This is a genomic window from Allorhizobium sp. DMC15, assembly GCF_056314065.1.
In genome coordinates this window covers 112,964-222,870 of record NZ_JBQUZB010000002.1, presented here as the reverse complement: position 1 = coordinate 222,870, position 109,907 = coordinate 112,964, and the positions used below count along the sequence as shown (strand labels likewise).

Annotated in this window: 109 protein-coding genes and 1 tRNA gene (2 of these 110 running past the window's edge); 53 read left to right on the top strand and 57 right to left on the bottom strand. The window is 61.6% G+C overall.

The genetic code is table 11. The annotated features are described in order from the left end of the window. From ACT53S_RS09625 to lgt, 7 genes are all read right to left on the bottom strand, one after another. Window positions 1–336, bottom strand: the 5' portion of a protein-coding gene (locus tag ACT53S_RS09625; RefSeq protein WP_476066806.1) for a hypothetical protein. The gene continues 519 nt to the left of window position 1, outside the view; 336 of the gene's 855 nt are visible here — the first part of the coding sequence; the start codon lies at window positions 334–336; the stop codon falls past the left edge of the window. Window positions 337–480: 144 nt separating this feature from the next. Beyond that, a complete protein-coding gene (locus tag ACT53S_RS09620; protein ID WP_113375368.1) occupies window positions 481–1,413 on the bottom strand; it encodes a ribose-phosphate pyrophosphokinase in 933 nt (310 codons plus the stop codon). Window positions 1,414–1,550: 137 nt separating this feature from the next. Further along, window positions 1,551–2,312 (bottom strand): hypothetical protein, encoded by a 762-nt coding sequence (locus ACT53S_RS09615; RefSeq protein ID WP_476067461.1) that lies wholly within the window; start codon window positions 2,310–2,312, stop codon window positions 1,551–1,553. 130 nt (window positions 2,313–2,442) lie between these two features. Beyond that, window positions 2,443–3,594: a M24 family metallopeptidase gene (locus ACT53S_RS09610; RefSeq protein ID WP_476066805.1), complete on the bottom strand. Its 1,152-nt coding sequence runs from the start codon at window positions 3,592–3,594 to the stop codon at window positions 2,443–2,445. A 1-nt stretch (window position 3,595) separates the two neighbouring features. Then, a complete protein-coding gene (gene pgeF, locus ACT53S_RS09605) occupies window positions 3,596–4,390 on the bottom strand; it encodes a peptidoglycan editing factor PgeF (RefSeq protein ID WP_476066804.1) in 795 nt (264 codons plus the stop codon). A gap of 128 nt (window positions 4,391–4,518) precedes the next feature. Then, complete coding sequence (locus tag ACT53S_RS09600) at window positions 4,519–5,619, bottom strand: class I SAM-dependent methyltransferase (protein WP_476066803.1); 1,101 nt, start codon at window positions 5,617–5,619, stop codon at window positions 4,519–4,521. A gap of 16 nt (window positions 5,620–5,635) precedes the next feature. Then, complete coding sequence (gene lgt / locus ACT53S_RS09595) at window positions 5,636–6,481, bottom strand: prolipoprotein diacylglyceryl transferase (protein WP_476066802.1); 846 nt, start codon at window positions 6,479–6,481, stop codon at window positions 5,636–5,638. Window positions 6,482–6,672: 191 nt separating this feature from the next. Between lgt and ACT53S_RS09590 the strand changes: the two genes are divergently transcribed. The 4 genes from ACT53S_RS09590 to ACT53S_RS09575 all read left to right on the top strand — a co-directional run bounded on the left by ACT53S_RS09590 (window position 6,673) and on the right by ACT53S_RS09575 (window position 9,056). Further along, complete coding sequence (locus tag ACT53S_RS09590; protein WP_113375374.1) at window positions 6,673–6,933, top strand: accessory factor UbiK family protein; 261 nt, start codon at window positions 6,673–6,675, stop codon at window positions 6,931–6,933. A gap of 448 nt (window positions 6,934–7,381) precedes the next feature. After that, complete coding sequence (locus ACT53S_RS09585) at window positions 7,382–7,882, top strand: type III secretion system chaperone family protein (RefSeq protein ID WP_113375375.1); 501 nt, start codon at window positions 7,382–7,384, stop codon at window positions 7,880–7,882. A gap of 2 nt (window positions 7,883–7,884) precedes the next feature. After that, complete coding sequence (gene proC / locus ACT53S_RS09580; protein ID WP_476066801.1) at window positions 7,885–8,703, top strand: pyrroline-5-carboxylate reductase; 819 nt, start codon at window positions 7,885–7,887, stop codon at window positions 8,701–8,703. Next, window positions 8,700–9,056 carry a tRNA-binding protein gene (locus tag ACT53S_RS09575; RefSeq protein ID WP_476066800.1) on the top strand — a complete coding sequence of 119 codons (357 nt, stop codon included), beginning with the start codon at window positions 8,700–8,702 and terminating at the stop codon, window positions 9,054–9,056. The genes proC and ACT53S_RS09575 overlap by 4 nt, the downstream gene beginning before the upstream one ends. Before the next feature lie 42 nt (window positions 9,057–9,098). Here the strand turns inward: ACT53S_RS09575 and ACT53S_RS09570 are convergent, their stop codons facing one another. From ACT53S_RS09570 to ACT53S_RS09560, 3 genes are read right to left on the bottom strand one after another with little or no spacing between them, the layout of a single operon-like run. Continuing rightward, on the bottom strand, window positions 9,099–10,481 hold the full coding sequence (locus ACT53S_RS09570; RefSeq protein ID WP_113375378.1) for an ATP-binding protein: 1,383 nt from the start codon (window positions 10,479–10,481) through the stop codon (window positions 9,099–9,101). A 37-nt stretch (window positions 10,482–10,518) separates the two neighbouring features. After that, window positions 10,519–11,241: a response regulator gene (locus ACT53S_RS09565; protein WP_113375379.1), complete on the bottom strand. Its 723-nt coding sequence runs from the start codon at window positions 11,239–11,241 to the stop codon at window positions 10,519–10,521. After that, entirely contained in the window at window positions 11,222–11,737 is a 516-nt protein-coding gene (locus tag ACT53S_RS09560; RefSeq protein WP_476066799.1) for a MarR family winged helix-turn-helix transcriptional regulator, read from the bottom strand. The genes ACT53S_RS09565 and ACT53S_RS09560 overlap by 20 nt, the downstream gene beginning before the upstream one ends. Window positions 11,738–12,050: 313 nt before the next feature. Between ACT53S_RS09560 and ACT53S_RS09555 the strand changes: the two genes are divergently transcribed. Both ACT53S_RS09555 and ACT53S_RS09550 read left to right on the top strand, forming a co-directional pair. Further along, the gene (locus ACT53S_RS09555; RefSeq protein WP_160143149.1) at window positions 12,051–12,215 is read left to right on the top strand and encodes a hypothetical protein; all 165 of its coding nucleotides are present in this window, start codon (window positions 12,051–12,053) and stop codon (window positions 12,213–12,215) included. A gap of 74 nt (window positions 12,216–12,289) precedes the next feature. Further along, complete coding sequence (locus ACT53S_RS09550; protein ID WP_142067915.1) at window positions 12,290–12,934, top strand: MBL fold metallo-hydrolase; 645 nt, start codon at window positions 12,290–12,292, stop codon at window positions 12,932–12,934. A gap of 59 nt (window positions 12,935–12,993) precedes the next feature. Here ACT53S_RS09550 and ACT53S_RS09545 read toward each other — a convergent pair whose 3' ends face one another. From ACT53S_RS09545 to ACT53S_RS09535, 3 genes are all read right to left on the bottom strand, one after another. Next, window positions 12,994–13,449, bottom strand: coding sequence for a BA14K family protein (locus tag ACT53S_RS09545; protein ID WP_113375382.1), 456 nt, complete (start codon window positions 13,447–13,449; stop codon window positions 12,994–12,996). A gap of 145 nt (window positions 13,450–13,594) precedes the next feature. Beyond that, window positions 13,595–13,810, bottom strand: a complete 216-nt coding sequence (locus tag ACT53S_RS09540) for a cold-shock protein (RefSeq protein ID WP_006725577.1) — start codon at window positions 13,808–13,810, stop codon at window positions 13,595–13,597. A 723-nt stretch (window positions 13,811–14,533) separates the two neighbouring features. Then, window positions 14,534–14,908: a hypothetical protein gene (locus ACT53S_RS09535; RefSeq protein WP_113375384.1), complete on the bottom strand. Its 375-nt coding sequence runs from the start codon at window positions 14,906–14,908 to the stop codon at window positions 14,534–14,536. A 242-nt stretch (window positions 14,909–15,150) separates the two neighbouring features. On the opposite strand from ACT53S_RS09535, the gene ACT53S_RS09530 reads away from it, so the two are divergent. The 3 genes from ACT53S_RS09530 to ACT53S_RS09520 all read left to right on the top strand — a co-directional run bounded on the left by ACT53S_RS09530 (window position 15,151) and on the right by ACT53S_RS09520 (window position 17,134). Next, window positions 15,151–16,353 (top strand): pyridoxal phosphate-dependent aminotransferase, encoded by a 1,203-nt coding sequence (locus ACT53S_RS09530; protein ID WP_476066798.1) that lies wholly within the window; start codon window positions 15,151–15,153, stop codon window positions 16,351–16,353. 104 nt (window positions 16,354–16,457) lie between these two features. Then, window positions 16,458–16,745, top strand: coding sequence for a type II toxin-antitoxin system Phd/YefM family antitoxin (locus ACT53S_RS09525; RefSeq protein WP_476066797.1), 288 nt, complete (start codon window positions 16,458–16,460; stop codon window positions 16,743–16,745). Further along, complete coding sequence (locus ACT53S_RS09520; RefSeq protein WP_476066796.1) at window positions 16,745–17,134, top strand: type II toxin-antitoxin system VapC family toxin; 390 nt, start codon at window positions 16,745–16,747, stop codon at window positions 17,132–17,134. The genes ACT53S_RS09525 and ACT53S_RS09520 overlap by 1 nt, the downstream gene beginning before the upstream one ends. Before the next feature lie 29 nt (window positions 17,135–17,163). Here the strand turns inward: ACT53S_RS09520 and ACT53S_RS09515 are convergent, their stop codons facing one another. From ACT53S_RS09515 to ACT53S_RS09505, 3 genes are all read right to left on the bottom strand, one after another. Beyond that, on the bottom strand, window positions 17,164–18,390 hold the full coding sequence (locus ACT53S_RS09515; RefSeq protein WP_476066795.1) for a PQQ-dependent sugar dehydrogenase: 1,227 nt from the start codon (window positions 18,388–18,390) through the stop codon (window positions 17,164–17,166). 171 nt (window positions 18,391–18,561) lie between these two features. Beyond that, window positions 18,562–19,767, bottom strand: a complete 1,206-nt coding sequence (locus tag ACT53S_RS09510; RefSeq protein ID WP_476066794.1) for an OpgC family protein — start codon at window positions 19,765–19,767, stop codon at window positions 18,562–18,564. A 181-nt stretch (window positions 19,768–19,948) separates the two neighbouring features. Continuing rightward, window positions 19,949–21,109: a calcium:cation antiporter gene (locus tag ACT53S_RS09505; protein WP_476067460.1), complete on the bottom strand. Its 1,161-nt coding sequence runs from the start codon at window positions 21,107–21,109 to the stop codon at window positions 19,949–19,951. A 138-nt stretch (window positions 21,110–21,247) separates the two neighbouring features. Between ACT53S_RS09505 and ACT53S_RS09500 the strand changes: the two genes are divergently transcribed. Then, complete coding sequence (locus ACT53S_RS09500) at window positions 21,248–21,517, top strand: DUF2188 domain-containing protein (protein ID WP_476066793.1); 270 nt, start codon at window positions 21,248–21,250, stop codon at window positions 21,515–21,517. A gap of 48 nt (window positions 21,518–21,565) precedes the next feature. Here ACT53S_RS09500 and ACT53S_RS09495 read toward each other — a convergent pair whose 3' ends face one another. Then, a complete protein-coding gene (locus tag ACT53S_RS09495) occupies window positions 21,566–22,489 on the bottom strand; it encodes a LysR family transcriptional regulator (protein WP_476066792.1) in 924 nt (307 codons plus the stop codon). Between the two features lie 93 nt (window positions 22,490–22,582). On the opposite strand from ACT53S_RS09495, the gene ACT53S_RS09490 reads away from it, so the two are divergent. After that, entirely contained in the window at window positions 22,583–23,617 is a 1,035-nt protein-coding gene (locus ACT53S_RS09490) for an NAD(P)H-binding protein (protein ID WP_476066791.1), read from the top strand. Beyond that, window positions 23,614–24,021, top strand: a complete 408-nt coding sequence (locus tag ACT53S_RS09485; protein WP_476066790.1) for a DUF6220 domain-containing protein — start codon at window positions 23,614–23,616, stop codon at window positions 24,019–24,021. The genes ACT53S_RS09490 and ACT53S_RS09485 overlap by 4 nt, the downstream gene beginning before the upstream one ends. Before the next feature lie 62 nt (window positions 24,022–24,083). Here the strand turns inward: ACT53S_RS09485 and ACT53S_RS09480 are convergent, their stop codons facing one another. From ACT53S_RS09480 to trxB, 4 genes are all read right to left on the bottom strand, one after another. Next, the gene (locus tag ACT53S_RS09480) at window positions 24,084–25,184 is read right to left on the bottom strand and encodes an alkene reductase (protein ID WP_476066789.1); all 1,101 of its coding nucleotides are present in this window, start codon (window positions 25,182–25,184) and stop codon (window positions 24,084–24,086) included. Window positions 25,185–25,247: 63 nt separating this feature from the next. Continuing rightward, window positions 25,248–25,541, bottom strand: coding sequence for an ArsR family transcriptional regulator (locus tag ACT53S_RS09475; protein WP_113375394.1), 294 nt, complete (start codon window positions 25,539–25,541; stop codon window positions 25,248–25,250). Window positions 25,542–25,899: 358 nt separating this feature from the next. Then, window positions 25,900–26,796, bottom strand: a complete 897-nt coding sequence (locus tag ACT53S_RS09470; protein ID WP_113375396.1) for a LysR family transcriptional regulator VtlR — start codon at window positions 26,794–26,796, stop codon at window positions 25,900–25,902. Window positions 26,797–26,816: 20 nt separating this feature from the next. Next, complete coding sequence (gene trxB, locus ACT53S_RS09465) at window positions 26,817–27,794, bottom strand: thioredoxin-disulfide reductase (RefSeq protein ID WP_476066788.1); 978 nt, start codon at window positions 27,792–27,794, stop codon at window positions 26,817–26,819. Between the two features lie 234 nt (window positions 27,795–28,028). On the opposite strand from trxB, the gene ACT53S_RS09460 reads away from it, so the two are divergent. Beyond that, a complete protein-coding gene (locus ACT53S_RS09460; RefSeq protein ID WP_476066787.1) occupies window positions 28,029–28,496 on the top strand; it encodes an Lrp/AsnC family transcriptional regulator in 468 nt (155 codons plus the stop codon). Window positions 28,497–28,498: 2 nt separating this feature from the next. Further along, a complete protein-coding gene (locus tag ACT53S_RS09455) occupies window positions 28,499–29,413 on the top strand; it encodes a hypothetical protein (RefSeq protein WP_476066786.1) in 915 nt (304 codons plus the stop codon). A gap of 8 nt (window positions 29,414–29,421) precedes the next feature. Here ACT53S_RS09455 and ACT53S_RS09450 read toward each other — a convergent pair whose 3' ends face one another. After that, window positions 29,422–30,192, bottom strand: coding sequence for a class I SAM-dependent methyltransferase (locus ACT53S_RS09450; protein WP_476066785.1), 771 nt, complete (start codon window positions 30,190–30,192; stop codon window positions 29,422–29,424). 342 nt (window positions 30,193–30,534) lie between these two features. Here ACT53S_RS09450 and ACT53S_RS09445 point away from each other — a divergent pair, with 342 nt between their 5' ends. Beyond that, window positions 30,535–31,266, top strand: coding sequence for a hypothetical protein (locus ACT53S_RS09445; protein WP_476066784.1), 732 nt, complete (start codon window positions 30,535–30,537; stop codon window positions 31,264–31,266). Between the two features lie 6 nt (window positions 31,267–31,272). Here the strand turns inward: ACT53S_RS09445 and ACT53S_RS09440 are convergent, their stop codons facing one another. From ACT53S_RS09440 to greA, 3 genes are read right to left on the bottom strand one after another with little or no spacing between them, the layout of a single operon-like run. Next, complete coding sequence (locus ACT53S_RS09440; protein WP_476066783.1) at window positions 31,273–32,082, bottom strand: glycosyltransferase family 25 protein; 810 nt, start codon at window positions 32,080–32,082, stop codon at window positions 31,273–31,275. Window positions 32,083–32,090: 8 nt separating this feature from the next. Further along, window positions 32,091–33,176 (bottom strand): glycosyltransferase family 4 protein, encoded by a 1,086-nt coding sequence (locus ACT53S_RS09435; protein ID WP_476066782.1) that lies wholly within the window; start codon window positions 33,174–33,176, stop codon window positions 32,091–32,093. Between the two features lie 16 nt (window positions 33,177–33,192). Further along, window positions 33,193–33,669 (bottom strand): transcription elongation factor GreA, encoded by a 477-nt coding sequence (gene greA, locus ACT53S_RS09430; RefSeq protein WP_113375404.1) that lies wholly within the window; start codon window positions 33,667–33,669, stop codon window positions 33,193–33,195. A gap of 269 nt (window positions 33,670–33,938) precedes the next feature. Here greA and ACT53S_RS09425 point away from each other — a divergent pair, with 269 nt between their 5' ends. Beyond that, the gene (locus tag ACT53S_RS09425) at window positions 33,939–35,168 is read left to right on the top strand and encodes a putative DNA modification/repair radical SAM protein (RefSeq protein ID WP_476066781.1); all 1,230 of its coding nucleotides are present in this window, start codon (window positions 33,939–33,941) and stop codon (window positions 35,166–35,168) included. Beyond that, complete coding sequence (locus ACT53S_RS09420; RefSeq protein WP_476066780.1) at window positions 35,168–36,664, top strand: UdgX family uracil-DNA binding protein; 1,497 nt, start codon at window positions 35,168–35,170, stop codon at window positions 36,662–36,664. The genes ACT53S_RS09425 and ACT53S_RS09420 overlap by 1 nt, the downstream gene beginning before the upstream one ends. On the opposite strand, the gene ACT53S_RS09415 is transcribed toward ACT53S_RS09420, so the two are convergent. The 5 genes from ACT53S_RS09415 to ACT53S_RS09395 form a co-directional block, all read right to left on the bottom strand. Next, complete coding sequence (locus ACT53S_RS09415) at window positions 36,621–37,601, bottom strand: alpha/beta fold hydrolase (RefSeq protein ID WP_476066779.1); 981 nt, start codon at window positions 37,599–37,601, stop codon at window positions 36,621–36,623. The genes ACT53S_RS09420 and ACT53S_RS09415 overlap by 44 nt on opposite strands. A 58-nt stretch (window positions 37,602–37,659) precedes the next feature. Further along, window positions 37,660–39,213, bottom strand: a complete 1,554-nt coding sequence (locus tag ACT53S_RS09410; RefSeq protein WP_476066778.1) for an MFS transporter — start codon at window positions 39,211–39,213, stop codon at window positions 37,660–37,662. Window positions 39,214–39,341: 128 nt separating this feature from the next. After that, complete coding sequence (locus tag ACT53S_RS09405; RefSeq protein ID WP_142067940.1) at window positions 39,342–39,806, bottom strand: SRPBCC family protein; 465 nt, start codon at window positions 39,804–39,806, stop codon at window positions 39,342–39,344. A gap of 1 nt (window position 39,807) precedes the next feature. Beyond that, a complete protein-coding gene (locus tag ACT53S_RS09400) occupies window positions 39,808–40,248 on the bottom strand; it encodes an SRPBCC domain-containing protein (protein ID WP_476066777.1) in 441 nt (146 codons plus the stop codon). Continuing rightward, on the bottom strand, window positions 40,245–40,595 hold the full coding sequence (locus ACT53S_RS09395; protein WP_476066776.1) for an ArsR/SmtB family transcription factor: 351 nt from the start codon (window positions 40,593–40,595) through the stop codon (window positions 40,245–40,247). The genes ACT53S_RS09400 and ACT53S_RS09395 overlap by 4 nt, the downstream gene beginning before the upstream one ends. Before the next feature lie 177 nt (window positions 40,596–40,772). On the opposite strand from ACT53S_RS09395, the gene ACT53S_RS09390 reads away from it, so the two are divergent. Continuing rightward, window positions 40,773–41,807 carry an alpha/beta hydrolase gene (locus tag ACT53S_RS09390; RefSeq protein ID WP_476066775.1) on the top strand — a complete coding sequence of 345 codons (1,035 nt, stop codon included), beginning with the start codon at window positions 40,773–40,775 and terminating at the stop codon, window positions 41,805–41,807. A gap of 47 nt (window positions 41,808–41,854) precedes the next feature. On the opposite strand, the gene carB is transcribed toward ACT53S_RS09390, so the two are convergent. Continuing rightward, a complete protein-coding gene (gene carB / locus ACT53S_RS09385; RefSeq protein ID WP_476066774.1) occupies window positions 41,855–45,337 on the bottom strand; it encodes a carbamoyl-phosphate synthase large subunit in 3,483 nt (1,160 codons plus the stop codon). Window positions 45,338–45,599: 262 nt separating this feature from the next. Here carB and ACT53S_RS09380 point away from each other — a divergent pair, with 262 nt between their 5' ends. Next, on the top strand, window positions 45,600–46,322 hold the full coding sequence (locus ACT53S_RS09380; RefSeq protein WP_476066773.1) for a DUF1868 domain-containing protein: 723 nt from the start codon (window positions 45,600–45,602) through the stop codon (window positions 46,320–46,322). A 92-nt stretch (window positions 46,323–46,414) separates the two neighbouring features. On the opposite strand, the gene ACT53S_RS09375 is transcribed toward ACT53S_RS09380, so the two are convergent. Beyond that, window positions 46,415–48,793 (bottom strand): methyl-accepting chemotaxis protein, encoded by a 2,379-nt coding sequence (locus ACT53S_RS09375; protein ID WP_476066772.1) that lies wholly within the window; start codon window positions 48,791–48,793, stop codon window positions 46,415–46,417. A gap of 198 nt (window positions 48,794–48,991) precedes the next feature. Here ACT53S_RS09375 and ACT53S_RS09370 point away from each other — a divergent pair, with 198 nt between their 5' ends. Beyond that, window positions 48,992–50,479, top strand: a complete 1,488-nt coding sequence (locus tag ACT53S_RS09370) for an amidase (RefSeq protein WP_476066771.1) — start codon at window positions 48,992–48,994, stop codon at window positions 50,477–50,479. A gap of 24 nt (window positions 50,480–50,503) precedes the next feature. Here the strand turns inward: ACT53S_RS09370 and ACT53S_RS09365 are convergent, their stop codons facing one another. Then, complete coding sequence (locus tag ACT53S_RS09365) at window positions 50,504–51,529, bottom strand: zinc-dependent alcohol dehydrogenase family protein (RefSeq protein ID WP_476066770.1); 1,026 nt, start codon at window positions 51,527–51,529, stop codon at window positions 50,504–50,506. Between the two features lie 168 nt (window positions 51,530–51,697). Here ACT53S_RS09365 and ACT53S_RS09360 point away from each other — a divergent pair, with 168 nt between their 5' ends. Then, entirely contained in the window at window positions 51,698–52,366 is a 669-nt protein-coding gene (locus ACT53S_RS09360) for a glutathione S-transferase family protein (RefSeq protein WP_476066769.1), read from the top strand. A gap of 6 nt (window positions 52,367–52,372) precedes the next feature. Here ACT53S_RS09360 and ACT53S_RS09355 read toward each other — a convergent pair whose 3' ends face one another. Together ACT53S_RS09355 and ACT53S_RS09350 are read right to left on the bottom strand one after the other, a co-directional pair. Beyond that, window positions 52,373–52,711, bottom strand: a complete 339-nt coding sequence (locus ACT53S_RS09355; RefSeq protein ID WP_476066768.1) for a LytTR family DNA-binding domain-containing protein — start codon at window positions 52,709–52,711, stop codon at window positions 52,373–52,375. Beyond that, window positions 52,712–53,176 (bottom strand): hypothetical protein, encoded by a 465-nt coding sequence (locus ACT53S_RS09350; RefSeq protein WP_476066767.1) that lies wholly within the window; start codon window positions 53,174–53,176, stop codon window positions 52,712–52,714. It abuts the gene before it with no gap. 105 nt (window positions 53,177–53,281) lie between these two features. Between ACT53S_RS09350 and ACT53S_RS09345 the strand changes: the two genes are divergently transcribed. Continuing rightward, window positions 53,282–53,779, top strand: coding sequence for a DUF2306 domain-containing protein (locus ACT53S_RS09345; protein WP_476066766.1), 498 nt, complete (start codon window positions 53,282–53,284; stop codon window positions 53,777–53,779). 88 nt (window positions 53,780–53,867) lie between these two features. Then, window positions 53,868–54,791 carry a KPN_02809 family neutral zinc metallopeptidase gene (ypfJ, locus tag ACT53S_RS09340; RefSeq protein ID WP_476066765.1) on the top strand — a complete coding sequence of 308 codons (924 nt, stop codon included), beginning with the start codon at window positions 53,868–53,870 and terminating at the stop codon, window positions 54,789–54,791. A 54-nt stretch (window positions 54,792–54,845) separates the two neighbouring features. Here the strand turns inward: ypfJ and ACT53S_RS09335 are convergent, their stop codons facing one another. Continuing rightward, a complete protein-coding gene (locus ACT53S_RS09335) occupies window positions 54,846–55,325 on the bottom strand; it encodes a DUF2938 domain-containing protein (RefSeq protein ID WP_476066764.1) in 480 nt (159 codons plus the stop codon). A 244-nt stretch (window positions 55,326–55,569) separates the two neighbouring features. On the opposite strand from ACT53S_RS09335, the gene ACT53S_RS09330 reads away from it, so the two are divergent. Then, the gene (locus ACT53S_RS09330) at window positions 55,570–56,973 is read left to right on the top strand and encodes an MATE family efflux transporter (protein ID WP_476066763.1); all 1,404 of its coding nucleotides are present in this window, start codon (window positions 55,570–55,572) and stop codon (window positions 56,971–56,973) included. A gap of 269 nt (window positions 56,974–57,242) precedes the next feature. Further along, the gene (locus ACT53S_RS09325; protein ID WP_476066762.1) at window positions 57,243–58,544 is read left to right on the top strand and encodes a methyl-accepting chemotaxis protein; all 1,302 of its coding nucleotides are present in this window, start codon (window positions 57,243–57,245) and stop codon (window positions 58,542–58,544) included. 160 nt (window positions 58,545–58,704) lie between these two features. On the opposite strand, the gene carA is transcribed toward ACT53S_RS09325, so the two are convergent. Next, entirely contained in the window at window positions 58,705–59,910 is a 1,206-nt protein-coding gene (gene carA / locus ACT53S_RS09320) for a glutamine-hydrolyzing carbamoyl-phosphate synthase small subunit (protein ID WP_113375422.1), read from the bottom strand. 318 nt (window positions 59,911–60,228) lie between these two features. Between carA and ACT53S_RS09315 the strand changes: the two genes are divergently transcribed. Beyond that, complete coding sequence (locus ACT53S_RS09315; RefSeq protein ID WP_142070803.1) at window positions 60,229–60,681, top strand: GatB/YqeY domain-containing protein; 453 nt, start codon at window positions 60,229–60,231, stop codon at window positions 60,679–60,681. Between the two features lie 57 nt (window positions 60,682–60,738). Here ACT53S_RS09315 and ACT53S_RS09310 read toward each other — a convergent pair whose 3' ends face one another. After that, a complete protein-coding gene (locus tag ACT53S_RS09310; RefSeq protein ID WP_142067965.1) occupies window positions 60,739–61,068 on the bottom strand; it encodes a BrnA antitoxin family protein in 330 nt (109 codons plus the stop codon). After that, the gene (locus ACT53S_RS09305) at window positions 61,034–61,324 is read right to left on the bottom strand and encodes a BrnT family toxin (protein ID WP_476066761.1); all 291 of its coding nucleotides are present in this window, start codon (window positions 61,322–61,324) and stop codon (window positions 61,034–61,036) included. The genes ACT53S_RS09310 and ACT53S_RS09305 overlap by 35 nt, the downstream gene beginning before the upstream one ends. Before the next feature lie 219 nt (window positions 61,325–61,543). On the opposite strand from ACT53S_RS09305, the gene dnaG reads away from it, so the two are divergent. The 3 genes from dnaG to rpoD all read left to right on the top strand — a co-directional run bounded on the left by dnaG (window position 61,544) and on the right by rpoD (window position 67,372). Beyond that, on the top strand, window positions 61,544–63,535 hold the full coding sequence (gene dnaG, locus ACT53S_RS09300) for a DNA primase (protein WP_113375425.1): 1,992 nt from the start codon (window positions 61,544–61,546) through the stop codon (window positions 63,533–63,535). 65 nt (window positions 63,536–63,600) lie between these two features. Further along, window positions 63,601–64,905, top strand: a complete 1,305-nt coding sequence (locus tag ACT53S_RS09295; protein ID WP_476066760.1) for an adenylate/guanylate cyclase domain-containing protein — start codon at window positions 63,601–63,603, stop codon at window positions 64,903–64,905. Between the two features lie 403 nt (window positions 64,906–65,308). Beyond that, window positions 65,309–67,372, top strand: a complete 2,064-nt coding sequence (rpoD, locus tag ACT53S_RS09290; protein ID WP_113375427.1) for an RNA polymerase sigma factor RpoD — start codon at window positions 65,309–65,311, stop codon at window positions 67,370–67,372. 59 nt (window positions 67,373–67,431) lie between these two features. On the opposite strand, the gene ACT53S_RS09285 is transcribed toward rpoD, so the two are convergent. Then, window positions 67,432–67,671 carry a DUF2798 domain-containing protein gene (locus ACT53S_RS09285; RefSeq protein WP_113375428.1) on the bottom strand — a complete coding sequence of 80 codons (240 nt, stop codon included), beginning with the start codon at window positions 67,669–67,671 and terminating at the stop codon, window positions 67,432–67,434. Window positions 67,672–68,090: 419 nt separating this feature from the next. Here ACT53S_RS09285 and ACT53S_RS09280 point away from each other — a divergent pair, with 419 nt between their 5' ends. Beyond that, window positions 68,091–69,149, top strand: a complete 1,059-nt coding sequence (locus ACT53S_RS09280) for a DUF930 domain-containing protein (protein ID WP_476066759.1) — start codon at window positions 68,091–68,093, stop codon at window positions 69,147–69,149. A gap of 19 nt (window positions 69,150–69,168) precedes the next feature. On the opposite strand, the gene ACT53S_RS09275 is transcribed toward ACT53S_RS09280, so the two are convergent. Continuing rightward, entirely contained in the window at window positions 69,169–69,768 is a 600-nt protein-coding gene (locus tag ACT53S_RS09275; protein WP_113375430.1) for a LysE/ArgO family amino acid transporter, read from the bottom strand. Window positions 69,769–69,858: 90 nt separating this feature from the next. On the opposite strand from ACT53S_RS09275, the gene ACT53S_RS09270 reads away from it, so the two are divergent. Continuing rightward, a complete protein-coding gene (locus tag ACT53S_RS09270; RefSeq protein ID WP_142067975.1) occupies window positions 69,859–70,785 on the top strand; it encodes a LysR family transcriptional regulator ArgP in 927 nt (308 codons plus the stop codon). A 62-nt stretch (window positions 70,786–70,847) separates the two neighbouring features. Further along, window positions 70,848–71,228 (top strand): nuclear transport factor 2 family protein, encoded by a 381-nt coding sequence (locus ACT53S_RS09265; protein WP_142067977.1) that lies wholly within the window; start codon window positions 70,848–70,850, stop codon window positions 71,226–71,228. Between the two features lie 18 nt (window positions 71,229–71,246). Here ACT53S_RS09265 and ACT53S_RS09260 read toward each other — a convergent pair whose 3' ends face one another. Beyond that, entirely contained in the window at window positions 71,247–71,708 is a 462-nt protein-coding gene (locus ACT53S_RS09260; RefSeq protein WP_142067979.1) for a heme-degrading domain-containing protein, read from the bottom strand. 141 nt (window positions 71,709–71,849) lie between these two features. Here ACT53S_RS09260 and ACT53S_RS09255 point away from each other — a divergent pair, with 141 nt between their 5' ends. From ACT53S_RS09255 to ACT53S_RS09240, 4 genes are all read left to right on the top strand, one after another. Continuing rightward, the gene (locus ACT53S_RS09255; RefSeq protein ID WP_142067980.1) at window positions 71,850–72,266 is read left to right on the top strand and encodes a secondary thiamine-phosphate synthase enzyme YjbQ; all 417 of its coding nucleotides are present in this window, start codon (window positions 71,850–71,852) and stop codon (window positions 72,264–72,266) included. Between the two features lie 172 nt (window positions 72,267–72,438). Next, complete coding sequence (locus ACT53S_RS09250) at window positions 72,439–72,801, top strand: hypothetical protein (protein WP_174238510.1); 363 nt, start codon at window positions 72,439–72,441, stop codon at window positions 72,799–72,801. Between the two features lie 405 nt (window positions 72,802–73,206). Beyond that, the gene (locus ACT53S_RS09245) at window positions 73,207–73,506 is read left to right on the top strand and encodes a hypothetical protein (RefSeq protein WP_142067984.1); all 300 of its coding nucleotides are present in this window, start codon (window positions 73,207–73,209) and stop codon (window positions 73,504–73,506) included. A gap of 24 nt (window positions 73,507–73,530) precedes the next feature. Further along, window positions 73,531–73,854, top strand: a complete 324-nt coding sequence (locus ACT53S_RS09240) for an ATPase inhibitor subunit zeta (protein WP_142067986.1) — start codon at window positions 73,531–73,533, stop codon at window positions 73,852–73,854. A gap of 25 nt (window positions 73,855–73,879) precedes the next feature. Here ACT53S_RS09240 and ACT53S_RS09235 read toward each other — a convergent pair whose 3' ends face one another. Next, entirely contained in the window at window positions 73,880–74,104 is a 225-nt protein-coding gene (locus ACT53S_RS09235) for a hypothetical protein (RefSeq protein ID WP_113375439.1), read from the bottom strand. Between the two features lie 224 nt (window positions 74,105–74,328). Between ACT53S_RS09235 and ACT53S_RS09230 the strand changes: the two genes are divergently transcribed. Further along, on the top strand, window positions 74,329–74,691 hold the full coding sequence (locus ACT53S_RS09230; protein WP_174238511.1) for a hypothetical protein: 363 nt from the start codon (window positions 74,329–74,331) through the stop codon (window positions 74,689–74,691). A gap of 5 nt (window positions 74,692–74,696) precedes the next feature. On the opposite strand, the gene ACT53S_RS09225 is transcribed toward ACT53S_RS09230, so the two are convergent. After that, window positions 74,697–74,772: transfer RNA gene (locus tag ACT53S_RS09225), tRNA-Ile, on the bottom strand. 189 nt (window positions 74,773–74,961) lie between these two features. Here ACT53S_RS09225 and ACT53S_RS09220 point away from each other — a divergent pair. Next, entirely contained in the window at window positions 74,962–75,705 is a 744-nt protein-coding gene (locus ACT53S_RS09220; RefSeq protein WP_142068125.1) for an SIMPL domain-containing protein, read from the top strand. A 74-nt stretch (window positions 75,706–75,779) separates the two neighbouring features. On the opposite strand, the gene ACT53S_RS09215 is transcribed toward ACT53S_RS09220, so the two are convergent. Then, window positions 75,780–77,036: an AGE family epimerase/isomerase gene (locus ACT53S_RS09215; protein ID WP_142068127.1), complete on the bottom strand. Its 1,257-nt coding sequence runs from the start codon at window positions 77,034–77,036 to the stop codon at window positions 75,780–75,782. 158 nt (window positions 77,037–77,194) lie between these two features. On the opposite strand from ACT53S_RS09215, the gene metH reads away from it, so the two are divergent. After that, window positions 77,195–80,950, top strand: a complete 3,756-nt coding sequence (gene metH, locus ACT53S_RS09210; protein ID WP_476066758.1) for a methionine synthase — start codon at window positions 77,195–77,197, stop codon at window positions 80,948–80,950. A 249-nt stretch (window positions 80,951–81,199) separates the two neighbouring features. Here metH and ACT53S_RS09205 read toward each other — a convergent pair whose 3' ends face one another. From ACT53S_RS09205 to ACT53S_RS09170, 8 genes are all read right to left on the bottom strand, one after another. Beyond that, the gene (locus tag ACT53S_RS09205) at window positions 81,200–82,069 is read right to left on the bottom strand and encodes a hypothetical protein (protein ID WP_476066757.1); all 870 of its coding nucleotides are present in this window, start codon (window positions 82,067–82,069) and stop codon (window positions 81,200–81,202) included. A gap of 76 nt (window positions 82,070–82,145) precedes the next feature. Next, window positions 82,146–83,300 carry an ABC transporter substrate-binding protein gene (locus ACT53S_RS09200; protein WP_476066756.1) on the bottom strand — a complete coding sequence of 385 codons (1,155 nt, stop codon included), beginning with the start codon at window positions 83,298–83,300 and terminating at the stop codon, window positions 82,146–82,148. 95 nt (window positions 83,301–83,395) lie between these two features. After that, window positions 83,396–84,439, bottom strand: coding sequence for a zinc-dependent alcohol dehydrogenase family protein (locus ACT53S_RS09195; protein WP_476066755.1), 1,044 nt, complete (start codon window positions 84,437–84,439; stop codon window positions 83,396–83,398). Between the two features lie 78 nt (window positions 84,440–84,517). Then, complete coding sequence (locus ACT53S_RS09190) at window positions 84,518–85,570, bottom strand: ABC transporter ATP-binding protein (RefSeq protein ID WP_142068139.1); 1,053 nt, start codon at window positions 85,568–85,570, stop codon at window positions 84,518–84,520. A 12-nt stretch (window positions 85,571–85,582) separates the two neighbouring features. After that, window positions 85,583–86,365, bottom strand: a complete 783-nt coding sequence (locus ACT53S_RS09185) for an ABC transporter permease (protein ID WP_113375448.1) — start codon at window positions 86,363–86,365, stop codon at window positions 85,583–85,585. Continuing rightward, window positions 86,362–87,252 carry an ABC transporter permease gene (locus ACT53S_RS09180; RefSeq protein ID WP_476066754.1) on the bottom strand — a complete coding sequence of 297 codons (891 nt, stop codon included), beginning with the start codon at window positions 87,250–87,252 and terminating at the stop codon, window positions 86,362–86,364. Before ACT53S_RS09180 ends, ACT53S_RS09185 begins: the two co-directional genes overlap by 4 nt. Window positions 87,253–87,343: 91 nt before the next feature. Further along, on the bottom strand, window positions 87,344–88,402 hold the full coding sequence (locus ACT53S_RS09175) for an ABC transporter substrate-binding protein (protein WP_476067459.1): 1,059 nt from the start codon (window positions 88,400–88,402) through the stop codon (window positions 87,344–87,346). 189 nt (window positions 88,403–88,591) lie between these two features. Further along, window positions 88,592–89,464, bottom strand: coding sequence for a MurR/RpiR family transcriptional regulator (locus ACT53S_RS09170; protein ID WP_113375451.1), 873 nt, complete (start codon window positions 89,462–89,464; stop codon window positions 88,592–88,594). 177 nt (window positions 89,465–89,641) lie between these two features. On the opposite strand from ACT53S_RS09170, the gene ACT53S_RS09165 reads away from it, so the two are divergent. From ACT53S_RS09165 to ACT53S_RS09135, 7 genes are all read left to right on the top strand, one after another. After that, window positions 89,642–90,421 (top strand): N-formylglutamate amidohydrolase, encoded by a 780-nt coding sequence (locus ACT53S_RS09165; protein WP_476066753.1) that lies wholly within the window; start codon window positions 89,642–89,644, stop codon window positions 90,419–90,421. 110 nt (window positions 90,422–90,531) lie between these two features. Next, window positions 90,532–92,082: an amino acid permease gene (locus tag ACT53S_RS09160; RefSeq protein ID WP_113375453.1), complete on the top strand. Its 1,551-nt coding sequence runs from the start codon at window positions 90,532–90,534 to the stop codon at window positions 92,080–92,082. Window positions 92,083–92,181: 99 nt separating this feature from the next. Further along, window positions 92,182–93,552 (top strand): glutamine synthetase family protein, encoded by a 1,371-nt coding sequence (locus ACT53S_RS09155; protein WP_476066752.1) that lies wholly within the window; start codon window positions 92,182–92,184, stop codon window positions 93,550–93,552. Between the two features lie 104 nt (window positions 93,553–93,656). After that, window positions 93,657–95,042, top strand: coding sequence for an aldehyde dehydrogenase family protein (locus ACT53S_RS09150; protein WP_476066751.1), 1,386 nt, complete (start codon window positions 93,657–93,659; stop codon window positions 95,040–95,042). Continuing rightward, on the top strand, window positions 95,039–96,184 hold the full coding sequence (locus tag ACT53S_RS09145; RefSeq protein WP_476066750.1) for an iron-containing alcohol dehydrogenase: 1,146 nt from the start codon (window positions 95,039–95,041) through the stop codon (window positions 96,182–96,184). The genes ACT53S_RS09150 and ACT53S_RS09145 overlap by 4 nt, the downstream gene beginning before the upstream one ends. Before the next feature lie 110 nt (window positions 96,185–96,294). Continuing rightward, complete coding sequence (locus ACT53S_RS09140) at window positions 96,295–96,693, top strand: hypothetical protein (protein ID WP_476066749.1); 399 nt, start codon at window positions 96,295–96,297, stop codon at window positions 96,691–96,693. A 197-nt stretch (window positions 96,694–96,890) separates the two neighbouring features. Next, window positions 96,891–97,610, top strand: coding sequence for an AAA family ATPase (locus tag ACT53S_RS09135; RefSeq protein WP_476066748.1), 720 nt, complete (start codon window positions 96,891–96,893; stop codon window positions 97,608–97,610). A 130-nt stretch (window positions 97,611–97,740) separates the two neighbouring features. Here the strand turns inward: ACT53S_RS09135 and ACT53S_RS09130 are convergent, their stop codons facing one another. Next, on the bottom strand, window positions 97,741–99,069 hold the full coding sequence (locus ACT53S_RS09130) for a L,D-transpeptidase (RefSeq protein ID WP_142070809.1): 1,329 nt from the start codon (window positions 99,067–99,069) through the stop codon (window positions 97,741–97,743). 195 nt (window positions 99,070–99,264) lie between these two features. Between ACT53S_RS09130 and ACT53S_RS09125 the strand changes: the two genes are divergently transcribed. The 4 genes from ACT53S_RS09125 to ACT53S_RS09110 all read left to right on the top strand — a co-directional run bounded on the left by ACT53S_RS09125 (window position 99,265) and on the right by ACT53S_RS09110 (window position 101,438). Next, a complete protein-coding gene (locus tag ACT53S_RS09125) occupies window positions 99,265–99,747 on the top strand; it encodes a MarR family transcriptional regulator (RefSeq protein ID WP_113375458.1) in 483 nt (160 codons plus the stop codon). Beyond that, window positions 99,744–100,571 (top strand): DUF4432 family protein, encoded by an 828-nt coding sequence (locus ACT53S_RS09120; RefSeq protein ID WP_476066747.1) that lies wholly within the window; start codon window positions 99,744–99,746, stop codon window positions 100,569–100,571. The genes ACT53S_RS09125 and ACT53S_RS09120 overlap by 4 nt, the downstream gene beginning before the upstream one ends. Before the next feature lie 104 nt (window positions 100,572–100,675). Continuing rightward, window positions 100,676–101,014, top strand: coding sequence for a protein tyrosine phosphatase family protein (locus ACT53S_RS09115; protein ID WP_476066746.1), 339 nt, complete (start codon window positions 100,676–100,678; stop codon window positions 101,012–101,014). A gap of 82 nt (window positions 101,015–101,096) precedes the next feature. Then, window positions 101,097–101,438 (top strand): RidA family protein, encoded by a 342-nt coding sequence (locus ACT53S_RS09110; protein ID WP_113375461.1) that lies wholly within the window; start codon window positions 101,097–101,099, stop codon window positions 101,436–101,438. A 75-nt stretch (window positions 101,439–101,513) separates the two neighbouring features. Here the strand turns inward: ACT53S_RS09110 and ACT53S_RS09105 are convergent, their stop codons facing one another. From ACT53S_RS09105 to ACT53S_RS09095, 3 genes are all read right to left on the bottom strand, one after another. Continuing rightward, entirely contained in the window at window positions 101,514–103,166 is a 1,653-nt protein-coding gene (locus tag ACT53S_RS09105) for a thiamine pyrophosphate-binding protein (RefSeq protein WP_476066745.1), read from the bottom strand. Beyond that, window positions 103,163–104,362: a succinate--glutarate CoA-transferase gene (gene caiB / locus ACT53S_RS09100; RefSeq protein WP_476066744.1), complete on the bottom strand. Its 1,200-nt coding sequence runs from the start codon at window positions 104,360–104,362 to the stop codon at window positions 103,163–103,165. The genes ACT53S_RS09105 and caiB overlap by 4 nt, the downstream gene beginning before the upstream one ends. Before the next feature lie 153 nt (window positions 104,363–104,515). Continuing rightward, the gene (locus ACT53S_RS09095) at window positions 104,516–105,442 is read right to left on the bottom strand and encodes an alpha/beta fold hydrolase (RefSeq protein ID WP_476066743.1); all 927 of its coding nucleotides are present in this window, start codon (window positions 105,440–105,442) and stop codon (window positions 104,516–104,518) included. A 220-nt stretch (window positions 105,443–105,662) separates the two neighbouring features. Between ACT53S_RS09095 and ACT53S_RS09090 the strand changes: the two genes are divergently transcribed. The 3 genes from ACT53S_RS09090 to ACT53S_RS09080 form a co-directional block, all read left to right on the top strand. Beyond that, a complete protein-coding gene (locus ACT53S_RS09090; RefSeq protein ID WP_476066742.1) occupies window positions 105,663–107,405 on the top strand; it encodes a hypothetical protein in 1,743 nt (580 codons plus the stop codon). A gap of 113 nt (window positions 107,406–107,518) precedes the next feature. Next, window positions 107,519–109,168 carry an energy-dependent translational throttle protein EttA gene (ettA, locus tag ACT53S_RS09085; RefSeq protein ID WP_476066741.1) on the top strand — a complete coding sequence of 550 codons (1,650 nt, stop codon included), beginning with the start codon at window positions 107,519–107,521 and terminating at the stop codon, window positions 109,166–109,168. Window positions 109,169–109,337: 169 nt separating this feature from the next. After that, window positions 109,338–109,907, top strand: partial view of an ArsR/SmtB family transcription factor gene (locus tag ACT53S_RS09080; protein ID WP_476066740.1) — the 5' portion only. Its footprint extends 438 nt past the window's final position; 570 of the gene's 1,008 nt are visible here — the first part of the coding sequence; the start codon lies at window positions 109,338–109,340; the stop codon falls past the right edge of the window.

The following is a 109,907-nucleotide window of genomic DNA, read 5'->3' as shown; positions in this document are numbered from 1 at the left end:
ACGGTTGCGCCGATCACCGGCATTGACCTGCACGGCGATGCCGTAGACCAGCATTTCCTTGATGAAGGCGTCTGCGGTGTTGACGCTCGATATCTCGAACTGGCGAACCTGCTCGAAATAACGGGCGAGGAAGATGGCCGGCTCACGCGATCCGGACGTAACTTCGGTGAAGTACTGGGCCATGGCCAGGTGCCCAAGCAGCCAGCGTTGCTGGGTTCCAAAGACGGCCGCAAGCCTCGGGCTTTCGTCATGAACCGCAAGCAGGCCTGCGGACTGGTCCCGGATCGCCTCGTGGAGTTTCGGGCTTTCCAGCAAGGTTTCGACTGTCAGGGACATGTATGGTGCTGCGTCTTCCTGGAGAATTTCAGGGGAGGCACGTCCCCCTGGCGGCGGACCATATAAGAACTCGCAGCCGACAGCAAACGACATCGTTTCCGATGCTTAACGGGCGGCGGCGGCTCTTGCAGCGTGCGGGTTTAATCAGTCGAACAGGCTGGAAACCGATTCTTCCTGGCTCGTGCGGTTGATCGCTTCGCCGAGAAGGGTGGAGGTCGAAAGCACGCGGATATTGTGGGCCGAAAGCACCGCCGTGGTCGGCTGGATGGAGTCCGTGATCACCAGTTCGCGCAACTTGGAGGAGGCGACACGGGTGACGGCACCGCCCGAAAGCACGCCATGGGTGATGTAGGCGGTGACACTCGTGGCACCGTTCTTCAGCAGCGCTTCGGCTGCATTGCAGAGCGTGCCGCCGGAATCGACGATGTCGTCGATCAGGATGCAGTCCTTGCCGGTCACGTCACCGATGACGTTCATAACTTCGGACTCGCCCGGGCGATCGCGGCGCTTGTCGACGATCGCGAGCAGACAGTCGAGACGCTTGGCGAGCGAGCGGGCGCGGACAACGCCGCCGACATCCGGCGAGACGACCATGACATTGTTGGTGTCATACTTGTCCTTGATGTCGCGCGCGAGAAGCGGCACGGCATAGAGGTTGTCGGTCGGAATGTCGAAGAAGCCCTGGATCTGGCCGGCATGCAGGTCGAGCGTCAGAACACGGTCGGCGCCTGCCTCGGTGATCAGGTTGGCTACCAGCTTGGCCGAGATCGGCGTGCGCGGACCGGGTTTTCGGTCCTGGCGGGCATAGCCGAAATAGGGAAGGACGGCCGTGATGCGGCGGGCAGAGGATCGACGGAAGGCGTCGATCATGATCAGCAGTTCCATCAGGTGATCATTCGTCGGGAAGGACGTCGACTGAACGACGAAAACGTCTTCACCACGCACATTTTCCTGGATCTCTACGAAGATTTCCTGGTCTGCGAAACGGCGGACGCTGGCCTTGCCGAGTGGTACATTGAGATAGGAGCAGATCGCTTCGGCCAGTTGCCGGTTCGAATTACCTGCGAAAACCTTCATCTTGGCCCGCCTGTTACCATGCTGAGATGGGCGCTTTTTAGCGTCCTTACCCTTGAATGCAAGAGGCTTGGACGGGAAGACACCTATTTTCGGTTAATCATCGGAATTGAATCGTTTCGCAAGACGATGGGCAGCGCTCAACCGGACCGTCCATTTCTCCACCCGACATATTCCGCCATGCTCTTGGTGGCGATCTGCTGCATGACGGAGGCCGGTACCGCCGCCCAGGGATCCTTGGCGGCAGAGGGGACAACTTCCTGGCCCTGAATGCGATGGAGCCGCCCGCCGTTTCCATCGAGCACGTCCCAGACATAGGTGACCGTCACATTGCCGCCGTCGGTGAAAGCGGAGAAGTAGCCCTTGAGGATATGTTCGCTGGTCGCGTCGCTGGCGCTCTTGATGGTGAGCCCACGCGCGCGGGCTTCCGCGCCCAGTTGCCGCGATAAAGGCGTCACCGCCTGTACCGGGGCGCCGATGATCGGGAGGAAGCGAACGGTGCCGATGCTCGGCTGGCCGGCCGGGGCCGGCTGTGCCGCTGCGGTCCGGGTCGGTTGAGCGGCGGTTCCCTGACCCGCGGGGGCGCTTGCTGCGGCCTGGGGCGCTGCCGGGAATTGCTGCGAAGGCGCATCGTCTAGCGGTGGCGAGGCGACGGGGTTCACGCCGCCCTGCGCAAGCGCCTGGGCCTGCGCTTCCAACGTATTCTGCGGGCCGCGCGGCGGTGCGGCCTGATAGCTGCCGGGCTGGTCGAGGGGCGCGCTCTGGACGGATTGGACGCCGGCTGCCGCCACGGGTGGCGCCTCGCCGTAACCGGCAGGCTGCGCGCCGTTGCCGACATCGGCCCGCGGTGTGAGGACTTCCGTGCTGTTGCAGGCGGCGAGCAGCAACAGGAGAGGGAGCATGGCGGCACCGCGCTTGGTCAATGTCGCTGAACGTCTCAAGGGCAGATCCTTCCCCTTCGGCTCCTGTCACAATTTATGTGTCTAGCAGGTTTCGTCTGTCAATTCCCTGAACAGATTGGAAAACCGGGTTTCAGACCGCGATCAGGTCCAGCGGATGGCGGGAGAGGGCACGCGGTGCCGTTTGGGTGGTCAGGTAGGTCTGGCCCAAGGTCATGGCTGCTTCCCGCTCACTGTCCATGATGATCATGTGCACGAAGAGCGTCATGTCCGGCTCGATCTCCTGGGCGTTGCCGGCGTGAAACATCTGGTGCTCCATCCACGAGGGAGAGAAGCGGGCGCCGACGGAATAACCGCAGGTATTGAAGCGATGCCGGGTCAGGCCACGCTCGTCCATGGTGCGGGCATGGGCGTCGAACAGATCGCCGAAGGCGTGGCCGGGCCGCAGCACCTGTTCGATGGCTTTCATGCCCTCGACCGCTGCCGTATAGAGTTCGCGATGGCGAGGGGAGGCCTCACCGATCAGGATCGTTCTGAGCATCGGGGCGTGGTAGTGCGCGGATACGCCCGCCCATTCCAGCGTCAGTTGATCGTTGGCCGACAGCTTGCGCCGGCCGGACTTGTAGCGGCACAGCAATGCGTCGGGTCCGGAGCCGATGACGAATTCGTTCGCCGAATAATCCCCTCCGCCGGCGAGAATGGTCGACTGCAGCTCGGCCAGTATGGCGGATTCGTCGGCGTCGGGCCCAATCAGCGGCAGCGCTGCGTCGAAGGCTTCGTCGGCAAGCCGGGCGGCTTCGACGACGCGGGCGATTTCGGCCGGGCTCTTCACCAGACGGAGGTCGCTGACGAGATAGGAGGCATCCGAGATGTTTGCGAAACTGGTCAGCTGGTTGTCTATCAGACGGGCGACCCGACCGGTCATGCCGTGGGTGTCGTATTCAATGCCGATGCGGGCGCCAAGCAGGTCGAGATCGCTCAGAAGATTGCGCAGGTCGACTGTCGGATCGGCGTTCATCCGGTCGACCCAGACCACGATGTTTTCGATGGTCGATGTCTGTTTCGCCTGGCGCAGGTCGGGTGAGCGGGTGAGGAGCGTCATGCTGCCATCCGCCTTCACCACCAGCGTCTGGAAAAAGCAATACCCAAAGCTGTCGAATCCCGTCAGCCAGTACATGCTTTCCTGGGCAAAGAGCAGCAGGGCGTCGAGCTTCTCTGCAGCCATGCGAGCGAGCAGCCGCTCCCGGCGTGCAGCAAATTCGCCTTCGGTGAAGTGCAGTGCCATGTCAGTCCTCCGTGATCGCGATCGCCGAAATCTGTCGTCCGTAATCCGGTTCCCCGGCATGGGTCGTTCGGCGATAGGAGTAGAACGTCTCAGGCGCCGCATAGGTGCACCGATTGAGACAGTCTGCGGTGATCCCCGCCCGCGACAAGCGCATGAGCGTCAGGCCGGGCAGGTCGAACATGGAATGGCCGGCTTTGGTGGACGGGGTGAAGAAGACTGCGAAGGCCGGATCCTGGCTCACGAACCGCTCGACGAATTCCGGGCCGACTTCGTAATTTGCCACGCTGATCGAGGGGCCGAGCGTGGCGCGGATCTGCCCGCGTTTGGCACCGAGGGCGATCATCGCGTCGATGGTGTTTTCCAGGACGCCGCCGAGCGCGCCTTTCCAGCCTGCATGGGCAGCACCGATGACGCGGTTTTCGGCGTCGGCGAACAGGATCGGACCGCAGTCTGCAGTCAGCACGCCCAGGATGACACCGGGTGCCGCCGTGACCTGGGCATCCGCATGAGGGCGGCTTCCGTCATAGTCGGCCTTCACCACCACGACGTCGGGCGAATGGACCTGATGGGCCGTGGCGAGCCGGCTCGGGGGCAGGCCGAACCAATCGGCGACGCGGCGGCGGTTTTCTGTCACGCGTGCCGGGTCGTCATTCGATCCAAGACCGACATTGAGGCCGCGATAGATGCCGTCCGAGACGCCACCTTCACGGGTGAAAAAGCCGTGACGGATGCCGGCAGGTTTCGCTTGATCCAGGTTTTCGGCGATGATCGGGCGCGGTTGGTCGGCTGATGTCATGATCCGGTCTCCGGCGCTCGGCAAATCGGAGAATGCGAGATCTTCTCACGAAATGCCTGATTTCATTCGGCTTTCACAGTATTGAGCCGTCGGGTCGTGGGCGATGGTGGCGGTCAGGGCCGCCCGTGTCAATGCTTGGCTTTGAACGGGGCGAGGTGCAGGGCCGGCATGGAGACGGCCATGACTTTGAACAGTTCGCCCATATAACCCTTGCCGGCGCCGGCCAATCGGTGGACCGCGTCGACGATCGTTTTCTGGGTCAATTCGTCCTTGCCACGACCGAGCACGGCGGCGCGTTCCTCGATGCCCAGCCCGACCAGAAAGTCACCCTGATGCATGCAGCCATTCAGATGAACGCCTGCAGCAAGCGCCGTGCGGGCGAGGTTTTCGAAGTCGACATGACTGGTCAGATCGGCGAGCCCTGGATGGGCAAGCGGAGGATCGTATTCGTGGGCACGTACGGCCTGCAGAGTGTCGCCGAAGTTGCTGACCATGTGGCCGTAGTCGATCACGAGTGCGGTGCCGTGGCTCTGGCGGAGGCGTTCGCAGATGGTCAGCATGACCGACTGGCGCGCCGGGGCGACTTCGAAGATCTCACCATCGGAGACCGGTGAACTCGTCTGGGGCAGCAGGGCAGGATCGAGCGTGGCGACCCCAAGCGTGAAGCAGAGTTCGCCATGCTCGTCGAGGCCGACCATGCGCTCGCGGAAACCGGACGGAGTCTTGACGAACTGGCGGATGGGGATCGCGTCGAAGAGCTCATTGGCGGCCAGCAGGGTGAAGCCGGCAGGCACGCCGTCAAAACTGTCGTGCCACGAGATCTTGTCGCCATGGCTCGCAAGCGTCTCCATCTGGGTCAGCTTCAGCAGTGCGCTGGTCTCGACCAGATGCACCGTTGCGGTTTCGTAGAGACCGGGGGCTGCACGCGAGATCACGCGCAACATGTCGGCCATCATCGTGCCGCGGCCCGGGCCGATTTCCACCAGGCGAACGTCAAGAGGTTCGCCATGGCGCTGCCAGGCATTGATCAGGAAGATGCCCAGCATCTCGCCGAAGAGCTGGCTGACTTCCGGAGCCGTAACGAAATCACCGGCACGACCGAATGGGTGGCGTGTGCGGTAGTAGCCGTGCTCGGGATCGGCAAGGCAGAGGGCAAAATAGTCCGTGACGCTGATGGGCCCGGTGGCCGATATCAGGGCCTTGATCTTGTCGGCAAGTGGTGTCGACATGGATTGGCTCTCCCCCTCAAACCGTCGTCCGGCTGGTCCGGGCAGACCAAGCCAGGACCCAGAGGCCGATCAGCACCATCGGAAGCGACAGCACCATGCCCATGGTCAGCCAATTGCCGGCGAGATAGCCGATCTGCGGATCCGGTTCGCGGAAGAATTCGACGAAGATCCGGGCAGCGCCGTACAGTGCGACAAAAACGCCGGTGATGCGTCCGGGATGGCGCAAGGCGCCGAAGGCGCGGGCCAAGAGCTGCAACAGCAGGAAGAGCACCAGCCCCTCAAGGGCCGCCTCGTAGAGCTGGCTGGGATGGCGGGGGAAAGGGCCGCCGGTCGGGAAGGCCATCGCCCACGGTACATCCGAGGGGCGACCCCAGAGCTCGCCATTGATGAAGTTGGCGATGCGGCCGAAGAAAATACCGAGCGGGGCAACGCTGGCGACGATGTCGAACAGGCTCCAGAGCACAATTCCGTGCTTTCGGGCGAAGTAGATCATGGCCAGAGTGGCGCCGAGGAAGCCGCCATGGAAGGACATGCCGCCGTTCCACACTTCGATCGCGCGGATCGGGTTGGCGGCGACGGCTGCGAAATCATAAAAGAGGATGTAGCCGATACGACCACCGGCGACGATGCCGATGGCAACCCACAGGATGAAATCGTCGATCTGTTCGACCGTCGCGGGTGGGGTTGCGTCCTTCCACAGGGCTGGGCGGCGCAGCAGATCGCGCGCGACAAGCCAGCCGAGAAGAATGCCCGCGACATAGGCCAGCCCGTACCAGTGGACCGCCAATGGGCCGATCGAAAAGGCGATCGGATCGATCGCGGGGAAAGAGACGACGGCGAAAAGGTCCAGGACTGACAACAATGGATTGCTTTCGTTGATGCAGGGCGAAAATGGCGTTGTGGCATGGGGTGGTCAAGATGGAATCTCGACATGCTGCGACACCGTCAACCACCTTTATGTTCACACTGCGTCTTGCACCCCAAAGGATCTGGTCCTACCTGATCTCCAGGGGACAAGAAGAGGTCCCGCATCTGCCCCAAGAGGAGAGTTTCATGTCGACCGGACCCAATCGCCTTTTCGATGATTTCGCCAAGCTGATGACGGATGCCGCAGGGGCCGCCCAGGGCATGCGCAAAGAAGTCGAGACGGCCTTTCACGCCCAGGCCGAGCGCTGGCTGAACAGCATGGACCTCGTCAAGCGCGAGGAATTCGACGTGGTTCGCGACATGGCGCTCAAGGCGCGCGAGGAGAACGAGCTCCTGCAGAAGCGGATCGAGATCCTGGAAGCCCAGCTCTCGGCGCAGGCGAAGTAATCGCGCGGCAGCCTCCGGTCGGCGATCGGCCGATCGAAACATCATTGCATCACCTGCGGGACCCATAGTTGTGGCTATGGGTCTTTTTGCGTTTTCAGAGCCTTGACGGAAACAACGGTGCGCCTTTGCGCGAAAAAAATTCCGGGTTGTGGACAGGTGCGAAAAATCCAATCGCCAGAGTCGCTTATGACCCGATGCAAAGGCGATTCCCGAAGCACCATCCACAGGGGCGGCGTCCAAATCGCCGGTTGGGGGCTGGTGCTGGGTTCTGGCGATTATACACTGATTTTAAATGATGATTCGAAACGGGCCTCCACAAGTTTCGGACAGGGTGCGTGTTTTATCCTGGGGCCCTGCGGAATCGTTTTCAGTTAGTTCCGGTCTTGGTGTTCGTGTGCTCCGGCCTATTGCCGGTTGCCCGTATTCACTCCGGTCAAGAAGGTGATGCATGAGCCTCATGGAAATCGAAGTCGAGCGCCAGTCAAACCCGGTCGACATGATCGAGTTCGTTGCGGCGACCAATGACTGGTCGTTCGAACGATCCGGCGAAGACGAGATCGCAATGACCGTCGAAGGACGCTGGGCCGATTACCATGTGTCCTTCTCCTGGATGGAAGAGTTCGAGGCGCTGCATCTTGCCTCCGCGTTCGATCTGAAGATCCCGGAAGCGCGGCTCAACGAAGTCATCAAGCTTCTTTCCTATGTCAACGGTCAGGTGCTGATGGGTCACTTCGACCTGTGGCGCAACGAGGATGTGGTGATCTTCCGTCAGTCGCTGCTGCTGGCCGGTGGCGCCGAGCCGACCAACCGTCAGGTCGAGGTTCTGCTGTCGTCAGCGGTCGATGCCTGCGAAGCCTATTATCAGGCCTTCCAGTTCGTCGTGTGGTCCGGCATGGACGCCAAGAGCGCCATGGATGCCGTACTGTTCGAAACTGTCGGAGAAGCCTGAGCATGAACCAGTCCGTGTTCGGGCAAATCGTTCTCGTCGGCGCCGGAAATATGGGCGGCGCCATGCTGTCCGGCTGGCTGAAGAACGGAATTCCGGGTTCGGCCGTGACCGTGCTCGATCCGGGACCTTCCGATGCGATGAAGACGCTGATCGGCGAGGCGGGCGCACGTCATTCGGTGGCGCCACCCGAGGGGCTTGTTGCTGACATTCTCTTCCTTGCCGTCAAGCCGCAGGTCATGGATGCCGTCCTGCCGGGCCTCAAAGGTCTCGTCGGTCCGCAGACGACCGTGGTGTCCGTTGCCGCCGGCAAGACCATCGCTTCGATGGAAGCGCATCTTGGTCCGGTCGGCATGGTGCGCGCGATGCCGAATACCCCGGCGATGATCGGGCGCGGCGTCACCGGTGCCTTCGCCAATGACGCCGTGGGCGAGGCCGCGCGCGATATCGTCCACCGTTTGCTCAAGGTCTCCGGTCCCGTCGAATGGGTCGACAGCGAGGCGGCGATCAATGCCGTGACAGCGCTTTCGGGCAGTGGTCCGGCTTATGTCTTTTATCTCGTCGAGTGCATGGCTGAGGCGGGCCGCAAAGCCGGCCTGCCGGCGGACCTCGCCATGCGACTTGCGCGGGAAACGGTCGCGGGGGCTGGTGAATTGTTGCACCAGTCCCCCGACCCTGCTTCGAAACTGCGACAAAACGTGACCTCGCCGGGAGGCACGACGGCTGCGGCCTTGTCGGTGCTGATGGCCGAAGACGCGATGCAACCCTTGTTCGACGCAGCCATCGAAGCTGCCCGCAAACGGGCGGAGGAACTGGCGCAATGAGCGAGGGGGCGGCACCGTCGGAGATTACGTATGGCGACTTCGAAAAGGTCGATATTCGTGTCGGCACGATCATCGAGGTCGAGGTCTTTCCCGAAGCGCGTAAGCCTGCGTTCAAGCTGAAGATCGATTTCGGTCCAGAGATCGGCATCAAGAAGTCCTCGGCGCAGATCACGGTGCACTACACACCGGAGACGCTGCTCGGACGTCAGGTCCTAGGCGTCGTCAATTTCCCGCCGCGCCAGATCGGTCCCTTCCGCTCCGAAGTGCTGACGCTGGGCTTTGAGGACGAGGCCGGCGCAATCGTGCTCGCTGCCGTCGAACAGGGTGTGCCGAACGGGCGCAAGCTGATGTGATTGTATGAGCCCCAACGGAGGCTTATTTCCGTGGCTATGGTCTCATACCGGCACTCGCAAGACGGCGCGAAGCCCCCCAAGCGGACTGTCTTCGAGGGTAACATTGCCGCCATGGCTTCGGGCGATGTCTCGCGCGATGGCAAGACCGAGACCGGTGCCGGAGGCGTCGAGATTGCGGGCTTCATCCAGCCGGAAGAAGGGTTTGAAGACGTCGTCGCGGGATTCGCGTGGAATACCCGGACCGTCGTCGTCGAAGATGATAACCAGCCATTTCGTCGTATGACGTGCCTCGATCTTCAGCCGTGAGGCGTAGCGGCGGGCGTTGGAAGCGAGGTTCGTGACAAGACGGGCAAAGGCGTTCGGGCGGACGGAGACGGAGGTCTCTCCTTCCATAGACCACTCGAAGGTCTTTCCGTGCAGGCTGAAATCGGCTGCCAGAGTCTCGAAGAGGTCCGCAAGGTCCAGCCGTCCGACATTCTCCTCTACCTCGCCCTTTGCAAAGTCGAGATAGCCTTCGAGCATGCTCTGCATGTCATCGACATCCTTGTTCAGACTTTCCAGCTCCGGACCGTCGCCGGCGAGTGCCAACTGCAGGCGAAAGCGGGTGAGGATGGTGCGCAGATCGTGACTGACGCCAGCGAGCATGGCCGTGCGCTGCTCCATCTGCCGCTCGATGCGCTCGCGCATCAGGATGAAGGCGAGGCCTGCGCGGCGAACCTCGTCGGCACCGCGGGGCGAAAAACTCTCCGGCAGTTTCTGTCCCTTGCCGAAGCTCTCGGCGGCGGTGGCGAGCGCGAGGATCGGGCGGATCTGTCCGCGCAGGAAGAGGATCGATATGACAATCAGAACCAGGGCGGTCGACACCATCCAGACGAGGAAGATGTGCGTGTTGGACGCGTAAGCTGCGCTGCGCCGTGCAAAAATCAGCAGCGTTCCTTGATCAACGACAATCCTGATTTCCACCAGACCGCTGTCGCCCAGGGTATCAATCCAGAAGGGCCGGCGGATTGTTTCGGCGATCTTGTCCGACAGGATTTGGTCAAGGATGGAGAAGAACGGACGCGGCCGGGGCGGCGGCAGATCGGTTCCCGGTTCCAGCGAAACAATGAGATTGAGCTTGTCGCCGGCGACGTCGACGATCTTGTCGAAATCCTCCTTGCCGGGATAACGCTCGAGCAGTTCGATGACGGCGGCGATGTCGCGGGTGACGGCAGCAGACAGCCTGTCGGTGACGAGCTGCCAGTGGCGTTCCATGAAAAGGAAGGCGACCACGGTCTGCAGGATCAACATCGGCAAAATGATGATCAGGAGCGAGCGGGCGTAAAGGCCGGTCGGCAGCCGATGGCGCAGCCAGCGGGACAGGCCCTTGATGCCCGTCGCCGGGCTGCGGTCCTGGTCCCGCCGGATCTGCTCGAATGGCGTCATCGTCCTTCGCTTCCTCGACGCCTTCTGGCGCCGCTCCTCAGTCCATGCTCAGCCGGTAGCCGATGCCGCGCACCGTCTGCAGCCAGACCGGATTGGCCGGGTCGTCTTCGATCTTGCGGCGCAGCCGGTTGATCTGCACATCGATGGTGCGTTCACCGACATCGGCATCGGTGCCCACGAGTTCGTGGCGGGGTATCGTGTCACCGGCACGGCCGGCAAACAGCAACATGATCTCCTGCTCGCGATCGGTCAGACGGATGACTTCGGCACCTTTGCGCAATTCCTTGCGGAGAAGGGAGAATGTGTAGGGGCCGAACATGATCTGCTCGATCTTCGGGGCATCGGGATTGGTGTTGCGCTTCAGGATGTTGTTGATGCGCAGAACCAGTTCCCGCGGGTCGAAGGGTTTTGCCAGATAATCGTCCGCTCCGGCTTCGAGGCCGGCGATGCGGCTGTCGGCTTCCGAGCGGGCCGTCAGTAGGATGATCGGCACCTTCTTTTCATCCGACAGGCTCTGGGTGAGCGACAGGCCGGACTCGCCCGGCATCATCACGTCGAGCACGAGGAGATCGAAGCTCAATCCCGTGAGTTTGCGGCGTGCCTCGGCAGCGTCGGCGGCGACCGAGACGCGAAAGCCCTTTTCGGTGAGGAACCGGTGCAGCAGATCGCGGATACGGGTGTCATCGTCGACGACGAGCAGGTGAGGGGCATCATCCGTCAGGGCGATCTTCTTCACCACGTTAGTCGGCTCCCTCGTCATTGACCGCTGCGTCTACCGTCTGCTTCTGCATGCCGCGCAAGAAGCGGTGCACCGTGTCGCGCTCCTCGATGCTCATGCCTTGCATGGCCTGCGCAATGCGCCGGGATTGAGGCTCCGACAGGGCGAGCGACAGTTCGCGACCGGCAAGGGTCGGATACAGCCGCCTCTGGCGGCGATCGGCGGGGCCGGCCATCTGGCGGATGTAGCCGCTGTCGATCAGTTCTTTCAGGACGCGGGCCAGGCTCTGCTTGGTGATCTGGAGGATCGCGAGCAGATCTGCAACCGTCATGCCGGGGCGACGGCTGACGAAGTGCACCACGCGATGATGGGCGCGGCCGTAACCCAGCTTGGCAAGGATGGCATCCGGATCGGACACGAAATCCCGATAGGCAAAGAAGAGGCTTTCGATGGTTTCGAAATCGATCGCCTTGTCGTCCACCACCGGAAGTTCGGGCAATACCTTCTTGGCAGTCTTCGTCGCAGACTGTCGGACCACGCTGTCATTCCTTTCTGCGCCGACAGGCAACGCGGTCTTGGCCGGTGCCGTGTCAGCTGTCTGTCGTATTGCGGTCAGGATCGGTCTCCGACCATTTCGGGTTCGCCGTGAATCCTGTTGCAGGCTCTGCACCCGTCCGGCGGCAAAACTATGCGCAAGTGTAGCAAAATTCCAACAAATTTACGATCTTCGCACAGTTTCGCTGCTGCTGTGAAACCTCGCGGCGCCTTTGTCGTTACCTCCCCCAAGAGAGCCCGCCAGCTACGGGCAAGGGATGCCGGAGAGACTGCCGGCGGAGAGAAGGACGAAGATCATGACCAGCCGTATTCATGGGGAAACAGTCGCATCAACGCCGAGCCTGCGACCGCTGGCGATCCTGGTGTTCACAACCAAAATCGTCGTCGCAGGCTTTCTCGTCACTCAGGTGGCCGTGCTGCCGCAGAGCCCTGTGGCCCAGGTCTACGGATTGAGCCGCTGATACGGGTGGCCATTCCTCTCCGGGACCGAGCGTGATAAGCCGCAGGCCGTCCATAGCAGAAGGAAGGCCATGTCATGGGTCAGGTCCAAGCCGGCATTATCCCGGTCACCCCGTTCCAGCAGAATTGCACCGTCCTCTTCGACGACGAGACGCGCGAAGGGGTGATCGTCGATCCCGGCGGCGATGTCGATGTAATCCTTCAGGTCATCGCTGAAAACCGGATCACGCTGAAAGCCATCTGGCTTACGCATGGTCATCTCGATCATGCCGGTGGCGCAGCCGAACTGAAAGAGCGGACGGGTCTCACGATCATCGGGCCACACAAGGACGACCTGCCGCTTTTGCAGCGGATCGAGAGCCAGGCGGAGAAATATGGCATTGCCGGGCTACGCAGTGTCATCCCCGATCAGTGGCTGGAGGACGGGGATCGGGTTTCATTCGGAGACCACGCGTTCGAGGTGTATCACTGCCCCGGTCATGCACCGGGACATGTCGTCTATTTCAACCGCGTGCAGAAATTTGCCCATCTTGGTGACGTGCTGTTCAACGGCTCGGTCGGTCGTACCGACCTGCCGGGCGGGGACCACCAGACGCTGATGAATTCGATCCGCGATAAGGTGCTGCCGCTTGGCGACGATGTCGGTTTCATCTGTGGTCACGGCCCGGGCAGCCGGATCGGTGACGAGCGCCGTAGCAATCCCTTCATTCAGGGGCTTTAACTGAGGTCCAGAAAGCAGAAAAGCCCCGCAAGGGGCTTTTCGCATTTGTGTCGGGGAGATCAGCCGGCGGTGCAGAAATGCGACTGGCCGTCGTAGCCGATGTAGGTGCCCGTGCGGGAATTGAAGCTGCGGTAACGCTGCGAGCAGTACTCGTACCAGGCACCCGTCCAGGGTTCGACGCTGTAGGACTGATAGACCGGCTGCTGATAAACCGGGCGCGGACGGTACACCTGACGCGGCGGCGGCGGCGGGTAATCGTCGACGTAGTAATCCTGGTCGTCGTAGACGGAGACGGGTCCACGGTCGACATAGACGCGGCGCTGCGGTGGCGGGCTTGCAAGGGCAGAGCCGACGATGACGCCCGTCGCGAGGCCGAGCACACCAAGGGCGATCGCATCACCATTATGATGGTGGCGACGATAGTAGCGGTCACCGGCCTCTGCCTGCGAAGCGGCGGCCATCGGGACCAGGGTGACTGCAGCCGCAAGAAGGGCATTGCGTGCGATTTTGATCATGGCTTCGTTCCTCAACAACTGCGTGGTGCCTTTGGCAACGCGCTATGAGAGGACATTAGGACCGTTCGGCTGAACGCAGGCTGAATGAAAAAACCCGGCATGGATGCCGGGCCGCAATTTTGAAGACAATACCGGCTGCGTGGTGTCAGCCGGAGATCTGCAGGTTTACGGCCTTGGGGCCTTTGCCGCGGCGATCGGGTTCCGTGTCGAAGCTGACCTTCTGGTTTTCGGTCAGACCCGAAAGGCCCGAAGCCTGAACGGCGGAGATGTGAACGAAGATGTCCGCACCGCCGTTGTCGGGCTTGATGAAGCCAAAGCCCTTGTCGGTGTTGAAGAATTTTACAGTGCCAGTCTCGGCCATGCGTCAGGTCCTTTTCTCTCTGCCCGTATTCGGCGGGGCAGCATTACAATTTTACCCGCTTGCGGGTGCGCGACAGGCATTTGTCGAAATGTGAGGAAAGGGGCCTTGTTACCGCAGACAATACAGAGATGTTGCTTCGCATCTCTCTACCAACTGCCCAGGGTTGTTATAGCGTCCCTGGCGCGCATCTGTTTATAGGTCTTCCCATGCTCGCAAATTTGCCCGAACAGCGGAAGAGTGCTTGGTTTGTGGTTAATTGGCAAGCGAAAGTTTCATTCGGAAGCTACCCGAGAGTCCCGCATTCTCAGTGCGAGTGGTGCTTTTCCGAGAGCTTGAAAAGCGAGAAAGAAGGGTTCGGTGAAAATTTGCATCGCTTGCGATGCAGATTGCGAAAAATACGCGCTTAACACGGAATTTTTCGGGTCAAAATTTCCGTGAGGGTCCGCGCGGCTTCCCCGCAGTCATCCGGCGGAATATCCAAATTTTGTGGCATTCCGACCGAAAATGGCTGCTCTCTTATCGAAAATTTGGTCAGCAGTGCTGACTGCTGGTGGTGTGGTGGCCTCAGTTTCAGTCTTCACCGGAAGCGGGAGGCAGCAGCTTGTGTGCTGCCCACCCCATTTTTCTCTCGGCGAGGACGTCAAAGCCGGTTCTTCACATGTCGAAGGTGACCGATTTCAGTTTGTCGATTCAGGTGTTGCCTTGGATGCCAAGGACCGGCCGTTACCTCAGTAGCTCATTGACGCTCCGGCGCCAGAGACGATAGCCCCCGAACGCCATCACCGCGAAGCAGAGGCCAAGCAAGCCGATCAGGATGATCCGTTCCCGGGACGGCATCGGGTTCGTGCGCCGAGGCTCAGGACGTGTCTTCGCTACGACCACGGTTCCGATGCTCGATGTGACCTCGGGACTGGGGGAAAGCGGCTGGCTTTCCGAAAGGGGACGTTCGCGATGGGAGGGGAGGTCGGTTTGCGCCTGCACGCCATGCTGCATTTCCAGGCCGATGACAGCCGATCCGAGGAGCAAGCCTATGGCCAGCAATCGCCATCCGCGCCGGCTGCTGGGCTTTGTCGTTTGGTCGAGGTCTGAGATGGACATGGCGGATCCTGGCTCTTTCGGACGGTTGGCCGACTAAACTGTCATTTGTGGTCAGCAGCGAGACGGAATTGTGGCCGGCGGGGGTCGTCTTTGCGACTTCACGACGGTGCATTGGCTTGGTGACGCATTTCTCTTCCCCATGCGTGCTTTCCGCTTGAAAGGCAGGGGTTCTTTCGCCATAGAGCTTGGACCTGAGGCCCCAGGCATGGGGTCGATGTTCAATCAGCTCAGGACCCCGCACAATGGCTTTCCTTGCCGACGCCCTTTCCCGCATCAAGCCTTCCGCGACCATCGCCGTCACGCAGATGGCCCGGGAGCTCAAAGCGCAGGGGAAAGACGTCATTTCGCTTTCCGTCGGCGAGCCCGACTTCGATACGCCGCAGAACATCAAGGATGCGGCCGTTGCCGCCATTGCCCGTGGCGAGACGAAGTACACGCCGGTTGCCGGCATCCCGGAGCTGCGCAAGGCGATCGCCGACAAGTTCAAGCGCGAGAACGGGCTCGACTACAAGCCCGAGCAGGTCATCGTCGGCACCGGTGGAAAGCAGATTCTTTTCAACGCCTTCATGGCGACGATCAATCCGGGAGATGAAGTGGTCATCCCGGCGCCGTTCTGGGTTTCCTATCCCGAAATGATCGCGCTTTGCGGCGGCACGCCCGTTTTCGTCGAGACGACGATCGAGAACAATTTCAAGCTGACGGCCGAACAGCTGGACAAGGCGATCACGCCCAAGACCAAGTGGTTCATGTTCAACTCGCCGTCCAACCCGTCGGGTGCCGCCTACAGCAAGGAAGAGCTGAATGCGCTGACGGACGTGCTGCTCAAGCATCCGCATGTCTGGGTGCTGACCGACGACATGTACGAACACCTCGTCTTCGGCGACTTTGTCTATTACACCCCGGCGCAGGTCGAGCCGAAGCTCTATGACCGTACGCTCACCATGAACGGCGTGTCGAAGGCCTATGCGATGACCGGCTGGCGTATCGGCTATGCGGCCGGCCCGCTGCCGCTGATCAAGGCGATGGACATGATCCAGGGCCAGCAGACGTCTGGCGCCTGCTCGGTTGCCCAGTGGGCGGCCGTCGAGGCGCTCAATGGTCCGCAGGACTTCATCACGGAATCGAAGAAGGCCTTCGAAGAGCGCCGCGACCTCGTCGTCTCGATGCTGAACCAGGCCTCGGGCCTCGTGTGCCCCAAGCCGGAAGGCGCTTTCTACGTCTATCCGTCCTGCGCTGCCCTGATCGGCAAGACCGCGCCGTCGGGCAAGGTCATCGAGACGGACGAAGACTTTGTCATGGAACTGCTGGCGACCGAAGGTGTGGCCACCGTTCACGGCTCGTCTTTCGGCCTGGGCCCGAACTTCCGCGTCTCCTACGCGACCTCGAATGCCAAGCTGGAGGAGGCCTGCAGCCGCATCCAGCGCTTCTGCGCTTCGCTGAAGTAAGCGCGGAGTTTCATCGGTTTTCGGAAGGGCTCGTCGCAAGGCGAGCCCTTTCTGCTTTTTCGGTTTTGTTGAGCGGACTGAGCGCTTGTGGTATTCTCGGTTGCATGAAGACCGTCAGCCTGCAGGAAGCCACTCGCGATCTGGATGCGCTCGCCCGCGCGGTCGAGCAGGGTGAAGTCGTGACCGTGACACGGGACGGCAAGCCGGTGCTGGACCTGGTGCCGCATGCGGGGGCAGGCGAGGGAGAGGCGACGCCGAAGAAGGGCGGGATCGATTGGGAGGCTATGCAGGCTCACCTCCGGTCGATCGGTGTCGAGAATGCAGTCCCGTATATTGCGGATGATTTCGATGATCCGCTTCCCGAAGATTTTCTCCTGAGGCAGCTTCCCTAGTGCCACGCCTGCTGCTTGATACTCATATCGTGCTCGCCCTTCTGAGAAGGGATTTCGACAGGCAGTTTCCAACACTTAGCGAGTATCTCGGCGCAGGTGATGTCATCGGCTTCGTGAGCGTTGCCACTCTTCGGGAGATCGCGATCAAAAGCAGGCTCGGTAAATTGGAAACAGGCATTCCGCTACCGCAGATCCCTGCCAACCTACGATCGGGCAGCCTGGAGATCCTGAGCATCGAAGTGGCCCATGTGCTGCACTTGCTAGACCCCGAGCCGCCAACGCGTGACCCGTTCGATCGGCTGCTGCTTGCCCAATGTCATGTTGAGGGTTTGCGTCTGGTGACAGTGGATCGCGCCCTGGTCGATCACCCGATGGCGTTCCGCCCCTGATCACAGCGACCAGAGGCGAATCGGTCAAATTATGCCTTGGTCAACTTCACGATTGTCGACTGGCCGCCGCCGCGCTGTTCGGTGACCGCATACACGGCGCCGTCGGGGCCGACCTTCACGTCGCGGATCCGGGCGCCGAGGTCTACGCGCTCTTCGTGTTTCACCCGGTCGTTTTCCATATGCAGGACGACGACGCCCTGGCTGACGAGGCCGCCGACGAGGAATGCACCTTTCCATTCAGGAATTGCCTCCGCATCATAATAGGCCATCCCGGAGGGGGCGATCACCGGGTCCCAATAATAGACCGGCTGCTCGGTGTCGGCCATCTGGGTGATGCCTTCGCCGACATTTGCGCCGCTGTACTCGACGCCGTAGGTCACTTCCGGCCAGCCGTAGTTCTTGCCGGCCTGCGGCATGTTCAGCTCGTCGCCGCCCCTCGGGCCGTGTTCCACGGTCCAGAGGCGGCCCTGGCCGTCGATGGTGGCGGATTGCAGGTTGCGGTGGCCCAGCGACCAGATTTCCGGTTGGGCGTTGTCCTGACCAGCGAAGGGGTTGCCGTTGAACGCTTCTCCCGTCTGGGTGATGCGGAAGATCTTGCCGAGGCCGCTCTGGAGATCCTGTGCCTGGACACGGGGTTCGCGATCCGAACGCTCGCCGACGGTCACGTAGAGCTCACCCTCCGGACCGAAGGCGAGGCGGGAGCCGAAATGCTTGTTGCCGTCGTAACTCGGCATCTGGCGGAAGATGACGTCGACGTCTTCAAGGGTGCCGCCGCCCTGGTCGTCGGGGACGAGGCGTGCCGAAGCGACCGAAGTGCCGTTGCCGTCGTCGCGCGGTTCGGAGAAGGAGAAGAAAATCTTGCCCGAGGTCTCGTAGTCAGGAGCAAGCGCCACATCGAGCAGGCCGCCCTGGCCGTTGGCGAGCACCTCTGGAACATTGGCGATTTCGGGACCGGCCGTTCCGTCGGTGCCGATGATGTGCATGGCGCCAGCCTTAGCGGTCACCAGCATGCGGCCGTCCGGCAGAAACTCCATTGCCCAGAGGTGCGGTAAACCACTGGCAACGACGTCCGTCCGGATCTCCGGGCGCGATGGCGGTTGCGGCGCTCGGGTCTGCCCCTCAAAGGCCGGTTGCTGGTTCGGGGCATTCGGCGCCTGCGTCTCCGCAGGTGTACCTGCCTGCTGAGCGTGAAGGGGCAAGGCCAAGACAGTGGCGGACAGCATGGTTCCGGCGAGAATAAGGGGCAGGCGGGACATGGGCATCTCCTGGTCTTCGTCACAATCAGCGTTCGACATTCATGTGGGCCTGAAGCTTCGGATCGGAAGGTCGGATGTCATCAAGTTTGCTTCACCGGTCAGTGATCGGAAAAAGGCCGACATCCATCTAAAAAGGCGGGGCCTCGCGGCCCCGCCTTCCGATCCAAATATTCAGGCCGGTGTCTTTAGCCACGGACCGAGGATCGGTGCGTTGGCGAAGAGGCGTTCCCGGTCCCGCCAGAGCGCGGGGATGAAGAGGAGGCCAAGAGCTGCGGCTGTGATCGCCGTCTTGGTCAATTGCGACAGCTCGGGCGTGTTGCCGTCGATGTAGTAGACCATGTAGACGATCAGGACGTGCCAGACATAGATCTGCAGCGAGTGGCGACCGAGAAGCTGCAGGAAGTTCAGCGTGAACAGGCTGGTGAGACCGGCCGCAAGTTTCTGGATGAGTGGGCTGTGATGACGCGGTCCGGCGATCAAGATCCAGGCAATGCCATAGGCGACGGCTGCGAAATTGATCAGGTAGACCGGGCCGAAATCGGCGCGCACTTCCATCAGACCAAACTTTTCCAGCACGAAGCCCGGCATCAGCCCATGGGCCGTGGTGATGCGCAACGGCAGGAAGAAGAGGGTGATGGCGAGCGCTGTCCAGGCCAGCGTGGTTCGCTTCGGGTCGAAGACCTTCTGCCACTCGATCTTGCCCATGGAGGTCAGTGTGCCGGCGATGATGCCGGAGAAAAAGACGATCTGCCAGCCGAGCAGGTTGAATGAAACGCGCAGCCCCTCTTTGTCGGGCGCGCCGGCAAGCCAAGCGTTGAGCGGGTAGGTTATGATGCGCTGCAGGCCGAGCTGGGCGGCGAGCCAGACGAGGAGCGAGGCAATGGCGACACCCAGCCACTGGCCGCGCAGGCAGAACCAGATGACAACCGGCGCGAAGACCATATACGCGATGTATTGCGGCAGGATGTCCATAAAGGTCGGCTGAACCAGGAAGGTCGCGACCGGGGCGAGGGAGGCTGGATCCTTCAGGCTTACGGTTCCGAGCCAGTTTTGCCAGGCTTGAGTTGCCCCAGGCAGCACCAGCTGCAGGACAAGCACCACGAGCACCACGCCCATGGCGTAGCGATAGAGTTCGAGTGCCCGCGACCAGATGCGGTCGCGGCCAACATGGTAGCCGTCCTTCATCATCTTGCGGGCGTAGACCATGCCGGTCAGCAGACCCGACAGGAAGACGAAGCCTTGGGCGTCTTCGACAAAGGCGAGATTTCGGTGGTTGATCTCGACGAGCCAGAGGCCGCCGGCGAAGACCATGTGATTGATCAGCATGAAGACGAGGAAGTAGCCTCGCATGCCATCGATGACGTCCAATCTTTTCACGTTCGACTCCCGCGTTAGCCCCCGGAACCCGACCGGGGGCGATCTTCAACCGCATCGTGTTGACAATGCGGCGGAAGGGCCGAAGGGGCCGATCCGTGCGGGGTGAACGGGAACTTTCCACAAAAGTTCCCGCTTCGAAGTCACCTGCACGTGAGGATCCGGAGCGTGGGCGTGGGCCGAATCAGAGGCCGAGAAAGGCGAGCATGATGAAGGTGGCAAAGAGCACGAAATGGGTCATGCCCTCGATCGCATTGGTCTCGCCGTCGTTCAAATTGATGGCTGCGGCGATCAGGGTGATCGCGACCATCGTGGTCTGGACGGGCGTCATGGCCATGACAAACGGCTGGCCGGTATAGAGGGCGATACCCTCCATTACCGGGACGGTCAGAATGACGGTGGAGAGTGAAGCGCCCATGGCGATGTTGATCGTCGCCTGCATGCGGTTGCGCAAGGCGGCACGCAATGCGGTCAGGATTTCCGGTGCCGCCGAAATCGCGGCGACGAGTATCGCCGCCAGCGCGACGGGCGCGCCGGTTCCCTCGAGCCCGGCATTCATCAGCACCGACATCACTTCGGCCAGCAGACCGATGACAACGACGCCGAAGAGGATGACGCCGATCGACCACAGGGCCGAGGTGGAACCGGCTTCCGCCTTGGCAGTTGCCGGCGCCGCCGTGGGCGCACCGCGAGGCTTGCCCTTGCTCCCTAACCTAGGCTTCGGCTGCGCCGCTTGAGGCACAGCGGCTGGGCGGCTCGGATAGCTGTAGGAGAAGAAATAGCTGTGCGTGCCTACCTGCATACGCAGGAAGAGGCCGTAAAGCGCCAGCATGGCGAAGATGGTGAAGACGGAATAATACTGCCAGCGGTCTCTGGGGATGAATTCCGGGACGATCATGGAGATACCCATGGCCGTCAGGATCATGACGCCATAGGTCTTGCCGCTGTCATCGTTGTAGGGCTGTTCGCCGTGCTTCAGGCCCCCGAGGAGGGCGGCAAGCCCGAGAATGCCGTTGATGTCGAGCATAACGGCGGAATAGATGGTGTCGCGGACCAATGTGGGGGATGCGCCCTTGTTCATCATGATGGCAAGAATGATGACCTCGACGGCGACGGCCGACAGCGTGAGGATCATCGTGCCATAGGGGTCGCCGACCTTGTGGGCGAGGACCTCGGCATGATGGGCGACGCGCATGGAGCCGATTACGATGGCAACGATCAGGATCGCTGCACCGGCCAATGAGGCCATCTGTCCATGTTCCAGCACCGTATGTTCACCGAACCAGGCCGCAATCCCCAGAAGAATCGGAATGAGCAGGAGCCTTTCCTGTTTCAGTGCAGACATCATGATGAATTGCTCCCTGTTGGTTGCCACTAACGGGTGGAACACACCGGTGTTCCATCGGCAAGGCCTGGTCGTCCCACGGATTTGCGCACCGACGCTTTTGATGGAATAATCCCGCCAGCCGAAGAGGAGAAGGCTATGGTGAAGATCATCTACGAGATCGTCCCTCATGACGGCGGCTGGGCCTATCGGCTCGGGCCGGTCTATTCGGAAGCGTTTCCGACTCACGATCAGGCGCTGGAAGCCGTGCGCATCGTCGTGGCCGAGCAGCAGGTCGGGGATGAGCCGGTGACGATCAGCTACCAGGACGAAAACGGACGCTGGCGGGAAGAATACAGCGACGGCGGCGATCGGCCGGAGATCGAGGTGGTCGACGCCTTTCTCCCGAGTTCGGCACCGTCGGCCTGAGCTAGCGTGTCATAACGCGAACGGCCGTTTTGCCATTCCCTGCCTCTGTTATGGCGGGGATGGCGGCCAAATTTGCTGCGTCTGTCCCTGAAAGACGAGGAGCCCCGCCACCAGCATGTCGAATGTTGCGCGATAGCGGGGCGTGGTCTTCAGGCTTTCATGCATCACCACATAGGTGTCGAGCCCGATGTCGATGAGGCCGGGTAAGACTTCCCTGAGGTCGGGATCGCGCAGACCGAGGGCGACCTGACACACCCCGATGCCGATGCCGGCCCGGATTGCCGCCAGTTGGGCGAGATTGCTGTCGGCGCGGAACTGGAAGTTGAGACTGGCCGCCACCGGATTGTTCTTCAGGATTTCGCGGATATAGGCGAGCTGCCGGTCAAAGCCGATCATCCGGTGGTTCGACAGATCGGCGAGGCTCACAGGCGTGCCATGCCGCTCGAGGTAGCCGCGGTGAGCGAAAAGCCCCATGGGAAGCACGCCGATACGCCGACTGATCAGGGATGCCTGCTGCGGCGTTGTCATGCGCACCGCGATATCGGCTTCCTGATTGAGCAGATCTTCCACCGTGTCCGAGGCGGAGAGCTCGATTTCAAGCGCCGGGTGACGTTCCTGCAAGTCGGCGAGGATTTTCGGCAGCGCTTCGATGGCAATGACTTCGCTGGCGCTGATGCGCACCGTGCCGCGTACATCCTCCATATCGCCCGACGCTATGCGCGCGAGCGATGCTGACATGGCCGCCATCGATCGCGCATGCGAATGCATGGCGCGCGCCTTTTCCGTCGGCAGGAGCCCCTGCGGTCCGCGCAGGAAGAGGGGACCGCCGAAGGCTATCTCTAGCGCTTCGATATGCCGACCTGCGGTCGGTTGGGTCAGGCCGAGGCTTCGTGCTGCGGCCGAGAGGGAGCCGCCATCGAGCACGGCCAAGAACGTCCGATAATGGTCCCAGCTGATCCTGTCGATATCCATAGAAATTTGTATAGCAGATAGATATTTTTTGGCAATTTTGAATATCAAGAGTGCGTGCCATCTTCTTCTCAGTTCAAACCGAAGGAGATTGACATGACACAGATGCAGGCCCTTACAACGCGGCCCTTGGCCCTCGTCCTCGGCGCGACCGGCGGTATCGGCGGCGCAGTCGCAGAGGCGCTGCTGGCGCGAGGCTACCGGGTGCGTGCGATGCATCGCAATCCCGTGGCACAGAGCGAGGCGCGCCCTGCCTATGAGTGGTTGAAAGGGGATGCCATGGTCGCCTCCGACGTGCTACGGGCCGCCACTGGCGCCAGCGTGATTGTGCACGGGGTCAATCCCCCCGGTTATCGCAACTGGGGTCAACTGGTGTTGCCGATGATCGACAACACCATCGCTGCCGCCCGTGCGGTCGGAGCCCGTATCCTGATGCCGGGTACGATCTATAACTACGGTCCCGATGCCTTTCCGCTGCTTTCCGAAGACAGTCCGCAGAGGCCTGTCAGCGTCAAGGGGGGCATTCGCGTTGAACTGGAAACGCGGCTGGAACGAGCCGCAAGCGACGGCGTGCCGGTCATTCTTGTGCGGGCAGGCGATTTCTTCGGACCGAATGCCGGCAACAACTGGTTTGCTCAGGGGCTGGTGATGCCGGGCAAGCCGGTGCGCTTCGTCATCAATCCGGGCCGAAGAGGCATCGGACATGCTTGGGCCTATCTGCCCGACATGGCTGAAACCTTCATGCAGCTCCTCGACCGGGCGGACCAACTGCCGGCCTTTGCGCGGTTCCATATGGACGGGTTTTTCGATGTGGATGGCATGCAGATGGCCAGGGCGATCGGCCGTGCAGCCGGCAAGCCGTCCCTTCGTATCTGGTCGTTCCCCTGGTTGCTCGCCGGGCTGGCACGACCCTTCGTACCACTGATGCGGGAGTTGCACGAGATGCGTTACCTGTGGAAGCGCACGATCCGGCTCGACAACCGACGGCTCTTGGAGCGTCTCGGCGCCGAACCGCGTACGCCGCTCGATGAGGCGGTGAAGACGACACTTCTGAGCCTCGGTTGTCTTGATCGCAGCTCTGATGGTTCGCCTGTCGACGCACGCGTGGCCGTGCCGGGTGGTGCGGCATGACAACGGTTCGTCCGCAGGCAAGAGGGCAGGGGCGGGTCCGGCAGATCTTTCCCGCCTTGTTTTCCGGCTTCGCCGTTCTCACTCTTGTCGGGATCGCCGGGCAGTTCGTGCTGGCAGGGATGTCGATCTTCGGTGTTGCTGACGGCTGGGGTCTGCACGGGCTATTGGGCGGGCTCTTGGCTCTGCCGGTGATCGGCATGTTGTGTCTGGCCTTGACCGCTCACGCGCTCCATCCTTTCCGCAGGGACGCCGCCATCCTCATGGTCGTCTATCTCTTGCAGGTGCTGCTTGCGGCTCTGCGAGCCGATATCCCGGCGGTCGCGTCCCTGCATCCACTCAATGCGCTTGTCTTGGCGGATGTTGCCATGGGGATTGCCAAAGCCCGATTCTCGTACACCCGGTAACCTGAAACAAAAGCCCCCGCATCGATGAGATGCGAGGGCCACTTGCAGGTCGATGTCCCGGATCAGGCGAGCGCCGGATAGGTCGTGTAACCCTGGGCGCCGCCGCCATAGAGCGTGGCCTGTTCCAGCTCGTTCCAGGCGGCATTTTCCTTGAGGCGTCGGACAAGGTCGGGATTGGCAATGAACGGACGGCCGAAGGCGACGACATCGGCGTAGCCGCTTTCCACCGCCTCGATGGCGGAGGCTCGGTCGTAGCCGTTGTTGACCATCCAGGTGCCCTTGCCGCCCTTGGCGCGGTAGGCGGCCTTCAGCGCTTTCCAGTCAAAGGGCAGCACATCGCGCGGCCCGCCGGTGGCGCCTTCGATGACGTGGATGAAGGCGAGATCGAAGCCTGCGAGCTTCTCGACCAACGCGGTGTAGACGGCCGCCGGATCCGGGTCTGCGACGTCGTTCGCTGGCGTTGTCGGGGAGATGCGGATGCCGGTGCGATCGGCGCCGATCTCCTTGACGATCGCATCGACCACCTCGAGTGTCAGGCGGATGCGGTTTTCGATCGGGCCACCATAGGCATCGGTGCGCTGGTTGCTGTTTGCGCGCATGAACTGCTCCAGCAGGTAGCCGTTAGCGGCGTGGATCTCGACGCCGTCGAAACCGGCTTCGATCGCCGCGCGGGCGGCCTTGCGATAGTCTTCGATCAGGCCCGGGATCTCGGAGAGTTCGAGGGCCCGCGGTTCAGACGTCTCGACGAAGGCGCCGGAGCCGTCGGCATTCAGGATGTAGGTCTTGGACTTTGCGGCGATCGCCGAGGGCGCCACCGGCTTGCCGCCACCGGGCTGCAGCGAGGTGTGTGAAATGCGGCCGACATGCCAGAGCTGGGTGACGATCTTGCCGCCGGCCGCATGCACCGCGGCGGTGACCTTTTTCCAGCCTTCAACGGCTTCCGGCAGATAGAGGCCGGGAACGTCAGCATAACCCTGGCCCTGATGGCTGATCGCGGTGCCTTCGCTGACGATCAGGCCCGCGCCTGCGCGCTGGCGGTAGTATTCGACGTTCAGGTCATTGGGTATTGCGCCCGGAGACCGGTTGCGGGTCAGGGGCGCCATGGCGACACGGTTCGACAGGGAGATCTGGCCGACGGTTGTCGGTTCAAAAAGCTTGGACATGAAACCTCTCGGGAGTTTCCGGCGGAGGGAGGATTGACCGCCGGGGAACACGGATGTGGGAGGTCAGAGCATGCCGTTCAAGGTCTTGATGAATTCCGCGATCGTTTCTTCATCCCGTCGATAAAGCACGCGCTGGCCGACGCGCTTGGAGTTGATCAGACCGGCACGCTGCAAAGTCGCAAGATGCGCGGATACGGCCGATTGCGACAGGCCGGAGCGTTCGAACTGGCCTGCGCTGATGCCGTCACCGGCCTCCTCCTTGGGAACCCCGAAATACTCATCCGGCTCCTTCAGCCAGATCAACATTTCCATACGCGCGGGGTGTGCCAGCGCCTTCATCACATCCTCTAGGTACATGACCCCTCCAGGTATTTCGCCTTGACGTTAGGATACGGATGCCTTCCCGCAGTTCGGCTTATCGGACTGCGGCGATAGTTCCGCCTTACGCGTGAAATTCCTCAGCGGCGGATTGGTTCCATGATGGGCAAAAAAAGAGGGCCACTGGAAAACCAGGGCCCTTTAAATTGTGAAGGTTAAAACCTCCAGAGGGGAACAGCTGCTGCGGTGGAACTGGGAGGAAAAAGCCACCATGTGCATCAGCTGTGTGCGATATGGTGGTTTTTTGTGCAGTGAACAATGCTTTTTTATGCATGTCAGGCATGCGGTGAGCGCAGGTCGGTGCGCGAGGCATACAATTCCTGTGCCGCTGAGGTCCTCAGAAGTTCCAGTTTCGTGCCTTGGCGACAATGAAATCGCGGAAGGCCTTGAGCTTCGCAGCGTTCTTGATCTCGTCGGGATAGCAGAAATAGGTATCGAAGGACGGGATGTCGGCGGGGATAGCAAGCTGCACAAGGCCCGGGTCGCGGCCGACGATATAGTCCGGCAACATGGCGATCCCGATGCCGAGCAGGCAGGCGCGCTTGATCGAGGTCTGGCTGTTGATCTGCAGATGCGGCATGCGGGCATTGTCCGAAGAGCGACCGGCCGTTTCCAGCCAGTTGACGTCGAGCAGATAGTTCGGCGCCGGCTCTCCGAAGGAGATGATCTTGTGGTTGTCGAGATCCTCGATCGACTGCGGCTCGCCATAGCGGTTGATATAGGACGGTGCCGCATAGACATGCATGTGCACGGTAAACAGCTTGCGCTGGATGAGATCCGACTGCTGCGGCTGGCGCAGGCGGATAGCGCAGTCGGCATGGCGCATGTTGACGTCCAGCTCCTCGTTGTCGAGGATCAGCTGGATCGACATCTCCGGATAGAGTTGCAGGAATTCCTGCACCTTGTCCGTCAACCAGCCCTGACCGAGGCCGACGGTCGTCGTCACGCGCAGCTTGCCGGACGGTTTTTCCGTCGTTTCGGTCAGCTGCATCTTCACGGTCTGCAGCTTGAGCAGGACGTCATGCGCCGTGCGGTAGAGCAGTTCGCCCTGTTCGGTGAGGATCAGGCCGCGGGCATGGCGATGGAAGAGCTTGACGCCGATATCCTGCTCCAGCGACGACACCTGGCGACTGATGGCCGACTGCGACAGATGCAGTTTGTCGGCGGCATGGGTGAAGGAGCCGGCTTCGGCAGCGGCATGAAAAATGCGCAGTTTGTCCCAGTCCAACGGCATGCCGCCCCCTCTCATGGCGATTATTCCGCCGCTTGTCGGGTTTCGGCAGGCTGGGCGGTGAGGAAGCGTTCGGCCTCCAGCGCCGCCATGCAGCCCATGCCGGCGGCCGTGATCGCCTGGCGATAGACATCGTCGGTGACGTCACCGGCGGCAAAGATGCCGGGCACGTCGGTTGCGGTCGAATCCGGAGCGGTCCAGAGGTAGCCGTTGGACTTGAGCTTCAGCTTGCCCTTGAACAATTCGACGGCCGGGGCATGGCCGATCGCGACAAAGACGCCGTCGATCGGCATGTCTGTCACGGCGCCGGTCAGCGCATCCCTGAGCTTCACGCCCGAGACTGACGGCGGCATCGGGGGCTTGGCGGGCGTGCCGGTGATTTCCTCGACGGTCGTGTTCCAGAGAACGCGGATGTTCTCCTTGGCGAAGAGGCGTTCCTGCAGGATCTTTTCCGAGCGGAAACTGTCGCGACGATGAACGACGGTGACGGACTTGCAGATGTGCGAAAGGTAGAGCGCTTCCTCGACGGCCGAATTGCCGCCGCCGACAACGATGACGTCCTTGTTGCGATAGAAGAATCCGTCGCAGGTGGCGCAGGCGGAGACCCCGAAACCCTGGAAATGCTGCTCGCTCTCGATGCCCAGCCACTTGGCCTTGGCGCCAGTGCAGATGATCAGCGTGTCTGCCGTCCACACCTGGCCACTATCGGTCTTGATGGTGAAGGGGCGGTTGGTCGTGTCGACCTCTGTCACGAGATCGCTGACGATCTCGGTGCCCACATGAATGGCCTGATTGAGCATCTGCTCCATCAACCAGGGGCCTTGGATCGGATCGGCAAAACCCGGATAGTTTTCCACATCCGTGGTGATCATCAGCTGACCGCCCTGTTCCATGCCGGCAATCAGCACCGGCTTCAGCATGGCGCGGGCGGCGTAGATGGCAGCTGTGTATCCGGCGGGGCCGGAGCCGATGATCAGCACCTTGGTGTGGCGGGTGGTCATGTCGCTTCCTTTCAACGCGCAGTCCTTGTCGACCGGGGCCTGGATATGGGGCTCGTCCGATCCTCGCGCAACTGTCGCCCATTTAGGATCGAAGCGAAGCGCAGATCAAGGCGCTCGGCCGCATTAGCAACAGAGCTTTGCGCTGCCGCGCAATAATTGTGCGTGAGCGCGGAGGATTCTTGCCAATTCCAATCGTTAGAGTAGATAACGGACACATCTTCAAAAGGAGCGGCTGTGCTCAAGGTAGAACTCGACGCCATCGACCTGCGCATTCTGAAAGAATTGCAGCGGGACGGGCGGATGACCAATGTGGAACTCTCCGAACGCGTCGGCATCTCGGCGCCGCCCTGCCTGCGCCGGGTGCGCAAGCTGGAGGAGGCAGGGGTGATCGAAAGCTATCACGCCTTCCTCAACGCCAGCCGGCTGGGTTACGACCTCGTTGCCTTCTGCATGGTGGGGCTGAAACACCAGTCGGAGGCCAACCTCAAGGCCTTCGCCGCGGCCACCGACAGCTGGCCGATCGTCCGCCAGGCCTGGATGGTCAACGGCGACAGCGACTTTCTGCTGTATTGCGTGGCCGAGAACTTGACGCGGTTCCAGGACTTCGTCATCGAGGTGCTGACTGCCAACGAGCATGTTGACACCGTGCGCACCATGCTGACGATCCGGCAGGTGAAGAAGGTGGGGTTGGTGGAGATTTGAACGTGACAGGTTTGGTGCGGCTCGGCAATTCGGCAGCGGCGATCGAGGCTTTTCTCGGCGCGATCCGGCTGGAAACGGGAACCCCTTCGGCGGACCGTCGTGCGGGACATGTCGTCGCCCATGTGCGCCGGCCGCATGACGGCGATCGGTATGCCGAGGCCAGTCTGAAGGATCTCATCGCCCTTGCGAAAAGACGAAGGGAAAAGCCGCCGCTTTTCGTCTCCTATTTCACCGCAGACACGCCCTACGAAGCACTCGCCGAACGTCTGAGGCTGTCGCTGGACCGCTTCGGCCTGCCGCATCGTATCGAAGCGATCCCGTCTCGCGGCAGCTGGGTCGCCAATACCGGGCTCAAGGCTGCCTTCATCGAGCGCGTCTGGCAGGAAAGCGACGGGCCGATCTGCTGGGTCGACGCCGACGCAGAAGTCCTCCGCACGCCCTATTTCGTGTTCGACAATCCCTTCGATTTTTCGGCGGTGCAGCGGCACGGTTGGTATGTCATGTCGGGTTTGATCTATCTGAACAAGACGGATGGGGCGGGGGCCATCGTGCGTCGATGGAATGAACTTTGCCGGGCCAATCCGCATGTATGGGATCAGGTGCTGCTGACGCTTGCGTGGTTTCAGACAGCGCGGGAGAGGGAGCTTTCGACGCTCTGGATGAATGACGGCATCTTTCGCTTCCCGCGACCGTGGCTGCGGGACCTGCGCGACCAAGTCCTCTATTATCCCAGGCAAAAGAAGATTCGGCCCTTCATCGACCAGAAACAGGCCTCACGTTCCCTCAAGGCCTTCGTCGACGGTTCGAAGAAGCGCGAGAATGAGCGGGGAAGTGACGATCTGTCGGAGGGCTTCATGACCGCTTTGAAGGTCTACGACTTCAGTTTCGACGCCCGGATCGAGACGATCTTCAGATAGCTTTACGTTCACCTTTCGGTGGGCCGCATCTGCAGCGCCGACGTTATCGTTCGCGTTGCGACGAGAACCTGCTCCTTGCTGAAGAGACACATTTCGCGTGGCACATGGCCGGCGATGTAGTCGTCCACCCTCTCGAGCGGATCCGTCGGAAAGCCGAACGGAGCTGCAAACAGGTCGATGAAGCGGAAGTCCCCGGTGACGATATCCTTGTTCTCGAAATCACCGGGCTTGTGAGTCGATGTCAGGAGATAAGGTATGTCGGCTCTCCCGAAATTCTCCAGAAACTGCAGGATGTCGCTGTGAGACAGATGGAACAGGCAGTCACGGACGATCATCATGTCGGCGCCGGGCAAGGGATCCTTCGTGATGTCGAGCGGCACGAAGGAGACGCTTTCGCCGGCATATTTCCGGACGTTTTCCTGGATGAGGTCCCTGACGATGTCGCCGCCGACATAGCTGACCCCGGTTTCCGCCACGACGTGCTTCATCCAGTTGAAATCGCCACACGGCGCATCCAGAATCAGGCGCGTTCCGAACGCTTCGAACAGCCTCGGCAGCGCCGCTCTCAAGCCGGTCGTGAAGTGGTACTCCGAACCGGTGCCGCTTATACTTTCTTTGCTGGACCAGGCACGGTCCCTGTAGATGCTCGTAAACCGTTCTTCCGGGGTGCCTTGGAGACGGCGCTCCCATTCCTGCCGCTTGTGCCGGGCTTTTCGTGCCCTGAGCTTTTCTCTTATGGAGTTCCGCAGAGAGGCAAGGAAACCGACCGTCTTTGGCATGCGTGTGTCTCCTTAGAGCTTGGCTCAGGTTTCAGATGCGCCTGCAGCAGGCCGCATCCGGCAGAACGGTGACTGCCTGCGGCAAATTGTTGGCAGACGCATCGGCATGTCTGATACAGCGCCTTTTTGGGAATTGAAAGTCGATCATGAGGCCTAATGATCGAAGGGGGGATGGACGGTCATTCGCGCCGCAAGGCGGCTCATCTGCTCTGCTCCCTTCAGCAGTGTGTCGACAAGTTGCTCGGGAAACGGATAGAACTGGGGCGAACTTTGCGGGTCGGGACATGGCCGTCCGACATCGGCAGGCGCTGTTCTGCACCAATCTAGGCGAGACGAGGTCACATGCCGCGCAAGAAAACCGGGCTCGAACGCTTCCTTTCCTTTAATCAGCACCGCAAGCGGTGGGGTGCCCGTCGGCACCTGCCGACCGAGGTCGATTTCGCGGTGCTGAAGGCGGCGATCGTCGAGGGAGGCGAGCAGCAACAGACGCGCGGCTCGGAAAAATCGCTCGATGAGCATCTTGCCAACCTGCGCCGCGAGTTTTCGGGTCAGTCGGAGCTCGTCTACCATCATGCCAAGCTCATCGTCCTCCTGCGCCGCGAGTTCCGCGTCAAGGAGACCTTTGCCGAATTCAATGGACTTTGGGAAAGCGAAGCCGAGTTCCTGTGCGAACATCTCAACATCCGCTGGCTGGTTTCGGCTGCGGACACCTTCACAGATCATGATCCCGACCGGGCCGTGCGCAACGCGGCGCTCCTCGTGTCGCTGCTGGTCAACACGGTGAAGGTCTACGAGACCGAGCGGTTCATTACGGCCGCTGCCGGCGATTCTGTCCTCGACGACAGGATCGAACTCCTGCAAGCCGAGCTCGTGCCGCTTTTCGAGGGCCTCTCGTGTTTCACCGTCGGGACCGATGACACGCTCCGCAACATGCGCTGGCGGCTCGAGAAAGCATTCGACGACGGGGTACTCGGGATGATCCTGAAGACGGTCTATGACCGCCTTCAGGTCAACGATACCGTGTTTGCCCGCCTTCGGGCGCTGCATCGACGCGACCGCACCGGCTGGTGGTAGTCGCAATCATCCGCGCGTGAGTTCCCTCAGATGGTCGAAGTCGCGAGGGTCGAGCATGATTTCGCGGCGGACGGCAACGGGAGCCTTGGTGACGCGGCGAAGCCCCATGCGCAGTTGCGAGAGGGCACGGCGGAACCGAAAGACGAGTCTCCTGTGCGGGCTGGCTTCCGTTGCGTTCTTGCCGGCGTCGATCGCCGACCGTGTGGCGATAGGCTCCTCAATGCCGTAATGGCGGCAGCGGTCGATCTGGAGCGCGAGAGCCGGGTCCGCCTGGTAGGCCTTCAGTTCATAGGCGGCGCATATCACGGCGTCGGCAAGTCCCGCTCTCCGTGCGGTTCTCTTCAGCAGTTTTCGCGCTCCATCCGGCCAGAGCACGTAGGCGGCGGCGCCGGTCCTGTCCTGGTAGAGTCTGCGGATCGGCAGGTCAGTGTGGAGCCCGCTGGGGCTCTTCGACACCAGTTTCTTGCGGGCGCGCACTTCCAGCGTCACCAGATCTATGCCGTTCCGCTTCTCCAGGCCGGCCAGGAGATCAGGGACGCGCTTCGAAAGAAGCGCGTCGTCTTCGAGAATCAGGGACGGCGAGTCGCTCGCCGCGACCATTTCCCAAGCTGCGCGATGACTGAACAGGCAGGCCTTCTCGACATCTACGAGCGGGCGTTCCCAGGTGTCCCAATAGGTCGACGGACGTAGCGTCGGAGCGCTTGCCGCATCGAAAGCCCGCAGACGCCGGTAAGTCAGCCCAAGTGCCTCCATTTGAGCCTTCTGGAAGGCCATGCGTTCGGTCGCCCGGTCAAGATTGATGATGATCGCATCCATGGTCGGGCCTAGGGGGCGTCATCAATGAGGCGGCGGTAGATTTCGCCGAGCCGGCCGGCCTCGCCCTCGATGCGAAAATTTCCGGAGACGTGGGCCAGCGCCCGGGCGCCCGCGGCGGAAAGGCGTGCCGGATCGTCCATGAAGGCGCCGGCGGCGTTCGTCATCGCGGCAAGGTCGTCGGCGGGGATGACGATGCCGGTCTCATCCCTACCGGTCACCACCAGTTCGGGGAAGGCGCCGACATCGGTCGCCACCACAGGTACGCCCGTCGCCATCGCCTCCAGCGGTGTCAGGCCAAAACCCTCCCAGCGCTGGGGGGCGACAAAGAGGTCGAGGGTGCGGTACCAGTCGGCGATGTTCTTGTGTTCGCCGACGAAGAGGATGCGGTCGGCGAGACCGGCTTCTTTGACCTTCGCCTTCAATCCGTTCTCGAAATCGATATGCTTGGATGTTGCGCGGCCGGCGATGATGGCGGCCCAATCAGGGTGGGACGGCAGGAGTGCAATCATCGCATCGACGAAGAGGTCGGTCCCCTTCTGATGGCGGATGCGGCCGAAGCAGCCGATGTAACGCTGGTTGGGATCAAGCCCGCAGGCGCGCTTGGCCGCATCCTTGTCCTCGGCCGGCTTGAACTTCTCGCAATCGATGCCGTGCATGATCACCGTGTTCGGCACCTCCAGATAGGCGGAGGTCTTGGCGCTGGTGGCGATCACGGCATCCATCTGTCGGACGAGAAATTTTGTCCAGCGGGAATGCCGGCGCTGCGAGGCAGAGGTGAAGACGAGTTTGAGCGGCATGCGCAGGAGATCGCGCAGGATGATGCCGGGCAGCATTTCGATGTTGCGGCGGGCGTGCCACACACGCCCTTCCTGCCCCTCGGGCGGGCGCCAGAGCTTCCCCAGGTCGCGAAAGCGAAGATGCGGCAGATCGCCCGGCAGGCCAGGGCCGAGCACGGCCACCTTCTGGCCAAACCGGTTCTGCACGGGTACGAGCTGGATGATCGTCGAGGTGACGCCGGAGAGGCGGACCTTGAAATTCGGCGCGATCACGTGGACCCCGGCGGGGTCCACGTATGTCGTCTTCGCTTTCACCATCGGGGTTGAGGTCCCATCAACCCCAGTTGACCGCGAGGATCTCGTAGGCCTTTGAGCCGCCGGGCGCGACGACCTCGATGTTGTCGCCCACTTCCTTGCCGATCAGCGCGCGGGCGATCGGAGAGGAGATGGAGATGCGACCGGCTTTCACGTCGGCTTCCTGGTCGCCGACGATCTGATAGGTCTTTTCCTCGTCGGTGTCCTCGTCGACCAGCTTGACCGTCGCTCCGAACTTGATCTTCGAGCCCGACATCTTGGTGAGGTCGATGACTTCTGCGCGGGCAATCAGGTCTTCCAGCTCGCCGATGCGGCCTTCATTGTGGCTCTGCGCTTCCTTGGCGGCGTGATATTCGGCATTTTCCGAGAGGTCCCCATGGGCGCGGGCCTCGGCAATCGCCTCGATGATGCGCGGACGCTCCTCCTGCTGACGCCAGCGCAGCTCTTCGTTGAGCTTGGCAAAGCCGTTCTGCGTCATCGGTACCTTTTCTACCATTTCCTCTTCCTTCGTCTCTTCGGCCGCAGGCGCGGGCACAAAAGAAAACAGGTTCCGTAGCGAAGCTGCGGAACCATGTCACAAATCAAGTTGCAATCACTATAGCAGATTGCTTCCGGCAAATGCCAGAGTTTTCGACAAAACGTTCGAAGTTGCCCCTGGTGGCGCCGAAAGATCGAGTAAAAACAGAGGCGTGATCAGTCGCTCGGACTCAATGCCGCAGGGGATGTCGTTGACGCGGGTGAGTAGAACGTATAGAGAACATTCATATGAAGAAGTCTCTTAAGGAACGTCTTGCCATCCTTTCCGATGCGGCCAAATACGATGCCTCCTGCGCTTCGAGCGGGACGACGAAAAGGGACTCGTCTGCCTCCGGCGGGCTGGGTTCGACCGAAGGGTCAGGGATCTGTCACGCCTATGCGCCGGATGGCCGCTGCATCTCGCTGCTGAAGATCCTGCTCACCAATTTCTGCATCTATGACTGCGCCTATTGCATCAACCGTTCCTCGAGCAATGTCGAGCGGGCCCGCTTCACGCCGGACGAGGTCGTCTGGCTGACGATCGAATTCTACCGGCGCAATTACATCGAGGGTCTGTTTCTCTCTTCCGGGATCATCAAGTCTTCGGATGATACCATGGCCGAGATGGTCAAGATTGCCCGAGATCTCAGGACCAAGCATGATTTTCGCGGCTATATTCACCTGAAGACGATCCCTGAGGCATCCGCGCATCTGGTGGAGGAGGCGGGGCTTTATGCCGACCGCCTGTCGATCAACATCGAGCTGCCGACCGACCACGGGCTGGAGCGCTATGCGCCGGAGAAACGGCCGGTCAATATTCGCCGCTCGATGGCGGATTTGAGGCTCAAGATCGATGAGGCGCGCGAGCCGACGCTCACCGGACGGCGCAAGAAGTTCGTGCCCGGCGGACAGAGCACGCAGATGATCGTCGGCGCCGACGGGGCGAGCGACGCGACGATCCTCGGCTCCAGCGCGCGGCTCTATAGCAGCTACGGGCTGAAGCGCGTCTACTACTCGGCCTTCAGCCCGATCCCGGACAGTTCGCGCAATCTGCCGCTGATCAAGCCGCCGCTGATGCGCGAGCACCGGCTCTATCAGGCGGACTGGCTCTACCGCTTCTATGGCTTCTCGGTGGAGGAGATCGCCTCGATCGGACAGGACGGCATGCTCGATCTGGAGCTCGATCCGAAGCTGGCCTGGGCGCTCGCCAATCGCGACCGCTTCCCGGTCGACGTCAACAAGGCGGATCGCGAGACCTTGTTGCGCGTGCCGGGCTTTGGCACGAAGACCGTCAACGGGCTCCTGTCGGCCCGCCGTCATCGGCGCGTACGGCTGGAGGATCTGACGCGTCTCGGCGTGTCGCTCAAGAAGGTGCGCGCCTTTATCGTCGCCGAGGGCTGGTCGCCCAATCGCAGCCTGGACCGCTCGGATCTCCGGGCAGTCTTTGCGCCGGCGGCCGAGCAGCTGTCGCTGTTCTGATGCGGACCGTCACGCTGGAGGGGCGAGGGGCGTTCGATGAGTGGCGCGATGCCGCGCGTGGCCTGCTGGCCGCTGGCGTTCGGCCGGAGCAGGTTCGCTGGCAGCTTTCAGGAGAGGGTGCTGATCTGTTCTGCACTCAGACAGAGGCCCCGATGCCTCGTACGCAAACTCTCGACATCTCAGTGCCCAAGGGCTTTATCGAGGCTGCGGAAGCTGCGATCTGCCATTCCGACCCGGACCGTTTTGCGCTGCTCTACCGTATTCTTTGGAGGCTGCAGGCGGAGCGCAGCCTACTGCAGGTGCGATCGGACACTGACGTCGCCGATCTTTTCCGTCTGATCAAGAATGTCCGGCGCGACAGCCACAAGATGAAGGCCTTCGTGCGGTTCCGCGAGGTGGACGCTGTCCAGGCAAAACGTCGGCGCTTCGTTGCCTGGTTCGAGCCGGAGCATTTCATCGTCGCGCGCACCGCCGGCTTCTTCCAGCGGCGCTTCACCGAAATGGACTGGCTGATCGCGACGCCCAAGGGCTCGGCCGCCTGGAATGGCCAGGAGCTCAAAACCTCGCGTGAGCCGGCGGCGCGGCCCGAAGCAGAAGACGAGACCGACGAGCTGTGGCGGACCTATTTTTCCAACATCTTCAATCCGGCGCGGGTGAAGATCCGGGCGATGCAGTCGGAGATGCCGAAGAAATACTGGAAGAACATGCCGGAGGCCTCGCTCATTCCGGATTTGATTGCGGGGGCCGAGCGGCGGGTGCAGGAGATGGCCGCGCGCGAGGCAAGCCAGCCGCCGGCCTTCCACGAGCGGCTGCAGGCGCAGTGGCGCGGTCGCGAAGAGAAAAGTGATCCGGACCTTCCGCCGCTTGAACGGCTTCGGCATGAGGCGGCCGGTTGCACGCGCTGTCCGCTGCATTGCCATGCGACGCAGACGGTATTCGGCGAGGGACCTGATGATGCCGAGATCATGTTCGTCGGGGAGCAGCCCGGCGACACCGAAGATCTCGCGGGGCGGCCGTTCATCGGCCCGGCGGGGCAGGTCTTCGACGAGGCTGTTGGGGCCGCGGGGATCGACCGGTCGCAGGTTTACGTCACCAACGCGGTCAAACATTTCAAATACGAGCGGCGCGGCAAGCGGCGCATTCACATGCGCCCGGATGCCGGCGAGGTGGCGCATTGTCGCTGGTGGATCTCGAAGGAGATTGAGATCATCCGGCCGCGCATCGTCGTGGCGCTCGGCGCGACCGCTTATCTGTCTCTAACCGGTGAGAGCCGGCCGATCGCCGAAGTGCGCGGCATGCCGATCCCCATGCAGGACAACCGCATGCTGCTTGTGACGACGCATCCGTCGGCGATCCTCCGGATGCCGGATCCGGATCTGAAGGCGCGCAGCCTGGCGGCGTTCCGGTCAGACCTTGGCGGTGTGAAACGGTTGTTCGATACGCTGCAGAAGGTCAGGGGCCCAGAGCAGGGCGAAGGCCCGTCTCGGGGTCGGTGACACGGGTGCGGCGATCGCTGTGCAGGAAGTCTATGATGAGCTGCGCCACCTGGCCGGGCGCTTCCACATGGGGAATGTGGTTGACGTTCGGCAGCACGGAAAGCTGAGCGTCGGCGAACAAGGATTGAAGATGCGTTGCCTGGTCGAGGGGCGTGACCGTATCCTCTTCGCCCCAGATGATCAGAACGGGCGGGGCAAATCCGGGATAACGGGTGATGTCCGCCGCAAGAGACGTGGTTTCGTTTCCAAGCAGGCCCGACTGGAGCCAATCGCCCACCGCGGCGCTCGTGCCTTCCACGGCGAGCGGCCTGCGATAGAGTTCGACACGATCATCGGTGACCAGCGAGTCGTCGGCAATGAAGTCGCGGAGACCCGGCCCGATCATCAGCGGGTTGGTAAAGGTGGTGGCCATGAGCGCGGTCTGGATGGGCCGAACGCGTGAAAGCAACGAGACCGTCGGGCCGCCACCGGTGAGATTTTTCCAGGCCATGGCCACGTCCAGCAATACCAGCCCGTTAATGCGATCCGGTGACCGTAATGCGGTTTCGACCGTTGCGCCGCCGCCAAAGGAATGGCCCACCAGATCGAAACGCTGCAGTTCCAGTGCATCGGCGAAAGCGAGGATGCGATCGGCCTGGGCTTTGCGCCCGTAATTGGCATTGGACGGGCGTTGCGAATAGCCGAACGGGGGAAGGTCCGGGGCGATGACGCGGAACCCGGCTGATGCGATTTGCGGCGCAATGACCTGCCAGGTCTGCGACCAGGCGAGTGTGCCATGAATCAGCATGACCGGCGGGTCATTGCGGTCGCCCCATTCCCGGTAGGCGAGGCGGGTATCTCGGGCGACCACGCTGGCAGTGACCGATTCACCCGAAAGGTAAGGGGTCGTCTCTCGAAAGACCGACCACAGACGGAACCCCGCGGGGACAGTGACCAACACGATTCCGAGCACCAAGAGTGCTCGGAGCAAAAGCCTGACGACTGATTTCATACAATCAATGGTCGTGGCTTCCGGCTGCTGCGTCAAGATCGATTTCCGTGCGGGCATAAACACGCGCGGCGATGGCGGCGAGCAGCAGCAGGGTGATGGTGGCCAGCGCGCAACAGAGGGCGAAGCCCGAGGCGTAGCTCGCCTTTGCCATGGCGAGCCAAGGGGCTGCTTCGTGCCCGGTGTTGCGGGCGACTTCGAGGGCCGTGCCGAGTGCCGAGGTGACCGAGGTCTGGTCGGCGGCAGAGAGGTCCGTCAGGTCTGCGTCCTGCATGCCGAACCTGTAGAAGAGCGTGCCGAGGCTGCCGAGGACCGCGACGCCCAGCGCACCGCCGAATTCGGCGCTCGTTTCGGAGATGGCCGAGGCCGAGCCGGCCCGTTCGGGCGGCGCCGTGCCGACGATGAGGCCTGTGGTCGTCAGGATCACCGGCACGAAGCCGAGGCCCATGACCATGCTGGCGCCGAGCACGCCGATGAGGCTCTCGTTCCAGGCGGCGATCGCCATCAGGCCGGTGCCGAGCGCATTGACGACCAGTCCAAGGAGGACCGTCCGAACGGGACCAAGACGGTTCGTCACGCGCCAGGCCTGGAAGGACATCACGGTGAAGACGAGCGAGGAGGGGACCGACCAGAGGGCGGCCTTCAGCGGTGTCAGGCCGATCACCAGTTGCAGGAAGAGGTTCTGGAACAGGAAAATGCCGAAGATGAAGAAGACGCCGGCGAGATTGACCATTAGCGAGGCGGTGAAGGCCGGAATTTTGAACAGGGCAAGATCGATCATCGGGTGTTCGAGCTGCTTCTGGCGTCTGACGAAGACGGTGCCGATGGCGACGCCGACAAGTATGGGCACGAGTTGTACCGGTTCGAAGCCTTCGGCCGCCATCTTTTTGAAGCCGTAGACGATGGGCAGCACGGTCAGCAGCGACAGCGCGACACTCAGGAGATCCAGGCGGCCGGCATTCTCATCCCTGTATTCCGGCAAGAGAAAGGGCGCGCTTGCGAGGAGAGCGGCCATGATCGGGACATTGATCAGGAAAACCGAGCCCCAGTGGAAATACTGTAGGAGCACCCCGCCGATCAGCGGGCCAATGAGCCCGCCAAGCGCGAACGCCGTCCCCCAGATGCTGATCGCCCGGGTGCGCTCACTCTCATTGCGGAAAAGGTTGACGACGAGCGACAGCGTCGAAGGCGCGATCGTGGCTCCGGCGATGCCGAGCAGGGCACGAGCGAGGATCAGCATGTCTGCCGTGTGGGCGAAGGCCGCAAAGAGAGAGGCCAGACCGAAAAAGGCAGCGCCAATCAGCAGCACCTTGCGACGGCCGATGCGGTCTCCCAGGGTGCCCATGGTCACCAGAAACCCGGCGACCATGAAGCCGTAGATGTCGTTGATCCACAGAAGCTGGGTAGCGGACGGATCGAGATCGGCGACAATCGCGGGCATGGCGAGAAACAGAACCGATAGGTCCATGGAATAGATCAGGCAGGCGATGGAAAGGATCAAAAGGCCGATCCATTCCCGACGCGTCGCCTTTTCGGCCGGATTCTCGATCTCAGCGGTCATGCAAGCCTCCCCCAACAACCGGCGGCACAGTGCCGTGACGTGACGATTCAGGCAAATATCAATTATTGATGGAACATGTTTGCGCACGTGATGTCATCGTGGCGGATGGCGGCGACGATCAAGTGTCGTCAAACCTTGCGATCCGAGACGTAGCCATCCAGGCGCGCCAGCGTCTGCCGACCACCTTCGACCGCGCCGAACTTGAGTGTCGCATCGCGGGCTTCCGCTGTCGGGAAAACCAGCGTTATGGTTACGCGGGTGCTTTCTCCCTCCGGCTGAAGCGTGATCACGCCATCGAAATGCGCGACTTCGCCCATCTCGCCGCCGTGTTCATAGGCAATGCGCGTGGGCGGCGTGATGTCCTGATAGCGGATCCAGTTCGGCCAGTCCTTGCCATCCGGTCCGTGCATCGTGTAGCGCCAGAGACCGCCGACGGAGAAATCCATCTCGTGGGTCTCGTTGCGGAAACCATCCGGACCCCACCACTTGTCGATGTGACGTGGCTCGGTGAACATTTCAAAGACAAGGTCAATGGGAGCGGCGACGAGGCGGTCGACCTCCAGGATGCGGGCCGGATCAAGTGCTGCCGTCATGTCACGGATCTCCGTTTGCCAGGACCTGCGCGAGGCGGTCGAAGTTCTGTTCGTTGGCGGCTCGGATGAATTTTGCAAGTTCTTGGTTTTCGTCGGTTGGCTCGAACAACATGCGCCAGGCGAGCCTCGTGCCACTCGCTTCGGGTTCAAAGGACATCTCCAGCGTGAAGACGTGCATCGGCTCGTGGTGAAGCGCGGTGATCCGCTTCGGTGCCTCGATGTCCAAAAAGGTCCAGCGATTGGCAAAATCCGTGCCGTCCGACGCGGTCATGGTCACATACCAGTCGCCGCCCGTGCGAAAATCGAAGGCGTCGATGCGGTTGGTGAAGCCGTGCGGTCCCCACCATGCCCCCAGTTTGGCAGGATCGGAGAAGGCGTCGAACAGGGTGTCGGCGTCGACGGGAAAGAGGCGGTCGTTGAGGATTTCGAGCTTGTCGGTCATGGCGTCTCTCCCTTGCCCCCAGAGGTCGATTGCAGTGTTGCGAGATAGTCTTCGAGGCGGTCCAGTCGCTGTTCCCAGAGCTTGCGATAGTCGCCGACCCAGCTGTCGACCGCCTTCAGCGGGGCGGGTTCCAGCCGGCAGGGGCGCCATTGGGCGCTGCGGCTGCGGGAAATGAGCTTGGCCCGCTCCAGGACCTTCAAATGCTTGGAGACTGCAGGCAGGCTCATGGCGAAGGGTTCGGCCAGTTCATTGACAGTCGCTTCGCCCGTGGACAGGCGTGCGAGGATGGCGCGGCGCGTCGGGTCGGCGAGGGCGAACAGGGTGATCGATAGCGGATCGGTGCTCATGACTATTTGGTCACGTAATTAACCTATAAGTTAAATAAAGTAGAATTTTGGGGGAGTCAAGTTCGCTTGCTGTCCGCTGCTTTGTCTTCTGAGGCTGAAGCCCGGTTGCGGATTGTGTTTTTCCATGTTTATGCAATTATAAGGCGAGTAAGCAGCTGGACGAGTGGGGGATGGGGCATGTCATATGATTACTTGATGACAGCGAGACGGCTTCGGAGCGGCGAGTTCACCAGCGAACCAGGGCCACTGCGATTTATCAAAATCAGTCGTGATCGCACGAGTTACGGCGCCGCAGACGTGGTTTCAAGTCCAGCGGTTTGGGCTGCAGAACTTCAGGGGTTGGCCGACGGAGATGAGAATCCCAACTCAATCAGCCCGACCGGGGACGTATTGATCTTCGTCCACGGTTATAACAACTCAATGTCTGTCGTCATCGAGCGCACGCGGCAATTGCGAAATAGCCTGCGAACTGAAGGATGGCGCGGGGAAGTAATCGCTTTTGATTGGCCGAGCGCGAACCAAGTGTTGAACTACATTGAGGACCGGCAGGACGGTGCGGCTGTTGCAGGAGAGATGGTCACCAAAGGTATCCGGCTGCTCAGTCAGGGTCAGATAAATGGCTGCCAAACCAACGTACACGTACTGGCGCACTCAGCAGGCTGCTACGTGACGATGGAAGCTTTCGTTCAGGCAGAGAAATTCGGTAAGCTCTTCAAGGAAGACTGGCGTATCGGTCAGGTCGCTTTCATCGCGGGTGACGTCTCTTCCGATAGCCTCTCTCAAAAGAGCGATTGGAGCGCGCCCATGTTCAGGCGCATCATGCGATTGACAAACTATTTCAGTCACTTTGATGCCGCGCTTGCGGTGTCTAACGCTAAACGTCTCGGCGCAGCACCTCGCGCGGGTCGAGTTGGGCTGCCGACCGATGCTCCGCGCAAGGCAATTGACGTAAATTGCAGTACCTATTTTAAATCACTGCCACCGCAGCCAGGATGGTCGGGGGCATCGTGGACCCATTCTTGGTATATCGGTAACCCTGTTTTCGCCCGTGATCTTGCGATGACACTCGAAGGCGCCATTGACAGGGCGGGTATCCCCACGCGCACCAAGACTTCTGAGGGCCTTGTGCTTGTGGACGAACAACGTCCCTTGTTCCAGGCAGAATGGAACATCAAGGAGACCGCAAGGTTCAGCGACGAGAGAACCGTGTGATGCCGCGCCCGAGGAAGTTAAGGGCGCTCGCGCGCCCCTAACATTACTCAGAAGTAGCTCTGAAGCGGGCGAACCTCGAGCTGGCCGCCCTTCAGCGCCCGGATGGCTTCTGCGGCGGCGAGGGCGCCGGCCATGGTGGTGTAATAGGGCACCTTCTGCATCAGGGCAGCACGGCGGAGCGACTTCGAATCCGAGATCGCCTTGTTGCCGTCGGTCGTGTTGATGACCAGCTGGACCTGACGGTTGCGGATGGCGTCTTCGATATGCGGACGGCCTTCCAGCACCTTGTTGATCTTGATCGCCGGGATATCGTTTTCGGCGAGGAAGCGCTGGGTGCCGCCGGTTGCCATGACCTTGAAGCCGATCTCGGTCAGGATCAGGATGGCCGGCAGGACGCGGGCCTTGTCTTCGTCACGGACGGAGACGAAGACCGTCCCGTCGCGCGGCAACTCGACATTGGCGCCGAGCTGGCTCTTGGCGAAGGCCAGCGCGAAATCGGTGTCGAGGCCCATGACTTCGCCGGTCGAGCGCATTTCCGGGCCGAGCAGCGTATCGACGCCGGGGAAGCGCGCGAACGGGAAGACAGCTTCCTTGACCGCGATGTGGTTCAGGTTGCGCGGGTCTGGCTTCTTGCCATAGGCGGCGATCGCCTGGTCGAGCTTCTCGCCGGTCATGACGCGGGCGGCGATCTTGGCAATCGGCGCGCCGATGGTCTTGGCGACGAAAGGCACCGTGCGCGAGGCGCGCGGGTTGACTTCGAGCACGTAAATCACGTCGTCCTTGATGGCGTACTGGACGTTCATCAGGCCGCCGACATTGAGCGCCTTGGCCATGGCGGCCGTCTGGCGTTCCAGTTCGTCCAGCATGTCCTTGGACAGCGAACGCGAAGGCAGCGAGCAGGCCGAGTCACCCGAGTGGATGCCGGCTTCCTCGATATGCTCCATGATGCCCGAGACGAAGACGGTTTCGCCATCGCAAAGCGCATCGACGTCGACTTCGATGGCATTGGTGAGGTAGCTGTCGAACAGCAGCGGGTTCTTGCCCAGCAGGGTGTTGATCTGGCCGGTCTTGTCGTTCGGATAGCGCTGCTTGATGTCCTCGGGGACCAGACCCGGAACGGTGTCGAGCAGGTAGGACTGCAGCTGGCCTTCCGAATGGATGATCTGCATGGCGCGGCCGCCGAGCACGTAGGACGGGCGAACGACCAGCGGGAAGCCAATTTCGGTGGCGACCAGACGGGCCTGTTCGACCGAATAGGCGATGCCGTTGTTTGGCTGCGTCAGGTCGAGCTTCATCAGGAGCTTCTGGAAGCGGTCGCGGTCTTCGGCGAGGTCGATCATGTCGGGGGCGGTGCCGAGGATCGGGATGCCGTTCTTTTCCAGCGCTTCGGCGAGCTTCAGCGGCGTCTGGCCACCGAACTGGACGATGACGCCGACGACTTCACCCTTTTCCTGCTCGGCGCGCAGGATTTCGATCACGTCTTCGGCCGTCAGCGGCTCGAAATAGAGGCGGTCGGAGGTGTCGTAATCGGTCGAGACCGTTTCCGGGTTGCAGTTCACCATGATCGCTTCGAAGCCGGCATCCTTCAGGGCGAAGGCCGCGTGGCAGCAGCAATAGTCGAACTCGATGCCCTGACCAATGCGGTTCGGGCCGCCGCCGAGGATGACGACCTTCTTGCGGTCCGAGACCTGGGCTTCGGAGCGGAGCTGGCCGACGAAGGGCGTCTCATAGGACGAGTACATATAGGCGGTCGGCGAGGCGAATTCGGCAGCGCAGGTGTCGATGCGCTTGAAGACGGGGCGAACGCCCAGGCCATTGCGCAGTTCAGCGACTTCCTTCGGGCGCTTGCCGGAGAGCGAGGCGAGGCGGGCATCGGAGAAGCCCATGGCCTTCAGCGCGCGCAGGTTTTCGGCATCTTCCGGCAGACCATGCTCGCGTACGCGGGCTTCCATGTCGGTGATCGCCTTGAACTGGGCGATGAACCACGGGTCGATCTTGCAGCCTTCGTGCACTTCTTCCGGCGACATGCCGAGACGCAGCGCCTGGGCAACCATGCGCAGGCGGTCCGGCGTCGGCGTGCCGATGGCGGCGCGGATGGCGTTCTTGTCGTCGCCCTGACCAAGGCCGGGGATCTCGATTTCGTCGAGGCCGGTGAGGCCGGTCTCAAGGCCGCGCAGGGCCTTTTGCAGCGATTCGGCAAAGGTGCGGCCGATGGCCATGACTTCGCCGACCGACTTCATCGCGGTGGTCAGGGTCGGCTCGGCGCCGGGGAATTTCTCGAAGGCAAAACGCGGGATCTTGGTGACGACGTAGTCGATCGACGGTTCGAAGGAGGCGGGCGTCGCGCCGCCGGTGATGTCGTTGTCGAGTTCGTCCAGCGTATAGCCGACGGCGAGCTTGGCGGCGACCTTGGCGATCGGGAAGCCGGTGGCCTTCGAGGCGAGCGCCGACGAGCGCGAGACGCGCGGGTTCATCTCGATAACGACGAGGCGGCCGTCCTTCGGGTTGACGGCGAACTGGACGTTCGAGCCGCCGGTTTCAACGCCGATCTCGCGCAGAACCGCGATCGAAGCGTTGCGCATGATCTGGTATTCCTTGTCCGTCAGCGTCAGCGCCGGAGCAACGGTGATCGAGTCACCGGTGTGCACGCCCATCGGGTCGATGTTCTCGATCGAGCAGATGATGATGCAGTTGTCCGCCTTGTCGCGGACGACTTCCATTTCATATTCCTTCCAGCCGAGGACGCTTTCCTCGATCAGGACTTCCGTCGTCGGCGAGGCGTCGAGGCCGGAATTGATGATCTCGTAGAATTCCGAGCGGTTGTAGGCGATGCCGCCGCCGGTGCCGCCCATGGTGAAGGAGGGGCGGATGATGGCGGGCAGGCCGACATGGTCGAGCGCCTGGGCGGCGATTGCCATGGCATGGGCCATGTAGCGCTGCTTGCGGTCGGTTTCGCCGAGGTTCCACTGGTTTTCCAGCTCGTCGAGTGCCTTGTCGAGTTCGGCGCCGGAGAGCTTGGCGCGCAGTTCGGCGCGGGCGGCTTCATGGGTCTTGCGGTCGGCGTCCTTGATTTCGGTGGCGTTTGCCAGCATCGACTTCGGTGTTTCGAGCCCGATGCGTGCCATGGCCTCGCGGAAGAGGGCGCGGTCTTCGGCCATGTCGATCGCGGCGGGCTTGGCGCCGATCATCTCGACATTGTAGCGGTCGAGCACGCCCATGCGCTTCAATGAAAGCGCAGTGTTGAGTGCCGTCTGGCCGCCCATGGTCGGGAGCAGCGCATCGGGGCGCTCCTTGGCGATGATCTTGGCGACGACCTCAGGCGTGATCGGCTCGACATAAGTCGCGTCGGCGAGGCCCGGATCGGTCATGATGGTGGCCGGGTTGGAGTTGACCAGGATGACCCGGTAGCCTTCTTCCTTCAGCGCCTTGACGGCCTGGGTGCCGGAATAGTCGAATTCACATGCCTGGCCAATGACGATCGGCCCCGCGCCAATGATGAGGATGGACTTGATATCTTGGCGCTTGGGCATGGCTCTATCCGTTCTTTGACCTGCGCGAAAAACCGGCCTGGGTGAGGGAGGTCACCGGCCGGGCGCAGAGAGATGGTCTTTTCAGGCTAGAAGCGGCTTATAGGGAAAGTCGGCGCGCAAACCAACCCCATAATTGCCGGCTTTGACAGGAAAATTGGGCCGGATCGGAATGGCGAGGGAAGGTGCGGATTTGCGATCCGCTGTCACACGCTCTTCTTCTGGGTCCTTTAGGGAGCAGACGCCCTGCCACTGGACCGCCCTCATGACACTCTCCAAGCTTCCGCCGCATCTCAGCGGTTTTTCCCGCAGCCTCCATCCCGAGCCGATCCCGCATCTCGACACCCGCTACAATTCCTCCGGTGTGTTTCTGCCGGAACCCGGCAACACGATCGTGTGCCATCTCGTGCCCGACTCTGAAACCGAGGTGGTTCTGCGTGACATGCGCCAACGCTATGGTGCGATGCCGGGCGGCGAACGGCTCGCCTTCACGGCGGAATCAAGCCTCCACATGACCCTCTTCCAGGGTATCATTGAATACAGACGTCAGTTGCCCTATTGGCCCGACGACGTGCCTCTCGAGACGCCGATCGACGACATGACGGCGATCTTCCTCGATCGGCTCGCTGGTTTTCAGCCGGGCCCGGCGTTTCAGATGGAGGTCACCGGAGCGACGCCGAATGGGCTGACGCTACAGGGTGTCTCTGAGGAGGATCGGGCGGCGCTTCGCTCGTGGCGCGACAGGTTGGCAGACCTGTTGGGCTATCGTCATCCCGACCATGAAACATACGCGTTTCATATCACCTTCGCCTACCTGACCGAGCGTTTCGAGGACGAGGCGATTTGGGCGTGGCAGTCTTTCCTGGACGAAGTCGTCGAGGAGATCCGCCAACGCGCGCCGGTTATCGCGCTCAGACCGCCGGCCTTCTGCTGCTTCGACGACATGAACCATTTCGAGGAACTGCTGGTTTTGGACGCCACGGCATGAGCGCGGTGCGTATTGGTCCCTCGCTCGTCATCTGAGACGAAAAATGGCGGGACCAGCCCGCCATCTCCGTCGCTTGGTCGGCGAGAGTTTGCTCAGAATTCTTCCCATTCAGCACCGCTCGGGGCGGGTTTGGCTCCCATCGCGGAGGCGATCTTTCCTGCAAGCGCCCGGGCCGGTGACGCGACGGGGCGCGTCGTGGCAACAACCGGTGCCGGACGAACAGGAGCGGTTGAATTCATGGGCGCAGGGCGGGACGGGCCGGCGGCCGGAACAGTACGAGTGGTCGATTGGCGCATTGCTGCGTCCTGGCCAAGATTGAACTGAGCCAGACGCGAGGACAGCGCCTGCACTTCCGACACCAGCGTATGCGAGGCCGCGTTGGTTTCTTCGACCATCGCGGCGTTCTTCTGGGTGCCCTGATCCATGATGTTCACTGCGGCGTTGATCTCGTGGAGTCCGGTGGACTGCTCGCGGGCGGCATCAACGATCGCATGCACGTTTGTGTTGATCTGCTGAACTTCCGCGACGATGGCCGAGAGAGCCTCGCCGGTCTGGTCGACCAGCGAGACGCCGTGCTTGACCTGTTCGCCGGAGGCCGTGATCAGGGTCTTGATCTCCTTCGCGGCATTGGCAGAGCGCTGGGCGAGTTCGCGGACTTCCTGTGCCACGACCGCGAAGCCCTTGCCGGCTTCGCCTGCGCGAGCCGCCTCGACGCCTGCGTTCAGCGCCAGAAGATTGGTCTGGAAGGCGATCTCGTCGATGACGCCGATGATGTTGGAAATCGACTGCGAGGACTGCTCGATGGCGCTCATGGCGTCGATGGCCGAGCGGACGACCTCACCGGATCTTTCCGCGCTCTCCTTGGTGCGGCTGACCTGCAGCCCCGCATCCTCGGCGCGCTCCGTGCTCTCCTTGACCGAGCGGGTGATCTGGGAGAGGGCGGCTGATGTCTGTTCAACGGACGCGGCCTGCTGCTCTGTGCGGCGAGCCAGATCATCGGCGGCCGCGCGGATCTCGTTGGAGCCGTTTGCAATGGTCGTTGCGTTTTCGCTGAAGGACAGGAGGGCCGCGCGCAGTTTCTCAACCGAGTCGTTGAAATTGCCACGGATTTCGTCCAGGGCCGGCGAGAAGGGCTTTTCGAGCCGGACCGTCATGTCGCCATCGGAGAGGCGAGCGAGGCCTGCCCGAAGTTCGTCGACGACGAAGCGGATCTCCTCCTCGCGGGCCTTGTGACCCTTCGAACGCTCGACCCGTTCGATCTCTTCCTGCTCGAAGCGGGCCTGCGCCTGTTCTTCGAGTTCGACTTTTTTCCGGTTGCCCTCCAAGAGGATGCCGAGCGAGCGGGAGAGGTCGCCAATCTCGTCGCCGCGATCTTTGTCGGTCAGTTCGACATTGAGATCGCCGGAGGCGATGCGGGTGGTCTGGTCGATGACGCGGTTGATACGGCCGATGAAGCCACGGGCGAGGAGCCAGCCGACCAGCACCAGGAAGACGGTGGCACCGGCGATGATCAGGACGGATGCCCACACGGTTTGCGTGAGGCCGCTCAGGACGGTGGTGCTGGGCACTGCCACGACCACATTCCAGATGGCGCCTTCGAAGGGTTCGATCGGCACGGCGATCGCCAAACGTTCGATCCCGTCCTTGTCGGTGATCATGCCGACGGTGCCGGGCGCCTTGAGAAGAGCTTCCCAGCCGGCCACGTCACCGCCGCTGTCTTTCAGCGGCTTGCCCATGACGTCTTTTTCCGGATGGCTGACGAAGCTGTTGGCTGAAGAAAGAAGGGCAACGTAACCGTCACCGAGCGGTCGGTTGGCGGCGAGATCGGCAGCGGTCTTGTCGAGGTCGATGTCCGCGCCGACATAGCCGACAGGCTTGCCGGCGTCGAAGACGGGCAGCGAGATGGTGGTCATCAGCACGTCCTTGCCGTCCACGGGGTAGACGTAAGGTTCGAGCAGGGCCGGTTTGCCGGTTTTCACAGGCAGTTGGTAATAGTCGCCCACGCCTGGCTTGTCGTAGTCGATCAGTACGTCCGTCTTGATGGCTCCGCCCGAGCGGAAGATGTAGGGCACGAAGCGCCCGCTCTGGTCGTGGGCGGGTTTGCCGACGAATTCCCGGTCCTTGCCGTCGAAGGCATCGGGCTCCCAGCCGGTCGATACGCCGATCGACGCCGGATAGGACTCCAGGGCCTTTTGCATCACCGCCATCACCGTCGCCCGGTCGGCTTGTCCATTGGCGCGAAGGGCCATGATGGACGTTTCGATGCCCACAACCATTTGATGGCTGACGCGCAGGCTCTGTTCGATCTCTGCCGCTGCCTCAGAGGCAGCCATGTGCATCTGGTTGATCCCGGCATTGCGGATATGGCCATAGGTCAGTCCGAGCAGCGTCGCGGCGACTCCGATGGTGGTGACGACGCCGAGCCCGACAGTTGAAAAGATGTTCCGGCTCGTGGCGGATTTGAAGAGCATGGGCCTTTCCCTCATTAGCCTTGATGCAAGCGTAGCGGCGACAGCCGCCATCCCGGTGCGCGACCGGGTTCCACCCTGAATCTAGCTCCGCATGGTTAAGTACTCCTTTATATTCGACTGCACGGTTGATGGCGATTTTCTATTGTCATCACACGGTTTCCTCCCGATGCTCTCGAGATCGCGGGGTCGATATGGGGGATGATGTTGCAGGAGTATGGTGATTTCGACGGTCTCGGTCTGGCGGCGCTGATCCGCCGCGGCGAGGTTTCCGCGAGCGAGGTTCTGGACGCGGCAATCGCGCGGATCGAGGCGGTCAATCCAAAGATCAACGCTGTCGTGCGGCCGCTTTTCGAGCAGGCGCGCTGCCGTGTGTCCTCGGGCGCGGGCGAGGGGCCATTGGCAGGCGTGCCATTTCTGATCAAGGACCTGCTGGCGCAGGTCGACGGCGTTCCGACGGGCAATGGCAACCGGTACTGGGCTGGACAGCCGGCGCAGGGAGACAGCGAGCTTGTTCGCCGTTGGCAGAAGGCCGGGCTGGTCGTTGCCGGCAAAACCAACACGCCCGAATTCGGTCTCACCCCCTATACTGAGCCAAACGCCACGGGGGCGGCGCGCAATCCTTGGGACCTTAGCCGGACACCCGGCGGTTCGTCCGGTGGGTCGGCTGCGGCGGTTGCGAGCGGCATGGTGCCGATTGCCTCCGGCGGCGACGGCGGCGGTTCCATCCGCATTCCGGCGTCGGCCTGCGGTGTGTTCGGGCTGAAGCCGACGCGAGGGCGCACGCCCGCTGGTCCCTTTATCGGCGATGCCTGGTCCGGCTTTGCGATCGAACACGTGCTGAGCCGCAGCGTGCGCGACAGTGCGGCTGTGCTCGACGCCACGCACGGGCCGGATGTGGGGTCGCCGCATCCGCTGCCAGTGTTCAACGGCTCCTATCTCGATGCCGTTTCGAGGCCGCCGGGGAGACTCAAGATCGCCGTTTCCAAAGCGCCCATGCTGGGCAAAGCAGTCTCGGCAGAGGTCGCGACCGCGTTCGACGAGGCCACGCGGCTTCTTGCCGATCTCGGCCACGAGGTCGTCGAGGCGGCTCCACCGGTGGATCGCGAGGCCTTTTCCATGGCCTTTCTCACGGCTCTCGCCGGGGAGCTTCGCGCAGACATCGAATTCACCGCCCAGACTTTTGGCGTGCCGATCCGTCCGGGCGACTACGATGCCTCGTCCTTCGGCATGGGCTTGCTGGGCGACGGGTTCTCGGCGGCCGAACTGATTGCGGCACACCGTTATCTCAAGCTTTCCAGCCGCTCGGTCCTCGGCTTCTTCAGCGACTACGACGTGCTCATGACGCCGGTGCTGTCTTCGCTGCCGGTGAAGATTGGAGCGCTGCAGCCTTCGTCCGTGGAAAAGGCGCTTCTCAAGGTTCTCGGCCATGTCGGCGGCGGATGGCTGCTGCGAAAGCTCGGGATCGCCGAACAACTGGCGGCGGAGACCTTCGAGTTCATCCCCTGGACGCCGGTCTTCAACGTAACGGGCCAGCCGGCCATGTCGGTCCCCTTAGGCTGGTCGCTGGAAGGCCTGCCCATCGGCATGCATTTCGTCGGGCGTTTTGCGGAGGAGGAAACCCTTTTCTCGCTCGCCGGACAACTGGAGCAGGCGCGCCCCTGGAAGGACAAGCGTCCCGCAGTGTGACTGCGGGCGCTGCATCCGTCAGGTTTAAAGACCCGGCACCACCAGAACCTTGACCTCGCCCTTTGCCGGCGGATTGCTCACGACAGCGGGCGCTTGGGCGAGCGAGACCCTGCGCGATATCAGCTGCTCGACCTCTATCTTGCCGGAGGCGATCAGATCGGCAGCCCGGCGGTGGGTGAAGGGGTTGAGGAAGGAGGTGACGAGTTTCACCTCTCGGAAGAGCAGGTCAAAAGGCTCGATGGAAATCGTCTCGCCTTGCGGCATGACACCCAGGATGACCGCCGTCCCGCCTGGGCGGGCGAGTTTCGTCGCCTGGATTACTGTTTCACCCACACCGGCGCATTCGAGCACGACATCGACGCCACCGGGCACGAGCCCGTTGGGGCCGGTTATGGTTTCGATGATGTCGGCGGCAGAGGGATCGACACTTGCGGTCGCGCCCAGCTCTTCTGCCAGGGTGCGCCGTGAAGCCTGGCGGGTCGAGAGGATCACCGTCGTCGCTCCGGCAAGCCGCGCCAGCTGAACCGCCAGCAGACCAATGACACCGCCGCCAAGAACAACCACGGACGAACCCGCCTGTATGCCGGCGAGGTCGATGCCGTGCAGGCAGCAGGCAAGCGGTTCGCAGAAGGCGCCATGCATGGGGTCGAGGTTGGCGGGAAGGAGGAAAGCCTGCTTTTGCGGGACAAGCACATAGTCCGCAAAGCCGCCATCGCGATGGATGCCGATCGCCTGCAGATTGCGGCAGAGATTGACGCGACCGTTGACGCAGTGGCTGCAGCGGCCGCAGGCGATATTGGGGTCGCCGGTGATGCGATCACCGACGGCAAAGCCCGACACATGCGATCCCGTGGCTTCGATGATGCCGGAGAATTCATGGCCAAGCGTCACCGGCGGCCTGGAGGGAAATTCTCCGTGAAACAGGTGGCGATCGGTGCCGCAGACTCCGCATGCCTCGACGCGAACCAAGAGATCATCCGGGCCGGGTGTCGGCTTGTCCACCTCCCGCGTGAACAGTTGTCCGATCCCTTCCAGGCGCATTGCCTTCATTGCAGTCTCCTCCAAAAATGACTCATCCCCCGGCCGATAGTGGCATGTGGAACAATGTGCTGCCAACCGGCGAATCTGTGCCGGCGTAACCGAAACTCGCCCCGCACGGTCGACGGGACATGAGATCGGCCCTAGATAGGCAGTTCATGACCATTGGGGTGCTTCTTCATGATCACTGTGCATTACCTCGACAACTCTCGCGCCCACCGCATTCTATGGCTGCTGGAGGAGCTCGGGCTCGACTATCAGGTCAAAGTCTATCATCGGACGAAGGACTATCTGGCGCCCAAGGAATTGAAATCCATCCATCCGCTGGGCAAGTCTCCGGTGATCGAGGACAATGGCCGCGTGATCGCCGAAAGCGGTGCGATCATGGAATACCTGATCGAGACCTATGGCGGCGAGGGGCTGAGGCCGGCTGTCGGGACCGAGGACAGGCTGCGCTACCGCTACTGGATGCACTACGCGGAAGGCTCTGCCATGCCGCTCCTGGTGATGAAACTAATCTTTTCCCGCATTCCCGGGCAGGTGCCCTTCTTCATCCGGCCCGTGGCCCGAATGATCAGTCAGGGTGTTTCAAAGAAGCTGCTTGATCCCCAGCTATCCGATCATCTCGATCTCTGGATAAGCGAGGTAGGCAAGGACGGATGGTTTGCTGGCCGGGACTTTTCCGCTGCCGACATCGCCATGAGCTTTCCCGTCGAGGCTGGATTGACGCGCATTGCCGATGGCAAGGACACGTCCGTGCTGAGAGGCTGGATCGAGCGCATCCGTGCGCGTCCTGCCTATCAACGGGCGCTGTCGCGCGGCGGCGAATACGGTTACGCCAAAAATTGACGTCCCCTACAACGCGCCGAAACGACTCCGTACCGTGTCGGAATAGCTGCGGCTGACCGGCACGGCCGTGCCCGATTTCAACCGGATGACGGCGCGACCGCCGGCTTTTTCCAGCCCCGCAACATGGTCAGCTGCCACCCAATGGGAGCGGTGGGTCTGCAAGCCATCGGTGGTGCCGAGTTCGCCCAACGCGTCGGAGAAGCGCAGCAATATCAACTGACGCCCACGCGCCGTGGTGACGACGGTATAGTGGTCCTCGACGGTAAGATGCAGGATCGGTCCGCGGATGTCCGGCTTCAGGCGGCCAAGCAGCGGCGGGGGCACCTGCGGGATTGGAGCTGACACCTACGTCAGCTGGGGCGGTTCAGGAGCGGGCGGTCTTGCCGACATCGTCATATGGGTCAGCAGGCTAAAGAGGATGGAGAGTGGCAGACAGACGGCAAGCTGGCTGCCATAGGAGAGGGTGGTCGGTGTCAGGCCGAGCCATGACCATCGGACAAGCTCGACTGCGGCTGCCACGAAGGGGGTGGCGATGGCGGCGTTGATCGTGAGGAGCGCGAGCGTGCTCGATATGTGCGCTCCGAGCCAGATTTCCCCAAGCGTGATGATGGCGATCGCCACCGCCCAGGCCGCCGCATGAAGCAAGGTCCAGAAGGCCGCCCGTTCGGCAAGGCCCATGCCCTGCATGGTGCCCGAGGGGCCGGTGGCGACAAAGATGGCAACCACAATCGCGAAGGTCGCCCACAGGCGGGGTGACCGGATCAGCGTTGTCCATTCACGAAGCGCAGACTGCAAGACGGTGCTGTTCACGAATTTCTCTCGACATCGACGGCAAAACATTTGCCGCGCAGGCCGCCCGGTGCGATCAGCACGACACCGTCCATTGAACCTCTGATCCTGTCCAAGGCAAGCCCGATGTCGATTTCTCTGCTCCAGCAAGCCTCCCCTGCCATCCAGGTCCATGTGATCACGGCCCTCTCAGCTCTTCTTCTCGGCGCCTATCTGCTCCTCGCCACCAAGGGCACGAAGACACACAGGATCCTCGGGCGGATCTGGATCGGCATCATGGTCCTCACGTCGGTGTCGAGCTTCTTCATTCATTCGCTCCGCCTGTTTTATGGCTTCAGCCCGATCCATATCCTCTCGGTGATGACGCTGGTCGGCAGCTGGCAGGCCGTTGCTGCAGCGCGGACCGGGCGGATTGCGGAGCATCGCCGGCATGTCGGCAATCTCTATTTGTTGGCGCTCCTGACTGCCGGCGCCTTCACCCTCCTGCCGGGACGCCTCATGCACCGGCTGTTGTTCGGTGAAGGGCAGGGGCATGCCCATCTTCTGGCGATCGGTATGCTGCTCCTGATCGTTGTTTTCTTCCAATGGCGGTTGAGGCGGGATGCTCGACCGCTTGCCCCCTGATCTCCAAGACAGCTTTCGGTCTATGGTGTTAGGGAACAGTTCGGCTATCTTCTCATTGTGAGGGGCAGTAGCGGAGAGAGGAAGCACCATGGAATGGAAGGGCCGTCGGCAGTCGGACAATATCGAGGATCGGCGCGGGCAATCATCTGGTGGCGGTTTTGGTCGAAACCCGTTTGGCCGGTCCGGTATTCAGATCCCCATGGGCGGTCGTCGTGGCGGTGGCCTGAGCTTCGGGACCATCATCTTTCTGGTTGTCATCTACTTCGTGTTGAAGGCCATGGGCATCGACATGCTGCAGGTGCTGGGTGAGGGAAACATGTCTGGCGGCTCGGGCTACGAGCAACAGGTCGGCTCCAGGCCTTCGACACCATCCGATGACGAGATGACCGCCTTTGTCCGGACCGTGCTTGCGGAGACGGAAACGACCTGGTCGAGCATCTTCAAGCAGTCCGGAGAAACGTATCCGGAGCCGACGCTGGTGCTGTTCAGCGGTTCGACGCGGTCCGCGTGCGGGCAGGCGTCGTCCGCGACCGGCCCGTTCTATTGCCCGGGTGACCGCAAGGTCTATCTGGACACTGAGTTCTTTGCCCAGCTGGAGCAACAGTTTGATGCAGCAGGCGACTTCGCCCAGGCCTATGTGATCGCACACGAGGTCGGTCATCACGTCCAGAACCTCACCGGTGTGTTGCCCGAGTTCAACCGCCAGCGACAGGCAATGGGCGAGCGCGAGGCCAACAGAATGTCGGTACGCGTCGAGTTGCAGGCAGATTGTTATGCCGGCATCTGGGCGAAGTCTGCGGACAAGGAGGGCATTCTCTCCGACGGCGACCTGGAAGAGGCGCTGAACGCCGCCCAGCAGATCGGTGACGACACCCTGCAGAAGCGCAGCCAGGGTTATGTCGTGCCGGATGCCTTCAACCACGGCACGTCTGCCCAGCGTATGAAGTGGTTCAAGCGTGGCTATGACAGCGGCAATGTCAACGCCTGCGATACGTTTACAGGCGATATCTGAGGACCGGTGCCGCAGGTCGCAGACCTGCGGCTGACATCTGTGCGTGACCCGAAATCAGCGGATCGCCAGGGCCGTTGCCCAGAGCCCAAGGCCGAAAACCGTATGGGCGCAAAGATTGAGCGCACGAACCTTGTTGGGGTTGGGCGTTCTTGACGCCGCCCAGCCGATGCCGAGGCCAGGCTGCAGCAGGAACCAGCCGGCTGCGACGGTCACGATCCCCCAGATCCAGGCGGGCAGGAAGGTCGGTTCTGCCAGCCACGTCGGCCCAACGATGAGAACAAGAATGACGCCGTAGAGAATGCCGACGGCATAGTGGCTGAGCCAGCCGAGTGCCAGTTCATGCCGGTAGGCTGCGGCGTCGGCGATGTTGTCGTGAAAGACTTTCCCGTTCTTCAAATGATAGAACCACCGGCCGACCGGGGCCCAGTTCGCGCGGGGTTGACGGAAGGCCAGCATCAGCGCGACGGCCCAGATGTCCATGGCAAGCGTTGCGCCGGCACCAATCACGATGCCCTTCCAGACCAATTCCAGCATTCATCCGTCCTGTTCGCTGCCGTCTTGCGGACAAACGTAAACCAGGAACAGCGACGTGGGAAAGGACGGTACGGTCCGGAAAAGACTCCTTTGCGCCTGTTTTTTCATCAATTCTGGTGATGCTTCGACCAATATTTCTGCAGTCTGTCGATTTCATCTTGCCGGTTCGCTTGCGGCCACTTATCCATCTGCGACATGCCGCTCGCCAGTCCCTGGAAGCGGCTTTTTTGTTGAGATCGAAGTCATGCAGGTCGATGCCGTTCCGCTCGAAACCCAAAGCCCGGCCCGAGATGATGCCGGGAGCTGGATGTCGCATATCCGCGCGACCCTTTCGCTTGGCATCCCGCTGATCGGGGCACAACTGGCGCAGCTTGGCATTCACACGACCGACGTGGTGATCGTCGGGCAGCTCGGCGCGGTTCCGCTCGCGGCGATGGTGCTGGCCGGCCAGTTCTTCTTCACGATCTTCATCTTCGGCTCCGGCTTCTCGATGGCCGTCATTCCCATGGTTGCGCAGGCATATGGTCGCAGTGACGTGATCTCGGTGCGCCGCTCGATCCGGATGGGTATGTGGGTGGCGATCCTCTACACACTGCTGACGGCGCCACTTTTCTATCATGCGGAAACGATCCTGTTGGCCTTGGGACAGAAGCCCGAGGTGGCCAGCCTTACGGCCGGTTATGTGCGCATCATCCAGTTCGGCCTTCTGCCGGCCCTGCTCTTTGCGGTTCTGCGGGCACTTGTCAGTGCCACGGGCCGTGCGCGGATCGTGCTTTGGGTCACACTCGGCATCCTCGTCTTGAATGCAATACTGGCCTACTGCCTCGTGCTCGGCCATTTCGGCTTTCCGGCGCTTGGAATGACAGGGGCTGCAATCGTCGCCGTCATCGTACAGTGGGTGAGCTTCCTCGCGATGGTGGTCTACCTGCAGACCCGCGAAGAGACGAAGCGCTACGAACTCTTCATCCGTTTCTGGCGGCCCGACTGGCAGGCGTTCCGGGAAGTCCTCCATCTGGGCCTGCCGATCAGCGTCACGGTTCTTGCTGAAGTCAGCCTGTTTACCGGTGCGTCATTGCTGATGGGACGTATCGGCACAATCGAACTTGCCGCGCATGGGATTGCGCTGCAGCTGGCATCGATCGCATTCATGATCCCGCTTGGCCTCTCCCAGGCTGCGACAGTGCGGGTCGGTGTCGCACATGGACGCGGAAATCATGGTGAATTGGTGCGGGCGGCCATTACCGTGACCAGCATCGCGGCGGTGCTGTCGCTGACGGGCGGGGTCTTGTTCATGGCAATCCCGCAGGTACTCGCCGGCGCCTTTCTCAACGAACACACGCCGGATGCGGCCGCGGTGCTCGCCTATGCCGGCCCGCTGGTCGCCATCGCAGGCATCTTTCAATTGGTCGATGGCCTGCAGGCGATCGCCAGTGGTCTGCTGCGGGGGCTGAAGGACGCGCGGGTGCCGATGATCATGGCATTGGTTGCCTACTGGCCGATCGGCTTCCTCCTCGCCTGGTTGCTCGCCTTTCCGCTGGGCGTCGGTGGGACCGGCATCTGGATCGGCTTCGTGATGGGACTTTCCAGTGCCGCGATCATGCTGTGCCTGCGCTTCTACCTGAAGGTCCGAGGTGAAGCTCGCCCGTGACCCAAGGGTACGCATGACAGAGGAAATCCTTCTACCAAAATATGGAGTTTAATCGATATAAAAAATTAACGCCGTTTCGGGACTTTGCCCCATCATAGTCAAGGTGGGCAAACATGCAGAATATTGAAGATGAGATAAAGCCGTGGGCGGGGGAGAGGCAGTCCATCGGAAGGGAATTATTTAATAAATTAGAGAAACACATCGAAGGTGTCAGCCTTCGATGCTATAAGTCATTTGACCCATCGATCTCTGTATTGTCCGACGAGGTGGTGGCGCGTGAGAAAATCAAGTTCAAGCATCTCTGCGAAGGCGGCTTCAACGAGAGCTATTTCTCCGCACAGGCTCCCGTGATCCGGTCAATTGCGGAGAAGACGGGCTTTACCAACTTCATCGTAAAAGCTGCCTCCATCTATGCGGCGGAGTGGACGCTCGCCGTTCTCGACGAGACGAAGTGGTCGCCGCGCAAGCGCGAAACCTATCTCCGCAGCATCATGGAATCGATCTTCACCGACATTGCGGTCGCAGTCCAAGTCCTGCTGCAGGACATCAATGGACAGGCAGCCTCGGAGCGTGATGCTTTCGAGCGGCAGAGGGTAGCAGATGCCGAAGCCGACAGCCGAACGATGCAGGTTCTGGGTCGAGCCCTCAACGAACTGGCCAGCGGCAATCTTGCGGTGCGCCTGACCGACGTGCTTCCGGAAAAGAACGAGGCTGCGCGACAGGATTTCAACCGGGCGACCGGTGCGCTTGACGGTGTCATGACGACGATCGTGCAAACGGTTGGCGATCTTTCCAATGTGGTGGAAGAGGTGTCGAGCGCCAGCGAAGACCTGTCTCGCAGAACGGAACAGCAGGCGCATGCGCTCGAAGAGACGGCATCGGCGCTGCACCAATTGACGACCGCTGTCCGAAGAACCTCCGACGGCGCGGCGACCGCGAGCCGTGTGGCCACTCAGGCCAGAGAGGAAGTGGGCCGCACCGGGGAGATCATGGCGGAGGCCGAATCGGCGATGAGCCAAATCGCTTCGAGCTCGCAGGAAATTGCCCGGATCGTTTCGGTCATCGATGAAATCGCGTTCCAGACGAACCTTCTGGCGCTCAATGCCGGCGTGGAGGCGGCGAGGGCCGGGGAATCCGGCAAGGGCTTTGCGGTTGTTGCCTCCGAGGTCCGCGCGCTTGCGCAGCGCTCGGCCGAAGCGGCCAAGGACATCCGCAATCTCATCGCGACCAGCTCAAATCAGGTCAAGCATGGCGTTTCCCTGGTCGAGACCACCAGCCAAACCCTTGCGGGTATCGTCCTCAAGGTGGCCGAAATCGACGACGTCATCGCGACCATCGCCAATTCGGCGCGCGATCAGGCGGGCGGCATTCAGGACATCACGGACTCCGTGACCGAGATGGACCGCACGACCCAGCAGAACGCAGCCATGGTTGAGGAGACCACCGCGGCCTCCGCCGTCATGCGCTCGAAATCGCGACACTTGTCGGAACTGCTCGGGGATTTCACGTTGACCCAGCAACCGCGCAACGCGGGTGTTCGTCTTGAGGCTGGCAGGCGCTCGGCGGCCTGATCCTGAAATGAAACAAGGGCGCGTCAGACGGCGCGCCCTTGGTTGGCTTGATGTTGATTGTCTCTGGAGCCGCCGGGTCCCGCATTCTTCATGCCGGAGTATGCAGTCGCAGTTATCCTGCGGGGGCCGGCTTACACGAAGTCGCCGGCATTCCGACTTCTCAGCGTTCGGCGAGTGCCGGTTCGCCCTTCGTTTCGCGCACCATGTTGATGAAGCGGCGGAAGAGGTAGTGGCTGTCCTGCGGGCCGGGCGAGGCTTCCGGGTGATGCTGGACGGAGAACACCGGCTTGCCCTTGAGGCGGAGACCGCAATTGGTGCCGTCGAACAGCGAAACGTGAGTCTCTTCAACATTTTCCGGCAGCGACTTCGAGTCGACCGCGAAGCCGTGGTTCATCGAGACGATCTCGACCTTGCCGGTGGTGAAGTCCTTGACGGGATGGTTTGCGCCGTGATGGCCCTGATGCATCTTCTCGGTCTTGCCGCCGAGCGCGAGGCCCAGCATCTGGTGGCCGAGGCAGATGCCGAAGAGCGGCTTCTCCGACTTGATCAGGTTCTGAATGGCGGGAACGGCATATTCGCCGGTCGCGGCCGGGTCGCCGGGGCCGTTTGACAGGAAGACGCCATCCGGGTTGAGCGCCAGGATATCCTCGGCAGATGTGGTGGCGGGAACGACGGTCACCTTGCAGTCGAGACCGGCGAAGAGGCGCAGGATGTTGCGCTTCACGCCGAAGTCGACGCAGACGATGTGATACTTGGCGTCATCGGCGCCGAGCGTGGTGTGGCCCTCGGTCCAGCTCCAGTCCTTTTCATTCCAGACGGAGGACTGGCCGGAGGAGGCGACCTTGGCGAGGTCGAGGCCTTCCAGGCCGCTCCAGGCCTTGGCTTCGGCCTTCAGGGCCTCGATGTCAAAATTGCCGTTGGGGTCATGCGCGATGACGGCATTCGGCGCGCCGTTTTCCCGGATCCAGGCGGTGAGCGCACGCGTGTCGACGCCGGAGAGGCCGATCACGCCACGGCTCTTCAGCCAGGCGTCGAGGTGGGACGCGGCGCGGTAGTTCGAGGGCTCGGTGATATCGGCCTTGAAGATGGTGCCGACCGCGCCGTGGCGGGCCGCCGGCGTCAGATCTTCAATATCTTCGTCGTTGGTGCCGACATTGCCGATATGCGGGAAGGTGAAGGTGACGATCTGGCCGAGATAAGAAGGATCTGTCAGGATTTCCTCGTAACCCGTGAGTGCCGTGTTGAAGCAGACTTCCGCCTGGACCTTGCCGGTCGCGCCGATGCCGTGGCCTTCGATGACCGTACCGTCGGCGAGAACGAGGAGGGCGGTCGGCTTGCGGGTTGTCCAGGGAGCTGTCGCGGTCATGGTCGTTCCTTGTTCGCCCGCGTGCCTGCCCCTTGTCGGGGCGGCGTCGCAGGACCATTTATGTTGCAGATCAAGGGCGCGCGAGGACGCGCGATTTCAGCCCTGATGACAATTTGCGTGCAGGTGCCGAGCAATAGACGGATCGATCGACAAGGTCAATTCGTCAGTTTCGAGGCGCGCGGATTTCTCCCAAACCATTTCAATGGTTTGTGCAATTCGTTTGCACTGCGGAAACTGTCTGGATATGAGAAGGCAACAACGAACAAGGAAAAGCCACAATTTCCGCCCGTCCGCTCTGGCTTTTCCGCGGAGAAAACAATGCTACGCGATGTACTCGCCAATACGCTGAAAGAGTCTTTGAAGGCCAAGGATGTGCGCCGGACCTCGACCGTGCGTCTGATCCAGACGGCGATCAAGGACCGCGATATCGCCCATCGCGGCGCCGGCAAGGATCCGGTGACCGACGAGGAAATCATGCAGATCCTGATGAAGATGATCAAGCAGCGCGACGAGTCTGCCAAGATTTACGCGGACAACAATCGTCCGGAGCTTGCTGCGCAGGAACTTGAGGAAATCGAGATCATCAAGTCCTTCATGCCGGAGCAGATCCCGGAGGAGAAGGTGCGGGAACTGTGCCAGGCCGTGATTGCCGAAACCGGCGCGCAGGGCCTGCGCGACATGGGCAAGTGCATCGGCGCCCTCAAGGAGCGGTATGCCGGCCAGATGGACTTTGCCAAGGCCTCGGGCGTCGTCAAGGACCTGTTGAAATAGGCCGCGATCATCCGTGGCAAGATCTTACGGCGCCGCCTTTGGGCGGCGTCTTGCGTTTCAGCCCTTCAACCGCTTCTGTTCATCGACGAAATGGCGCAGGACCGCGTTGATCCGGGTCTGGTATCCCTTGCCGGTCGCCTGGAAGAAATCGACGATATCCGGGTCGAGCCGGATCGAGATCGCCTTCTTCCTGTCGGGGATGACCATCTTGGCCTTGGACCAGTCGATGTCCATGAAGTCCTGCCAGTCGGGATCGTCGCGCATGGCGCGCTCGATGTCTTCGTCGGTCATCGCATCGACGCGCGCCCAGTCGGTTTGGCTTTCACCGCGGGCGATCATCTCCTCGATCTCTTTAATCGTATATCTGACGATATTTTCTTTGCTCATCGTCTCTTGCCGCCCTTGCGGAAATGATGCGGCAGATCTCACCGCGCATAGTGAAAACCACGGCAATTAGCTTAAGGCTCATGGGGCAGATCGCAAGTGTGCGAAACTCTGTACCCCTATTTGACTCCATGTCGAGTCGGGGGCCGGTCTTGAGGGACCTCGCTGCGTCGATGAAGTCTATCCCGTGTTTTTGAACTTTGGAACGACGTTTGGCCTCGTCCCAGTCAAATCCATCCAGTTCGTTTTCGCTGTTCATGGAGACCAATCCAGTGGTTCGTGTCTGTCGCAGAATTCATCGGCACTCCATCACGACTGCGTTTGGTCTTTTCAGTGATCAGTTACTTCTAATCGAATTACGATTGTATATACGATCCATCCCGCGAAATCAACGGCTGTGAATAGCGGGCATCTCGCGCGAAAGCCTTGGCGTCGTCGTCCGTCCCTGCCTATATGAACATCAGAATTCAGGTGACCGATGCGTTTTTCCAACGACTTCCTCGACGAGATCCGTGACCGCGTGCCGATTTCGGCCGTGGTCGGCCGCCGTGTGACCTGGGATCGAAAGAAGACCAACGTCTCCCGACAGGATTACTGGGCCTGCTGCCCATTCCATGGTGAGAAGAGCCCGAGCTTCCATTGCGAGGATCGCAAGGGGCGATATCACTGCTTCGGTTGCGGCGTTTCCGGGGACCATTTCCGCTTTTTGACGGATCTCGAGGGGTTGAGCTTCGTCGAGGCGGTGCAGCAGGTGGCGGATATGGCGGGCATCGCCATGCCCCAACCCGATCCCCAGGCTGAGCGACGCGAACGGGAACGGACCACGCTGCAGGACGTCATGGAGATGGCGACGCAGTTCTTTCAGGACCAGTTGCAGACGGCGAGCGGTGCGCGCGCGCGCGCCTATCTGCGCGAACGCGGGCTGACTGGTCGCACGATCGAGACCTTCCGCCTGGGTTACGCGCCGGAGAGCCGTAATGCCCTCAAGGAGCATCTCGCGGCCAAAGGCGTCCCCAAAGATCAGATCGAGGCCTGTGGGCTCGTGGTGCATGGACCGGACATCCCTGTTTCCTACGACCGTTTTCGCGACCGGATCATGTTTCCGATCCTGTCGTCGCGCGACAAGGTGATCGCCTTTGGTGGGCGTGCCATGTCCCCGGATGCGATGGCGAAGTATCTGAATTCCAACGAGACCGAGCTTTTCCACAAGGGCAATGTGCTCTACAATTTTTCCCGGGCGCGCCGCGCGTTGCAGGGGGCAGATGGCGCCGATACGCTGATCGCCGTCGAAGGCTACATGGATGTGATCGCGCTTCACCAGGCGGGGATCGAAAATGCCGTCGCTCCGCTTGGAACGGCGCTGACCGAGAACCAGTTGCAGCTGATGTGGAAGACGACGCCGGTCCCGGTCTTGTGCTTCGATGGTGACGGGGCAGGGCAGCGCGCCGCCTTTCGCGCTGTTGATATCGCGCTTCCGCATCTGAAGCCGGGGCAGTCGGTTCGGTTTGCCATGCTGCCAGACGGCAAGGACCCTGATGATCTCGTCAAGCATGACGGGCGTGCGCCTTTCGACCGGGTGATGGCGGAAGCGCAGCCGCTTGCGGCCATGGTCTGGACGCGCGAAGTGGGAAGCGGGGTCTTCGATACGCCAGAGAAGCGTGCAGAGCTCGAAGCGAAGCTGAAACAGGTGGTCGCGGGCATCGCCGACGAAAATGTGCGCCGTCACTATCAGCAGGACATTCGTGATCGGCTCTATGCGTTTTTCCAGGGTAGCCAACCGCAGCGGGCGGAGCGTGGCTATCAGAGCAATGGTCGGGGTCAGGGCGGCCAGGGGCGTTTTGGCGGGCGCGCGCCCGGCCCGGTGGCTGCCGGTCGGGGAGCGATTTCAGACCGGCTGGCGCGTTCGGGTCTGGTGCGCGGCCATCAGGAGCAGCCAACGCTGCGCGAGAGTGTTCTGGCTCTTACAATCGTCAACCATCCCAATCTGTTGGAAGACGAATATGATGAAATCGCCGCGATCGAGTTCGAGAATGTCGCCCTGCAAAAGCTCTGGTCGTCGCTGCTGACGGCGGTGGCGGAAGTCGACCACGGTCTCAATCGGGACGTGTTGGTCGGAAAGCTGGAAATCCACGGTCACGGCGCGCTGTTACGAGCGCTCGATCAACAGATCCGAAATGCGCGGTTGTGGACTGCGACGGAAATCGCCGCAGCCGAGGATGCCCGCGAGGGGTATCGCCAGGCATTGTCGTTGTACAAACGGGCGCGAGCGCTGAAGCGTCAACGCAAGGAGCTGGAGCGCGAGGTGGCAGAGGCGACGGAAGCCGACGATGCCGAGCGTATCGACCAGTTGATCAGCGCGCTGCACGAGGTGCAGTCGGAGGTGGCGCGGATGGAGAATCAGGAGGCGATCATCGACGGTTTCGGTGTGATGTCCGGCCGCGTTAAAGGAGCAGCGACCGGCCACCATTAGGGGGCTGTGCTCTTGATGGTGGCGGAACGAGTGATGAGGCCGCTGGGCGTCGAGCAGGGGGAAGCGTGTCGCCGGACGATGTAAAGTACGTGATTGCTCAGGAAGGGCTCAGACGCCGATCCACCTGGCGTCTTCCCAATGCCGTGTGGTGGGTGGCGCGGATCGGCACGGCGGGTTATCCGCCGAGGATCCGGCGGCGCCTTGCCGTCACCAACATCATCTCCGCCATGGTCAGCCTGATGACCATTCCTTATATCCTCCTCTACGCGGCATACGATCCGGTCGGGCTGATGCCGGCTATTCTGGCCTTTTCGCCGCAGATCGTGCTCTACGCACTGACGCCTCTTTTTCACCGCTTTGGTTCGACCGTCGGGGCAGGCTATCTCTGTCTCCTGTGGCTTGCCTTCGGGCTCGGCTATTGCTGGTTCTTCGGTCGGGACTCAGGTCTGCATTTCTACTTTCTTCCGGGTGCCGCCGCCTCGATGTTGGTTTTCGGGTCCGAACGGCTCCTGCTCTCTGCATGCGTGACACTGACGGCGCTCGCAGCCTTCATGGTGACTGAGCTGTTCTTCATCGCGCCGGTAAGCTTCATCGAGGTTGACCAAACTTTTCTGCAATTGCTGTATCACCTTACGGTGCCGCTCGCCTTCCTGCTCATCTTCACGACGTCCTTCTTCGCCTTCAAGGAGGCATCACAGGCAGAGATCGCGCTCGAGGCGGAACATGCCTTTTCCGAGCGCCTTCTGCAGAACATATTGCCGCCGAGCGTGGCGCTCAGGCTGCGGGATCACGAGACCTTGGTCGTGGCTGACCAAGTGGCATCGGCGACCATCTTGTTTGCCGATCTCGTCGACTTCACGCCGCGCGCTGCCCGTTGGGATCCCCATCAGGTCGTCGCTTTCCTCAGTCGGGTTTTCACACGGTTCGATTCGCTCGCGGGTGCCTACGGCCTTGAGAAGATCAAGACGATCGGGGACGCATATATGGTAGCGGGTGGCCTGCCGGAGCCGATGGTCGACCATGAGGCGGCGGTCGCTCTGATGGCGCTCGACATGCTGGAGTGTTGCCGCCGGATTTCCGAGGAGGTGGGCGAGCGCGTCGATGTGCGGATCGGTCTCGACACCGGTCCGGTGGTGGCCGGCGTGATCGGTCCAAACAAGCTGCTCTACGATGTCTGGGGCGATACCGTGAACACGGCCGCTCACATGGAATCGCACGGTGTGGCCGGGCGTATCCAGGTTGCCGACTGTCTCAAGTCACGACTCGACGACCGCTTCCAATTTGAACTTCGCGGGGAGATCGATGTGAAGGGAAAAGGGCCGATGCGGGTGTGGTTTCTTACGGGTGCGCGCAAGACGGGGCGGGAATGAACGAGACGCTGCAGAATCTCCGGCGGGGAGCGGCAGCGCCCCTTGTTTCCGGGGACTTGTGTCCTACATCTGCGAAGATCGGTGATAAAGACGCCGTATGACGGCTTGTTTTGTTGATTTTCTTCGTCTGTGCTGCAGAAGAGCTTGACGCCAGGAAAAATTGTGGGAATCACCAATCCAAGCACACAAGGGTGACGTGGGTTCTGACGGATCTCTGGTATGATGATAGGTCATGCAGACAATCGAAGGTTCGGCGCTGCGACCGCAATGCCCATAGTTAATCAGGAATTAAGCAACACTCCGTTAGGTCAGTGACAAGCGATACGCCCGGGTGAGTGGCCGGCTCTCCCATCCGTCCGGCGGTTCGCAGCATGATCAGACGTCAGGGAAAGCGACGAGATAGATGGCATCGAAAGTCAAAGAAAACGAAGAAGCCGACGGCGAACGCGACGGCGCGACGGACGGTCCGCTTCTCGATCTTTCCGATGACGCGGTCAAAAAGATGATCAAGGCCGCGAAGAAGCGCGGCTATGTGACCATGGACGAGTTGAATTCGGTCCTGCCATCGGAGGAAGTCACCTCCGAGCAGATCGAAGACACCATGGCCATGCTGTCCGACATGGGCATCAACGTCATCGAGGACGAAGACGCCGATGAGCCGGCGGCTGCCGAGGACGGGGACGACGAAGAGGGCGAAAGCGAAGGTGGCGAGCTTGCGCCGTCCGCCGGCACCGCCGTTGCGACCGCCAAGAAGAAAGAGCCGACCGACCGTACCGACGACCCGGTGCGCATGTATCTGCGCGAAATGGGCTCCGTCGAGCTTCTGTCACGCGAAGGCGAAATCGCGATCGCCAAGCGCATCGAGGCTGGCCGCGAGACCATGATCTCGGGCCTCTGTGAGAGCCCGCTGACCTTCCAGGCGCTGATCATCTGGCGCGACGAGCTGAACGAAGGCACGACGCTGCTGCGCGAGATCATCGATCTCGAAACCACCTATTCCGGTCCGGAAGCCAAGGCTGCGCCGCAGTTCCAGTCTCCTGAAAAGATTGAGGCTGACCGCAAGGCCGCCGAAGAGAAGGAAAAGGAGCGCGCCAAGCGTCGCCCGCAGGCCGCCTCCGGTGACGACGACGACATCACCGCCATCGGCGGCGAAGGCATGCCGCCGGAAGAAGAGGAAGAGGACGAGGACGAATCGAACCTGTCGCTGGCTGCGATGGAATCGGAGCTGCGTCCCCAGGTCATGGAGACCCTCGACCTCATCGCCGACACCTACAAGAAGCTGCGCAAGCTGCAGGACCAGCAGGTGGAGGCACGTCTTGCCTGTGCCGGCACGCTGTCGTCCGGCCAGGAGCGTCGTTACAAGGAGCTCAAGGACCAGCTCATCACGGCGGTTAAGTCGCTGTCGCTGAACCAGAACCGCATCGACAGCCTTGTCGAGCAGCTCTACGACATCTCCAAGCGTCTGATGCAGAACGAGGGGCGCCTGCTGCGTCTCGCCGAAAGCTATGGCGTCAAGCGCGAAGCTTTCCTCGAACAGTATCAGGGTGCCGAACTCGATCCGAACTGGATGAAGTCGATCGCCAACCTATCCGGTCGTGGCTGGAAGGAATTTGCCAAGGAAGAGAACGCGACGATCCGCGACATCCGCGGCGAGATCCAGAATCTTGCCACGGAAACCGGTATCTCGATCGCCGAATTCCGCCGCATCGTTTCGATGGTCCAGAAGGGCGAACGCGAAGCGCGTATCGCCAAGAAGGAAATGGTCGAGGCGAACCTGCGTCTCGTCATCTCGATCGCCAAGAAGTACACGAACCGCGGCCTACAGTTCCTCGACCTCATTCAGGAAGGCAATATCGGCCTGATGAAGGCGGTCGACAAGTTCGAGTATCGCCGCGGTTACAAGTTCTCGACCTATGCGACCTGGTGGATTCGTCAGGCGATCACCCGCTCGATCGCCGACCAGGCCCGCACGATCCGTATTCCGGTGCACATGATCGAGACGATCAACAAGATCGTCCGCACCTCGCGCCAGATGCTTCACGAGATCGGCCGCGAGCCGACGCCGGAAGAACTGGCCGAAAAGCTCGCAATGCCGCTCGAAAAGGTCCGCAAGGTCCTGAAGATTGCCAAGGAGCCGATCTCGCTCGAAACCCCCGTGGGTGACGAAGAAGATTCGCATCTCGGCGATTTCATCGAGGACAAGAACGCGCTTCTGCCGATCGATGCCGCCATCCAGGCGAACCTGCGCGAGACCACGACCCGCGTTCTCGCCTCGCTCACGCCGCGCGAAGAGCGCGTCCTGCGCATGCGCTTCGGCATCGGCATGAACACCGATCACACGCTGGAAGAAGTCGGCCAGCAGTTCTCGGTGACCCGCGAACGTATCCGCCAGATCGAAGCCAAGGCGCTTCGCAAGCTGAAGCATCCGAGCCGCAGCCGCAAGCTTCGGTCGTTCCTGGATAGCTGAGGCTTTTGCACGAACGATGCTCTTGAGGGCCGGAGCGGAAACGCTCCGGCCTTTTCGCTTTATGCAGGTTGGACCAGGAGCCGGACCAGGCGACGTGTGATGGGAAGGGCCATCAGGAGCGTCGGGAAAGCGATGACCCAGGACATGGCCCAGGCGGACAGCCAGTCTGAGACGAAGTGCGGGCCCATGCCGAGGTTCTTCACGGTTGCGACGGCAGAGACCACCATGGTCATGATGATCGACAGGATGAATGGCATGAGGATGCCCGCATAGCGGGCCGGAAAGCGCGTAAGCTGCATATCGTGTTCTTTCGGAAAAGAAATCGTCGAAGGCGGATAGCACATCTCGAACCTTTGAGAATACGCCCGGCGCGGACGATTTCAGGTTTGGATGCGTTGCCTCACGTAAACGCTTACGGCCGAACGGTGTCGACAGAGCTTCGGTAGAATATTGCGAGAAGGAGCGCAAGAGGGCGGTGTGCTGCGCCACAAGCCGCGCTCGCCGTTCTGTACGCCGGGCGTTATTTTGCTGATAGGTTCGTCGCATTCATAGGACGCCTGTTGGGGGAGGCCTGTTTTGTGTCCTTCGACCGCAAAGCAGTGTGGGTATCGATCGAAGAGCGACAATCCGCCGTGCTGCTGTCGTAATTCTGATCTGATCGCGCTGGAGGTCACATATCGCCTCCCTTTTCGCCGTATTCCTCGGTATGGATCAACCGATGGTCGACAAGAGTCTGAAACGCCGGTGGCGCCCGAATGCCGGGCTTGCCGTCTCGCTGCTGCTGCATGCAGCCGTGGCGGGCGTTCTGCTGTTGTCGCTCTTTCTCCGATCGGATCCTGCGGCAGAGGAGCCCGTCGTCGAGGTGACGCTGGTCGCGCCTCCGGAGCCGGCGGCGGAAGAGACCGTACCCACGGAGCCGGCGGCCCCTGAGCCTCCGCCTGAACCCGAGCCCGAGAAGACGGCCGAGGAACAGGCTCAGGCCGAGCCGCCACCCCCGCCAGAGCCTCCGCCCGCGGCCGCCGAGGCCGAAGAACAGCCGACATTGCCGGATGCCAGCCAGGCGCCGATCCCTGTGCTGCGGCCCGTGGTGAAGTTTGCCGAGAAGGATTCGGGACCGGAGGTCTCCAAGGGGACGGAGGCTGAAGCGGGCCTGACAGCCGAGGCGGCATCAAAGCTCGAAGAGGCGGAGCAGGAGGCCGCTGCAACCGCGCCGCAGCCGGAGATCGATCTGCCGGAGGCGACGCTTGCTGAGGAAGCACCGATGCCCGATGCGGGGGATGAGGCCGTGCAGGGGGACGGGGCCACGCCTGCGCCGCCTGCAGTAACTCAGGAAACGGACCAGCAAGACAGGCTTGCCGAGGCGCAGGCTGCGGAGGAGGAAAAAGCAAAGCCGATCAAGGAGGCTGCCCTGGTTCCCCGCGAAGTGAAGAAGCTGTTCTCGACCGCGCTTTCCGGCGACGAAGCCGCGGCGACCGCCATGGCGGGGCTCTCCCGTCAAGAGCGCGGAGACCAGTTGTGCGGCACCGAACTAAGCCAGCAGTTGCGCAATGGTCGACCGGCCTATGTCCCCTATCTCCTGCCGATCCTGCGGCTGAAGGAGGGCAATGTCATCGACGTCAAACTGGCGGCATTTCGCGACGTCAATGGGGACTGGATCAACATCGGCGTCCGTTGCGAAGTGGACGACAATGCCACCGAGGTTGTCAAATTCTCGCTGTCTGTGGGCAAGCCGGTGCCCAAGGCCGAATGGCGTGCACGGGGCTTCCCCGAGAGCTGACGACGCGGTTCACCCGCATTCAGCGAAGAAGGCTCAGGCCGATCACGGCCATGATCATGGCGATGAGGCCGTCCAAAACCCGCCACGCCAGCGGCCGGGCGAAGAGCGGCGCCAGCAGACGAGCGCCATAGCCGAGACTGAAAAAGAAGATAAAGGAGGCCGTCATCGCGCCAAGGGCGAAGGCTGGTTCCTGGCCCGGATAACGGGTTGAGATCGAGCCGAGGAGGACCACCGTGTCGAGGTAGACATGCGGATTGAGCCAGGTGAGCGCTATACAGGTCAGGAGGGACGTGCGCAGGCTTGTCCGTTTGTCCTCATTGGGCTCCAGGGCGCTGCCGCCGGCAAGCGCATTGCGCAGGCTGCGTGCGGCATAGACCAGCAAGAAGGCGGCTCCAGTGTAACGCATCAGCGGATCGAGCCACTCAAGGCGGGCCAAGACCGTCGCAAAACCCGCAACACCAAGGGCAATCAAAAGCGCATCTGAGACCGCGCAGGTGAGAACCAGCGGCAGGACATGCTCTCGGCGCAGTCCCTGGCGCAGGAGGAAGGCGTTCTGCGCCCCGATCGCAACAATCAGACTGAGGCCCAGCAGGAAGCCGGCGGTGAGGGCATAGATCATGGCATTCAGTGTCCCGTCTTGTGTTTTCTCCCTAGCGCGGGCATCGTCATTAGAGAAATTCATTCGGCTAATTCTGCATTAGAGCTTTCGATGTTCGATCCGTCTCACCTGGCCGCGCTTTCCGCCATCCTTCGCTCCGGCAGCTTTGAACGGGCGGCAAGCGAACTGGGCGTAACCCAGTCGGCCGTGTCGCAGCGCATCCGTCTTCTGGAAGAGCAGGTTGGCACGCCGCTCGTCATTCGCGGGCAGCCTTGCCGGGCAACCGGAGCTGGAGGTCGCGTCTTCCGCCACGCCGAGGAACTGCGATTGCGGGAGCAGGAGTTGCGGCTGGATCTTGGCATGCACAGCGCGCTTGATGGTGACGCCTCGATCGCAACAGCCAAAGACGCGCGCGGTTGGCCGGCAGTGCGGTTGGCGGTCAATGCCGACAGTCTCGCGACCTGGTTTCTGCCGGCGCTCGGACGGGCCGGGGGCCTGTTGTTCGACCTCGTCGTCGACGATCAGGATCACAGCGCGGACTGGCTGAAGCGCGGCGAGGTGAGGGCGGCGATCAGCAGCATGGCACGTCCCGTGCAGGGGTGTGACTGCAAGCCGCTGGGTGCGCTCCGCTACCTCGCCACCGCCAGCCCCGACTTCGTTCGACGCTGGTTCGGTGATGAGGGTGCGACGACAGAGAGCCTGATGCGAGCGCCCATGCTGACCTTCAACGCGAAAGACCGGCTGCAGTCGCGCTGGGTAGAACGAGCCTACGGCAGGCCCGTGACTGGCCCTTCCCATTGGCTTCCTTCGAGCCAGGCCTTTGTCGATGCGGCTGTCGAGGGCCTTGGCTGGGGGATGAACCCGGAAGTGCTGGTGGCGCCGGCCCTGGAAAGCGGACGGCTCTGTGTGCTGAAGCCGGACTGCCCGCTCGACGTGCCGCTCTACTGGCATGTCAGTCGCTCTGTGGAGCGGCTGATGACGCCGGTGACGAAGGCCGTCGTGGAGGGCGCACGACAGAGGCTGCGGCCGATCGCCTGACGCTGGCGGTCTTGCCTACCGACGATTGCGGCCTATTTCCAACAGCAGAAGAGGAGAGGTCGATGTCCATTAAAGATCAGACGCTTGCCGTTATCGATGCGTTGAACCGGCACGATTTCGTTGCCCTGATAACCGCTTTTGACGAGGAGGCCGTGCTCGACCTCCCAGACGGCATCCGGGTCATCGGCCATGCTTCCTTTCGGGATACGCTATCAGCCTATGTGTTGCGGCATGATCTGACGCTTGAGGATTGCGTGGTGATGATCGATGAGGCGGGATTGCGCGTCGCCGTCGAGTGCACGCTGAACGGCCAGAACCGGCGCGGCGTTGATGCCGATGCCGGGGGCGAGGAAGGCCCCTATGCGCTGCCCGCCGTCCTGGTGCTGGAACGCGAAGAGGGGGTGTTCAGCCGTCTCAGCCTGTTCTGCGCCGTGCGACCCTGACGGGTGGGGGAACCTTTCTCACGCGTTGCCCCAGATGTCCTCAAGCGCGGCGACAATCATGTCGTGGTCCTCCTGGGACTTCAGGCCAGAGACGGTGACGGCAGCAACCACGCCTGTTCCGGACACCCGGATGGGGAAGCTGCCACCGTGATCCGCATAGTCGAGGGGATCAAGTCCTAGATCAGGCGTTACGCCACGTTCCTTCAGTCTGTTCGTCTCGCCGACGCGCAGGGATGCCTTGTGGAAGCGCAGCGTTACGTTGCTTTTACGCCGGGCCCAATGATCGTTGTCTGGCGAGGCGCCGGGAAGGGCGACGTGAAAGAGTGTGCGGTCGGCCGTGCGAATGTCGATCACCACTGGGGCTGCCTGCGACAAAGCGAGTTTGACCAGCCGCTGGCCGAGGTCGAGCGCGGTGAGTTCGTCGAAAGCCTTGAAAACGAAGCGGGCTTCCTGCTTTTCGATGGTTTCGATCACGCTCATGGCTATATCCTCGTCGGCATTCTAGGGATTTGTCTGGCTGTCGTTTCGCGCGAGACTACAGACTGGGCCGCCGGTCGGCTAGAGGGCATACGGTTCGCCCTCATTGAGAGCGACAAGCAGCTGCGACGCGAGGTATTGTGCATGGTTCAGCGACGATTGACGATCGAGACACGCGGGGCCGGGCTCTACGAGTTTACCGAGGCCGCCGAAGACTTCGTCGGACGATCCGGGGCGGAGGAGGGGGTCTTGACGGTCTTTGTCCGCCACACGTCCTGCTCCCTGCTCATCCAGGAAAATGCGGATCCATCGGTCCAGGTTGATCTGCAGGCCTTCTTCCGTCGCCTCGTGCCACCGACGACGGACCCCCGGATGGATTACATCACGCACCGCGACGAGGGGCCGGACGATATGCCGGCCCATATCAAAGCGGCACTTCTGCCGGTCTCGTTGAGCATTCCCTTTTCCCAGAGGCGCCTGCTGCTCGGCACCTGGCAGGGTCTCTATCTCGTCGAACATCGCGACCGGCCGCATCGGCGCGAACTGATCCTTTCCCTTTGAGTCCAGGTCATTTCTTACCTGGCGAGCCACCTGAACCCGTGCTGAATGGGCGCTTCGGACTGTGTTCAGCCGGCGCCCGTTAGTTTCCTCCCAATCGCTCCTGAGAGCGGGCACAACACAAGACACGGGCGAGACGTCCGATGTGTTCAGAGGAGACACGCATATGACTGGCATGCTTCGCAAACTCGCAATAGCAGCCCTGGTCTCGATCACGGCGACAACCGGGATGGTTTCGACGGCCTCGGCAGACAGTTTTGGCTGGGGCATCTATATCGATGGACCGCGGGATGGTCGCGGCTGGGATCGCCCGCGTCATGACGACCGCCATCGTCCGGGCTGGGACCGCCCGGGCTGGGACCGTCGCGGCCAGTGCCATCCCCACCAGGCCGTCGAGAAGGCGCGCTGGAACGGTCTTCGTCGCGCCTTCGTTGCCGATGTCTCTCCCCGTCGCGTGGTGGTCGCCGGCGTGCGCCACGGCTATCGCGACCGGGTGGTCTTCGCCAATGTTCGCGGTTGCCCGCTGATCCGGCGCTGACGAAGGGGGGCGCCAGACCGGATTGTCCGCCGTCGGGCTGCTGCATCCCCCGGGTCATGCGGGGCGGGTTCCAAACGGATCCCCCCGCATGGCCCGAACGGTTTTCATTTCTCATGAATTTCAAGCGGCAATGCCTTGAAGGCGCCAGAATTCTCCCCCATCTGATTGTCAACCCGCTGGTCCGGGCCCCTCTGGTAAGAGCTGCCGGCGCTCTTGCGATGTCGGACCGTTTCGACATCCTTGCCGGTCTGAGGACCAGACATTGCCCCGCCATGATTCTCGCCTGATCGGACCCGGTCGCTTCGCGTCGCCCGGTGACATGTTGTGCCAACCCGGCCAACCCACGCCCCGAATCCCATTTCCGCGTCTCTCTGCAGAGGCCGCCGTTAAGCGCGGGGCTCGGCGATGATCGGTGACCTGCTTGCCTGGCTTTTTACAGCCCTTGTCATCGATCCGGTTCAGGCCGAGATCGTCACCAGACTCGAACAGGTTCGTGCACCGGTGTCGGTTGTCGCAGAGGTCAATGCCTGCCTGAGCACGACCGCGCCCGCCTTGCTCGATAGGGCCGGCCGCGACTTCTGGTGGGCCGGATCGACCGCAGTCTCCGTGACGACCGGCTTCACAAGTCCCGCGGAACTGCTCGACGCATCCAATCCTGCCTGCGGTGCCGTTGCAACATACCTGACCCGGGCCGCTGACGCCTGACCCACAAACGAGGAGGAACGAGACATGACCCTGTCCCCCAATGCATCGTCGCAACACAGCGCCCCTGGGCATCACGACGACGAATCGCTCGGCAGCATCCGGGCGCGCCGCAACCTTCTTGCCGGCTACTGGGCAGGCTCGCTGATCGGGCTGAGCGGCGAGGAACTGAGCCGATATGGGGCAGACCTGCACGAGGCCGATCATGCCGTGCGTGGTGACAGTGACGTCATCGCGCGGCTGTTCGCGGATCTGGCCGCGGCCGGCCATGCGATGAGCGAGGCCGACATCGCGGCAGCGTTGCGACGTTTTCACGTTCAGGCCCTGAAAGACACCGGCTGCACCGAATGATTTTTGGCGCGGCCGTCGCTTCCGGTCACAAGCCGAGCGGCAATGCGGCCAGCGGTCCGAGCAGCATGGCGGTTGCCATGACCAAGGCGATCCGGTCGCGGGTCTCGAAGAGGGGCCCACGAAAGGCTGATGGCGGATAGCGGTGGTACGCGGCAGCCTGGGTGGTCTCATCCATGAGAGGCGTGCCTGCGTCGGTCGGCCGGACTTCGTCTTCCGGGGTGACGTACTCTCTCTCGGTCGCCGTGTGCATCTCGTGTCTCCTTTGCCGTTGAACCGTTTGTGGAGGGAAAAAAGCCGAACCTCGGGGAACGGATCCGGTTCCTGCCGGCGACTGCCTTCCTTGGTGTGGGCTTGCCAGGAGGCGGCCGTGTTATCGTGACTCTTGAGCGGGTTCTCCGTTGTGTCCTCGGCCAGACGCGCTACACTTCCCCGTCAGCATGAAAACGCTCGGGGAGGAGCAATTCGATGAGACGCATGTGGCCAGAGGAATTCAGCGCTATTCTCGAGGGTGCGGAGGAGGTGACACTCACCAGTCCCGCCCAGACCCGAGATGATGGTTCGCACAGCGAAGCAATTCGCCGTCAGGCGCTGAAAGTGCGCCTGACGCAGGCCGACTTCGAGCGTATATGGCCGCTTGCCGAGGCCCGCTACCGCCTTCAGGGCGCGCATACGGGCAAGGCGATTACCTTGATCGTCAACAATCCCCATTACAGCCAATGGCACCCCGCCGACGGCGGCACGGTCGAAAGCGTCTCCGACAGCGGTCGGAGCTATTCGACCCGCTACGTTGTGGTGCATTTCCTGCTGGATGACGTGCGGGAAGCTGTGGAGGCGTGAGGGGTTGGTGGGCCCGGAGGGACTCGAACCCCCAACCAAGCGGTTATGAGCCGCCGGCTCTAACCATTGAGCTACAGGCCCAGCCCGGCAATTGCCGTCGGGCGGGTCATGGTCACCCCGCGCCGTGAACGGGCTCTAACGCAATTTCCGGTATGCGACAAGTCTCTGCCGTAATGGCTTCACAATCCATCGTCATCACTTCTGGCGGAAGGGCATTCTGCCGGATGAGACGACAAGGTCCTCCGGCTTCGAGGGACAAAGGAATATTTCATGCTGAAATTCACACGCGGTCTCGTCATCGCCACGGCGCTTTCCGGTTCGGTTCTCTCTGCCGGTTTCGTTGCGCCGGCCTTTGCCGCCGAGGCGGAGCGTCGCGAGGCGACGATCATGGTATCGGGCGAGGGCGAAGCGACCGTGGCGCCCGATATGGCGGTCATTTCGCTGGCCGTCGTTCGCGATGCCGACACCGCTGGCGAAGCCCTTTCGGCCAATAGCGCCGCAATGGCGGAAGTGCTGGCCGATCTTAAGGGTCAGGGGATTGCCGAGAAGGACCTGCAAACAACGGATTTTTCGATCCAGCCGAAATACAAGCAGGAAACCCGCACCGACGGAACCTACGAGGCGCCCGTGATCGTCGGCTATACGGTCAGCAACGGTCTGACGGTCCGGGTCCGCGATCTCTCCAAGCTCGGCGCGATCATCGACCAGTCGGTCAAGCTCGGCGTCAATCAGGGGGGCGGCATCAGCTTCACCAATGACGATCCGGAGGCGACCATCGAGGCGGCGCGCAAGCAGGCGGTCGAAAAGGCTGCTGCCAAGGCCAAGACGCTGACGGAGGCCGCCGGCGTCAAGCTCGGCCGGGTCGTCGAGATCTCGGAGAATTTCGCCCGGCCGATGCCGCAGGTCTATGCGGCCGCACCGATGGCGAAGATGGCGGACGAGTCGGTGCCGATCGCGTCCGGCGAGAACCTCTACACGGTGACCGTCAACATCACCTATGCGATCGAGCAGTAAGAGGTGATCGCAATCCTGGAATAGAGAAAGGGCCGGTCTTCCGGCCCTTTCTCATGTGCTGGTCTTGTTGACGCTCAGACGTCGAGCGGGTGCTCCGCGATCATCTTCGTCAGGCTGCCATTGGCCGGGAAGAGCGGGATGAGGCAGGCCTGGAGGGCGTGGTAGATGTCGCCCTTGCCGGGGAAGAGGCTGTTCGACGGCTTGCCGTCTTCGGTGAGTTCCTCGAACCAGCCGCCGTGCTCCCGGTCGAGATTGTTGCCCGCGATGTAGTTCCAGATCTTGCGATAGCTTTCCTCGTGGAAGTCGCTTTCCTGGTGCTGGTTGAGGAAATGGGCGGCAGCTGCGCCTTCGCAGAGCGGCCACCAGAGTTTTGCGCGCTTGTCGGGGGCGTTCGCCCAGTCGAGCGTGTAGAAGAAGCCGCCCTTGTCCTTGTCCCAGCCGAGCGCCATGGACTGAAAGAAGAGGCCGCGCGCGGCTTCCGGCATCCAGTCGTGTTGCTTGCCGCCGAGCACCCAGAGCTGCAGGATGAGGCGGGCCCATTCCAGCCAGTGGCCGGGCGTTGTGCCGGCCGGGCGGAACATTTCGTTCGGATGGTAATAATTCCGGTCGACCACCCAGTTTTCATCGAAATGTTCAGCGACACGGAAGGCTTCTTCGCGGGCGCGGCGGTTGATGATCAGGTCGGCGATCCGCTCGGCTTTGGTGAGGTAGTGCCGCTCACCGGTTGCCTCAAAAGCGGCCATTAGGCTTTCGGTCAGGTGCATGTTGGAATTCTGGCCGCGATAGCCGGGGACCGGCTGCCAATCGGCAGAGAATTCCTCGGCGATTGCGCCGTGGCTCTCTTCCCAGAATTTCTCTTCGATCACCTGGGTGATGTCGGCCAGCATCTCGTCGGCCAGCGGATGGCCGACGCATTTGCCCGAGGAGGCGGCGAGTAGGACGAAGGCGTGGCCGTAGCCCTGCTTCGTGTCGTCGGCAGCACCGGTGTCGTTGGCCTGCCAGAAATAGCCGCCGTTCTTCTGGTCGCGGTGGCGCTCCCAAAGGTAACGCATGCCGTGGTCGACGATATCGGCAGAGCCCGGGCGGCCGAGCAGGTGGCCGATGGCATAACAATGCACCATGCGGGCGCTGGCATGGATGCCGCGGGCGGGATTGTCGGTCGAAAGCGGCTTGCCGTCCCGCGACAGGTCGTAGAAGCCGCCCTTCGGGTTGAGCGCGGGACCTTGGAAGAAATCGAACAGGCCGTCGGCCTGTGTCAGCAGCCATTTGCGATGATAGGGGCGGGTGCTCCAGGGGCTGGATGGCGATTGCTGTGATTGATTTTCCGACATTTCTTCCTCCCCGGCTGCATCGTTGCTGGTTCTATAGCCGATCAACAGCGGTCGTGTCACCGCCCGTGTATGGTGGTGTAGATAGGGCTCGCATGTTGACATAAAGATATCTTTATGTGAATTGCCTGGCGTCGCATACGCAATAGGAGACTTCGCAGATGCTCGATCAACTGTTCGGCCGTGACGGTGCTGCCCGGGACGGAGCGGAGATCCTGAAGGCGCTCAACCAAGCGGCGCGCGAACGTATCCTGATCCTCGACGGCGCCATGGGCACGGAAATCCAGGGGCTCGGCCTCACCGAAGAGGATTTCCGCGGCGAGCGCTTCCTCGGCTGCGCCTGCCATCAGCAGGGCAATAACGACCTTCTGATCCTCACCCAGCCCAATGCCATCGAGGACATCCATTTCCGCTATGCGATGGCGGGTGCCGACATTCTGGAAACCAACACCTTTTCATCGACCCGCATTGCTCAGGCCGACTACGAGATGGAAGGGGCGGTTTACGACCTCAACCGCCATGGCGCCGAACTCGTGCGCCGGGCGGCGTGGCGGGCCGAGCGCGAGGACGGCAAGCGGCGTTTCGTGGCCGGTGCCATCGGGCCGACCAACCGGACCGCCTCCATCTCGCCCGACGTCAACAATCCCGGTTATCGCGCCGTCTCCTTCGATGATCTGCGCGCAGCTTACGGCGAGCAGATCGACGGGCTGATCGATGGCGGCGCCGACATCATCCTGATCGAGACGATCTTCGATACGCTGAATGCCAAGGCGGCGATTTTTGCCTGCGAAGAGCGTTTTCTAGCTAAAGGCATTCGCCTGCCGGTCATGATCTCGGGCACGATCACCGATCTTTCCGGCCGCACGCTGTCGGGTCAGACGCCAACGGCCTTCTGGAACTCCGTTCGTCATGCCAAGCCCTTTGCTGTGGGCCTCAACTGCGCGCTCGGGGCAGACGCCATGCGCCCGCATCTGCAGGAATTGTCCGGTGTTGCCGACACCTTCATCTCGGCCTATCCGAATGCCGGCCTGCCGAACGAATTCGGCCGCTATGACCAGAGCCCGGAAGAGATGGCCGAGCTCGTTGCCGGTTTTGCCGAAGAGGGGATCGTCAATGTTGTTGGCGGCTGCTGCGGCTCGACGCCCGCGCATATCGCGGCCATTGCCGAGGCCGTGAAGGGCAGGGCGCCGCGTCAGCCTGTCGAGCATCGGCCCTTCATGTCGCTGTCGGGGCTCGAGCCGTTTGAACTCACCAAGGACATTCCCTTCGTCAATGTCGGCGAGCGGACCAATGTCACGGGCTCGGCCAGGTTCCGCAAGCTGATCACGGCGGGCGACTACGCGGCAGCACTCGCCGTTGCTCGCGATCAGGTGGAGAACGGCGCGCAGATCATCGACATCAATATGGACGAGGGCCTGATCGATTCCGAAAAGGCGATGGTGGAGTTCCTGAACCTGATTGCCGCCGAGCCCGACATCGCCAAGGTACCGGTCATGATCGACTCGTCGAAGTTTCCGATCATCGAAGCCGGCCTCAAATGCGTGCAGGGCAAGGCCGTGGTGAATTCCATCTCGCTCAAGGAGGGCGAGGAGAATTTCGTCGCGCAGGCGAAGCTCATCCGCACTTACGGTGCTGCCGTCGTCGTCATGGCGTTTGACGAGAAGGGTCAGGCGGATACCTATGAGCGGAAAGTGGAGATCTGCCGCCGCGCCTACAAGATCCTGACCGAAGAGGCGGGCTTTGCGCCTGAAGACATCATCTTCGATCCCAATATCTTTGCGGTCGCAACCGGGATCGAGGAACACGACAATTACGGCGTCGACTTCATCGAGGCGACGCGGACAATCCGGCAGGAAATGCCGCTGGTGCATGTTTCGGGCGGTGTCTCGAACCTCTCCTTCTCCTTCCGCGGTAATGAGCCGGTGCGCGAAGCCATGCATGCGGTCTTCCTCTACCATGCCATCCAGGCGGGCATGGACATGGGCATCGTCAATGCGGGTCAGCTTGCCGTCTATGAGAGCATCGATCCGGATCTGCGCGAGGCCTGCGAAGACGTGGTGCTGAACCGACGCCGCGACGGCACCGAGCGGCTGCTGGAGATCGCCGAGCGTTATCGCGGCACGGGCGAGGCCAAGGCCCGCACGCAGGACATGAGCTGGCGCGAATGGCCGGTCGAAAAACGGCTCGAACATGCGCTGGTCAATGGCATCACCGAATTCATCGATGTTGATACGGAAGAGGCGCGTAAACAGGCCGAGCGTCCGCTGCATGTCATCGAGGGGCCGCTGATGGCGGGCATGAATGTCGTCGGCGACCTCTTCGGCGCGGGCAAGATGTTCCTGCCGCAGGTGGTGAAATCGGCGCGGGTGATGAAGCAGGCGGTGGCCGTGCTGCTGCCCTATATGGAAGAGGAAAAGCGGGCGAACGGCGGACCCGGCGAGCGGCAGGCGGCGGGCAAGGTGCTGATGGCGACCGTCAAGGGTGACGTGCACGACATCGGCAAGAACATCGTCGGGGTCGTTCTCGCCTGCAACAATTACGAGATCATCGATCTCGGCGTCATGGTGCCGGCGACCAAGATCCTCGAAGTGGCGAAAGCGGAGAATGTCGACGTCATCGGCCTGTCCGGGCTGATCACGCCGTCGCTCGACGAGATGGTGCATGTGGCCTCCGAAATGCAGCGCCAGGGGTTTAACATTCCGCTCCTGATCGGTGGTGCGACGACAAGCCGGGTGCACACCGCCGTGAAGATCCATCCGCAATACAAGGCGGGCCAGGCGGTCTATGTGACCGATGCCAGCCGCGCCGTCGGCGTCGTCTCATCACTGCTCGCAGAGGATGGCAACGAGATCTATGTCGATGGCATCCGCGCCGAATATGCCAAGGTCTCCGAAGCCCATGCCCGGGCGGAAGCGGAAAAGCAGCGCCAGCCGCTGGCGTCGGCCCGGGAGAATGCCGTCAAGCTCGACTGGAGCGCCTACAAGCCGACCAAGCCTGCATTCACCGGCACGAAGGTGTTCGAGACCTATGATCTGGCGGAGCTTGCCCGCTATATCGACTGGACGCCCTTCTTCCAGACCTGGGAGTTGAAGGGGCGTTTCCCGGCTATTCTGGAAGACGAGAAACAGGGCGAGGCGGCCCGGCAGCTTTATGCCGATGCCCAGGCCATGCTCGAGAAGATCATCGCGGAGAACTGGTTCCGTCCGCGTGCCGTGATCGGCTTTTGGCCGGCCAATGCCGTGGGTGACGACATCCGGCTGTTCAAGGATGACAGCCGCGGGCAAGAACTCGCGACCTTCTTCACGCTGCGCCAGCAGATCGCCAAGCGCGAGGGAAGGGCGAATGTCGCGCTCAGCGATTTCGTAGCACCTCTGGAGACCGGCGTTCCGGATTATATCGGCGGCTTCGTGGTGACGGCCGGCATCGAGGAGGTGGCGATTGCCGAGCGCTTCGAACGGGCGAATGACGATTATTCCTCGATCATGGTCAAGGCGCTGGCCGATCGTTTCGCCGAGGCCTTTGCCGAGCGCATGCATGAGCGGGTACGCCGCGAGTTCTGGGGTTATGCGCCGGACGAGGCTTTCACGCCGGAGGAGCTGATCTCGGAAACCTATGGCGGTATCCGTCCCGCGCCCGGCTATCCGGCGCAGCCCGATCATACGGAAAAGGTGACGCTATTCTCGCTGCTCGACGCCACCAAGGCGACCGGCGTGACGCTGACAGAGAGCTATGCCATGTGGCCGGGTTCGTCCGTGTCCGGTCTCTATATCGGCCATCCCGAAAGCTATTATTTCGGCGTTGCCAAGGTCGAGCGCGACCAGGTCGAGGACTATGCCGCACGCAAGGGCATGGATGTGCGCGAGGTCGAGCGATGGTTGGGGCCGGTGTTGAATTATGTGCCGAAGGCTGACGTCTAAGGATTGATTTGCCCCTCATCCCCCTGTCGGGACCTTCTCCCCGTGAACGGGGAGAAGGGCGACTGCGGTCAGCGGCGGCGCCTCCTTCTCCCCGCTAGCGGGGAGAAGGTGCCCGAAGGGCGGATGAGGGGCTGCTAGCCGAGAACGAAGGCGGGCGCCTCTCTTTGCGGCCTCATCCTCCGCACAAACTCCTTCGCAAACCGATTCCAAATTCGGCAGTAAGTTATTGAGGCAGATTCCTAATTGTCTTCACGCCTCAAGCCTCAACAGGATCGCCGTCGTGTCGTCGCTCTGCTTGTAACGCGGATATTTCAACCCGTCCGGGTCGACCTCTCGCTCCATATGTCGCAACTCCGTGACCAGGGACCTCAGTCCGGCCGTTGCCGCGCGCTGCAACAGCGTGGCGGGATCGTAAAGCTTGTAGAGGGCGACAAGGTCGGCGAGGCCATCCGAGCAGAGGAGGGCGGTGGCGCCGCCGCCGTGGAGGGGCACGTCGACCATCACCAAGTGATCGGCTGCTTCCGGGACCACGCCGAAGGTCCAGGTGGCGCCGTCGGGTGTGTTTTGTCGCGCGCGGCCCTCTCGCAGGTTCGCCAAAGTTTCCGGATCGCTGGTTGCCATGTTTGCCGCGCCGATGCCGCCGACGCGCGCGATATGCTGGGCGGCTTGATGCTGTTCCCACTCATAGGCGCCGGGGATCGGAATGAGGAAATCCGACTGCCCGTTGTCATGCAGCATGTACATCGCGCTATCCCCGAGGCCGAACCAGCGGAGCGTGGATGTGGTCGCCTGCAATGCGCTCAGGCTGCAGAGCGGCCAGGCATAGCGCGGCTGGTCGCAGGCTGCGGCCGTGAAGGTGTCGCGCGCTTCCTCAGAGACCTGCCGGAGGACAGCCTTTGGATCTGCGCTGCCATCGAGGCGTTCGGCGAGGCGTCGAGCGGCGAACTCGGCCATCCAGGCGGCATCGGAGCCATAGCCCTCCATGAACTGCCGGTCGCCAAGGCCTGTCGCACCGTCGAGCACGAAAGCGGCATCGCGGTTATAGCTCAGCCGGTCCTCGTTCGGACGGGCCTCCTTGCCTGGGTCGGAAATGGTATCGATGATGGAAATCTTCGGCATGGGTATACGTCGCTCTGGCTTCACCGGCCCGAACGGCACGGCATCCGGCTTGGCCTATCACGCGAAGTCCTCGTCGTCAGCCGCCGGCGCTGCGAAAACGGTTCATGATCTCGGCACGGGCTGGATGGGTCAGAACCTCGGCAATGCCAAATTCCAATGGCGTGAGGCTCGCCTCGTCCGGATGGATGATCTTGTTGCTCAAGATGTCTTCCGGCAGGAATGATTTCACACGGCTGTCGACGATGGACCCACCATTGCAAAGATGCTCCTTGGCGGCCGTGTTCGGATGCATGAGGTGGTTGATCAATGCATGAGCTCCACGCGGATTGCGCGCCTTGGACGGAACTGCGAAATAGTCCGTCCAGATCTCGCCCCCGTCCGATCCCAGGCTGAAAGCGATATCGTCGCTGTCCTGGGTCAACTGGTAGGCGTCGTTGCTCCAGCACATGGTGAGCCAAGCTTCGCCCGCGCGCATGGCGGGCTGATAGTCGCTGTCGATCGAGTGGAGATGCGGCTTGACCTGCATGAGCAGGGCTTCCGCCGCTTCCAACTCATGCAGTTCGCAGGAGTTGAAGCTATAACCGAGGGCGACCAAAGCGTTGCCGATGGTCGTCAGTTGATAGTCGTGGGCAATCGTGCGGCCCGAAGCCTCATTCATGGCCGCATCGAAGAAGCCGCGCCAGCTCGATACGGGTGTAATCTTCCCGGTGTTGTAGGCCATGCCGGTGGTTCCGGCATTCTTCGGAACGGCATAATGCTCACCCTTGATGAGGGCGGGGGTGATGTAACGGTCGGCATGGGTGGATCTGTCGAAGTTCGGAATCTGCGACAGGTCGAGCTTCTGCAGCAGGCCACGCTCAACAAAGGGCGCCAGAGCATACTGGGTCGGGACGACGAGGTCCCAGCCACGGCCCAATTCGAGAGCGCGCATGATGCCTTCGTTCGATCCGATGATCGAAACATCGACTTCCACGCCGTAGATGCGGCTGAAATCTTCGAATGTTTGAGGATCATGGTAGTTTGGCCAGGTCGCGAGCGTGACCTTGCGCCCAAGTCCAGTGGTTTCGACCGCCCCGATCGGGCTTGCCGTCCCGTTCAGCATGAGATGGGCGGTGGCGAGTCCGGTAACTGCAAGAAAATGCCGGCGGCTGATGGAGCCGCGCTTCAGGCGCGTGAACTCGTCCATGAAGCCAGCGGGATCGATCTCGGGCGGCCACTTTTCCTTGCTCATGTTCTCTCCGTCCGTTCCGGAACCGGAGAGATTTGAGCATAAAGGCGTTAACGGGATTTCTCCGGCGGAACCGAAAAAGTCATGATCCCGGGGCCTCAGGTCATGCGGTCGATGATGCTGATTCCGTTTTCCGAAAACCGGTCCATGCCGGTGAGGGCGGGCACGGCTTCGGTGAGGGTGAGGCGTCGGCCGATCAGCCGGGAGGGGTCCATACTCCCGGACAGGATCATCTGCATCATCGCGTCATAGCGCCAGGACTGCATGCCGTGGCTGCCGTAGATTTCCAGTTCCTGCGAGATCACGCGGGCCATGGGTATGGCCGGCGTCGAATGCTCGCCCAGCATCAGGCCGACCTGCACATGGCGGCCGCGTCGACGCAGGTTGGTGATGGAATTGCAGCAGGTCTGCGGATGGCCGAGCGCGTCGACGGACACGTGAGCACCACCGTTGGTCACGTCCCGCACGGCTTCCACGGTGTCTTGTACCTGACGGCTGTTGATGACGGTGGTCGCGCCAAGGGCTTTGGCCAGTTCCAGTTTGTCGTCAGCGATGTCTATCGCCACGACATTGGCGCCGAGCGCCCTCCCGATCATGATCGCCGACAGGCCGACGCCGCCGCAGCCATGAACTGCGAGCCACTCGCCGCCCTTCAAGCGCCCCTGATCGACGACGGCGCGAAACGAGGTTGCGAAGCGGCAACCGAGGCCGGCGGCGGTTTCATAGGCGATTTCTTCCGGCAGGTGGACGAGATTCTGGTCGGCATAGTCGATCGCGACGTAGTCGGCGAATGAGCCCCAATGGGTGAAGCCCGGCTGGAACTGCTCCTCGCAGACCTGCTGGTTGCCGGAGCGGCATTCCTGACAATGACCGCAGCCCGAGACAAAGGGCACGGTGACCCGATCGCCCACTCTGAAGCGTTTCACATCGCGGCCGACGGCGGAGATGGTGCCGGCAAATTCATGGCCCGGCACGTGGGGAAGGCGAATGTCGGGATCATGGCCCATCCAGCCGTGCCAGTCGCTGCGGCAGAGGCCCGTCGCCTTGACCTCGATAACGACGCCACCCGGTGTCGGGGTCGGATCGGGAAGTGTGCGGATTTCCGGTGTCGCACCGAAGGCTTCGTAATACATGGCGCGCATGGGGTCCTCCTCATCAGACAAAAATGCCGCCCCGATGGGCGGCACTTCATCATGTTATCCGCTTTGTTCCGGTTTGCCTCAGTCAGCGAGCAGGATCAAGCCTGTCGGATCGATCTTGACGCCCACGGTCGAGCCCACGGTTGGCGGTGCTGCACCCGGATCGTTGAAGGTGTCGAAGGACAGCGTCTTGCCGCCGAGATTGATGCGTGTGCGGATGACGGAGCCGAGGAACTGGCTGGAGGTGACCTCTCCCTGAACCGTCGAGGCATCAGCTTCCGCAAGAGAACCTGCCTCGGGACGCATGGCGAGCTGGATCGTCGCGCCATTTGCCGACGGGATGGTTTCCTTGATGGCGATGGTCTTCTCACCGATCCGCACAAGGCCTGCCGTCTGATCTGTAACGACCGCATCGAGTACGTTCAGCGTGCCGACGAAGGAGGCGACGAAACGGGTGGTGGGGCGGTTGTAGATCTCGAAAGGCGTGCCAATCTGGTCTGCCTTGCCGGCATTCATGACGACGATACGGTCGGAGATGGACAAAGCCTCTTCCTGGTCATGGGTGACAAAGACCGTCGTGATGCCGAGTTGCTGCTGGATCTGGCGGATTTCCTCGCGCAGGGACACGCGGATCTTGGCATCCAGCGCCGACAGCGGCTCGTCGAGAAGCAGCACCTGCGGCTTCGGGGCAAGAGCACGGGCGAGCGCCACGCGCTGCTGCTGTCCGCCCGAGAGCTGGTAGGGGTAGCGCTCGGCGAGGTGATCGAGATGGATCAGAGCCAGCATTTCCTTGACGCGCTTGTCGATGTCGGCCTTGGGCATGCCTTTAATCTTCAGGCCGAAGGCGACGTTGTCGGCGACGCTCATATTGGGAAAGAGCGCATAGGCCTGGAAGACCATGCCGATGTTGCGCTGGTTCGGCTTCAGGCTCGTCTGGTCCTTTCCGGCGATCTCGATCGTGCCGCCGGAGGGGGTCTCAAAGCCCGCGATCATCCGTAGCACTGTGGTCTTGCCGCAGCCCGACGGTCCAAGGAAAGAGATGAACTCGCCCTTGTCGATCGCCATGTTGAAGTCGTGGACGACCTGGGTGGCGCCGAAGGATTTCTTGAGATGCGTGAGTTTCAGAAAGGTCATAAAAAGAAGTCCTCAAGCCTGGCGCGGGGCTGTTTTCTGGAGGCGGGAGACGAGCTGGATCAAACCGAGGCAACCCCAGGTGATGCCGAAGGCGATCACGGCAAGTGCGGCCGGCTCGTAGGCGCGGTTGGCGCCCAGCAACTGCATGTAGGGGCCGAAAGCCGGCTTGTTCAAAAGGGCGGCCATGGTGAACTCGCCGATGACGATGGCGAAGGTCAGGAAAGCCCCGGAGAGCACGGCGACCAGCACATTGGGCAGAATGATTTTCGAAATGATGGTGAACCAGCCGGCACCAAGGCTCTGGGCCGCTTCCGTCAGCGTGCCGATGTCGATGGTGCGAAGGCCGGTGTCGACCGCGCGATACATGTAGGGGAGTGCGAGCGTCGCATAGCCAAACATCAGCAGGATGTCGGTGCCGAAAGCGGAGCCCGTCAGCGGCAGCCAGCTCGAGGTGTTGTAGAGCCGGATATAGCCGAAGACTATGACGATGGCCGGGATGACCAGCGGCAGGAGCGTCACGAATTCAATATAGGGCCGCAGACGCGGCAGCTTGAGACGCACCCAATAGGCCGTCGGCACGATCAGGAAGATGCCGAACAGGATCGTCATCAGCGCCATCGTCACCGAATAGGTGAAGGTTTCCTGGAAGCGCGAATCCGCAAAGACCTTGGCATAGGCGTCGAAGGAATATTCACCGCGGCGCATCTTCAGCGAAAAATTGGTCATGCCGATCAGCGGCAGGAAGAAGTAGAGGAGGCCGAAAATCAGGGCCCCCCAGGCCCAGAACCGCTTCATTTCAACCACCTTTCGCTGCGGGCGCGCAGCCAAATGTAAAGAGCATTTGCAATGCCGGTGACGACGATCATGCCGAAGGCGAGCGCGTATCCGAGGTGGGGATTGCCCAGCACGTCGCCGCGGATCTGTGCAAAGAGCAGGATCGGGACGATGTTCAGCGACGAGCCGGTCAACGCGATCGCTGTGGCGACGGCGCCGAAGGCGTTGGCGAAGAGAAGGGCGATCGTGCCGAGGATTGACGGCAGCAGGATCGGGAAGGCGACCAGACGCCAGTACTGGAAATTCGTTGCGCCGAGGATCGAGGCGGCCTCGCGCCATTCGCGTTTCAACCCGTCCAGCGCCGGTGTGATGATGAGGATCATCAAGGGGATCTGGAAGAAAAGGTAGGTGACCGTCAATCCCCAGAAGGAGAGGATGTTGAAGCCGAGGGCGCGCAGATCGATGCCGAGCTGCGTCTTCAGGAAGATCGTGACGATGCCGAGAGGGCCGAGCGTCGCGAGAAAGGCGAAGGCGAGCGGCACACCGGCGAAGTTGGAGGCGACGCCCGAAAAGGTGAGGAGCGGCCCGCGCACCCATTGCGGCAGACCACCCAGAACGACGGCCGCTGCCACGGCAAAGCCGATCACGCAGCCGAGAAGGGCGGATGCTAGACTGATCTTGATGGAGATCCAGTAGGCCGAGAGGATCGACGGCGTGAAAAGACTGCCGATGTTCTCAAGCGTGAGCGTTCCGTCCGCTGTCTGGAAGGCGCCGATCACGATCTTCATCGTCGGCATGATGAGGAACAGGATCGTAAAAGCGGCAAAGGGGACGACCCCCAGCCAATGCAATGGAAGCCGAAAACGCTGTCGATCAGACGCTCCCGGACCAACCTCTAATGAAGACATGCTGTTGCCCCTCGTCCGCTTGTCCCGCAGACTCTATAGAATGCAAATGCCGCCCCGGTCGCAAGACCGGGACGGCATTTCGGTTCAGATATTACTGTACGTTGGCGCCGACGACGCTATCCCAGCCAGCCGTGACGGCTGCCTTGTTGGCATCGACTTCCTCGAGAGTCGGGAAGTAGGCCTTTTCGTAGGAAGCCGCCGGCGGCAGCTTGTCGAGCAGGGCCTGCGGGATCTTGCCGGCTTTCGACATGGCGTTGAAGCGGGCCGGGTGGCAGTAGCCGGCGAGCCATGCGGTCTGGCCTTCGTCGGAATAGAGGTATTCCATCCAGAGCTTGGCAGCGTTCGGGTGCGGCGCATAGGCCGAGATGCCCTGAACGTAGACACCGGCGAGAACGCCCGAAGCGGGAACGACGACTTCAACCGGCGGGTTACCGGCCAGTGTGTCCTTCCAGGACAGGGCGTTGTAGTCCCAGGCGACGACGATCGGGGTCGAGCCCTGGGCGAGCGTGCCCGACTTGCCGATGACCGGAACGAAGTTGCCGGCCTTGTTCAGTTCGGCGAAGTACTTCAGACCGGCTTCGCCGGCTTCTTTGCCTGCCTTGGCGCCGGAGGCGAGACCAGCGGCGAGAACGCCGAGGATGGCCTGGTTCGAGGCGCGCGGGTCACCGGCGAGTGCGACCTGACCGGCATATTCCGGCTTCAGAAGGTCGGCCCAGTCGGCCGGGGTGTTGGCGACAAGATCCTTGTTCACGATCATCGACATGACGCCGTAATAGTCGCCGTACCAGTAACCTTCGGCGTCCTTGATGTTCTCCGGAATTTCGTCCCAGGTGGAGACCTTGTAAGGCTGCAGCAGGCCTTCGGCCTTCATCTGCGGGCCGAAAGCCAGACCGACGTCGACAACGTCAGGAGCCTGCGGGCCCTTGTTGTCCTTGTTGGCCTTGACGGCTTCGACTTCGTCGGCCGAACCTGCATCCGGGTTCAGCTCGTTGACGGTGATCTCCGGATACTTCTTCTTGAAGCCGTCAATCACGGCGCCGTAACCACACCAGTCGTGCGGCAGGGCGATGGTGGTCAGCATGCCTTCCTTCTTGGCGGCTTCGATGAGCTCGGCGCTCGGCTCGGCGTAGGCAACGGCGGAGCTCGTCATGACGAGTGCGGTCGTCAGCGACAGGAATTTGCGAAGATTGGTGGTCACTGTGTTTCTCCTCTGAGGTTGGCAGCGATGGCGTTCACTTATGTGCCCATTGTTATGGTTATGTGACGGATATCATGGCCGGTTTCGATTGTTCCCCGTTTCGGCGCGCGATCCGGTAAAGGTCCTCCGTTGATGGTTGGCCTAGCGGGGTTTTCGAAACAGGCGCGCCTGCTCGAATAGCCCCTCAAGGGTGTTCATACGTTCGCGCGTCTCGTTCCAGGACGAGCTCTGCACGGCCTCAATCAAGGCTTCCACGACGAAGAGCGTCACGACCGAGCTGTCCCAGGCCGATGGTGCTTCGATATGGAGCTTGAAACAGTTGGCGGCATATTGCGCCACCGGTGACATCCACTGATCGGTAAAGACGATGATCTCCACGCCATTGGCGCGGGCCACTTCGGCCAGAGTCGTCAGGTCAGCCTCGTAGCGGCGGATGTCAAAGATGACGAGGACGTCACCCTTCTGCATGTTCAGCACATGTTGAGGCCAAGAGCTGGCATTGGACGACATCAGCGTCGTCTTCGGCCGGATGACCTGCATGTGGGTGAAAAAGTACTCTGCGAGCGCGCCCGTGATGCGGCCACCGACGAAATAGAGGCTTCGGTCGCGGTCTCCCAGAAGGCGCGCGGCGTCGTCGAAGGTCGCCGTCTTCAACTCTCCGAGCGAATCCCGCAGGTTCGACATGACCGCTTCTGCGAAGCGATTGAGGATGTGGCGGTTTGGCGCATTGGCGGCCCAGCGGTCGTGCTTGGCGATCGGATTGGAGATCGTGGCTTCGAGCTCCTGATGCAAATGCGCCTGGAATTCCGGATAGCCCTTGTAGCCCAATTTCTGAACCATCCGCGCGACGGTCGGGGTCGACACGCCGGCATTCTCGGCCACCGTGGTGATGCTGCCGAGCCCGGACACGGGATAGTTTTCCAGCAGGCTTTCAGCCAGCTGTCGCTCAGCACGCGTCAGCCCACTGAAATGGGCATGGATCACGTCCGATACGGTGTTGGACGCATTCAGCAAGGACCGAAGTCTCCCCTCAAGCCGATCTTTTGCCGGCTTTTCTGGGATTAAGCCTCGCTGTCACAATTGAGTCAACCGGCCATTGAAGAGAATTTTTCAGAATGGATTGACAGCCGGTCAACTGTGAAGAATTCTCTTCGTCAACAACAGCAGCCGTAAGGCGCGGGGGAAAACAGCATGCTCGTGCGGTCAGGAATCCTGACATCGGCGGACGGCGATGCCGTGGCCGTGGAAAACGTGAATGCCGACGGCGCGGTCGTGCTGGTGTGCGAGCATGCGTCTTCGCTTTTGCCGACGGCTGCCGGTACGCTGGGGCTTTCGAGCGAAGCCTTGTCGAGCCACATCGCCTGGGATCCGGGTGCCTTGGCTGTCTCGCGACTTTTGTCTGCCAAACTCGATGCGCTCTTAGTCCTTCAGCGGTTTTCCCGTTTGGTCTATGATTGCAATCGGCCGCCGGAATCGCCTGCCGCCATGCCGGAAAAGAGCGAGATCTACGAGATACCCGGTAACCGGGACCTGTCCGTCGCGGAGCGATACGCGCGGACCGCTGCGATTTATATTCCGTTTCACGATCGGATCAGCGCTGAACTTGCGAGCCGCGCTGCTGCGGGACGCCCCTCGGTTCTCGTGACCGTGCACAGCTTCACGCCCGTCTATTTCGGCAAGCCGCGTGCGGTTGAAATCGGCATCCTGCACGACACGGACACCCGTCTGGCCGACGCGATGCTGGATGGCGCCGCCAAGGCCGGGCGTTTCCGCGTGGAGCGCAATTCACCCTACGGCCCCGAGGATGGCGTGACCCATACTCTGCGCCTGCATGCCTTGCCCGCCGGTCATGCCAACGTCATGATCGAGGTGCGCAACGACCTAATTGCCAATTCCGTCGACCAGGAGGTCATGGCCGACTATCTCGCCGGGCTGATCGCAGATGCGGTCAGTTCTGTCGGGAGACAATAAAAGACGACCTCACGGGGAGCAGCCTTGCTGCGAATAACCGCCACAAAAACCGGCGGGCCAAATACGTGATCACCGCAATCCCGCGGGCGATCTTCACTTTGGGGGATGCCATGTCAGATTATACTGATACAGACAAGAAACAGGATCTCCATATCCTGCATTCCATGGGCTATGCGCAGGAACTGGAACGGCGCATGAGCTCGTTCTCGAACTTTGCCATTTCCTTCTCGATCATCTGCATCCTGTCCGGCGGGATCAACTCGCTCGGCCAGGCAACCTCGGGCGTTGGTGGTGCCGCCATTGGCATCGGCTGGCTCGTCGGCTGCGCCATTTCGGGGATCTTTGCGCTCGGTCTGGCGCAGATCGCTTCGTCCTACCCGACGGCCGGCGGTCTCTACCACTGGGCGTCGATCCTCGGCAATCGGTTCACCGGCTGGCTCGCCGCATGGCTCAACCTTCTCGGTCTCGTCACGGTTCTGGGCGCCATCAATGTTGGCACCTACTACTTCTTCTTCGGTGCCTTCGGTGCTTATTTTGGCCTCGAAGATACTCTGGTCGTCCGTGTCGCCTTCGTTGCCGTGATCACGGGCCTGCAGGCCCTCATCAACCACTTCGGCATCGGACTGACGGCGAAGCTCACCGACTTCTCGGGCTACCTGATCTTCGCGACCGCAATCCTGCTGACGATCGCCTGCCTCGTTGCTGCTCCGAGCTACGAGATCGGTCGTCTGTTCACCTTCGCCAACTACACCGGCACGGAAGGGGCAAGTGGCGTCTGGCCGAACCCGGTCTCGACCCTGATGGCCTTCGGTCTCGGCCTGTTGCTGCCGATCTATACGATCACAGGCTATGATGCTTCCGCCCATACCTCGGAAGAAACCATCAAGGCGTCGACCTCGGTGCCGCGTGGCATGATCTCGGCGGTCCTCTGGTCGTCGCTGTTCGGCTACATCATGCTGTGCTCTTTCGTTCTCATGATCCCGAACATGGACGATGCTGCAAAGCAGGGCTGGAACGTATTCTTCTGGGCGATGGACAGCCAGATGAACCCCGTCGTCGAGGAAATTCTCTACTTCCTCATCTTCGTGTCGCAGTTCCTCTGCGGCCTCGCCACCGTTACTTCGCTGTCGCGCATGATGTACGCGTTCTCGCGCGACAAGGGTCTGCCGGGTTCGTCGGCACTCGCCAAGGTCAGCCCGAAGCATCGCACGCCGGTGGCAGCGATCTGGGTCGGTTCGATCCTGTCGGTGCTCTTCGTCTGGTTCACGTCGGCGATCACCATTGCCGGCACACCTGCCTACTCGATCGTCGTGTCCTGCACCGTCATCTTCCTCTTCCTGTCCTTTGCTTTGCCGATCGCTCTCGGCATCGTGGCCATCGGGACGTCGAAATGGCCGAAGATGGGCGAATGGAACATGGGCGTCGGGACCTACAAGCTGGTCGCCGTGCTGACGATCATCGCCATGGCGCTGATCTTCTTCATCGGCATCCAGGCGCCGAACGACTGGGCACTGCCGATCACCGTCGGCTTCCTGGTCTTGACCGGGATCGTCTGGATCGTCTTCGAGAACAAGCGCTTCAAGGGCCCGCCGATCGGTGACGAAGTGGCCAAGCGCCAGGCCGAGATCGCCGCAGCCGAAAAGGCCGTGGGCCAGGTCTGATCGTCATCTCACGGGCCGGACAGGTTTCGGCCCGTGTTTCCTCTCCGATGCCGGCGCGCCCGGTATCCGTCTCATTTCATCTTTGTGCGGACCATAGTCATGACCACCACTTACACATTCGAAGACCTGAAAAAGGACGTCGCCGAAGGGCGCATCGACACGGTTCTGGCGTGTCAGGTGGACATGCAGGGCCGTTTGATGGGGAAACGCTTCCAGGCGGAGTATTTCGTCGAGAGCGCCTACAAGGAAACCCATAGCTGCAACTATCTGCTGGCGACCGACATGGAGATGGACACCGTGTCCGGTTACAAGGCGACCAGCTGGGAAAAGGGTTACGGCGACTACACGATGAAGCCGGATCTTTCGACCCTGCGTCGAATTCCCTGGCTTGAAGGCACGGCCCTCGTGCTATGTGACATGCTCGACCATGCGACCCATGCGGAAGTGCCGCATTCGCCGCGTGCGATCCTGAAGAAGCAGGTCGCCCGGCTCGAAGCCATGGGCATGAAGGCGTTCATGGCGACCGAACTCGAATTCTTCCTGTTCGACCAGACCTATGACGAGGCGCGGCTTTCGGGCTATCGCGACCTGAAGCTGGTCTCGGGTTACAACGAGGACTACCACATCTTCCAGACGACCAAGGAAGAGGATGTCATGCGGGCGATCCGCAAGGGCCTGCAGGGCGCCGGCATCCCGGTCGAAAACTCCAAGGGCGAGGCGTCTGCCGGCCAGGAAGAGATCAACGTCCGATACGCCGATGCACTTTCCATGGCCGACCGGCATGTGATCATCAAGAACGGCTGCAAGGAAATCGCCTGGTCCAAGGGCAAGGCCATCACCTTCCTTGCCAAGTGGCATTACAATGCCGCCGGTTCGTCCTCGCACATCCACCAGTCGCTCTGGTCCGCCGACGGCAAGACGCCGCTCTTCTTTGACGAAAACGGCAAATACGGCATGTCGGACACCATGAAGCACTACATGGCTGGGCTGCTCACCCACGCTTCGGAAATTACCTATTTCCTGGCGCCCTACATCAACTCCTACAAACGCTTCATGGCCGGCACCTTTGCGCCGACCAAGGCGATCTGGTCGAAGGACAATCGCACCGCCGGCTACCGTCTCTGCGGCGACGGCACGAAGGGCATCCGTGTCGAGTGCCGTGTCGGCGGCTCCGATCTTAATCCTTATCTCGCCATGGCCGCACTTCTCGCCGCGGGCATCGACGGGATCGAGAAGAAGATGGAACTCGAGCCCGCCTTCACCGGCGACGCCTACGGGGCGCAGGGTGTCCGCGAAATCCCGCGCACGCTGCGGGCGGCGACGGAAACGTTGAAGGATTCGGCCATGCTCAGGGCTGCATTCGGCGATGATGTGGTCGACCACTATGTTCGCGCTGCAGAGTGGGAGCAGGAGGAATATGATCGTCGCATCACCGACTGGGAGGTGGCACGCGGTTTCGAGCGGGCGTGACGAAAGGTGGCCTTGAGGCCGCCACGATCCCTCGCATATGGGTGTAAACATGGACAGCGGCCTCGGCCGCTGTCATCTCGTTCTAGAACAACAGGAAGACGATCATGACCATGATCCAATGCATTTCGCCGATCGATGGATCGGTTTACGCCGAGCGCCCGGCGATGTCGCTGGAAGCGGCGACCGAGGCCGTGGCTCGTGCGCGCAAGGCGCAGAAGGCCTGGGCGCGCCGGCCGCTCGAAGACCGCATCCAGCTCGTGCTGAAGGGCGTTGCTCGTCTCAACGAGATGTCCGCTGAAGTCGTACCCGAGCTTGCCCATATGATGGGCCGTCCGGTGCGTTATGGCGGTGAATACAAGGGGTTCAACGAGCGTTCCAACTATGTTGCGGCGATTGCCGCCGATGCGCTTGCGCCGCTCGTCGTCGAAGCCAGCGACAAGTTCGAGCGTCGCATCGAGCGCGAGCCGCATGGCGTCGTCTTCGTCATCGCGCCGTGGAATTATCCCTACATGACCGCGATCAACACGATCGCGCCGGCGCTGATGGCGGGCAATACCGTCGTCATCAAGCATGCGACCCAGACGTTGCTCGTTGGCGAGCGCATGGTGCGCGCCTTTGTCGAGGCTGGTGTTCCCGACGATGTCTTCATCAACCTGTTCCTCGACCACCAGACGACCTCTGCGCTGATCGCGGCCGGCAATTTCAACTTCATCAACTTCACCGGTTCGGTCGAAGGCGGGCGTTCGATCGAGCGCGCTGCGGCCGGTACCTTTGCGGGCCTCGGCCTCGAGCTCGGCGGCAAGGACCCGGGTTACGTCATGGAAGACGCCGACCTGGAGGCCGCCGTCGATACGCTGATGGATGGCGCGACCTACAATTCCGGCCAGTGCTGCTGCGGCATCGAGCGCATCTATGTGCATGAGAGCCTCTACGACGCCTTCGTCGAGAAGTCGGTCGCCTGGGTGTCGAACTACAAGCTCGGCAATCCGCTCGATCCGGAAACGACGCTTGGGCCAATGGCCAACAAGCGCTTCGCCAAGGTGGTGCGCGAGCAGATCGCCGATGCCGTATCGAAGGGTGCCAAGGCGCTGGTCGATCCCAAGCTCTTCCCGGCCGATGATGGCGGTGCCTATATCATGCCGCAGGTGCTTACGAACGTCGATCACTCCATGGCCTTCATGAAGGACGAGACCTTCGGTCCGGCCGTCGGCATCATGAAGGTGAAGAGCGACGAACAGGCGCTCGAACTGATGAATGATAGCCCCTATGGGCTGACGGCCTCGCTCTGGACGCAGGATCCGGAGCGCGCCGCCCGGATCGGCCGCGACATCGAGACCGGCACCGTGTTCATGAACCGCGCCGACTATCTCGACCCGGCGCTCTGCTGGACCGGTGTCAAGGAAACCGGCAAGGGCGGCTCGCTCTCCGTTCTCGGCTTCCAGAACCTTACCCGTCCGAAATCCTACCATCTGAAGAAAGTCACGAAATGAACATCGTCGCCAATTGGAGCTACCCCACCGCCGTCAAGATGGGACGTGGCCGCATCAAGGAACTGGCGGACGCCTGCAAGTCGCTCGGCATGAAGAAGCCACTGTTGATCACCGACCGGGGCCTGGCCCCGATGGCGATCACGCAGACGGCCCTCGACGTCCTGGAAGAGGCGGGCCTCGGCCGTGCGCTCTTCGCCGATGTCGATCCGAACCCGAACGAGAAGAACCTGGAGGCCGGCATCAAGGCCTACAAGGATGGCGGCCATGACGGCGTCGTGGCCTTCGGTGGCGGTTCGGGTCTCGATCTCGGCAAGTGCGTGGCCTTCATGGCTGGCCAGACCCGGCCGGTCTGGGATTTCGAGGATATCGGTGACTGGTGGACGCGGGCCAATTCCGACGGGATCGCGCCGATCGTTGCGGTCCCGACCACGGCGGGCACCGGCTCGGAAGTCGGTCGCGCTTCGGTCATCACCAACTCCGAAACCCATGTGAAGAAGATCATCTTCCATCCGAAGTTCCTGCCGGGCGTCGTCATCTGCGATCCGGAACTGACCGTCGGCATGCCGAAGATGATCACCGCCGGCACGGGCATGGACGCCTTTGCCCATTGCCTGGAAGCCTATTCCTCGCCCTTCTATCATCCGATGAGCCAGGGGATCGCGCTTGAAGGCATGCGGCTGGTGAAGGAATTCCTGCCGCGCGCCTATCATGACGGTACAGACATTGAGGCTCGCACCAACATGATGTCGGCGGCCGCCATGGGCGCCGTTGCCTTCCAAAAGGGGCTCGGTGCGATCCACGCGCTGTCGCATCCGATCGGCGCCGTCTACAATACCCATCACGGCATGACGAATGCCGTCGTGATGCCACCGGTGCTGAAGTTCAACCGTCACGTGATCGAGGATCGCATCGAGCGGGCGGCTGCCTATCTCGGCATCGCCGGCGGCTTCGACGGCTTCTACGATTATGTTCTGGCGTTGCGTGCCGAACTCAACGTACCGGCCAATCTCACCGCCATGGGCATTGCCAATGACCGGATCGATGAACTATCGGCCATGGCGATCGAGGATCCGAGTGCCGGTGGCAATCCGGTCAAGATGACGCTCGAAAACACCAAGCAGCTCTTCGCTGACTGCTTCTGAGACAGGCGGCGCAATTTGTAAAACAAGGAAACCCTGTCATCATCTGGCAGGGTTTTCTTTTTCCTTCAGCCGCGTTTGCCCGGTGTGTCCATACTTTTGGGGGTTGGTGTATGTCGTTTCACACGAAGTCGGTTTTTGGTCTTTTCATCGCAATTCTGGGCGCCAGCCTGACATTTCAGGCTGGCCCGGCATGGGCCGAGAGCTACCAGGGGCTGCTGAAGAAGGGATATACCGTCGGCAAGATGAGCCAGGGCAAGTCCGGCTCACTTGGCTGGGTTCTGAGTGGCAAAGATGGCAAGCAGTTCTGCAAGGCGAAGGTCAGTCTTGCGGTGGTGGACAAGAAGACGCTCGTAAGCATTCTTGGCAGTGGGCGCATGGTGAAGGTCGATCGCGCGACCTTCGAGGCGAGTCTCGGCGGACCGGATCCTTCCTTGCCGCTGCTGTCTGATCTCAAGGCGGGACGTGTCGGACCGCAGCATGTCGGTGCCTGCACGCCGCTGCGCGGCTGATCTGTCGGCAGCTGTCCGTTTCAATGTTCGAATATACTAGGCTTTTCCGTTGCTTCTCCCCAATATGGGGGAGGGGGCGGCCCGCAAAGTTTGCGGTTTATTAACCATGATTGGCAATGATGTGTTTACGAGGCGCCAATGACGAGGGTTGCCCCAGAGCGATGAAGCGCTCGGAACAAAGCCCTTGAGGAACACGCATGCCAGTCATCTCATTCGCCAATGCCAAGGGTGGCGCAGGCAAGACCACCGCAGCCCTGCTGCTTGCCACAGAGCTTGCCCATCAGGGCTACCGTGTGGCCATTCTCGATGCCGATCCGCAGCGCTGGATCACCCAGTGGTCCGACCTTTCAGGCCCGCAACGCAATATTGAGGTGGTGTCGGAAGTTTCCGTTGCCTCCGTTCAGGGGCATATTCGCGAGCTATCCCGTACGCATGATTACATCATCATGGATCTCGCCGGTGCTCGCGATGCCATGGTGACCACGGCGGTTGGTCTGTCGGATCACGTGATGATCCCGGTCCAGGGCTGTGCGATGGATGCCAAGGGCGGTGCCCAGATCCTCGATCTCATCAAGATGATGGAAGACACCGGGAATCTGGTCATTCCCCATTCTGTCGTGCTCACCCGCGTGACGTCGATGGTGACGACGCGGGCGCTTCTGACAATCAAGGGTCTGCTCGCTGCGCGTGGCGTCAATGTCGTCAATACGCCGATCGCCGAGCGCAGTGCCTATCGCGAGATCTTCGACTGTGGTGGCACGCTGTATTCCATGGATGCGGCAAAGATCAGCAATCTCGACAAGGCCCAGGAAAACGCCAAGGCCTTTGCTGCGGAAGTCATGCGCCTGTTGCCGGTCAAGATCATCCGCTCCGCCGAACCGCGCCGGCTGTTCCGTCTGGTCCGCAACGCCGCTTAACGATCTCCTCCCGAGAGTACCACCTCGAAGCCGCCGGTCCTGCCGGCGGTTTTTTTGTGCGCAGGGCGACAAGACAAAAGCCGCAAGCACGGGCTTGCGGCTTTGAGATGCTTTCGCTGATTGACTGTGGTCAGTCGATAAACTCGACCGTCACGCCGGGCTTGACCATCTTTGCCAACTCGGTCGCGTCCCAGTTGGTCAGGCGAATGCAACCATGGCTCTGGGTGCGGCCGATCTTAGACGGTTCCGGCGTGCCGTGGATGCCGTAGGTGGGTTTCGACAAGGCGAGCCAGACAGTGCCGACCGGGCCATTGGGACCCGGTGGGATTTGCAGGATCTTGTCGTTCGCGCCCTGCTGGAAGTTGACCTTCGGATTGTAAGTGTAGCCCGGATTGAGCGCGATGCGCTCGATCGTGACCGTGCCCGACGGTGACGGTGTGTCGGTGGAGCCAATGCTGGCCGGGTAGGCGGCGACGAGATTGCCGTCTGCACCGTACGCGAAGACCTGTTTCAGGGCCTTGTCGGCGACGATGCGGGTCACGCTGCCGGTCTTAGCAGGGCCCGGTTCGATGACCTTGATGATGGTTCCGGGAATGGTGAAATCGACGCCCGGATTGAGTTCGCGCAGGTAACCCTCGTCCATGTGGAACTTTTCCGCCAGCATTTCGACGGTCGAGGTGTAGGACATGGCCGGCAGTTGTGCCTTGTGGCTATAGTCTTCCGGGATGGCGGCCACATAGGGTCCTGCCGCATCGCCTGCGGTGATCGTGTAGCTGGTGACGGCAAGGCCGCCGGACAGGCGCAGGCGCTCGAGGATGTCCTCGGCATTGTTCGGATCCAGCGTTTCCCCGGTCATCTTCTCCCAGGCAACGATCGCCTTGTTGACGTTCTGGCCCATCTTGCCATCGATGACACCGGGGGAGATGCCCTCACGGTCCAGAAAGACCTGCAACGCGGTGATTTCCAGGCGGGAGAGATTGCTTTTGACCGGGATCTCGGGCGTCACCGTGCGCGCGGGCGCGTTGTCGGTCGGCGGGGCCATATCTGGACCGCCATAGGGCATATCGGACGGAGAGCCGTCGAGCGGGAGTCTGTCGCCGGGCATGGCGTCCGGTATAGAGGCGGTCGTCACGTCGTCGTCCCAACCACGCGGCTGCTGTTGCGGCTCATCGCGATAGGGATCATAGACGCCGGGGAGGTCGCGGTTACGCCCGGCCTGTGCCGGAGGATAATAGCTCTCAGCCGGAATTTCCGTCGCCACGAGATTGCCGAAGCGGTCGATCAGGACGGTTCGCCCCATACGGTCGCGGCTGATCACCACTTCTCCCTCTTCAGGGACATAGTCGAGAATGTCGCCTTCCGGAGACACGAGAAGGGTCTGGGACTTGCGGTAGTCGTAGACGGATTGCGCCCAGCTGGCGCCTGCGGTCGCCAGTGAGGTGGCGGCGAGCGCCGCCATGAGCAAGCCTGATTTCCTGATGTCGTGCACGGTGCGGTTTCCTCGTCTCTGCGGGCGACAAACGCGACAAATTTGACACTAATGTGGAAAAGGTGAATTCATAATGAATATTAGATTAACTTGTTGAGGGGCAGGGGAAGAACCGTTCAGCCGATGCCGAGGTTCCGGTATCGTTACGGTCTTCAAGGGGGAGCGATGCTGGACCGACTGAGACTTGATTCCTTTCTACCTTACCGCCTTATGCGGGTTGCGGAGCGATTCGATACGGCCTTTGCCCATTATTGCGGTGCCGAGGACGAATTGTCCTGGTCGGAGTGGCAGGTCCTGTGGTCGCTCGGAGAGAATTCGCCAATCACCGCCAAGTCGATTTCGCTCCAGTCCGGCCTTTCGAAGACCAAGATCAGCAGGGCCGTGAAAGTGCTCGAGGATCGGGGCTACGTGCTGCGCAAGCGCGACCGGGCGGATCGACGCTTCGAACTTCTGTCCTTGACCGAGGAGGGGAACCAGCGTTTCGACAGGCTCGAGCGCTCGGCTCATACCTTCCAGCACTGGCTTGAGCAGACAGTCAACATCGCCTATCTCTCCTCGCTCGATAGCGGGCTCAAGGGCCTCGAACATATGGCGGCGGCCGGGCAGTTGCAGGTTTCCGCTCCGGTGATGCAGGAAAGCATGGCATGATTTCGTTTCGTGGTCCTCGCGGGCCGTCTCTTGCACTCGACCAGAGCTCGGTCTTTGATATCGGAGCCTGCGTCGTGGACGGCGTCGATCTTGCGCCCGGGCGTTCGATCCCCGACGACGGCGACCCGCGCATCGATCATTCACTCGAAGGTTTTTTCTTCACCTGCGGACCGGACCACATCCGCCATCCGCAGCCGATGGCAGACGGAAAGGGGCGCTATCCCCTGCATGGTTCGTTTTCGGCTCACCCGGCTCAGGCGCTCTCTTTTTCATCGGATGGCGACGATCTCCTGGCCTCTGCCACTATTCCCGTGCATCTGGCGGATGGCGGGCAGGCGGAACTGCGCCGGCAGTGGCGGATCAAGGGCGAGAGCGGCGAAGTCCAATTGGCGGACCAGGTCGTCAACACCAGCGACAGGCCGATGCCGGTCTTCCTCATGTACCACATCAACCTCGGCGCACGGCATTTCGACGAGAGCACCTTGCTCGAGGGGGCGATGCTGGAGGGCGGTTCGTTGCCTTGGGCCTTCGGCGAGGGAGATGGCAGCATTTTCTGCGTCTCCGCTGGCCATGGTGGTTGGGCGGAGGTCCGCCTCGGGCCGATGAGGGCGATCGGCGGCAAGCGGCTCAAAGTGCGCTTCCGGACCGATACACTGCCCTATCTGCAGGTCTGGCGAAACCAAAAATCGCCCGCGCATGTGTTGGGCATCGAGCCGGTGTCGCATCGGTGGGTGAGCCGGGATGACCTCGAACGCGCCGGAGAATTCGTGATCCTGCAGCCGGGCGAAAGCCGCGATTACGGTCTCGCCTTCTCTTTCGTCTAGACGGTTTGAGCGCGTCTAAAGGGGGCAGAGGGTCCGCGCTCGTCATTGACGCTCGCTGATACCCGTCGTAGATGTTTGGCCCACGAAATGGACGAGGTGACCCGATGAACATCCGGCAAATCAACGAGGAATATTCGGTCAGCGGCCAGATCACGGTCGATGAACTCGACGAGATCAAGGCGCTTGGCTTCAAGTCGATCGTCTGCCATCGCCCTGACGGCGAAGAGTTCGGCCAGCCGGAATTTGCAGCCGTTGCCAAGCGCGCGCAGGAGCTCGGCCTCCAGATCAAGCATGTGCCTGTTGGCCCGATGGGTGTCACGCCCGATGCCGTCGCCGACATGGTTGATGCGTTGGAGGAATTCGGGCGTCCCATGCTCGGCTATTGCCGCTCGGGCGCGCGCTCGACCGCCACTTACGAACACGCGCTTCGTCAGCGCGGCTGATCCTTTCTCTTCATCATCGCTGGCCGGGCCTTCGCGTCCGGCTTCTGCGTGTTTTACCCAAGCCTCAAGCAGGAGTTTTCCCATGAGCATCAAGCGTATCGAGCCCGGCAAGCGCATGAGCGGCGCCGTCGTTCACGGCAACACCGTCTATCTCGCCGGCCAGGTTGGCGAAGGCGCATCCGTGACCGAGCAGTCGAAGTCGGCTCTCGCCGAAGTCGACCGCCTGCTGGCCGCTGCCGGTTCGGACAAGTCGAAGATCCTACAGACGATCATCTACCTCTCCGACATGTCGACCTTCGGCGAAATGAACGCCGTCTGGGAAGCCTGGATCGACCCGGCCAATCCGCCGGCCCGCGCCACGAGCGAAGCCGCTCTCGCGACCCCGGACTACAAGGTCGAGTTCATCGTGACTGCTGCTCTCTGATTTTTTCAGAGACGTCTAGAATACGAAAAGGCCGGGAGAGATCCCGGCCTTTTCTCGTTTATGGTCAATGGGCTGTCAGGCCTTGTTGCGAATTTGAGTCAAGGTGCGCGTCGGCGTGATCGCTTCCGGATCGAGCTTGATCTCGATGATCGAGGGCTTTCCAGAGGCGCGGGCGCGCAGGAAGGCTGGGGCGAAGTCTTCGGTCTTTTCGACGGTTTCGCCGTGGCCGCCATAGGCCTGGGCGAGTGCTGCAAAATCCGGATTGGTCAGATCCGTCGCGCTGACGCGGCCCGGATATTCGCGCTCCTGATGCATGCGGATCGTGCCATACATGCTGTTGTTGATGACGAGCGTGATGATCGGCAGGTTGTAGCGGATGGCGGTCGCGAATTCCTGGCCATGCATCATGAAGCATCCGTCACCGGCAAAGCAGATGACTTCACGCTCAGGGAACAGCTGCTTGGCGGCGACGGCTGCCGGAAGGCCATAGCCCATGGAGCCGGAGGTCGGGGCTGCCTGGGTGTTGAACGCCTGGAAGCGATGGAAACGATGCAGCCAGGTGGCATAGTTGCCGGCACCATTGGTGAATATCGCGTCCTTTGGCGTGTTGGCTTCGATCCATTCCATGATCGGACCCATCTGCACGGCACCGGGGCCGGCCTTCGGCGGCGTCGACCAGGCGAGATAGGCGGCATGCATGGTTTCGGTGCGTTCGGCCCAGGCCGGGGCGTTGTGTGCATCGAGCGCTGCGAGCGCTGCGACGAATTCCTCAGGCGCGGCACAGATCGCGAGATCAGCGCGGTAGACGCGGCCGAGTTCGGACGGGTCCGGGTGGATATGGACCAGCTTTTGCGCCGGGTAGGGGATGTCCATCAGCGTGTAGGACGAGGACGGCATTTCGGAGAAACGGCCGCCGAGCAGGATCAGCAGATCGGCTTCCTTCACTTCCTTGGCGAGCGCCGGGTTGATGCCGATGCCGACATCGCCCGCGTAGGACGGATGCAGGTGATCGAAGAGCATCTGGCGGCGGAAGGAGCAGCCGACCGGCAGCTTGAATTTTTCGGCGAAGGCCTGGATGCCGGCGACGGAGGTTTCGCTCCAGCGGGTACCACCGAGGACGACCATGGGGCGCTTGGCGGTCTTCAGCAGTTCGCCGAGGGCGGCGATCTGGCTTGGGCCGGGATGGGCCTCTACGGGCGTGTAGGGCTTGGCTTCTGGGGCTTCGACTTCATCGAGCAGCATGTCCTCCGGCAGCGTCAGCACGACCGGGCCGGGGCGACCGGAGGTGGCGACGGCAAAGGCGCGGGTGACGAATTCCGGGATGCGGCGAGCGTCATCGATCTCGCCGACCCATTTGGCGAATTCGGTGAAGGCGCGGCGGTATTCGACTTCCTGAAAGGCTTCGCGCTCCTTCATGTCGCGACCGATCTGGCCGATGAAGAGGATCATCGGGATCGAATCCTGCTTGGCAACATGTAGACCGGCAGAGGCGTTGGTGGCGCCCGGGCCACGGGTGACCATGCAGATGCCGGGCTTGCCTGTCAGGCGACCCCAGGTGTCGGCCATCATCGCGGCCCCGCCTTCCTGGCGGCAGACCAGCGTCTCGATGCCGCTGTCCTTCAGCGCGTCGAGCACGGCCAGATAGCTTTCGCCGGGAACGCAGGAGACGCGCTCGACGCCATTAGCCTTCAAGGCTTCGACGATCAGTTCACCGCCGGTTCTCTTCATTGCGTCTTCCTTTCCAGCTCGGCCAGTTCGGCCAGAATTTCATTTCCATGCTCGCCGATGCGCGGGCTCGGGCGCTCGTAGCGCAAGGGGGTCTCGGAGAGCACGATCGGCGTGCGCACGGAAGGGATCACGGTGCCCTTGTCGTCGCTCAACTCAATCTTCAGGCCGCGTGCCTGGACCTGCGGGTCGGCGAACATTTCCTCGATCGAATTGATTGGCCCGGCCGGCACGGCGTTTGCCTCGCAGGCGGAGAGCAGATCGCGCTTCGACCATTTCACGGTCTCAGCGGTAACAATGGCACGGACCTCGACCTTATTGGCGACGCGGGCCTTGTTGGTAGCGAATCGCTCATCTTCAGCAACAGCGGGGATGCCGAGGATGGCGCAGAGGCGCTTGAACTGCCCGTCATTGCCGACGGCCAGGATCAGATGGCCGTCGGCTGTCGGCACGACTTCGTAAGGGCTGATGTTCGGATGGGCATTGCCAAGACGGGTCGGCGGCTTGTCCGAGATCAGGTAGTTCATGTTCTGGTTGGCGAGCACCGCCGACATGACGTCGAGCAGTGCCATGTCGACGAACTGTCCCTGGCCGGTCCTCATGACATGGATGAGGGCTGCCTGGATGGCGGTGACGGCATAGATGCCGGTGAAGATGTCGGCGATGGCGACGCCCGCTTTCATCGGCTCGCCGTCCTTCTCGCCGGTGATCGACATGAAGCCAGACATGCCCTGGACGATATAATCATAGCCGGCGAAATCGGCATAGGGGCCGTTCTGGCCAAAGCCGGTGATCGAGCAATAGACGAGCTTTGGGTTGATCGCCTTCAGGCTCTCGTAATCGAGGCCGTATTTCTCAAGGCCGCCGCGCTTGAAGTTCTCGATGACGACGTCGGCCGAGGCGCAGAGGCGGCGGACCGTCTCCTGGCCTTCCGCTGTCTTCAGGTCTACGGCAATCGAGCGCTTGTTGCGGTTGGTGGAGTGGTAATAGGCGGCCGAGAGGTTTTCGCCATCGGCGCCCTCGACGAAGGGCGGTCCCCAGGCGCGGGTATCGTCGCCACCTTCGGGGTTTTCCACCTTGATGACGTCGGCGCCGAGATCGGCAAGCATCTGGCCTGCCCAGGGGCCGGCCAGCACGCGGGCGAGTTCGATCACGCGGATGCCGGCGAGCGGTGGTTTTGCGGACGGGCGGTCGGTCATGCTGCTTCCTCTACGGCAGGCGACGGGCCGATCCATCCCGTCGGCTGTCATGAGTTTTCCTGCGTTGAAGACCGTCTTAGCGCCGCTTCATGGCCTTCGCACTTGATTTTCTCTCATGGGATCATTCCGTTTCAGCAAGCCCGCTCTGGCCGCTCAGGTATCCAGACGGTCGAGCCAGGCGAGGAAATCGGCAAGGGCTCGTTCGCGGCCGATTTCGTTGAGTGTCTCGTGGCGCATCTCGTCATAGATCATCGTCGTCACCTGCATCATGCCCGCATCCATCAGGCGGCGACCGAGCCAGCGAATTTCCCGGCCGCCATTGGTTGCGGGGTCCTGGCCGCCGCCGATCAGATAGACGGGGAGGGCCTTTGGCAGCAAGGCGAGGCGCTCCGGAGATGCGCCGGCGAACGTCAGGCGGAACAGGTCCTGCCAAAGAGAAACGCTGGCGTCGAAGCCGCAGAGAGGATCGGCGATATAGGCATCGACTTCTGCAGGATCGCGCGAGAGCCAATCGAAGGCGGTGCGGTGGCCGGGGATCGATCTCCCCCATGCACCGAACGTGGCTTTCGGCAGGATTGCCGATGGGACGTCCGAGCCTTTCAACATCTTCTCGATGGCAAGCACGGCCTGGGCAAAACGGCCGGCGGGGCCGGGGTTGAAGTTGGAGTTCCAGACGGAGAGCGCCTGAAAATCCTGCGGGTGGCTCTCTACGGCATTGAGAGCGATCAGGCCGCCCATCGAGTGGCCGAACAAAATGACCGGCAGACCGCGATGTCGAGCAACGGCCAAATTTCGCATGGCCCTGACATCGGCGATGACTTTGGCGACGCCATCCCTGGTCGAGAAGCGCCCAATGCCGGCATCACTGGCCGTTGTCTCACCATGGCCGCGGTGATCGTGGACATAGACATGGTAACCGTGGGCGGACAGCGCTTCGGCAAAGCCTGCATACCGGCGGGAATGTTCTGCAAGACCATGGCAGACGATGACAATGCCCCGTGGCGTGCCGGTTGCCGCCAGATGGTGATAGGCCAGGCGCGCGCCGCTGGGGGCATCGTGATAGTGCAGGTCTATGAACATGCGGTCCTCCGTGGCCGCGATAGAAGGGTATTTCACCTGCCCGCGCAATGGAGGCGCGGTGGTTTTGCCCGTGTTCCGGTTTCAACCGCTGGGATTTGGCCCGCTAACCCGATCTTAATTCGTGATAGCAAGAGTGCGCCTCGACGGGTTCGGACGGTGGCAGGTTTGCATGATGCAGATGCGAGAGGATATCCCATACCGCAACGGGTACGGACAAGGTGTGCAACCATTCCCCGGCCAACTCTTCCTCGTCGCTCTTGCGATCGCAACTGCTGTGCTGGCATTCGACGTTCTCGATGGGCGTTACTATTACCGGGATGTCGATGATGTCCTGCGAGCGGTCCAGATTCGCCAGTTGCTCGCAACCTGGAACTGGTACGATCTTACCATTGTCGGCATCGATATGCCGGGTTCTTACCTGTCGCCCTGGTCACGCCTCGTCGATCTTCCCTATGTTCTTCTGACGCTTCTCCTGAGACCGGTAATGGGCGAGGACAGTGCGATCTGGTGGGCATTTCGATTGTGGCAGCCTGTCCTTCTGGCTGCATTTTGCGCGGTGTGGGTTCAAACGGCGGCGCAGATTTCCGGCGCGAGAGGCAGGGTCGAGCCCATTCATGTCGTCGCGGCCTTTGCGATGATGCCGCTCACTCTTTGGGAGTTCAGTCCCGGGCGCATCGACCATCACAATCTGCAGATCGTGGTGTTGATGCTCGCCCTATTGGGGATCTCCCGATGGTCTGTGGTCGGCGGTTTTGTTGCTGGGCTGGCCTGTGGTCTATCTTTTGTCATTGGCCTTGAGCTTGCGCCCGTTCTGCTGCTGGTTCTGATTGGCCCGGGTCTCGCTTGGTGTGCCGGTGTTCCCGGAAGCAGGCAGGTTCAGCTTTCTCTGGCTTTCGGCCTTGTCCTTTCAACCATTTCTTCGGGGGTGTTGTTTCTCGGTGTTTCCCGATTGGCTGCGACGGAATGCGATGCGTTTTCCGCACCCTATGCCGCAGCGTTTCTCGGCTACGCGATCATCGTGAGCACTGTGGTCACTGCAGTGCGCACACCGCGTTCTATTTCGCGACTTTTGGCACTTGCGGTGCCCGCCTGCTTGCTCGCGGTTGCCCTGGCCGTTCTCTTTCCGGCTTGCCTACACGGCCCCTATGCGACGATCGATCCCCTCGTGCGTGACCTCTGGCTCGATCGTGTCCAGCAGGAGCGATCGTTTCTCGATTTCTACCGTGTTGGGGAACTCATCAAGATCGTCTGTCTCAGTTTAATGGTGGTGGTGGCGGTTGGTGCCTTGCCGCGTTTCCTCGACAGGCTCCGACAGCGCGATGCCGGGTTCGTAATCGTTTTTGTTGTCGCGCTTGCGCTGCTGATACTGACCTTACTGCAGACACGCTTCATCCGTTTTCCTGCTGCCGCCGTCATGCTCTTTCTTCCAGTCGTATGGAGCGACGTAAAGGGCGGCTTTGCCGTCGCCAGGCGCTTTGTGCTGGGGGCCGTCGTCACCGTGCTTGTCGGTGGTACGGTCCTGACGAGGATTGTCCCCTTCGAGCCGTTTCGCCCCGTTCTGCTTGATTATGTTGCGCTTGATCTGTGCACCGATATCGATGCCGCTCCGCTTGCGGGGCTGCCTGCGGGGCGGATCATGGCCCCCAGTTCTCTTGGCCTCTTTCTGCTGGATCGGTTGCCGGCTGGCATGACGATCAACGCCATCCCCTTCCACCGGGCTGCCACCGGGATGCGAAAGATGTTCGACGTCTTCGTGTCGACCGACAAAGCGGCACGCAAGGCAGCCGCCGAGCCTTTCGACTATCTCGCCGTCTGCCGCTATCCTATGGTCTATGAGATCCCGAACGATACCCTGTTTGCAGTTCTCACAAGAGGCGGGACCTGGCCGGGGCTGGTGCCGGTTTCGGATTCCCCAAACTCGCCCCTGCGCCTGTTCCGCATCGATCACGCGCGCTTCGAATAGTGGCGAAAAAAGCCGCGCGAGCGGGCAATCTTGCGCATTGCGGCGTTGCCCCGACCGGGCAATTCGCCTAGATAGCGTGCAAACCCCCATCAGCCCGCCGGAGCAATTCCCCTATGGCACGCCAGTTCATCTATCACATGTCGGGACTGAACAAGTCCTACGGCGCCAAGAAGATCCTCGAAAACGTCAATCTGTCCTTCTACCCGGACGCCAAGATCGGTATCCTCGGCCCGAACGGTGCCGGTAAGTCGACGGTCCTGCGCATCATCGCCGGCAAGGACAAGGAATATACGGGTGAGGCCTGGCTGGCCGAGGGCGCGACCGTCGGTTACCTCGAGCAGGAACCGCATCTGGATCCGTCGAAGAACGCCTTCGAAAACGTGATGGAAGGTGTGGCCGACAAGCAGGCCGTGCTCGACCGTTACAACGAACTGATGATGAACTATTCCGACGAGACCGCGGAAGAGGGTGCGAAGCTCCAGGACATCATCGACAGCCAGAACCTTTGGGACCTCGAACAGCAGGTCGAGATGGCGATGGAAGCGCTGCGCTGCCCGCCGAAGGATGCCGACGTGACCGTGCTTTCGGGTGGTGAGCGTCGCCGTATCGCGCTCTGCCGTCTGCTTCTGTCGCAGCCGGATCTGCTGCTGCTCGACGAACCGACGAACCACCTCGACGCGGAGACCATCGCCTGGCTCGAAAAGCATCTTCGCGACTATCCGGGCGCCGTGATGATGATCACCCACGACCGCTACTTCCTCGACAATGTGACGGGCTGGATCCTCGAGCTCGACCGTGGTCGTGGCATCCCCTATGAAGGCAACTACTCGGCTTACCTGACCGCCAAGGCCAAGCGCATGCAGCAGGAAGCCCGCGACGAAGCCGGTCGCCAGAAGGCGCTGTCGCGCGAACAGGAATGGATTGCCTCCAGCCCGAAGGCCCGTCAGGCCAAGTCCAAGGCACGTATCAAGGCTTACGAACAACTGGTCGATGCGGCGGAAAACATCCGCCCCGGCGATGCCCAGATCATCATTCCTGTCTCCGAGCGTCTCGGCCAGGTGGTCATCGAGCTCGAAGGCATCAAGAAGGGCTTTGAAGGCCGCACACTGATCAACGATCTCTCGATCAAGCTGCCGCCGGGCGGTATCGTCGGCATCATCGGGCCGAACGGCGCCGGCAAGTCGACGCTGTTCAAGATGATCACCGGCCAGGAAAAGCCGGATGCCGGCACGATCCGTATCGGTGATACCGTGCATCTCGGCTATGTCGACCAGAGCCGCGACGCACTGGACGCCAACAAGACCGTGTGGGAAGAAATTTCCGGTGGTGCCGAAGTCATCAAGCTCGGCAAGTTCGACATGAACTCCCGTGCCTATTGTGGCGCCTTCAACTTCAAGGGTGGCGACCAGCAGCAGAAGGTCGGCAATCTCTCGGGTGGTCAGCGCAACCGCGTGCACCTCGCCAAGATGCTGAAGGCCGGCGGCAACGTGCTCTTGCTCGACGAACCGACCAACGACCTCGATACCGAAACGCTGGGGGCTCTCGAAAGCGCGCTCGAAGCCTTTGCCGGCTGCGCCATCATCATCAGCCACGATCGCATGTTCCTCGACCGTCTGGCGACGCATATTCTCGCCTTCGAAGGTGATGGTCATGTCGAGTGGTTCGAGGGCAACTTCGAAGACTACGAACAGGACAAGATCCGCCGTCTCGGTCCGGATGCACTGAACCCGGGCAGCCACGCTTACAAGCGCCTGACCCGCTGATATCGGCGGCAGATCTCGCCTGAGACATACAAGGGGCCGGCGTTTCGCCGGTCCCTTTTTTGATTGAACCGTGAAGCGCCGGATGTGGGGTTGGAGCCACATTTGCGCTTGCCTCATTTTCGATAATCACATAAAGATATCTTTATGTCGTTTTCGTCGTGGGGCTCGCATGCAGTTTGGTGTCGATAGTCTGGTGGATCTGCTGAAGGCGGCGGGAGAGCCGACTCGCCTTCGTCTTCTGGCGCTGCTTGCCGCCGGCGACCTCACCGTGACGGATCTTACCGAAATTCTCGGCCAGTCGCAGCCACGGATTTCCCGTCACCTGAAATTGCTGGCCGAAGCCGAGTTGATCGACCGCTATCAGGAAGGTGCTTGGGCCTATTTCCGCCTCAAGCAGGAAGGGGCGGCCTCGAGCCTAATCCGCCTGTTGCTTGACGTAACGGAAGAGGCGGATCCGGTGCTGCTGCGTGACCGGGACCGACTGGCCGCCGTCAAACGGGCAAGGGCCGAGAAGGCACAGGAATATTTCAGCCGCAACGCCTCTGAATGGGACGAGTTGCGGCGGCTGCATGTGAACGATGCCGATGTTGAAGCGGCGCTGCTCGAGCTCATCGGGGAGGAGCCGGTTGAGGCTCTGCTCGATCTCGGCACCGGCACCGGCCGGATTCTGCAACTGCTGGCTGACCGCTACCGGCGTGCCGTCGGCGTCGATGCAAGCCGCGACATGCTGTCGGTCGCC

What these genes read in the sequence shown, in the direction of transcription:
- ACT53S_RS09125 (WP_113375458.1), top strand. Translation starts at nt 99,265, where the DNA reads ATGCTGGACCGACTGAGACTTGATTCCTTTCTACCTTACCGCCTTATG.
- ACT53S_RS09620 (WP_113375368.1), bottom strand. Translation starts at nt 1,413, where the DNA reads ATGAAGGTTTTCGCAGGTAATTCGAACCGGCAACTGGCCGAAGCGATC.
- ACT53S_RS09500 (WP_476066793.1), top strand. Translation starts at nt 21,248, where the DNA reads ATGGTGAAGATCATCTACGAGATCGTCCCTCATGACGGCGGCTGGGCC.
- ACT53S_RS09215 (WP_142068127.1), bottom strand. Translation starts at nt 77,036, where the DNA reads ATGTCGGAAAATCAATCACAGCAATCGCCATCCAGCCCCTGGAGCACC.
- ACT53S_RS09155 (WP_476066752.1), top strand. Translation starts at nt 92,182, where the DNA reads ATGACCACCACTTACACATTCGAAGACCTGAAAAAGGACGTCGCCGAA.
- pgeF (WP_476066804.1), bottom strand. Translation starts at nt 4,390, where the DNA reads ATGACATCAGCCGACCAACCGCGCCCGATCATCGCCGAAAACCTGGAT.
- ACT53S_RS09280 (WP_476066759.1), top strand. Translation starts at nt 68,091, where the DNA reads ATGGTCGACAAGAGTCTGAAACGCCGGTGGCGCCCGAATGCCGGGCTT.
- ACT53S_RS09440 (WP_476066783.1), bottom strand. Translation starts at nt 32,082, where the DNA reads ATGGATGCGATCATCATCAATCTTGACCGGGCGACCGAACGCATGGCC.
- ACT53S_RS09265 (WP_142067977.1), top strand. Translation starts at nt 70,848, where the DNA reads ATGTCCATTAAAGATCAGACGCTTGCCGTTATCGATGCGTTGAACCGG.
- ACT53S_RS09530 (WP_476066798.1), top strand. Translation starts at nt 15,151, where the DNA reads ATGGCTTTCCTTGCCGACGCCCTTTCCCGCATCAAGCCTTCCGCGACC.
- ACT53S_RS09370 (WP_476066771.1), top strand. Translation starts at nt 48,992, where the DNA reads ATGATGTTGCAGGAGTATGGTGATTTCGACGGTCTCGGTCTGGCGGCG.
- ACT53S_RS09175 (WP_476067459.1), bottom strand. Translation starts at nt 88,402, where the DNA reads ATGACGAGCTCCGCCGTTGCCTACGCCGAGCCGAGCGCCGAGCTCATC.
- ACT53S_RS09150 (WP_476066751.1), top strand. Translation starts at nt 93,657, where the DNA reads ATGACCATGATCCAATGCATTTCGCCGATCGATGGATCGGTTTACGCC.
- ACT53S_RS09305 (WP_476066761.1), bottom strand. Translation starts at nt 61,324, where the DNA reads ATGAACAGCGAAAACGAACTGGATGGATTTGACTGGGACGAGGCCAAA.
- ACT53S_RS09235 (WP_113375439.1), bottom strand. Translation starts at nt 74,104, where the DNA reads ATGCACACGGCGACCGAGAGAGAGTACGTCACCCCGGAAGACGAAGTC.
- ACT53S_RS09435 (WP_476066782.1), bottom strand. Translation starts at nt 33,176, where the DNA reads ATGGTGAAAGCGAAGACGACATACGTGGACCCCGCCGGGGTCCACGTG.
- ACT53S_RS09470 (WP_113375396.1), bottom strand. Translation starts at nt 26,796, where the DNA reads ATGCCGTTGGACTGGGACAAACTGCGCATTTTTCATGCCGCTGCCGAA.
- ACT53S_RS09250 (WP_174238510.1), top strand. Translation starts at nt 72,439, where the DNA reads ATGCTTCGCAAACTCGCAATAGCAGCCCTGGTCTCGATCACGGCGACA.
- ACT53S_RS09315 (WP_142070803.1), top strand. Translation starts at nt 60,229, where the DNA reads ATGCTACGCGATGTACTCGCCAATACGCTGAAAGAGTCTTTGAAGGCC.
- ACT53S_RS09160 (WP_113375453.1), top strand. Translation starts at nt 90,532, where the DNA reads ATGTCAGATTATACTGATACAGACAAGAAACAGGATCTCCATATCCTG.
- ACT53S_RS09480 (WP_476066789.1), bottom strand. Translation starts at nt 25,184, where the DNA reads ATGTCCAAGCTTTTTGAACCGACAACCGTCGGCCAGATCTCCCTGTCG.
- greA (WP_113375404.1), bottom strand. Translation starts at nt 33,669, where the DNA reads ATGGTAGAAAAGGTACCGATGACGCAGAACGGCTTTGCCAAGCTCAAC.
- ACT53S_RS09615 (WP_476067461.1), bottom strand. Translation starts at nt 2,312, where the DNA reads ATGCTCCCTCTCCTGTTGCTGCTCGCCGCCTGCAACAGCACGGAAGTC.
- ACT53S_RS09120 (WP_476066747.1), top strand. Translation starts at nt 99,744, where the DNA reads ATGATTTCGTTTCGTGGTCCTCGCGGGCCGTCTCTTGCACTCGACCAG.
- ACT53S_RS09525 (WP_476066797.1), top strand. Translation starts at nt 16,458, where the DNA reads ATGAAGACCGTCAGCCTGCAGGAAGCCACTCGCGATCTGGATGCGCTC.
- ACT53S_RS09205 (WP_476066757.1), bottom strand. Translation starts at nt 82,069, where the DNA reads ATGCCGAAGATTTCCATCATCGATACCATTTCCGACCCAGGCAAGGAG.
- ACT53S_RS09135 (WP_476066748.1), top strand. Translation starts at nt 96,891, where the DNA reads ATGCCAGTCATCTCATTCGCCAATGCCAAGGGTGGCGCAGGCAAGACC.
- ACT53S_RS09230 (WP_174238511.1), top strand. Translation starts at nt 74,329, where the DNA reads ATGTGGCCAGAGGAATTCAGCGCTATTCTCGAGGGTGCGGAGGAGGTG.
- ACT53S_RS09335 (WP_476066764.1), bottom strand. Translation starts at nt 55,325, where the DNA reads ATGCTGGAATTGGTCTGGAAGGGCATCGTGATTGGTGCCGGCGCAACG.
- ACT53S_RS09505 (WP_476067460.1), bottom strand. Translation starts at nt 21,109, where the DNA reads ATGTCTGCACTGAAACAGGAAAGGCTCCTGCTCATTCCGATTCTTCTG.
- ACT53S_RS09540 (WP_006725577.1), bottom strand. Translation starts at nt 13,810, where the DNA reads ATGGCCGAGACTGGCACTGTAAAATTCTTCAACACCGACAAGGGCTTT.
- ACT53S_RS09245 (WP_142067984.1), top strand. Translation starts at nt 73,207, where the DNA reads ATGATCGGTGACCTGCTTGCCTGGCTTTTTACAGCCCTTGTCATCGAT.
- ACT53S_RS09375 (WP_476066772.1), bottom strand. Translation starts at nt 48,793, where the DNA reads ATGCTCTTCAAATCCGCCACGAGCCGGAACATCTTTTCAACTGTCGGG.
- ACT53S_RS09285 (WP_113375428.1), bottom strand. Translation starts at nt 67,671, where the DNA reads ATGCAGCTTACGCGCTTTCCGGCCCGCTATGCGGGCATCCTCATGCCA.
- carA (WP_113375422.1), bottom strand. Translation starts at nt 59,910, where the DNA reads ATGACCGCGACAGCTCCCTGGACAACCCGCAAGCCGACCGCCCTCCTC.
- ACT53S_RS09610 (WP_476066805.1), bottom strand. Translation starts at nt 3,594, where the DNA reads ATGGCACTGCACTTCACCGAAGGCGAATTTGCTGCACGCCGGGAGCGG.
- rpoD (WP_113375427.1), top strand. Translation starts at nt 65,309, where the DNA reads ATGGCATCGAAAGTCAAAGAAAACGAAGAAGCCGACGGCGAACGCGAC.
- ettA (WP_476066741.1), top strand. Translation starts at nt 107,519, where the DNA reads ATGGCACGCCAGTTCATCTATCACATGTCGGGACTGAACAAGTCCTAC.
- ACT53S_RS09405 (WP_142067940.1), bottom strand. Translation starts at nt 39,806, where the DNA reads ATGACGGCAGCACTTGATCCGGCCCGCATCCTGGAGGTCGACCGCCTC.
- ACT53S_RS09570 (WP_113375378.1), bottom strand. Translation starts at nt 10,481, where the DNA reads ATGACGCCATTCGAGCAGATCCGGCGGGACCAGGACCGCAGCCCGGCG.
- ACT53S_RS09445 (WP_476066784.1), top strand. Translation starts at nt 30,535, where the DNA reads ATGCCGCGCAAGAAAACCGGGCTCGAACGCTTCCTTTCCTTTAATCAG.
- ACT53S_RS09600 (WP_476066803.1), bottom strand. Translation starts at nt 5,619, where the DNA reads ATGTCGACACCACTTGCCGACAAGATCAAGGCCCTGATATCGGCCACC.
- ACT53S_RS09240 (WP_142067986.1), top strand. Translation starts at nt 73,531, where the DNA reads ATGACCCTGTCCCCCAATGCATCGTCGCAACACAGCGCCCCTGGGCAT.
- caiB (WP_476066744.1), bottom strand. Translation starts at nt 104,362, where the DNA reads ATGACCGACCGCCCGTCCGCAAAACCACCGCTCGCCGGCATCCGCGTG.
- ACT53S_RS09110 (WP_113375461.1), top strand. Translation starts at nt 101,097, where the DNA reads ATGAGCATCAAGCGTATCGAGCCCGGCAAGCGCATGAGCGGCGCCGTC.
- ACT53S_RS09220 (WP_142068125.1), top strand. Translation starts at nt 74,962, where the DNA reads ATGCTGAAATTCACACGCGGTCTCGTCATCGCCACGGCGCTTTCCGGT.
- ACT53S_RS09140 (WP_476066749.1), top strand. Translation starts at nt 96,295, where the DNA reads ATGTCGTTTCACACGAAGTCGGTTTTTGGTCTTTTCATCGCAATTCTG.
- ACT53S_RS09260 (WP_142067979.1), bottom strand. Translation starts at nt 71,708, where the DNA reads ATGAGCGTGATCGAAACCATCGAAAAGCAGGAAGCCCGCTTCGTTTTC.
- ACT53S_RS09590 (WP_113375374.1), top strand. Translation starts at nt 6,673, where the DNA reads ATGTCGACCGGACCCAATCGCCTTTTCGATGATTTCGCCAAGCTGATG.
- ACT53S_RS09400 (WP_476066777.1), bottom strand. Translation starts at nt 40,248, where the DNA reads ATGACCGACAAGCTCGAAATCCTCAACGACCGCCTCTTTCCCGTCGAC.
- ACT53S_RS09380 (WP_476066773.1), top strand. Translation starts at nt 45,600, where the DNA reads ATGACACTCTCCAAGCTTCCGCCGCATCTCAGCGGTTTTTCCCGCAGC.
- dnaG (WP_113375425.1), top strand. Translation starts at nt 61,544, where the DNA reads ATGCGTTTTTCCAACGACTTCCTCGACGAGATCCGTGACCGCGTGCCG.
- ACT53S_RS09420 (WP_476066780.1), top strand. Translation starts at nt 35,168, where the DNA reads ATGCGGACCGTCACGCTGGAGGGGCGAGGGGCGTTCGATGAGTGGCGC.
- metH (WP_476066758.1), top strand. Translation starts at nt 77,195, where the DNA reads ATGCTCGATCAACTGTTCGGCCGTGACGGTGCTGCCCGGGACGGAGCG.
- ACT53S_RS09565 (WP_113375379.1), bottom strand. Translation starts at nt 11,241, where the DNA reads ATGACGAGGGAGCCGACTAACGTGGTGAAGAAGATCGCCCTGACGGAT.
- trxB (WP_476066788.1), bottom strand. Translation starts at nt 27,794, where the DNA reads ATGACCACCCGCCACACCAAGGTGCTGATCATCGGCTCCGGCCCCGCC.
- ACT53S_RS09545 (WP_113375382.1), bottom strand. Translation starts at nt 13,449, where the DNA reads ATGATCAAAATCGCACGCAATGCCCTTCTTGCGGCTGCAGTCACCCTG.
- ACT53S_RS09585 (WP_113375375.1), top strand. Translation starts at nt 7,382, where the DNA reads ATGAGCCTCATGGAAATCGAAGTCGAGCGCCAGTCAAACCCGGTCGAC.
- ACT53S_RS09190 (WP_142068139.1), bottom strand. Translation starts at nt 85,570, where the DNA reads ATGACCTTTCTGAAACTCACGCATCTCAAGAAATCCTTCGGCGCCACC.
- ACT53S_RS09365 (WP_476066770.1), bottom strand. Translation starts at nt 51,529, where the DNA reads ATGAAGGCAATGCGCCTGGAAGGGATCGGACAACTGTTCACGCGGGAG.
- ACT53S_RS09550 (WP_142067915.1), top strand. Translation starts at nt 12,290, where the DNA reads ATGGGTCAGGTCCAAGCCGGCATTATCCCGGTCACCCCGTTCCAGCAG.
- ACT53S_RS09515 (WP_476066795.1), bottom strand. Translation starts at nt 18,390, where the DNA reads ATGTCCCGCCTGCCCCTTATTCTCGCCGGAACCATGCTGTCCGCCACT.
- ACT53S_RS09410 (WP_476066778.1), bottom strand. Translation starts at nt 39,213, where the DNA reads ATGACCGCTGAGATCGAGAATCCGGCCGAAAAGGCGACGCGTCGGGAA.
- ACT53S_RS09330 (WP_476066763.1), top strand. Translation starts at nt 55,570, where the DNA reads ATGCAGGTCGATGCCGTTCCGCTCGAAACCCAAAGCCCGGCCCGAGAT.
- ACT53S_RS09490 (WP_476066791.1), top strand. Translation starts at nt 22,583, where the DNA reads ATGACACAGATGCAGGCCCTTACAACGCGGCCCTTGGCCCTCGTCCTC.
- ACT53S_RS09180 (WP_476066754.1), bottom strand. Translation starts at nt 87,252, where the DNA reads ATGTCTTCATTAGAGGTTGGTCCGGGAGCGTCTGATCGACAGCGTTTT.
- ACT53S_RS09475 (WP_113375394.1), bottom strand. Translation starts at nt 25,541, where the DNA reads ATGTACCTAGAGGATGTGATGAAGGCGCTGGCACACCCCGCGCGTATG.
- carB (WP_476066774.1), bottom strand. Translation starts at nt 45,337, where the DNA reads ATGCCCAAGCGCCAAGATATCAAGTCCATCCTCATCATTGGCGCGGGG.
- ACT53S_RS09360 (WP_476066769.1), top strand. Translation starts at nt 51,698, where the DNA reads ATGATCACTGTGCATTACCTCGACAACTCTCGCGCCCACCGCATTCTA.
- ACT53S_RS09555 (WP_160143149.1), top strand. Translation starts at nt 12,051, where the DNA reads ATGACCAGCCGTATTCATGGGGAAACAGTCGCATCAACGCCGAGCCTG.
- ACT53S_RS09575 (WP_476066800.1), top strand. Translation starts at nt 8,700, where the DNA reads ATGAGCGAGGGGGCGGCACCGTCGGAGATTACGTATGGCGACTTCGAA.
- ACT53S_RS09450 (WP_476066785.1), bottom strand. Translation starts at nt 30,192, where the DNA reads ATGCCAAAGACGGTCGGTTTCCTTGCCTCTCTGCGGAACTCCATAAGA.
- ACT53S_RS09130 (WP_142070809.1), bottom strand. Translation starts at nt 99,069, where the DNA reads ATGGCGGCGCTCGCCGCCACCTCACTGGCGACCGCAGGCGCCAGCTGG.
- ACT53S_RS09095 (WP_476066743.1), bottom strand. Translation starts at nt 105,442, where the DNA reads ATGTTCATAGACCTGCACTATCACGATGCCCCCAGCGGCGCGCGCCTG.
- ACT53S_RS09310 (WP_142067965.1), bottom strand. Translation starts at nt 61,068, where the DNA reads ATGAGCAAAGAAAATATCGTCAGATATACGATTAAAGAGATCGAGGAG.
- ACT53S_RS09270 (WP_142067975.1), top strand. Translation starts at nt 69,859, where the DNA reads ATGTTCGATCCGTCTCACCTGGCCGCGCTTTCCGCCATCCTTCGCTCC.
- ACT53S_RS09495 (WP_476066792.1), bottom strand. Translation starts at nt 22,489, where the DNA reads ATGGATATCGACAGGATCAGCTGGGACCATTATCGGACGTTCTTGGCC.
- proC (WP_476066801.1), top strand. Translation starts at nt 7,885, where the DNA reads ATGAACCAGTCCGTGTTCGGGCAAATCGTTCTCGTCGGCGCCGGAAAT.
- ACT53S_RS09165 (WP_476066753.1), top strand. Translation starts at nt 89,642, where the DNA reads ATGCTCGTGCGGTCAGGAATCCTGACATCGGCGGACGGCGATGCCGTG.
- ACT53S_RS09105 (WP_476066745.1), bottom strand. Translation starts at nt 103,166, where the DNA reads ATGAAGAGAACCGGCGGTGAACTGATCGTCGAAGCCTTGAAGGCTAAT.
- ACT53S_RS09390 (WP_476066775.1), top strand. Translation starts at nt 40,773, where the DNA reads ATGTCATATGATTACTTGATGACAGCGAGACGGCTTCGGAGCGGCGAG.
- ACT53S_RS09200 (WP_476066756.1), bottom strand. Translation starts at nt 83,300, where the DNA reads ATGAGCAAGGAAAAGTGGCCGCCCGAGATCGATCCCGCTGGCTTCATG.
- ACT53S_RS09535 (WP_113375384.1), bottom strand. Translation starts at nt 14,908, where the DNA reads ATGTCCATCTCAGACCTCGACCAAACGACAAAGCCCAGCAGCCGGCGC.
- ACT53S_RS09145 (WP_476066750.1), top strand. Translation starts at nt 95,039, where the DNA reads ATGAACATCGTCGCCAATTGGAGCTACCCCACCGCCGTCAAGATGGGA.
- ACT53S_RS09115 (WP_476066746.1), top strand. Translation starts at nt 100,676, where the DNA reads ATGAACATCCGGCAAATCAACGAGGAATATTCGGTCAGCGGCCAGATC.
- ACT53S_RS09345 (WP_476066766.1), top strand. Translation starts at nt 53,282, where the DNA reads ATGTCGATTTCTCTGCTCCAGCAAGCCTCCCCTGCCATCCAGGTCCAT.
- ACT53S_RS09425 (WP_476066781.1), top strand. Translation starts at nt 33,939, where the DNA reads ATGAAGAAGTCTCTTAAGGAACGTCTTGCCATCCTTTCCGATGCGGCC.
- ACT53S_RS09275 (WP_113375430.1), bottom strand. Translation starts at nt 69,768, where the DNA reads ATGATCTATGCCCTCACCGCCGGCTTCCTGCTGGGCCTCAGTCTGATT.
- ACT53S_RS09195 (WP_476066755.1), bottom strand. Translation starts at nt 84,439, where the DNA reads ATGCGCGCCATGTATTACGAAGCCTTCGGTGCGACACCGGAAATCCGC.
- ACT53S_RS09485 (WP_476066790.1), top strand. Translation starts at nt 23,614, where the DNA reads ATGACAACGGTTCGTCCGCAGGCAAGAGGGCAGGGGCGGGTCCGGCAG.
- ypfJ (WP_476066765.1), top strand. Translation starts at nt 53,868, where the DNA reads ATGGAATGGAAGGGCCGTCGGCAGTCGGACAATATCGAGGATCGGCGC.
- ACT53S_RS09255 (WP_142067980.1), top strand. Translation starts at nt 71,850, where the DNA reads ATGGTTCAGCGACGATTGACGATCGAGACACGCGGGGCCGGGCTCTAC.
- ACT53S_RS09395 (WP_476066776.1), bottom strand. Translation starts at nt 40,595, where the DNA reads ATGAGCACCGATCCGCTATCGATCACCCTGTTCGCCCTCGCCGACCCG.
- ACT53S_RS09185 (WP_113375448.1), bottom strand. Translation starts at nt 86,365, where the DNA reads ATGAAGCGGTTCTGGGCCTGGGGGGCCCTGATTTTCGGCCTCCTCTAC.